The organism is Shewanella insulae, assembly GCF_009831655.1.
GTDB lineage: Bacteria > Pseudomonadota > Gammaproteobacteria > Enterobacterales > Shewanellaceae > Shewanella > Shewanella insulae.
On sequence record NZ_WRPA01000015.1, the window covers coordinates 1 to 111,236 of the forward strand.

Sequence of the window (111,236 nt, forward strand, 5' to 3'; positions counted from 1 at the left end):
AATGGGAAAGGTAATATTCGACATCGAGAACGGTTGGGGTTGGTCATTGTTTTTGTTTGGCGACTAAACAATAACTCTCCAACCGTTTTCATTTCCAGTCCACGCTAATCCGCGATGAACCTTTTTTTATGGCGCTTAACCACGAAAACATATTTATCCCCTAGTTACGGCTATCGCCTCGCGACAAAAAATACTAAGCTGGGCCAACCCGGCCAGTATGTCACTCACCAAGGTGATGCACTATGGCCGATACTTGCCTTAGCATAATGGAACATTACACATGGAGGACAACAAGATGCGAGGAGCCGGCGGCAGTTCCGGAGGAATAGGCCTGTTTCTAATGGGGCTGGTGATGATGTGCGGCGGTTTTTACCTGCTACTGAATGCCATCTCAGTGACCTCAAACTTTAGCCTGGGCTATCGACTGTACAACGTCGGTGGCATGGGGATCACCGGCGGCACCATACTGATCCCGTTGATCTTCGGCATAGGCATCATCTTCTACAATGCCAAAAACCTGCTGGGTTGGCTGCTGACTCTGGGCTCGCTTACGGCGCTGACCTTCGGTGTACTCTCCAGTGTCAGATTCAGCCTCAGAACCATGACCACCTTCGACCTCTTGGTCATTCTGGTCCTTGCCGTGGGTGGCCTAGGCCTGTTTTTGCGTTCGCTCAAAACCATAGACGCCAAGTACAGCTAAGTCCCCTAGCCCATAAAAGGGATAGAGCTAAATGGGGCTGACGAGCTCTTCGTCGGCCTCTTTCTTGGCTATGCCACAGCTAAAACGATCCCGCCCCTGTGACTTACTCTGATAAAGCAGTTGATCTACGCTGGCCAGCAGATCACAGGCATCCAGTCCTGGCTGCCACAGGCAGACACCTTGCGAGACAGTCACATAGTCCCCCAGTGTCGAGTCGGGATGAGAGAGCTCGGCCGCCTTCAGCTCCACCCGAATCTGCTCGGCAATATGGCGCGCCCCGTCGAGACCCGTATCTGGCAATATGATGGCAAACTCCTCTCCGCCATAGCGCGCCGCCAGATCCCGAGGCCTCGAAGCCACCCCATGTAACACCTCTGCGAATCGAACGAGGGCGCGATCACCCTCGCTATGCCCCTGACTGTCGTTGAGGCGCTTGAAGAAATCCACGTCAAGTAAAATAACGCTCAGGGGATCGCCGGTGCGCTCGGCGGCCTTGATCTCAAGCGCCAGCACCTCGTCGAAATGGCGACGGTTACTCAGCTCAGTTAGACCGTCGATCAATGCCATCCGCTTAAATTGCTGCAACAGCTGCTGCTTCTCGGCGTCACGCAAGATAGCCTTGCGAAACCACTGCAGCAGTACCTTCTGCCCGGTAATGATGATCACCAAGAGACAAACAAACTTAGTCAGGGCAAAGATGGGGTTTTCCGGGATCTCGATAAGCCGGGTCACCAGGTTAACCAGCAATAGAGGCACCACACTGATTATGAGCCAGCGGCGCACCGGAAAGAGAGAGATGGCAAAGGTAAACACCAAGACGTCGGTAACAGAGTCGACGGCGGCCAACGCACCATGTGCTCCCATCAGATCATAAGAACTGGTGAGCCAGTAATGGCCCACCACAAAATAGATCCAGGCAACTTCTAACACCAGTAAATACGCCAGCACCAGACCCATGCGATGTTTCTCCGGCTGACGATAGAGGATCCCCGCCAGACCAAAGAAAGCAATACACAGAGTAGGCATCTCCAGCACCAAGAGATCCGGCAGCGTCAGCAGATGATTTTTCTGTAACACAGTGGCGATAAAAATGGCAACCAGCAGGAACACGGAGAGATAGGCGGTCCACTTTACCGAGCGACAGAGATAGATATGGGTCTCTTGGACCAGGAGTTCGTCAAAGCTTTTTGGCTTACTATTCATCGTGTCTGCGCCCGCCCCTCTACCGCTATTATCATCAGCTTAAGTAATTATAAAGACGAAAAAAAAAACAGCCAGCATAAAGCTGACTGTTTATTTTGTGGCGTTTTGTACCTTTAGGCGGCAACGGCATCTGCCGGCTCACCTAGGCGGATCAGGTAGTCGAAGGCCCCCAGTGAGGCCGTCGCGCCGCTGCCCATGGCAATGATGATCTGCTTATAGGCAGAGTTGGTCACATCGCCTGCGGCAAATACACCCGGCAGTGAAGTTTGGCCCTTGGCGTCGACGATGATCTCGCCGCGAGCGGTCAGCTCCACCGTGCCTTTGAGCCACTCGGCATTAGGCACCAGGCCAATCTGCACGAAGATGCCCGCCAGTGCGACATGGTGCTGCTCGCCCGTGGCTCTGTCTGTGTAGTTCAGGCCTTGTACCCGATTGCCGTCGCCCACCACTTCAGTGGTCATCGCCTGGGTGATGATCTCGATGTTGCCCATGGAGGCCGCCTTACGCTGCAACACCTCATCGGCGCGTAGCTTGCTGTCAAATTCCAGCACGGTAACATGCTCGACGATGTTGGCCAGATCTATGGCCGCCTCTATGCCTGAGTTACCGCCACCAATCACGGCCACGCGCTTGCCCTTAAACAGCGGACCATCACAGTGCGGGCAGTAGGCGACGCCTTTACCGCGATACTCTTTCTCACCCGGTACATTCATCTCGCGCCAGCGGGCGCCCGTGGCCAAGAGTACCGTCTTGCTGCGCAGCAGTGCGCCGCTTTCAGTCTGGATCTCAAACAGCTCACCCGACTTAAGGCTCAAGGCGCGTTGGTTGTCCATGATGTCTACATCATAGTCGTGCACATGGGCTTCCAGGTTAGCCACCAGCTTAGGCCCCTCGGTCTCCTTGACCGAGATAAAGTTTTCGATGCCCACAGTCTCGGCTACCTGACCGCCAAACTTATCCGCCAGGATACCGGTTCTCAGTCCCTTACGGGCCGCATAGATGGCCGCCGAGGCGCCAGCCGGGCCGCCGCCGACCACCAGCACATCGAAGGCCTCTTTCTGGCTGAGTTTTTCCGCCTGACGGCTGGCCGCATTGACATCCAACTTATTAAGGATCTCAATCACACTGATGCCACCGACAGAAAACGGCTCGCCGTTAAGGTAGACAGAGGGAACCGCCATGATGTTGCGCTCGTTCACTTCATCCTGGAACAGGGCGCCATCTATCATGGTGTTTTGAATATTGGGGTTGATCGCCGACATCATGTTGAGTGCCTGCACCACCTCGGGACAGGTTTGACAGCTCAGGGACACATAGGTCTCGAAGCGATATTCGCCCGGCAGGTCGCGGATCTGCTCGATCACCTCAGGGGCGAGCTTGATCTGATGCCCGCCTGTGTGCAACAAGGCCAGCACCAGAGAGGTAAACTCGTGGCCCATTGGCAGGCCGGCGAAATGGATCTGGCTGCCGGTGTCAGGGCTGGTCACTGTCATCGACGGGGTACGTTCACCCACGGATTCGGTCAATGACACTAATTGGGATAACGCGGCAATATCGGTTGCCAGCGACAATAGCTCTTTTGCTTTAGGACGCTCATCTGCCGATACGACAAGTTCAACTGGGCGCTTGAGGTTTTGCAGATAGGTAGTCAGCTGATTTTCCACATTCGCATCTAACATGATAACTCCTAGGAAAAAGTGGCTCCCAGAGGGAGCCAAAAACATAGGGAAAAATTGCCGGCACGCATGCAGGGGGAGGTGAACCGGCAATGAAAAAGGATGATGATTAAACTCGTTTGGCTTTCGCCGGGTCGCCCGAGATGATGAGGCCCGGGCGACCTTAGGGAGGAAGATCTTATCTCTTAGATCTTACCGACCAGGTCCAGTGAAGGCGCTAGGGTCTCTTCACCTGGCTGCCATGCTGCAGGGCAAACTTCACCGTCGTGCGTCGCAACATACTGAGCCGCTTGTATCTTACGCACCAGCTCAGAGGCGCTACGGCCGATACCCAGGTCATGCACTTCAGCAACCTTGATCTGACCTTCTGGGTTGATCACGAAGGTACCGCGCAGTGCCAGACCTTCCTCTTCGATCATCACGCCGAAGTTGCGTGAGATAACACCGGTTGGGTCGCCGATCATTGGGTAGTTAATCTTGCCGATAGTGTCTGAGCTATCGTGCCACGCCTTGTGAGTGAAGTGAGTGTCGGTAGACACAGAGTAAACTTCAACCCCCATAGACTGCAGCTTCTCGTAATGGTCAGCCATGTCACCCAGTTCTGTTGGGCAGACGAAAGTGAAGTCGGCTGGGTAGAAGAAAACCACAGACCACTTACCCAGTAGGTCTTGCTCAGTCACAGAGACGAAATCGCCATTGTGGTATGCAGTGGCTGAGAAAGGCTTGATTTCGGTGTTGATGATAGATTGAGTCATTGCTTGCTCCAGTGCTCGTTATTAACAGTAAATTTGTGGGGTGAGGCGTTTGCCTTAACCCCGTGTTCTTTGTCGATGAGGAGATAATAACGAGACTGGATAATTAAATATAACGGATAAAAGCTATCATACTAATCGATTTTTAAGATTATCATTGGCACGACGACAAAAAACCGATTAAGGATAAGCGAGGGAATATCACTCCCAGGTTTCGAAACGGGTCAGACTGCGGCCGAGCGGGAAATCCAACTGCTGCGACAGCTGTTGCGCCTCGGCCTTTAGGCCACTGGCACTTATCTGGCGGGCCTGCTTACCGGCAAACACCACCCAGTTGCCGCCCCCCGTCAGACAGGCTCGCACGTCGCAAAAATGTTTCTGCAGCAGGGCAAGCAAGGCCGAATCACGACTATGCTCCTTCCAGCAGTTGAGCACCAGATACCCTTCGCTTTTGAGCAGGGCGGCGGCATTGGCGATAAAGGCCTCGCTCAGCTGCTGCTCGTCCACCCCATTTCCATGGTAGATGTCGGCGAAGATCACGTCAGCCTTCTTATGATCTGCGTCCGCCAGAAACGCATTGGCATCTTGATGAACCAGGTTAAGCTTCTTGCCGATGGGTAACCAGAAGTAACGCTTGGCCACTTCGATCACCGCCTCTCTCAGTTCTACCGCAGTGATATTGATCCCCCGGTCGAAGTTACGCAGCGCATGTATTAAACCGCCACCTCCCAGACCCAATACGATGACTCTCTTAGGCTTGATAAACAGCAACACTAACAACATGGCCTGCAGGTAGGTATGCATGGGGATATGTTGCGCCGTCTTGAGCAGCTTGCTCTGCTCATCGTTATCGCCAAAGGAGAGCAGGCGAACCTCCTTATCCTCCATGACCAGTAAAGGGCCATGGTCATCTTCGCCTGTATATAGGGTGGTATAGTCTGACATCTGTCTCTCCACTGGAGCGCCTATCTAGCATCAATGTAGGCACAATAAAAGGCGCTAGTATGCCGTAAAAGCGCCAATAACACAGTAGGTAAATCCGCGTTGCGCCGCACAGAAAACAGATACACTAGGCAGCACTCTGCAACATCTGAAGCCCCCCTCTCCTCATTCCGCCCTCAACTCTCACATTGCAATCACACAAAGCTTGTAGTATTTGTTTGAAATCTCTGGCTCATTTGTGATTTACCATGACACAAACCCTGCTCATCAGCTGTCTCTATGTCGGCATCTTCGTCTTCGCCCAGCGTCTACTCACCAACTGGATAGCCAAGCTGGCCGAATCGAAACAGGTCTCCTTTAAACGCACCAAGATGGTGACCCAATATATTACCTACCTGCTATTTATCGTCATCGGTTGCCTCTGGGTGATCTCACTCGGCATAGAGTATCAACAGGTCTCCCTGTTTATCTCTTCGGTATTCGCCGTACTCGGCGTGGCCTTGGTGGCCCAATGGTCAATACTGAGTAACATCACCGCAGGCGTCTTAATCTTCTTCGTCTTCCCCTACCGTATTGGCGATCGCATCAAGATCATCGATAAGGATGAAGATGTCAGCGGCATCATCGCCGAGATAAGCCTGTTTCACGTGCTGATCGAGCGTAGCGACGGCATCACTATCACCTATCCGAATAACCTGATGCTACAGAAAGGGGTATTGAAACTGCCTCAGGCAAAAACTCAGGTGCAGAACAAGCCCTTGAGCGAATCGCCCGAGAAAGACCATACTCAAGTACAAAGCGATTAACCGACAGGGGGCTGAAGTGCTCACGACATTACTCTATGATCCGCAACAAGAGTCGCTCACCCGGGGCGATGGGGCTCAGATAGCCAGCTGGCAGCAGCGTGACGACACCATTCTCTGGCTCAATATCGACGGCGAAATAGACGATGAGTTGTGCGAGTCGCTGCAGCGAGATTTTGGCCTGCACCCGCTGGCGCTGCAGGATGCCTCACGGGATCGTCATCCCCCCAAGATAGAGGACTTCGACGACCATACCTTTATTCTGCTAAGGGGCTTGGCGGCCGATTCTGACTCCATCAACTGCGACAACATAGTACTGGCGCTATTTGTAGGGCCGCGATTCATCGTGACCCGCCACAGCAAGCGCTCCCTCTCCATCGAACGCACCATGACCTCGCTGGAAGCGGGCGAGCTGTCGCTGCAAAACACAGGTGCCGTCGCACTCAAGCTTAGCCGCTATGTGATCAAGCGTTATCATAAGATCCTGTTCGAACTCGAGAGCCGTCTGGAGGAGCTGGAAACCATCATGCTCACCACGGCGGACGATAAGATATTGGCCGAGGTGGTGCTCTACAAGACAGATCTGACCCGTCTAAGGCGCAACTTTCACTACCATGTGGAGCTGTTCGACAGCCTGCGCAGCGAACCCTCAGTCCCCTTCGACGACAGCCTCTACCATGAGATCAACGACGTCTGCGAGCATCAACACAGGGCCGCCAGCCTGGCGGACCTCTTCTATCAGGTTTCCAGCGATCTCATCGATGGTTACATCTCCATCAGCGCCCACAGGCTCAACAACATAATGAAGGTGCTGACCATCATCACCGCCATCTTCGTGCCGCTCACCTTTATCGCCGGAATCTATGGCATGAACTTCGAGTATATTCCCGAGCTGAAACACAAAGATGGCTACTTCATCGTCTGGGGTGTGATGCTCGCCATCACGGCGGTGCTGATCTGGCTGTTCAGGCGTCGAAAATGGCTCTAGCCGATACCTAGGGTAAAATATCTAAAACAAAGTATCTAAGGCAAAGTATCTAAGACAAAGTAAAAAGGCGAACCTAGGTTCGCCTTTTTATTCTATTAACTTTTACGCAAACAGATTAACGCAGCACCCGATGAAAGAAGGCCACCGCCTGCTGATAGATCTGCAGCGCCAGCGCGGGATCGTATCTGTCTCCCTCATCACGCATAAAGGCATGCTGGGCATTAACCTCGAGATAGGTGAACTTGCGCCCCGTCTCCGAGAGTCTATCGTAAATGAGCCTGCGTCCCTCGCTCGGCACATGGGGATCTTGCTTACCAAACACCAGCACCAACTCGGCCTCGATATCGCCGGTGCGGCTCAAAGAGTCGTTACCCGCATTGGCTGGCAGGGTATTGGAATGAATATCCGTGGGATAGAGGCAGAAGGCACCGACCACATCGATATTGAGCGCGGCGCGGTAGGCCAGATGCCCGCCGATACAGACCCCCATGGCCCCCACCTGATTGGTGCAGAAAGGCTGCCTCATGGCAAAATCCACTAGGGCCTGAGTATCGCTGTCGTGATGTTCCAGCGCCTTGGTAAACTTATCCTGATTGCCCTTGTCTTTGCCCTCATCGTCATAGGCCAATACAGTGCCTATGGGGTTGAGTTCATGGAAGACTTCCGGCACTAACACCACGAAGCCATGACCGGCCAACATGGTCGCCGCCCTCGCGATGGGCGCGGTCTGCTGAAAAATCTCCGAGTAGAAGATAATCGTCGAGAACAAGCCCTCGCTATCGGGACGATAGAGATAACAGCGCATACTGCCCGTGGGCGTGTCTATGTCGTGAACTTCCTGTTTTACCATCATAATCTTGCCCTCAGGCCAATAAACTTATCCTTAAGTTATCAGCCAGAGTTCACCTTGTCAGGTGAAACCCGGCCGATGCGATTAAAATAACTGGTTAGGGCACTCTTCGCCGTCGAGCAGCTGACGAACATTCATCAGGCTGGTATGGGCAATGGCACCTAACGCCTCCTCGGTCAGGAAGGCCTGGTGGCCGGTAAAGATCACGTTGTGGCAGGCCGACAGGCGTCTGAACACATCGTCCTGGATGATCTGGTTGGACTTATCCTCGAAGAATAGCTCTTTCTCATTCTCGTACACATCCAGCCCCAGGGAGCCGATCTGCCCCGTCTTGAGCGCTTCCATGGCATCGAAGGCGTTTAGCAGGCCGCCACGACTGGTGTTGATCACCATGACCCCTGGCTTCATCTTGTCGAAGCTCGCCTTGCTGAGCAGGTGGTGATTCTCTTTGGTCAGCGGACAGTGCAGGCTGATGATGTCGCTCACCGCGTAGAGCTCGTCCAGTGACAGATATTCGATTCCCATATCCAGAACAGCCTGATTAGGGTAAGGATCGTAAACCACCACCTTACAGCCGAAGCCCAAGAGGATCTTGATTGTCGCCACCCCAATCTTACCCGTGCCGATCACACCGACTGTTCGGCCATACATGTTGAAGCCCACCAGCCCCTCGAGGGAGAAGTTGGCATCTCGGGTACGTTGATAGGCCTTGTGCACCTTACGGTTAAGGGTTAACATCAGCGCCACCGTATGCTCGGCCACAGACTCGGGCGAATAGGCGGGAACGTTCACCACCCTAATCCCCAGACGCTTGGCCGCCTCCAGGTCGACGTTGTTAAATCCGGCGCAGCGCATCGCAATGATCTTAGTGCCATTTTTAGCTAGCTCGACCAATACCTCTTCACATAACGAATCGTTGACGAAGGCGCAGATCACCTCGAAACCATAGGCCAGCTTGACCGACTGCATACAGAGACGATAATCGAAATACTCAATCTGAGCGCCAAAGGCCTGGTTGGTGCGGTCGAAATGTTCCATGTCATAGTGCTTAGCACTAAAAAAACCTATTCTCATCTTAGCTACCTAAAAGTGGTTCAACATTAGACAGAGGCTTATCACCCTAGTATCACAGAGCCCCTGCGGTCTTGGCTCCATTATAGCCAAGGAAAGATGTGACTTAGCAAAGATAAATTCCGCCTCGATCACGAAATGGTTAACTTTGTGAGCCGTCAATGTGTTTTATGCCGATTTCCTGCTAAGCTGGCGCAAATTTTCTGCCTTCTTTCGCCCCATGAGTCAAAAGCATAAGCCGATTTCCGAAAAAAAGTTTTGGCTACAACGCCTGAGTAAGACCAGCCTGCGCGCCCTGCATATCTTAGGCATTACAGGCGCCGGTGGCGGCATCTTACTCGGGGTGGACAAGACACTATGGTGCAACTACTGGATCCTGGCCATGAGCACAGGCAGTTTGCTGATGCTCTGGGAAGTGGTCAGAGACTGGCGCTGGCTGATCCAGCTAAAGGGCCTGCTGACCCTGGTGAAACTCTGCCTGCTGGCGCTGTTTATTCCCCTCGCCACCTATAAACCCGAGCTGCTGATCGCCATCGTCTTGCTGTCGGTGATCGTTTCTCACGGCCCGGCCGGGCTCAGACATTTCTCGGTAATACATGGACGACGCCTCGATGGACGAAAAGAGATTAAGGGCTGAAGCCGCCCCGCTGCTGACGCAACATAGTGAACTTTTAGGACTCGATAACCAGCTGTTAGGACAAGAGAATAACCCACAGGTGCTCGACCTTGCCTGCGGCTGCGGGCGTAACGGCCTCTGGCTGGCCGCCCATGGCGCACATGTGACCTTTATCGATAGAGACCTTAGCAGGCTAGCGGGTGTTCCTAGGCACTGTCAGGCCCTAGCGATCGACCTGGAAAACGGCCAGCCGCAACTCCCCAAAGCTCAGCCAACACAGGCACAGTACGACATCGTCTTGGTATTCAACTACCTGCATCGCCCGCTATTTGAACTCATAAGAGAGAGCATCAAACCTGGCGGCCTCATCGTCTACGAGACCTTCATAGAAAAGCAGGCCGAGGTGGGCAGACCCAAGAACCCTAACTTCCTGCTGGCCGATGGTGAACTATCACAGCGCTTTTGTGGCTGGGAGGCTTTGCACACATTCGAAGGTAATGTAGGCTGTGAAGACACGCCTTGTTTCAAGGCGCAATATATTGGCCGCAAACCGGCAAAATAGGATCTGACAGCTTTAAGGACGATAGATGTTTCCCTATCCCGAACAGTACCGACTCGCCGCGCCGCCATTGGTCACCGCCCTCATGGTGTTATGGTCAATCCTGTCACGCGCCCTGTTCGGCGACGACAGCGCCATCGCCTTCTACCCGCTATTTATGCTGTTTCCCCTCAATATCTTACTGCACGGCAAGTTGATCTGGCAGGCCAAGGGAATAGAGCGGCTGGATCAGGGCATCTACGCCTTTATCCATCTCAGCCTGGCGTTCGTGGTCTGGACCTTCGCCATCATGCATGTCAACGGCCACGGCTTTTAACTGCAATAGCTATTCGCACGACCGCCCAAACCACACAGGTTTAGCCTGCAATACTTGCACCAATAGCTCCCCAGGGGTATCTTTGCAACCCGATTTAACCCCCAAGGTTTGCTATGACTGATTTTGTGTATGCGCCGCCCACCGAGCCCTGGCTCGAGATCCTCCATGAGGATAAAGATATTCTGGTGGTCAATAAGCCCTCAGGCCTCTTGTCGGTGCCGGGACGCGACCCCGCCTACCATGACAGCGTCTACACCCGCGTCCTACGCGACCATCCCAACGCCCAGATCGTTCACCGCCTGGATATGGCCACCTCAGGCATTATCGTGGTAGCCCTCAGACGCAGCGCCGAGCGGGAACTGAAGCGACAGTTTCGCGATCGGGAGACACATAAGATCTACTACGCTCGAGTCGCCGGCCATGTGAAGGCGAATCAAGGCAGCGTCGATTATCCACTGATCTGCGACTGGCCCAACCGACCGAAACAGAAGGTGGATCATCAAGTTGGTAAGGCCTCTAAGACCCTGTTTGAGGTCATCAGCCGCGCCAAGCGCTCTACCCTGGTCAAGCTCACGCCGATCACCGGCCGCTCTCACCAGCTGCGCGTGCACATGATGGCCATAGGGCATCCCATCTTGGGCGATAACTTCTACGCCGATCCACTGGCCAAACGCCTGGCGCCGCGCCTGTTACTGCACGCCCAGTCGCTGAGTCTGACTCATCCCTACAGCAAGCAGCCGATGACTTTTAGTACGCCAATTCCCTTCATGGATGTCACCGAGCAGCAATAGGCCCGTCATCCACAGAGAAAATCTGCGACAAAATCTACTTAAATCGCTAAAAGGTTAGCAGTTTGCTAACCAATGCCGTAAATTACCTCATAATGTTGACTTATAACGGTATATGGCAATGGATAGTTCATTTCAGCGAGACCAACTCGACAACCAGATCCTCTCGGCGCTCATGGAGGAGGCTCGCACCCCCTTCGCCGAACTGGCCAAACGTTTCGGCGTCAGCGCCGGTACCATACATGTACGAGTAGAGAAGATGAAACAGGCGGGCATCATCACAGGCGCCCAGATCACCGTAAATCCCAAGGCGCTCGGTTATGACGTCTGCTGTTTTATCGGCATCAATCTCAAGAGTGCTGGCGATTACCCCGCCGCCATCGCCAAACTCAACGCCTTAGAAGAGGTCACCGAGGCCTACTACACCACGGGCAACTACAGCATCTTCGTCAAGGTGATGTGCCAGTCGATCGATGGCTTGCAACATGTGCTAATCAACCGCATTCAGTCCATCGATGAGATCCAATCCACCGAAACACTCATAAGTTTACAAAATCCAATCAGCCGCGCCGTGAAGCCTTAACTCAGATCCACTGGGGCTTTCGGCCTTAGTGGATACTACTATTAAAAAACCGCTTACAACTTTTTCTTCTACCTGCTTTAACTTTGGTAATCTTTTGTGTTAAAAAGAACAAGCCGTCAACATAGCGGCAACAAAATAAGAAAAGATTAGTAACCAAAGTTACAGCAATACCAATAGTGTTTTGTGTCTCAAAACACTTCTATTTGACAAGGAAGAAGTTGTGAAAACTAAATTATCTCTAGCCATTTCAGCGGCGCTGATCTCGAGTGCGGCTGTAGCCAGCAACCAGTACACCGCAAATCCCTACGCACCGGAAATATCTTCTGCTGATAGCTATAAGAAGCCTGCAGCTTCTCAGCCTTCACAAGTTGCTCCGCAGCGTTTCATCATCGAACTGAACTCTCCTGCCGTTGCTAAGTACCAAGGCGGCATCGAGTCAATGGCAGCCACTGCCCCGAAGAAAGGCCAAAAAGTTAACGTTCAGTCTGCACCAGCTCAAAGCTACGCCAGCTTCCTCGCCAAAGAACAGTCACAATTTGTGGGTGAACTGGCGAAGAAAGTACCTAACGCCAAAGTTGAGCAAAGCTTCAAGACCCTATTCAACGGTGTGACTGTTGTTGGTCAAGGACTAAGCATCGAGCAGCTGGCAGCCATGCCAAACGTTAAGTCTGTCTACCCAGAGACTATGTACGAAGCGAACATGGACTCATCTCACAATGTCATCAACACTGAGGCGATGTGGGAAGCGGTTTCTGGTATGGAAAATGCCGGTAAAGACATTCGCGTAGCGGTAATTGATACAGGTATCCGTCCAGAAAACCCAATGTTTGCGGGCGAAGGATTCACAAAACCAGCCGAAGGGATGCCAAGCGACGACTACTGTTCGACAGTAGATGCAAGCTTCTGTAACGACAAACTAATCGTTGCCCGCTGGTCACAACCTACTTTTGAAGTGTGTGCCGACGAGCACATGAGTCCACTGGGTTATGGTGGTCACGGCTCTCACGTTGCCGGTACTTCTGTAGGTAACAAGATCACCACCACCTATGAAGGCGTTGAAGTTGAACTGTCTGGTGTTGCACCTGCAGCTTACCTGATGGTTTACAAAGCCCTATTCACTAAGACTGACTGTGCTCGCGGCAGCGGCTCTAACATCATGCTGATGGAAGCGATGGAGCACGCCGTAAACGATGGCGCTGATGTTATCAACAACTCTTGGGGTGGCGGAGCAGGTGGCGATCCAGCTAACAGCCCATACAAGGCTATGTATGAGGCCGCTGAAGCTGCAGGCGTAGTTGTTGTTACCGCTGCGGGTAACGACGGTAACGGCCCACAAACTATCGGTTGTCCAGCGTGTATCGAATCAGGTATTACCGTTGCTAACACCACAACAGGTCGCTTTTTCGCTAACGCCCTAACCGTTGATGGCGAAGAGATTCTTGCACTACAAGGCAACAATGGCCTGCTAGAGACAGATATCACTGCTCCAGTCATCGCTGCTGCAAATATCGATGCAGAAAATAGCATTGGCTGTACACCATTTGCCGCTGATTCGTTCAAAGACGGTATCGCACTGATCTCTCGCGGTTCATGTTCATTCGCGACTAAGGCTGAGAATGCTGAAGCTGCAGGTGCAAAAGCTATGGTCGTTTACAACAGCGTACCAGGCGCACCTATCACTATGTATATGCCAGATTCAACACTGCCTGCAGTGATGGTATCTGACGCAGATGGTGCGGCAATTCTTGAAAGCCTGGGCGATGACACGACAGGTACTATCGCTGCTGAAGTGACTCGTATCGTTAACAGCAAGTTTGCTGATATCCTGAACCAATCTAGCTCTCGTGGTCCTAACGGTAACCAAAACATTCTGAAGCCAGATCTTGCGGCACCAGGTACCTCAATCCTGTCTGCAACCTCTCCAGATGAAGATGGCACTGACTTTACCACTATGTCAGGTACCAGTATGGCGAGCCCACACGTCGCAGGTGCTGCAGCACTGATGAGCCAACTACACCCTGATTGGTCTGCAAACGACATCAAGACAGCTCTCACCTCTACAGCTCACATGGAAGGCGTGTTAGATGATGATGCTGCAACTCCAGCCGATCCATTTGCAATGGGCGCGGGTCGTATGGATCTGGATGCTGCAGCTAAAGCTGTACTGACATTCGACAAGCCTTCAATTGCTTCAGATTCTTGTGTCGGTCCATGTACTTTCACTCGTACCGTTTACAACAAGAGCGACGAGAAGACCTCTTGGGAGCTTTCAGCTTCTTCTGACAGCGCAGGTATCAGTGTATCGCCTTCATCTCTGGAACTGGAAGCTGGCGAATCAGCCACCTTCACTGTGACTGTTGATTCAACCTTCAGCGAGTACGGTGCTTGGATCTTCGGTAACATCATGATCAAGAGTGCATCACATCAAGATGCTCACCTACCTGTTGCTATTTTGGCTAAAGAATCGAGTGATGCTTCACTGATCTCTACCATGGCAACCAAGGCTGATCTGACTGCCGATGAAGACATGCCAATTAAAGCCGTTGTGAACAATACTGTATTTGAAAACACAGTCACTGTTACCGCTATGGCACCAGAAGGTACTAAGCTAACTTCTGCCGACGATGTTGAAGTCACGCTAGACGGCGCAACGCAAAATGGTTTTGAAGTCGATGAAGAACTTGGCCGCATCACTTGGGTGGGTCAACTCGATCTACCAGAGATCCAGTCTGCTAAGGGTACTGGTGCAGCTCCAAGTATATTCGATCTAGACCTGGCTTATGTACCTGCTTGTACAGATGGTTGTGATGAGAAATCATTCACCTTCAACCTACCTGAGTTCAAATATAACGGTGCAACGTACACCCAGCTAACCATCTCTGACAACGGTATCGCAGTCGTTGGTGGCGGTTCAACTTCTGGCACTTGGAACAACAAGGAACTACCAGATAGCGCGAATCCAAACAACATTCTGGCGCCATTCTGGAGTGACTACGATCTGAGTGACGGTACTGAAGGCGACACAGGTGGCGGACAGCTAGGTATCAGCGTTGTTGCTGCTGGCGAGAAACAGTGGATTGTTGTCGAATGGAAAGATGCCCAGCTATATGCTGACGCCTCTGGCAACAAGTACAGCTTCAGCCTATGGATCCAAACTGGTGACGTAGAAGATATTTGGTTCAACTACCTAGATATCCCTAACATGCCAAGCAATGTTACTATCGGTGCTGAAAACATCAGCGGTAGCGTAGGTACAACCTTCCACTACAACGGACAAGGTGGCACTGTTACTACTGATGATTACGTTGCACTTCAGGCGACCTCTTCTGGCAGCGTAGAGATTGACTACCTGGCAACGCCAACTAGCTTCAACCCAGGTCAAACAGACAACTTCTCAGTTGACGAAGAAATGACCTTGGAAGCAAACGTGTTAGAAAACGACACTGTTAGCCAAAAAGTTGCTCGCGTTTCTATTACAGGTGACGGCATGACGGCTAATGCACAACGCATCATCGATGTTGCACCAGCTGGTGCCCTAGGTGAAGCAACACTAGTTGACGAGCCTGAGCACGGTGAAGTGACTTTAGGTAAAGATGGTTCTATTACCTATACTCCAGAAGATGACTTCTTCGGTAAAGACTCATTCACCTACACCTCTGAAGATGCCGAAGGTAACCTTAACGCAGCAACCACTGTTAACGTTATGGTTAACAACATCAACGACGCCCCAACTGTGGCGCCTACAGGCATGACAAGTACTGAAGGCTTCGTGGTTACGGCTAAGGCCAACGGCAAAGATGTTGATGGTGACAACCTGACTTACACTTGGACACAGACTGCAGGTACACCAGTTAGCTTTAGCAATGGTGGTGCGGAGATCAAGTTCACCGCTCCAGCGGGTAACAACACCTTGACCTTCTCTGTTGTCGCCAGCGATGGTGAGCTAGAGAGTGAAGCTGGTACTGCAACTATCACAGTTAACGCTGTGGAAGAGCAATCTTCAAGCGGTGGTTCACTGAGTTGGTTCGCACTGCTCATGCTACCATTTGCTGCGCTGCGTCGTCGCAAGTAAGCAGATAGCTTGAACAGAAAAAGGGAGCCAGTTGGCTCCCTTTTTTATTGATAACGCAACAGGCGACTAAACTGAGCACAGAGCGATGAAGTGCAAATCATCCGAAAGCCAAAATCTAAAGCACAAACACCTTAGTCATCACCTTATAGAGCTCTGTGCCTTGATACACTGAGGCCGAGGCAAAATGCAGCACGGGCACGCAGTCGACCGGCAGACTCAGGGGCACTATCGCGCTCTCCTGCCCATATCTGTCGACGCGCAGGATGTTGGCTAGCGGTCTTCCTGCGGGCAGGGCCTGCCCCACCTTAGCCTTATACTCCACCAAACCGCCCAGCGGCGCATGATACTTCTTATAGTCTTTCAGGTAACAGGCATAACGTGGCATCTTTGCAGGTGCGACGTGCTCACTTATCACGCCGCGTTTGCTGAGATAGGCCAAGATCCCTTCGACATCCACCAAGGCATCATTCAGATCGACATTCTCCTGACTGCCGAGTTCCAGGGTAAAGGCCGACACAGGCCGCTCAATCTCGCGTCCCTGAGTAGCCAGGTATTCGCTCAGCTGCCACCAAGGGCAGAAGATAGACTCATCCATAGCCCCGCCAAACTCGTTAGGGATAAGCAGGGTGTAGGGAATGGAAAAATACTTGGCGGCATCCTTGTCATATTCAGGGCAATACAGATGCTTGCACGACTTAGGGCCGGTATGCAGATCCAGCACGATATCCGCCCCATGGCCCATCTGCTGCAGACTCACCGCCAGACGATGGCCCGTGGTGATCCCCCAGGGCTCATGCAGACGGCTATGGCAACGCTCGACCAGTAAGGCCCTGAAATGGGCGATCAACTCGGTATCGCTCAGATGTCTATGCCCCTGATACCAGCTAGCAACATCCAGCTTATGGTCGAGATACTCACGGTTCCAGTTCACCCCGGTAATGGGATCGAAACGGCCAAGGGTGAACTCGCCACTTTTTTGATTGATCCCCAAAGGATTAGCCAAAGGAACCAGGGTGACCTTACCGCGCAGCTCGCAGCTCTCGAGCGCCTGCATCAGCTGATAGATCACCGCATTGCCCTGCACCTCGGCGCCGTGGACGTTGGCCTGAATATAGACGCTCGGCCCGGTTTGCACCTCTGGAGTAAACTCAAACAGACTCAGCTCGAGATCTTGACCTGTGGCGAGCTCGCCAATCTTAAGCTTGGAACGACTCGGCTTCATCGCTAACCTTCGAATAAGTTCTGATGCAGGGCACTCACCACCTGAGCCGCCTCGGACTCGGCCACCAGGACACACAAATTGTGTGGGCTGGCGCCCTGGCAGATCATGCGCACATTGTGGGGCTCTAATACCTTGAACACGCGGCGACACACACCTGCAGTGGTGGCAATCTTGTTGCCTACGATCGCCACCAGCGCCAGGCCCTCTTCAACCCTTACGCGGCAGTGCTGTGACAGCTCCTGTAGCAAGGCCTCACTCAACAGGCTATTACCGGCCGAGTCTGAGCCCGTCTTGTCTAGCGTCAAGGAGACGTTCACCTCTGAGGTAGTGATCAAATCTACACTGATCTTATGCCTCGCCAGGGTGGCAAAGGTCTCGGCCAGAAAGCCTTGGGCATGCAGCATCTGCAGGCTATGTAGATTCAGTAGTGTCTGGTCACGTCGCACCGCCACGGCGCGATAGATAGGCTCGTCACTCACCTGATGACGGATCCAGGTTCCGCCCAACTCGGGGGCCTTGCTGGAACCGACAAACACCTGAATCTTGTGTCTGACCGCAGGCAAAATAGTTGCCGGGTGCAGCACCTTGGCGCCGAAGGTTGCCATCTCGGCGGCCTCGTTAAAACTGATCTCCTGGATGGGACGCGCATTTGGCGCGAGGCGCGGATCTGTGGTGAAGATCCCCGGCACATCCGTCCAGATCTCTACCGCAGACGCATCAAGCGCCTCGGCAAGCAGGGCCGCAGAATAGTCACTGCCGCCACGGCCTAACGTTGTGGTGGCGCCCTGCTCATCGGCGCCGATAAAGCCTTGAGTCACTATGCACTGCTCACTAAGCAATGGCAGTAGATGCTCTGCGCAGAGCTGCTTTACCGCCTCGATCTGCGGCTCGGCGCGGCCGAAATGACTGTCGGTGCGCATCACCTGACGAACATCGAAGGCGCTCGCCCGCTCGCCCTTCTCCCTCAGCACCGCAGCAAACAAGACAGATGAACACTGCTCACCCTGGGCAAGTAGCTCGTCTATGGTCGCCTTACTACGGTTTTGGGAGAGCGACTCGCTCAGGCAGGCAATCTTACTTAATATGGCATCGAGACGAGCGGCCACATCATGGGGCTGACCCAACTCGTCGAGGATCTTATATTGAATCGAGGCGATTGACTTAAGGAGCTGCTGACGACGATCTTCGTCCACACATTCCTGGGTTAATTCCACCAAGAGGTTAGTGACACCACTCGAGGCGCTTACCACCACCACACGGGTGTCGGCATTGGTCAATACGATATCGGCGCAGCGGTTCATCGCCTCATAATCGGCAACCGAGGTACCGCCAAACTTAGCAACAACAATAGACATTAGCGCACCTCAACCCAAATAGCTGACGATGACACAAAAGAAATAGATAACATTGAATACGCTCCGAACTGACTTCGTTCGAAGAGCCTGGTGCAAAGATGACGCACCCCAAGACGGGAAACAGCGATTGCCACCAGAAGCTCTCCACCAAAAAACAGGTGACAATCGATGGGATTCAGCCCAGTCGACCGGTAAACAGATGAAACCAAACATCTCTTTACCTCGGCGTTAATCTCCCTCATAAGCCGTCAAGGGAGTTTGGACTCCTCGGGCTTACTACCTAGTTAACGCTCCTCTTCTGTATCACTAACCTTAAGGTCAGGATGCAAGAAAACTATCAAACAACAGAATAAAAAGTCAACGATATTTTAGCTGGCCTTGCTGAAAGCCTTTCAACATCGGACTCCGGCCTAACGACTGATGTCGGGTAACTCGTTGACCATACAGACCCTAGCGGAAAACTGACCCAGGGTGAGCTCGTCATACTCCACCAGACAAGGCACCAGTTGCAGCTCATCCTCTTCGACGAAATAGATGGCATTTTGGTTGAACACCTTGCCCAGCTCCACCGCTGTCACCTTATCGATAGAGATGGCCCAACTCTTCTCCATATGCGCCCGGTCGGCAGAGGCACCAATCAGGGCCCGATAGGGATACTGCAGTCGTTGAATGTGACGTTGAAGCTGTTTGTCGAGGAGACGGTTTTGCGAGGGAGAGAGGTGTTGGCCTTTAGGATTGTGAGCGGTAATAATTGCAAATGATAACGAAGGGGAGAAAGGTTGAGTAAGTAAGAACTGCGTTTGCTGATAGCATTGCCAAAAGTGTTCGCTTGCTGTGCTCATCACTAAAATATTCCTAAATTAGATTCAGCCGATTATAGCAAAATTTGCCAGGCTTCCTAGAGGTGTGAGACAGGTCACTTTATTAAAATTTATTAATACCATTAAAATCATAACGTTACAGATTCAAATGTGACTTACATCAAATCTCAAAGGAATTTTGTTAACATTTCATTTGTTAACAAATGACTAAAACGAGTACAATAAGTTCGTTGATTCACTTCCACTCATCTCACGATGAAATACTTTTTGTTACATCTTGTCGGCGATAAGGTCAGCAAAAGTTAGTCAATTTCCTGTATAAAATGTGAGCTTAGGCTGATTTAGCATTTAAACTTGAAAATATTAGATAGTTAACGGAACTATTCCCAACTATTGTTAATCGAAGTGAATAACAGTTCGCGTGTTTTTTGAAAGAGATACGTATACTTTACTAATCATGAAGTGTGTTGCTGTACCGAATGGGGTTTGATAAAAGCACTACGTGAGTTCAGTAATTGTCGCGAAGACAGATAGGGCGCAGCAGCACCAACTAGCGCTCATGGTTAGAACAGTTTTAAACAAATATTAGGTAAATAAAAATGCAAAACCCGCACATTCTGATCGTTGAAGATGAAGCCGTTACCCGGAACACGCTAAGAAGTATTTTCGAGGCTGAAGGATATGTGGTAACTGAAGCCAATGATGGCGCAGAGATGCATAAAGCCATGCAGGAAAACAAGATCAATCTTGTGGTAATGGATATCAACCTACCAGGTAAGAATGGTCTGCTGCTTGCGCGTGAACTTCGTGAAATCAATAACATCGGCCTTATCTTCCTTACCGGCCGTGACAACGAAGTTGACAAGATCTTGGGTCTGGAAATTGGTGCCGATGACTATATCACCAAGCCATTTAACCCGCGCGAACTGACTATCCGTGCACGTAACCTGCTGACTCGCGTCAACAGCACTGGTGGCGAAACCGAAGAGAAGAGTGCCGTAGAATTCTACCGCTTCAACGGTTGGAGCCTAGAGATCAACAGCCGTTCACTGGTGAGCCCACAGGGCGAGTCGTACAAGCTGCCTCGCAGTGAGTTCCGCGCCATGCTGCACTTCGTTGAGAATCCAGGCAAGATCCTGACCCGTGCCGACCTGCTAATGAAGATGACAGGCCGTGAGCTTAAGCCACACGACCGTACCGTGGACGTGACCATTCGTCGCATCCGTAAGCACTTCGAAAGCTTGCCAGATACGCCAGAGATCATCGCTACCATCCACGGCGAAGGCTATCGTTTCTGCGGTAACTTAGAAGAAGCATAAATCACATCCAGCTAGCGCAAATGTGATTCGATTAAAAAGCCAGTCTAACGACTGGCTTTTTTGTACATGGACTGTACTTATCCCCGGTGGCCAGGGCCTGAAATGTTCCAGACATTTCAAGGCATTTCCTCCTTCCATGGAGGTCAGAAGGCCATAGAGGGGATTTGTGTCTGGAACACTTATGCCAAAGCCCAAGGATGGATAGCTTTGGTATTTGTACATGGATTTTCTCTGTTTATGGAGAGTTATCCCCGGTAGCCTGGGCCTGAAATGTTCCAGACATTTCAAGGCATTTCCTCCCTGACCCACAGGGAAGTGGGGAATGTCTAAAATCCTAGGGAAGGATTTAGACCTGGAGGTCAGAAGGCCATAGAGGGGATTTGTACATGGATTTTCTCTGTTTATGGAGAGTTATCCCCGTAGCCCATGGATGATAGACTTGGTATTTGCACCTACAGACTTAATCACACTAACCTAATTAACATCATCACACTGCATTGCTTTGAATCGCCTGCCCGGCGAGGGATGTGCAAACACAATTTTGGCACGCCGTACTTCCATCCTTGGAGGCTCCACGACGACGTCCTGTCGTCAAGGGCCAAAATCGTGTTTACACTGGTATCTTCTATCTCTTCGATTTCGCTTCTTTTGATAGATGCAAAAAGGTTCTAAAACTAGGCTAACTAAGATTAGTTAGGTTTATTCGTACTTTAATAGAATTAATCCAAAACAGAACCATCTAACTTCAACACGCGCCCCCAACAAAAAGCCCTGCTGCTTTCAATAAGCAACAGGGCTTTTTTTACTAAGGCTTAGCGCCGATAGCTTAGTGCTTCAGCTGCTTGTCGAGGAAGTCGGCCAGTGAGCGATAGAGGTGAGTACGCACCTTCTCGCCGCGCATCGAATGCTTAGAACCGGGATAATCTATCATCTGGAACAGCTTGCCCTCGTCCTGCAGCGCCTTATAGACGCGGGTGCTGTTCTCAAACAACACGTTGTCATCGGCCATGCCGTGGTACATGAGCAGGCCAGACTGATAACCCTTCACATACGGCAGTACACTAGAGGCCTCATAGCCTTCCGCATTGGTTGCAGGGTGTGACAGATAACGCTCGGTGTAGTGGGTGTCATACAAAGACCAGTCGGTCACAGGTGCGCCCGAGATAGCCGCCTTGAAGTAATCCGGTGCCTTAAACAGGCTCATCAGCGCCATATAGCCACCATAGCTATGACCATAGATAGCGATATTCTTGCCATCGACATAGCTCAGGCTACGCAGGTAATCGACCCCCGCCTTCTGATCGTTCACCTCGGCCTCACCCAGATGCTTATAGATCACCTGCTCAAACTTGGTGCCACGATGGGCCGAGCCGCGGTTATCCAGCTGGAATACGATAAAGCCCTGTTGCAGCAGATACTGGGTAAAGTAGTCGTGCTCGCTCCAGCTGTTAACCACCAGCTGGGCATGGGGACCGCCGTAGACGCGTACCACCACAGGGTATTGCTTAGTGGCGTCAAACTGCGTCGGCTTAAACAGGCGATATTGCAGCGCCTGACCATCTTCCGCCTTTATCTGTCCGAACTCAGGGAGCTGCCACTGACCGAAATAGGGATAGAGAGGATGCTCCTTATCTACCTTGTTCTGCTCGACCCAGGCCAGGCGTTTGCCCTGCTCGTCATGAAGGCTTATCTGCGGCGGCTGCGCCAGGCTGTTGAAGTAGTCCAGGTAGATCGCCTGATTATCAGCAAATACCGGCTCGTGCATGCCGCTACGCTTGCTCAACTGCTCTATCGTGCCACCCTTAAGTGGTACGCGGAACAGGTGCTGCTCGACCACACTTGCCTTGCGGCCGGTAAAGTAGACCCAGCCCGCCTGCTCATCCACATGCACCAGCTCGTCCACCGCCCAGTCACCTCTGGTCAGCTGCTTGAGCTGTCGTCCTTGCTGGTCAAACAAATAGAGATGATTAAACCCGTCACGCTCCGATGCCCACAACATCTGCGGCGACTTCTTGAGGAAATGCAGATCCTTATTCAGGTTCACCCAGGCATCACTCTCCTCGCGGATCATGGTCATGGGCCCATCTTGACTGCGTAGATCGACAATACGCAGATCTAAGGTTTTCTGATCCCGGCTCTGCCATTGAAACGACAACTGCAGGCTATCGGGCAACCATTTCACCCTAGGCAGATAGATATCCTTCTCTTCCCCCAGGTCGACCCAGCGCACCTGTTTATCGGCCAGGGTCACGACCCCCAGGGCGATGGCTACGTTGTTCTTGCCCGCATAAGGATAGCGCTGCTCGGTCAGCTTGATGCCATCGGCATAGATCTCGTTACGAGTCACCTGCTCGACACCCGACTCGTCGATACTGGTAAAGGCGATGGCCGACTCATCCGGCGCCCACCAATAGCCCGTCATCCTGTCCATCTCCTCCTGGGCGACAAACTCGGCCATGCCGTTCTTAATGGCGCCGCCACCGTCTGTGGTCATGGCAGTCAGCTTCTGGCTGCGCAGATCGAAGACATAGAGGTTCTGATCCCGCACGAAAGAGACATAATGGCCTTTAGGCGACAGCTTGGCGTCTGTGGTAAAGCCCTCCCCCACAGGCAGTGGCGTCACCTTGTTATCGCTCAGTGAGTAGTAATAGAGGGCGCCCGATGCCGGGATCAACAGCGCCTGACTGTCATCCGCCCAAAAATATTCCATGATCCCCTGACCATAGATGCGTTGACGCTCGCGCCGCGCCTTCTCCTCATCGGACAGCTCGCCGCTCTTTAACTTATCGGCGTCCAACAACAGGCTCTGTTTACCGGTCGCCACCTCCATCTGCCAAAGATCGTAGAAGTGTTGATCTTCCGCTCGACCAGCCAGATAGGTCACACGCTTACCGTCGGGCGACAGCTTTAACCCCCTGGGGCTACTCCCCGCTAGTGCGGGAGAGGCATAGAGCCTCTCTATGGTGAGGGGCTCGTTGCCGCCAACTGGCTGTACAAGTTGGGGTTGTGACGCACTTACCGCGTGAGATAGAAACATAGGCACCGCCATCAAGGCTGAACTTATCCATTTTTTAGTCATTATTATGTCCGGATAGAAAACAGTTAGGTCAAATTGCAGGCTAGCATTGTGCCCTAAAGTGACACAAAACGAAAACCGCGATCCCAGCGGGCTAAATTGCCGCTGAAAAAATGATTCATCTGGGGTAGAATCGCCCGCATAACAAGATAAACAAGATCTGACCTCCAGTGCGAGCCTAGCTCCCATTTGTCATAGGAAATAACATGCAAACTCTGGCACAACACCTTAGTTCTCAAGGAATTCAAGCCCCGCTGGCACAGCTGTTAACCACGCTGGCCGATACCTCTAAAGCCATCAGTCACGCTGTGCGTCACGGCGCCCTCGCCGGCGTACTGGGCGCCACCGAACAGGAAAACGTTCAGGGCGAAACCCAGAAGAAGCTCGACGTGATCACCAATGACATGCTTAAAGAGGCGCTCACGGCCGACAGCACGGTACGAGGCCTGGCCTCAGAAGAGGAAGATCATATCGTCGAGGTGGGTCAGAGTGGCGACTTCCTGGTCTGTTTCGACCCACTGGACGGCTCATCAAACATCGACATCAACTCACTGGTCGGCACTATCTTCTCGGTACTGCCGGCCCCTCAGGGTGAACTCAGCGAGCAGAGCTTCCTGCAGCCGGGTCGTCAACAGGTCGCCGCAGGTTACGTGCTATATGGCCCCTCGACCATGCTGGCCCTCACCACTGGCCAAGGGGTACAGCTGTTTACTCTCAATCCAGAGACCAACGAGTACCTGCTGACCAACGAAGCCATGTCCATCAGCAAGGACACAGCCGAATTTGCCATCAATATGTCTAACCAGCGTTTCTGGGAAGCACCGATGCAGACCTATATCGCCGATCTGCTGCTTGGCAAGATAGGACCGCGCGAGAAGTCGTTCAACATGCGCTGGATCGCCGCCATGGTAGGCGACGTGCACCGCGTATTGTCACGCGGCGGCCTGTTCACCTACCCGACCGACAACAAGAACCCTGAGAAGCCATACAAGCTACGCCTGATGTACGAGGCTAACCCTATGTCTTTCCTGGTCGAGCAGGCGGGCGGCAAGGCCTCTACCGGCTATGAAACTATCATGGACATTCAGCCAAGCGAGATCCACCAGCGTGTAGCTGTGATCTTAGGCTCGGCCAACGAAGTCGATGCCTGCCTGGAATACCATGGTCAGGATTACAGCGAAGAGCCAAGCCTGTAAGCTAGTCTGCTTCTTTAAAAAGTAAAAAAGTCGCCAGTTGGCGACTTTTTTATTGCTTCATAGCACGCATGTTAAAAGCCAATTCACGACTTTGACTCCAGCAGTTCCCTAAGTGGCGCCGGCAGTAATGCTCTCGATTTTTCGGTAATGGCTTTTTCATGTTTCTGCCAAAGCACACCGAGATAAACCACCCCGAGACCAATTAACGATAATGTAATCGGGAACAGCCAGTTATCCTTAAAGACGTCGTAAGCCAAGTAACTCAGATAGCCGCAACTGCCAAGGGCACCAAATACCACGAACACTCTTCGAACTAATAGCGCGCCAACCCCAATCATCAACAGGTTAATGCAGAAATAGATGAACTTTGATAGTTCACTGTCAGAGTGCTGGAAAGTTAAGCCACACCAAAAGGCGATAACCCCAAAAATGTAGATCCAAAAGCCATAGTCAGCCTTATGGTGAGACCTAATATCGACCCAAAAGGCGAGCCCTATCATTAACAGGCCTAAATACATTGAGACTAAGGCTCTAAGCTCCCATGTTATATCATCACCCGAGATCACTACCGTCATGTCCATCGTCATATACCAGAGCGTGACCGCAATAGGCATGATTAAAAAGGGATATTTATATCGCCACGCGGTGATGACACCTACGACGAGTGTCCCCAGTTCCATGTATAACCAATGCCATTTTATGACTCTGTGATAATCCCTGTAGGCACTCTCGTCTGGCCATACACCTAACCATTGTTGCAGGCCATAAATCGCTAGCGGGGTGAGACAGACGACAAAGGTGGCACAAATGCCAGCGGGAATGATGAGGCCTCTTGCCGAAAACCTGTTGGTCAGGGTCAAACCGACAGCCGCATAGAGCATCGAGATAAACAAAATGCCTGCACCGCCGAAGGACTCCCACCCTAAGTTCATGAAAAGCGTCATTGCGCCGATGGCGATAAGCCCACCCAAGTAATAGAGCACATGGGTAAAAGTAAATTTGGGGTTAGCACCAGGCTGAGCGGCTAAGAACTGATAGAGGGCTTCTGCTTGCTGAGCTGAAATAATATTTTCCCGCGCCGCAGCATCTAACTGTTTCTTACTGACATCCATGTTTGCTCCCTGTCATTAATTTGTAACTAGCATAGTGACAACAGTGGTATTGCGATAGTCACTTGTTAGCAGCGGCTTTCTCGATTGAGCCTATCCACAATAGCGCGCAATTTTGTCATTTTAAGCTCGGTAAGCAGCACGACGACAAACAGCCACAAGGCTCCGGCAATAAAAACGGCATTAATTAAGCTGCCACTCTGGTGTTGATATCCATAAAGCCCGAGCACCAGAACCAAAAAAGCGGATAACGACATACCCCAATCGTTGCTGCCAAGCTTATACTCGTCCTTCGCAATATCCTTGGTAACCGTGACAGGATTAGCGAGACCATCTAGCTTCACTATGACTTTGCTATCCTTCTGCAGAACGTTAAACCCTTCACTCTCTAGTACTTCAACAACGCTTTGCATAATTTAAGGTCTCCATTCCTTATCGTTTCTCAATACCTAAATAGATACAGTCAATGCATAAAAGCTATCGAAAGACAGCACTCACCTCTTTCGCAGCCTAGACTCTTTATTAGCTGATTTTTCCTAAAGCGCTGCGCCTAAACCAGTAGAAACAATATATCCAGCCAACCGGCGGCATAAAAACATTTAGGATGCACGTATAAAAAACAACCAAAGAAAGATTGTTAGAAATACCTTTTGCATATCTAATTGTCAGATAAATAACGATAAGAGCAAGAACCAAATACACTTGCCCCCAGAGAGTTGCGTTTATGTTCATTGTTTTTAAAACTCCATTTTTAAACGATTAAACAGATTATCACCCATACTAGAAGTCTACTAATCTCGCCACTATTACAGAGTCTATATAGGCTAACGATTCAAATAACGCGTTTAGTCAAAATTACCGACTCATAAAGGTATATACAATTCATAACGTTAGCACCGGGCTAAACTTTATTCAGCAGTAGCAAAAAGTTAACAGTTCTTAATCTCTCAAACAATTTAAAAAGTAATCGTTAGAAAAACACCAAAACTTACCATCCCTGGGTTTTGGCATAAGTGTTCCAGACACAAATCCCCTCTTTGGCCTTCCCTGGCCCCCGGGGATAAGTATATCCCTATACAAAAAAGCCACGGCGGCTGCCGTGGCTTTTTAGCGGTGGCTTCCTAGCCACCTTTGGGATGTTGCTAAACTATGTTAGTAACCTATGAGTTAGGTTAATTAAGAAGATTTAGTTCTTCTTAGAGTATTTCGCTGCTTCTTCACCCGCTAGGCGACCGAAGGTGATGATGTCAGAGATAGCGTTACCACCAAGACGGTTTGCACCGTGAACACCACCTGTCACTTCACCCGCACCATATAGGCCTGGAATAACCTGTTTCTTGGCATTCATTACCTCGGCCTTAGTATCGATCATCACGCCACCCATGGTGTGGTGAACGCCCGGCGTTACTTCGATGGCATAGTAGTTACCTTCGTTTAGTGCACGTGGCAGGTTAGGACGCTCGAAATCAGCATCTTTACCGCTAGTGACGAAGCTGTTGTAGCGAGCTACCGTCTCGGTCAAGGCCTTACCGTCAATACCAACACCTTTCATTTCACCAAGCTTAACTAAGCTATCGGCTGTCGGGGCAACACCCAGACCGATATACTTATCAATCTTCTTCAGTGACTTACGTACTGAATCATCGAAGATAAGGAAGGCTGACTTACCGGTTTGCGCCAAGATGGCCGCCGAGGCTTTATCACGAGTGGTGATCTCGTTGACGAAGCGCTTACCTTCACGGTTAACCAAGATAGCACCGTTACCACGAACCGCTTCAGTAACCATCACACCACCCTTTACAGACAGTGTCGGGTGCGCCTGGATGTATTCAACATCTTTCATCGCCGCGCCAGCATTTGCCGCAACATCTAGACCGTCACCGACGGCACCAGGTTGGTTAGTCGAGATAAAGCCTTTTAGTTTAGGATCTAGCTTAGCTACGCGATCATTGTTCTTAGCGAAACCACCGGTTGCCAGAATTACGGCATCCGTTTTCACCCAGTAGTATCCCTTGTACATACCCTTAACCAGGATACCCTTAACCTTGCCGCTGTCGTCTTTAAGTACTTCGACACCACGAGTATTCATGCGGATATCGATGTTGCGCTTGACCGCGTTATCGTACAGTACCTGTACCACGTGCGCGCCAACACCTGCGCCACCCGTCGGACGGTGTGAACGGTTAACCGATGCTCCACCCATGCGACCCACGTCGTTCAAGTCGGCGCCCATGGCCGTCATCCAGTCGACAGAGCCTTTAGAGTGGGAAGAGAGAATCTCAACCAGCGCTGGATCGTTGATGTTACGACCACCTTTCATGGTGTCTTTGTACATCAGCTCAGGGCTGTCTTTGATGTTCTTCGCTTTTTGCTGATCTGTCCAAGCGGCGTTCATACCACCGGCCGCCAACTTGGCGTTACCACCGATGACCGGCTCTTTCTCGATCAGAATGACTTTAGCGCCATTATCGTGTGCAGAGACTGCGGCAGAGAAACCTGCGCCGCCCGACCCCACAACCACTACGTCAACGGTATCGCGAGGTGCGCTAGCAAGAGCCGCTTGACGTTCTGCCTTGTCTTTCGCCAGTTCGGCGATAGTTGGCTCGTGACGTTCCCACTTCTTCGCATAAGGCATGTTGAAATCGAAGCTATGGCAAGAGTCACAGTAGACCATAGATTTTTCATGGGCGCTGTGGCAAGAGGTACAAGACACATCACCTGGGAAGTGAGAATCGTGGGCGTTGTAGTGCTCATGCTTAGTCTCCTCGGCCACTTCCGCTAAGGTACCGTGACACGAAACACACTGAGCATTTTCATAGGTCAGGCTGTCGTTTGACAGCTCACCATCGGGTTGGTGACAGCTATCACACTCTTGATTTTCGGCGTGGAAGTCAGCCAGGTTGTCGGCTGCCATGGCGTTGCCCATGAATCCGGCTGTGCCCATCAAGGTGGCTAGACATACCGCAAGTTTCATCTTTTTCATCTTTGCTCCCCCTTCTAAACTTGCAGGTAAACCCGCTTAATTTAGAAGCACTTACATTATATTTAGATTAAAGTGGTTCACACTTAACTTTAGAAGAAAGCCTTAACAGGTATTGATGAGTACCTCGGGCCTTCACTATCGCTCAAATAAATGATTAACCAAGGGAGACAAATCAGCAATCTGAGCACCGCATTAGGCATCAGAAATGACACCTCAATCACAGCCCCCAAGATCCTCTATGCAAGTATGCATAATCACAAAGAGGTATATGCAAAAACGCATAACTCCGCGCGATCCCGATCACAAGCCTTTCCCATCTGCAGTGAGTTAGATAAGAAATTGCTAATTCGCGTAATACAGCACAGTTTATTGCCCCTGAAAAATGTAGTATTTCAGCATGAAACGCTTACTTCTCTGTCTATTATTTTTCAGCTTTCCTGCCCTGACTCAGGAGAGCATCGTCTTTGGCGTCCACTCGAAAACCGCGCCGCTGGAGTGGCGCAACAACGGCGTGGATCAAGGCTTCAACATAGAGCTGATGTATCGCATCGGCCAGCTGATCGACAAGCGGATCATCATACGTCGCAAGAGCTTTCAGCAGCTGGTAAAGGATGTGCACAATCCGCGCAGCGACATAGACGTGATCGCTGTGGTCAGCCCGGTGAATCTGGATCGCAAACTCAGCCAGTCCGATCCCATCTATGCCACCCACGCCAAGGCCTACACCCTACAAGGCAAGGCGCTGATCAACAGCTGGACAGATCTGGAGGGCAAGCGAGTCGCCATCAAGAAGGGCGCCTTCGTCGACGTCTATCTATCGGGCTACCCGCAAAAATTTAATCGTGTGGATGTCGATCTATACGAGACAGGCTTTAAACAGCTGATCGCAAACGAGGTAGACGTGGTGATAGCCGAGAGCTTCGTGGCTCGCCGCCTGTTGCCCCTTTACCCTTCGGTGCGTAGCTCCAGTGACGCCCTCATCTATGGTGCCTTCAACTTCGTCTGCAACGGCAAGAAGGCCGCACTGATGCATGAGATCAACGACGCCCTGCGTCAGCTCAAACTGTCGGGCGAGTATGACCGCCTGGTCAACAAGTGGTTTGGTACGGGCCGCGAGAAGGTTGACCTGACCTCCACAGAGAAGCGCATGTTCTCCCTGGCGATTCTGGTGGCCATCGTCTCGGCGAGCGGCATGATCTACACGGGTTTTATCAGCGCCAGCCTACGAAGACGAAAGAAAGCCCTGGACGCCGAGCTTATCCAGCGTCGCCGGGTCGAGGCGGAGATCTCCAACATCTCCAAGCAGTTTCAGTCTGTGCTGGACGGCATCCCCCACGGCGTCACCATAGTCAACCGCGAGCTACAACGCCTGTGGAGTAACGACAACAATGTGCACCTGCTGATCTCTGAGGCATTCCACTACATAGACGATCAAAGCTTCGATCTCAGGCCCGCCGTGCTACAGGTGCTGACCCAACAAAAATCCTTGATCGCCGACATGCTGTATCAGGAACAATATTGGCAGCTGCAGATCCACCCGATCGCCAATGATCAGGTGGTGATCCTTTTGGAAGAGTCTACCGAACAACATAAGCTACGTCAGGCTAACGAAGAGGCCAGCCGACTGGCCTCCTTAGGGGAGTTGTCTGCCGGTATCGCCCACGAGATCAACAACCCGACCGGGCTGATCCTGCATGCCATCTCGCTGTTCTCGGCAGCCATGAAAGACTTAAACCCGGCGGCTAACTATTATCAGCAGCAGAATCCCTTCTGGCAGATCGCCGGACTCCCACCTAGTCAGGCCATGGACGAGATGGAAGTGAGCTGCGACACCATAGAGGAGGCCGCCAAGCGCATCAGTCGCATCGTCAACGATCTCAAGCGCTACGCCCTGCCCAACCTCACTCAAGATCATACCCAGGTCTGCCTCAACGAGGTGGTCGAGGTGGCGCTACGTCTGACCGCCAACCAGACCAAGACCCGTCAGGTAACCAAGCTGCTGCACCTCCCCAGCCCCAGGATTCTGGGTGATGCTCAGCAGTTACATCAGGTGTTGATCAATCTGATCCAAAATGCCTGTCATGCCTGCCGGCCCCATGAAGGCAGCATTCAGATCAGCACAGAGGTAAGTCAGGGACGTGCCCAGATCAATGTCAACGACAACGGCTGCGGCATGGACAGCACAACCCTTAAGCGTATCACTGAGCCCTTCTTCACCACACGACGCACCGAGGGTGGCAGTGGCCTGGGCCTGTCGGTCTGTAGTCGTATCATCAAAGAGCATCAGGGTCAGATGCAGATACACTCGGCGCCCGGTAAGGGCACCCGTATCCAACTTAGTTTTGCCTTGGTTCAGGAGTAGCAACAACAGATGAAACTTGCACGCAATATCCTTTTGGTCGACGACGAAGCCTCCTGGCTACGTACCCTGGCGGTAACACTCAACCGCCTGGTCCCTGAGGCAGAGATAGACACCTGCGTCGATAGCCGCCAGGTACTCAACCGCCTGCAGGTGGGCGACTACGCCCTGGTGCTGCTTGATCTCACCATGCCCTTCCACTCCGGCGAAGAGCTGCTGGGGATGATCCGCGCCGAATACCCCAACACCCGGGTGATCATAGTCACGGGCGTCAACGAAGTCGATACTGCAGTGCGCTGCATCAAGCATGGCGCCTACGACTACTTCATCAAGACGGACAACGTCAGCGATCTGGCCCATACTGTGCGCCGCGCGCTGGAGGTGGTGGGCCTCGAGCGCAACTACCTGCACATCAAGGAGCGCTTTCTCAGCCGCACCTTAGATAACCCCAAGGCCTTTAACAACATACTCACCTGCGAGCCAGCGCTGCTGGATCAGTTTCGCTATCTGGAAGCCGTCGCCTTCAGCCCTGAGCCCTTGTTGATCCACGGCGAGAGCGGTACCGGCAAGAGCGAGTTTGCCCGCTCCTGTCACCAGCTGTTCAGTCCAGAGCAGCCCTTTGTCAGCCTCAACCTGGCGGGCATCAACAGCGACACCTTCGAGCTCAAGCTGTGCGGCCGACTGAGCCATAAGCCAAATGGCGAGGTCGATGCGGTCACCGGCCTGCTGCATCAGGCAGGCAGCGGCATACTCTACCTGAGCGAGATAGGCGCCCTGCCCCTGAGTGCGCAGAGCATCTTGCTGGAACTTATCGAGAGTAAGACCTACTCGCCCCAAGGCAGCGACAGCCGCTTCCCCATCAAGTGTAAGTTTGTGGTCTCGACTCAGGACGATCTGCTCGCCCTCAACAAGGTCGGTGAGTTTCGCAGCGATCTCCTCTACCGCCTGCGCGCCCACAAGATAAGACTACCAAGGCTGGCCGAGCGTCCCCTAGACATCGCCATGCTAATCAATCACTTCATCGCCGAGGCCGCCGAGGAGATGTCCCTGAGCGCGCCGCAGCAACCCAGAGATCTGGCGCCTAAACTGCTGGATTATGACTTCCCCGGCAACCTCAACGAGCTCAAGGGGATGGTGTTCGATGCCGTTAGTCGTAGCGACGGCGTCACCCTCAACATCTCCCCCTTCATGGAGGCGATAAAGGAACATAAGTCACTGGACGCCGCCCCAGGGGATCACATCATCTTCCCCAAGTCGCTGCCCACCCTGGCGGAGATGAATCAGGCATTGATCGACGAGGCCATGAGCCGCACCGCCAACAACCAGACCGCCGCCGCACAGATGCTGGGGATCAGCCAAAGCGCTCTCAGCCGACGCCTGACCAAGGGGCAGTAAAACTCGCTCTCTCGCCAAAAGGTCATAAAAAAGCCTCTCATCATGAGAGGCTTTTTCGTTTAAACGTCTTAGGCGGTCTGCTGCTGACGCGCTTCTTCTAACTCCTCTTCATGGGCATTCTCTGTGGCGTCGACTATGGTGAGCACTGCGGCGTCACCCACGACGTTACAAGAGGTCAGCACCATGTCGATCAGTCTATCCAGCGCCGCGACGATCACGAAGGCCTCGACCGGCAGGCCCATCTGGTGGATCAGCACGCCAATCATCACCATGCCGCCGCCCGGCACGCCGCCGGCGCCGACAGACAGCAGGAAGATGCTAAACAGCAGGGCGGGCAGCTGCTCCATGGCGATAGGAGCGCCGAAGGAGTTAGCCACGAAAAAGATGGCGACGGTGATATAGATAGAGACGCCGCCCATGTTCATGGTCGCCCCCAGAGGCACGCCGAAACCGGCCACGGCGCGCTTCACGCCCAGCTTCTCGGTGAGGGTACGCATGGTAACAGGAATGGTGGCATTCGAGCTGGCGGTCGACAGGGAGAAGAGGATCTGCTCCTGGGTCTTGGCGCGGAAGGTCTTGGCCGATACAGGGGTAAGCAGACTCACCGCCCATGGGTAGACAACAAAGATCCACAACAGTAGCAGGCTGAGGATCACCACCAGGTATTCGACCACACTAAGGAAGAGACTCGCCTCAAGGGTCGCACCCAGCTTAAACATCAGCGCAAACACACCAATGGGCGCCAGCTGCATCACCACGCTGATGAGTTTCATCATCAGCTTGTTGCCTTCGGTGAAGCCCTGTTGCAGTAGCGGCACCGCGCCGTTCATCGACTTGATGACACCACCGACCAGCAGCGCCATGAAGATCACCTGCAGCATGTTACCCGAGGTGAAGGCGGCTACCGGGTTGCTCGGCACTATGTTGACGATAAGCTGCATCAGGTTAGGCAATTCGGTAGCGGTGATCTCGGCGCCTGTACCACCCGTCATATCCACTCCGAGCCCCGGCTTAAGCAGCAGGGCCACAGTCAGCGCGGCGAAGATGGCCACCAGGGTGTTGATGATGTAGAAACCAAAAGTCTTGCCGCCGAGGCGACCGAAGCTCTTGAGATCGTCGAGTTCCAGCACGCCGCAAACGATGCTGACGAAGACCAGGGGCACCACCATCATCATGATCATGTTGACGAACATGGTACCTAAGCCGGAAGCGACCTCGACCAGTGTGCCGGAGAAGAACCCAACATCGGCCAGGAAATATTGAACTATGCTACCTAGAATCAGACCAGAAAAGAGGCCGATAAAGATGCGCGTTGAGAGTGATTTAGTCATATGCTTGCCTTGTTTTGCCGCGCATCTATCGTGCGCTTTTTCTCTTCTCCATCTGACGTGGAGATAGTGATAAGAGCCGTGGCCCTCCCGTTACTGGTCAGTGATAGTGGATCATGCTAGTGATAATTTCAATCACAATCTGGGCAAGTTAACAGACACAAAACGGCAACCGGCAAGCCGCATAAAGAGCAAGGTGATGATTTTTATGGTTAAAAACTTAGATAGGTGAATTTAGGCCGATCGGCAAGTTTTACTTGTTAGCACAAAAATCCAACAACCAGTTCACAAAGACAGCACGCAAGCCAGTGAAACACGCCAACAGCCACACTTTAAGCAAAATATAATCCTGTTGAAAATTATTTTTTTAGTGTCAACCATTACTCACAGGCAGAGGCTAGTGAGATCCACTAGGCACAGGCAAAAACACAGCAGATAGACTAATAGAAAATTTCAGGCAAACTCGCCAACACAATATAACTTTCACCAGCTAAACCATTGATTACTTGTTTCTCAACAAGCCTGTTAGCAGCAAATTTTTCGTTAACATATGCTGCTGTTTAATACTCACCTTAGATAAACACATCCAATTAAACAAAGGTTGCCATTCACCTAGATCTAATCTTTCAAGATGAGATACCTGACGACTCTGTTTGTAATAATCACTGGAATCATTTATCTGCGGAATATTGAGTAATCTATCGGGTTGGCTCACGGCTAGATCTGGTAAAATTAGCTGCTGACAACCGTCCAATAAACAGGCAATCTGTAATCCAGCCGGATCCAGATCGACAAAGGCACTGATGGTAATTTTAGCGGCTAAACCTGCATCGTTCTGAATCTGTTTGAGCAAGGATTTTCTACCCGCCGCCGAATGGGTACCGCCTCCGCGATAGACAAACAACGCATTACCCAGTCGCCGACTCAATTCGACATTAAAGTCCCCTTGGTGTACAGCATCAAAGATATCCAGATTTTCAACGATAACGAGATCTGAAACAGGCTTATTTCGACAAACCTCAATGACACGATCGATATGGAGCCTAAATGCCGTCTGCTCGTCAAACAAACCAAACTCATCGCGGCACACTTCACCAGTGAGCATAAATGGAGCTTTAACCAATACGTAGTTTGCTTCAGGCCGAATGTTGGCATACTTCTCTTTCGAGGTAATGTTAGATATCGCCATCCGGTCAACATTGAAGTCGAGATTGAGTACATCTACGCCAGCATCAATATTGACCATCTCCCTCAGCAAGTCGAAATCTGCCAATGAAAAATGAAGATATTTACCTGCGCCATCGAGCTGGCCGATCTCCAATTGTCGATAGATCTTTTTCCAAGCGGCATTAAACGGCACCCGGGATGATCGTTTGATTACTGCATTGGCGATGACATTCAATTGCGTCTTGCTGAAAGCGGTCATAACCCTCCTTAGACTTGAAACCTATACATACGCAGCCTTGACCTTCCTATGCCAGTCCCAATTCGACATCACGAATGATAAAGTTACCACTATAAACAGGATGGCGCTCGCCTATGGGCTCAAGCTCGAAATAGCGTCTGTGCTCCTCGGGCAAGCCCTCATAGCCGCAAATCACCTGATATAACCAGCTTTCAGGATCCCAATCCATCTCCTTTTGCCTTAGATAATCCAAAGCCGATTGATTTATTCCCGAATCTATAACGGCGCAGAAATACTCATCCACCGCCAGCTTGAGCGGATTATCGGGAATATCGAAGTCTTCCGCCTCCACCAGGGCGAAGGCCACGTCATGGTCGCGCATCACAAGATCGCGACCAGCACGGCTGATACTCTTGATCTGTGACACCATGGCCAGCAGCTCGACCTCCTGAGCCGTATTGCTCACATCCACAGCCGCCGGCGCCAGAATCGCCTCGGCGCGGTTAAACAGGGTCGGCAGCTGCTTGTGACTCACATGATCCGCCACCTCATAATCTGGATGCATATCCGTGTAGAGCAGCCAGCCCTTAAGCAAACGGGTACGCCCCTGGATCTGACGGAAACGTCCCAGCAGCTCCAGCAGACGGCCCTGCACCACGCTAAGCTCCTGGGTACAGTCACTCAGGGTCTCCTGCAAGCGGGTCACCAGTAGCTTGCGCAGCTCGCGGATATCACCCGCTATCTCACCCAGCTCGCTAAACTGGAACATCTCCAGGCCGTTGAGCAGTTCGGACACCTGGCTTTGGGCCAGCTCGTTCTCACGTATCTTGGCGTTGATGGTGCCCACATAACCGAACTCGTTGTTGATGCGACTCCAGAGCACACGAATCGAGTATTTCAGCCCCTCGGTGAAGCTGTAGACCTGCTCGCTGAGATCCGCAAGATAGGCCTCGCTGGCGCTATAGTCGGCGCTATGACGCGCCTCCTTGTAGTGATCCGCTAGGGTCTTGATAGTCGCCAGCGACGAGCCCACATTGGCATCGATCTGACGATTACGCTCATCGCTCAACGCCTCTTCCAGCAGGGCGCGCACCGAACGTTTCAGGCGTAACTCCTGTCCAGGTTCTGGTCGCCAGAGGATGTCGGCCTTGCGCAACTTATCTATAGCGCTGTCATTTTCACCATCTTCCGCTATTGAACCAGATAAATAGACGTCCATGATGAGATCCGCATGGCGTCCCAACTGCTTAAGCAGTTTCACGCCAGCCTGATGTAAGTTGCTACTCATATCAGATCAAGTCCCTCTGGGTTGCGGTTTCCGCCTGGGCCTCCAGGCTGAGTCCTTCGGTTTCATCGATGAAACGGATCACCTCATAGAGATAGTCCAGCTTGCCGGTGGCGATATAGATCTGCTTCTCCTGGTTGGGACGCAGCAGATATCCCAGCTCCACCAGACGCTTAAACACCAGCTTGATCTGTGCATCCACCTGGGTAGAGCTGGAGCCAAATAGGCGATAGTGGCTGATCTTGGCCAACTGCTCGCGAAACGCCGGCGTATCTTCGATACGGGTCTGTAGCTCATTGAGACGTACCGCCGCCCCTTCGGACAGGGGCGCATCCTGGCCGCTGGCCTCTTGCACCAGCACCAGCCACTCCACTAACGGGATCAGCGCATGGCAGATGTCACGAAACTGACTGGAGATAACCTTACGCTCATCATCACCCAGTTGCAGGTAACCGCAGAAGAACACCTCGCCCTCCCCGGCCGAGGCCAGGGTGCGGTTGATCTGATTCAGGTATTGCTCGACGCTGTCACGAGTGGTCTGGGATTTAAGCGCGCGCCAGGCGTCTTCGTTACTGGTACGGCAGATAAACTCGCCACGCAGCAAGGCTTCAATCAGGGCGCCCTGGCCCACGAGTACGGTTTGTGTGCTACTGCTCATTTACACAGCCTCCTTGGCAAAACGCTGGCTCAGCTTATCGGCAATGGGGTTAACTTGTGGCTTGACCACTTGTAATTTCTTGGTTTGCTTGTTGATGATATAGCGGTTGGCAAACAGGTTAAGCACCTCAGACTCAGGGTTCGGGAAGGCCCCCAATACCGAGATGTTATTGTTCTCACAGGCATCGAAGATCTTCTTCACGTTGCCATGGTGCAGGGTGCCCAGCTCGTCGATCGGCCAATGAATGGTGACATCGGCCCGGCCACGCAGCAGACGGGTAAAGGCCAGCAGGAACTTACACAAGATCAGATAGGCCATGCCATGACTCGAGGATTCGTTGAGCTGACGGTCGGTGCGGATCACCAGATCGCTGTTGCCCTCCTTGAGGCGCAGCTCGATCTCCAGCAGCTTGGCGATACCACCGGTCAGGGCGGCGCGGCCGATAATATCCAGCGCGCGGCGCATGCTGCTGGTGTAGTGCTCATCCGGCAAGTCGGCAAAACCCTCGGCCTTCCACTGCTTAAATGCCTTGACGAACACCTCCAGCTCGGGCCAGAACTCCAGCTCGCTGATACGCGAACGGATACGCACCGCCGACTCGCTCACCCCGTCGAGGAACAGCTCTTCACCCACCTCGCGGGTGATACGGGCACTCTGGGAGGCGATGCGGCGGTCGATATCCGCCAGCACGTCGTAGAACGCCGTCAGGTCAATACCGAAGTTACGCCCCTGCTCTCGCAGGCCCATAATAGCCTGAGGTACCATGACGTTGAGCAGCTGCTCGAGTTGCGGCACCAACTTGCGATAATCCAGCAGGCGAATGCCCTTGTCGTTGACGAAGCTCGACTCCTCACGGGCACGCTCCCAGGTCTCCGACAGGCTGGAGCCCGACTTACTGGCGATCACCGAGTCGAAGTGCTCGATATACTGCTTCACAGAGCCCATCAGCTGGTCCCGGCGCAGCAATAATTCTTCGCCCTGACGCAGACGCTCTGTGAGTCCACCTTGCATCTCATCCTGGCTCGATGGCAGCTTAAGCTCCGCCAGTTTGCGCATCACGGCGCGCAGCTTGGTCAGGTTCTCCGAGGCCTCCACCTGGATGGCGTCGGACTGCTTGCGCTCGCTATCATATTGCTGGCGCTGATGCTTAATCTCATTGGCCTTAGTGGTGAGCTGTTGACTCAGCTCGGTCACCGCCATCTTGACCTGGCTCAGCTCGGTCTGCAGCTTGGGCTTGCGCGCGAGCCAGGTGTGTTGATACCAGTCATCGAAGCGCAGTACCTCGCTGCGGCGCTGCTCCGCCTTGCTGATGTTGCTCTCCAGCTCGCGGATCTCCTGCTTGAGCTTGACGATCTTGGCTTCGTCGACGCCGCGGGATTTCAGCTCATCCTTATACCACTGCTCGCAGGCCTTCTGCTCTGCCTTGGCCGCCTGACGGCGATCGTTGATATTCTGCTTCACCTGGGAGAGCTGAGCATCCAAGGCACCGACCACTTCCTGCCAGTAGGCCTTCTTCTCCATGCGCGCCTCGAGCGCCTGCTCGTTTTGCTCATCGATCCACTCTTGGTGCTGAGCCTTGAGCTGTTTCATCTCGCTGTCGAGACGGGCGAGTCGCTTCTGAGACTCGGCCTTACGGGCACTCAGCGCCTGATTGATCTTCTCCTGCTCGGCGCGCTTCTCGTCGAACAGGCGGCGCAGATCGTCACGGCTGTTCTTATAGGCCGTCTTGGCGAAGGTGAGTTCGCGGTTAAGCTTATCCAGCTCGGCATTGATGGCCACCAGGACCTCTTCCGCCTCGGCCTGTAGCTGCTTGGCACTGGCCAGCGCCTCCTCGGCCTCGCTGTAACGCCCCCTGAGCTCCTGCTCCGAGGCGGCATATTCTGGGGTTGCCAGCGCCTTGAGATCCAGATCGACACCGTAGAAGCTGTCGCCGTCGGCCGACTTGGCCGGATGCAGGTCGCTGCGATGTAACAGCTCTGGGTTAATCAGCTTGCCTATGCTCTCCTCCCAGCCATCGATCTCCTTGCGCAGATACTCCAGCAGGGTGTGAGACTGAGGAAAGAGCACCTGATGCAGCTCATCCAGCGCGCCCTGGCGCTCGGTGACTCGCACGCCCGCCTGCCTCAGGCTCTCGTTGGCCTGATCCCGCTTGGCTCTGAGCTTACGCTCCTCCCCGGCGAGGCGATCCACCATGGCGTTGCAGGCCTCCTGCTCCTCGTCGGCGCGGGAGATACGCTCATCAAATACCGCCAGGTTCAGCTTCTCTTCTTCGCTGTAGGTGACGTTGTTGACCTGCATCTGCAGCTCCGCCGCGGTCAGCTTGAGCTGATATTCCTGCTCGTTATGCTTGGCGCGGCCCGCCTCCATCTGCTCGCGCCAGCTCAGCTCGAGAGCGGCCAGCTCTTCGCGGCCCGCCTCCTGCTGCTTGTCTCTGGCGCCCCGATGCTTATCCTGCTCCTTGTCGAGCTGTTCCAGCTCTCGGTTGAGGTTCTCGCCTATCTTGCTGCGACGGGCATTGTAGGCCGCCTCGATATCCTGATGCTTCTCTGTCTGTAGCTTATGACGCTCGGTCAGGTTCTCCAGGCTGGCACGCCAGCTCGGCAGCTGCTCAAGATCCAGCTTGGCCTGCTCTATGTCGGCATCGAGAAAACCGGCATGCTGATCTTCGATGATATCCAGCTCATGCTCTATCTTGGCCACGTCACCCTTGGCGGCGGAGAGGTCCAGGTTAAGCTCGTCACGCAGCTCCTTCCACTCGTCGTCGAGCTGACGCAGCTTGTTACCTAGATCTTTCGAGCGCTGCTGATTAAGCTCCTGACGCTCTATCTCTTGGGCCTCATCCTTGCCATAACCCCGCTTCAGGCCAGCCAGACGCTGCTCCGAGCTAAGCAGCTGGTTAAACTCCTGCTCCAGCTTGTCAAATTCGGGGCGGATCTGCTCGAAGCCTTGAATAAGCTGACTCTCGCGGATCCAAGACTCGACCCGCTGCGGGTTGAGACGAGAACTCGGCGGGTTAACCCCGTCCTCCTCCAAGATGGCGGCGATCATCGACTTGATGGTCTCCATCTTGCCCTCTTTGGAGTGCACCGCCTTGGCCAACTTCTCTATGTGGCGCAGCGTGTGTTCGTGCTGGCACAGGGAGAATTGACGGGCGTAGGCTCTCAGCTCGCTGCGATTGCTACCGGTGCTCAGCAGGGTGCGATCGTTTTGGATGATGGCGCGATATTCGCGGGTGTTCAGCAGGTTGGTCACCGCCACCCCGGCGCGCTTCATCTCACGGCCAAGCTCGGCCATGTTATGGCACAGAATCGATTCTCCCTGCTGGGACTTAACATAGTCTTCCAGCTCGAAGCCCTTGCCGATGAAGCGGTAGTTGACCCCCTTGCCATCTCCGGCCGAAGCCAGCACAGCCTGGGTCAGCAGGCCATCGTCGCGGCGATACTCGTAAATAATGTAGCTGGAATCGTGGGGCAGGTACCAACGCTCGAAGCTGTCACGGGTCGAAGGCACGACGCGGCTGGGGTACTCGCCATAAAACACGGGCACCAGACGCTGCAGTGTGGTCTTGCCCGAGGCGTTGGTACCACAAATGTTGGTGTGTCCATCGAGGGCGAGTTCCACAACGCCGGGGAGGTGCGTATTGATCAGCACGATACGATTTAAGCTTGGCATCTCTTTCCTTATCCAAACGAGCTTGTCGGCCGCCCAGCGGGGCGAGCAGCAAAGGGGAATAGCAAAACAATCCCACTAAAGTAAAACAAAGCTATCGGCTTGGCAATCTGGCCCGAGACTTGGGCGGGATAGTCGTTTAAAAAGCGTGCGTAACGCCCATTTTCAGGCGGTTTTCACGGCAGGAAGAAGGATGACGATAAGCATAAAGGTGGCGAGCGATATTCAAAATGTCACTTGGCCCGCGGCTAATGCTAATAGCTAATGCTAATAGCTAAGAGTTAGGAGCTGAGAGTCAGGGGCTAAGATCAGGGAGCTAAGACTGGAAGTTAGGCGTCGGGAGCAGAAATAGAAAGGGCCGACCAATGTCGACCCCAACTTAGATTTTCAATATCTGCATTTAAACTCTGCATTTAAACTCTGCATTTAAGCAGATTAGTCGGCTTGCTGATAGCCGATGCGGCGCGCCTCGTAGCGGTCCACCATCTCATCCATGCTCTCGGCTACCAGTGGACGCAGGCCGCTAAGGACTAAGGTCTTCTTGCCTGTGCCTACTAGCTTATCGCCGCAGTGCAGCTCAAATTTCAGGGTCACGTCACCGCGCTTGCCGTCGACAACCAGGGTCTGCTCCACCAGGCTGAGGGCGATGCTGTCAAAATCTAAGGTATCGAGATCGAAGGACATACTCTCGTAGATCACCAGGGGACGCGCCGGGTTGATCATCACGCCGTGCTGCTTCATCAGCGGCACCAACACATGGGTGAAGTTAAGCCCAGAGAAGGCCACATAGCTGCGCACGAAAGACTCGGTCTGCACCTCACACAGGGTCGACTCGCCGCTGCGAGTCACACTCAGGTATTGCTTATCCTTGTCATCCAGGATGGCGAAACCGTCATCGACCGCATCGGGAAACACCAGGTTAACACCATCCCCCACCATGCCCTCGAAGCGAAATGTCATCTTCTGGCTCAGTCCATACTGTCCAAGCACCAAGGCGAACAGCAGATCTCCGGGAACGCAGAACTTCTTGGCATCGACATCATGGATGGGATTGAAGTCCTGTGCGACCCCCTTGGCGAACTCACTCGCCTGCTGGGCTGACACAGAGACCAGTTGCTGTGCTTTGTTAAAATAAGGACTTAGAAACATATCGGCTCGTCAATCAAGGTTATGTAAATGGTTAAATAAAACGCTAGCTATAAATTTAAGGAGCCACAGTCTATAGCAAAACCCGCGAAACACTTCTCCGATGACTTGGGTCTGCCAAGAATGATTGCAATCTGAAGTGCTTAACCCCTTCCCCTCCTTACGTTAAAACCTGTGTCGGCTTGCCTATGCCGACCAGCCTGAGTCGAATTGGCAAACTGGCAAGTAAAGCCTAACATTACCTGCCAAACGACGCCTATCTCCTCCAGAAATCCACTAAAGCCGCAAAAAAGATGGATTTTTTAAAATTAACATTGTCAATCAAGGTCAAGAGATAACACCCACCCAAAACAACAACAAGCCATTGTTAATAAATAATTTTATCTCCAACCAACTCAGCAGCATTCTGAGACAGGCCCCTTTACTTTAACTTTACAAATGTTGATCTCAATCAAAAAAGTTAATGATAATAGTTTGCATTACGATACCTAGTTGATAGAATCGCCAGCAACTTAATAACCCTGATACAACAACTGGGAAGAGAAATGATGAAGAAAACGCTAATTGCCGCAGCACTGGTCAGCGCATTCGCTAGCCAAGCCGCTATCGCCTCTGACGAGACTCAAGAACTACGTAAAGTGATCGAACAGCAACAGAAAGTGCTGAAAGATCTAGAGAAGCGTCTTGAGCAAACCGAGCAGCGTGTAGAAAAGACGGCCGATGCCGTTGAAGAAAACAGCTCAACTAAGAGCGCTACCACTATCGGTGGCTATGGTGAACTTCACTACAACAACATCACAGACAACAAGTCAGGCAAAGACAAGAAAGAGTTCGACTTCCACCGTTTCGTACTTTTCTTCGGCCATGAATTCACCGAAAAGACACGTTTCTTCTCTGAGCTGGAAGTTGAGCACTCTATCTCTGGCGACGGCCAAAACGGTGAAGTTGAGCTGGAACAGGCTTACATCGAGCACGATTTCAACGACATGCTAACCGGTAAGGCGGGTCTATTCCTGATGCCAGTCGGTATCATCAACGAGACCCACGAGCCACCAGCCTTCTACGGTGTTGAGCGTAACCCAGTTGAGAAAAACATCCTACCAGCCACTTGGTGGGAAGCGGGTGCAAACCTAAACGTTAAAGCGGCACCAGGCCTGGCCTTCGATGCGGCGGTGACTTCTGGTCTATACGTAGATGAAGATTACAAGATCCGTGGCGGTCGTCAGAAGGTTTCTAAGGCTAAGGCTGAAGATCTGGCATACACTGCACGCGTTAAATACACTGCCGTTCCAGGTCTAGAGCTGGCTGCAACTGTGCAGTACCAATCTGATCTGACACAAGGCCGTGGCGATGTCGATACCGCTTCAGCAACTCTGATGACTGCACACGCTATCTACAGCATCGAAAACTTCACCGTTAAGGCACTGTATGCCCAGTGGGATATCGATGGTAAAGAAGCAGAAGCACTAGGTCGCGATGAGCAAAACGGTTGGTACATCGAGCCTTCATACCGCTTCAACGAAAGCTTTGGTGTCTTCGCTCGCTACAACGAGTATGACAACAATGCAGGTAACAGTGACGACACTAAGATCGAACAAACCAACGTAGGTATTAACTACTGGTTACACGAAAACGTAGTATTCAAGGCTGACTACGAAAAAGTTGGTGGCGCTAAAGATGCCGATGGTTTCAACCTAGGCGTTGGCTACCAGTTCTAATCTAAGCCATTACCAGCATAACAGTGCTCAGGGCTCCCGCTGAGCACTGTCTATGGCTAAGGCACCTTGCGAGGTGTCTTAGCCATAGTGAACGGATTCATTATCACAGGCCTCAATCCTCCTCTTGCTACTGGGTCAATCGATGAAATCACTCTCCATAAAACTTGTGTTAGCCTCTCTCTTCACCGCCTTCTGCGTACAGGCCGCCAGCGTCTACCAAAGCAGCGAAGACTTTATCAGCCAGGCCTTTGCCGGCCCCATGCCCAAGGCCAAGGTCTACTGGTTAGAGGATAGCGATAAGCAGGCGATCGAGGAGATCCTTGCCCACAAATTCAACAAGATGCGCCTGCGCTACTGGCTGCATGAAGGCGAGACAGTTTGGATCCTCGAAGAGATAGGCAAGGAGTCCCCCATCACGGTCGGCATCCATGTGAAAGAGAAGGCGATAGTACAGACCAAGGTGCTGGTCTACCGAGAGAGCCGCGGCGACGAGGTACGCCACGAGTTTTTCACCGATCAGTTTAAGCAGGCCAGGCTTACCGAGGAACATCAGCTGGATCGCAACATAGATGGCATCACAGGGGCCACCCTGTCGGTACGCGCCCTGACCAAGCTATCACGCATCGCCCTCTATCTGGACGACAAGGTCAACAAGCCCTAAGCCTAGGTTGGCGTTATCCTAAAGGCTGTTATATGATGACCAGCGAGCAGGCTAGCCCTGCTCTTTTCGTATCCAACAGGCTGTCAGCGCCGGGCATCCATGAGTCTGCTTTCGGCCGCGCGCCAGATAATAGTCAGAATAAAGAACGCCATAGATGACAAACAAGCCCCGCCACCCCCATCGTAAACCCCTGTGGCAGAAACTCGCCAAGATCTTCCGCCCCTGGCACAGACGCTTAGGGATCGCCAGCGCCCTCTTAGTGGTCATGGTTGCCGTCACTGGCGTCTTAATCAATCACAGCAACGACTTCGCACTAGACAGCGCCCATGTACATCAAGGCTGGCTGCTGGATCACTATGGCATCAAGGCGCCTGGCCGGGTCGCCATCTTCGAAACGCAGCCACTACTCGCCACCAGCGATAACCTACTCTGGCTAAAAGGCAAGCCAGTATTAGAAGCCCAAGGGCCACTGCTTGGTGCCCTCGCCTATGGCGAGCACTATGTGGCCATCGATGCCCAGCACCTCTATCTGCTGGGCCAAGACGGCGCCTTGCTTGAACAGCAGGGCCGGGCAACCGGCCTGCCTCAAGATCTCAAAGCCCTGGGCCTACTGCCCACAGGTGACGGCCAGCAGCTATGGCTCGACACTGATTCCGGCAGTTATCTGAGCGATGCCGATCTCATCGAATGGCAGGCGGCAAAGCCTCTGGTGGTCCTCGACTGGCAAGCGCCGCTGGCCGATGACAAGAGTCACGCGCTCATCCAGGAGTTATCACTCAACGCCCGCGCCATGCACCTCACTTGGGAGCGTGTGCTGCTGGACCTGCACAGCGGCCGCATCGTCGGGCTAGCCGGCTCGCTGATGATGGACTTAGTCGCCCTCAGCCTCATCTTCATGGCGATCTCCGGCCTCTATCTTTGGCAGCAGGCCAAGCCCAAAAAACGTAAAATTAAGTAGCGTAAGCTAAGGTCGACCAAGGCGAAATAGCGCGCCATATTCATTAGATTGTCTAGACCACTTAGACAGAGTAAATAAGACACAGTGATTAAGACACAGTGTTTAAGACACAAAAAAGCTCACCTAAGGTGAGCTTTTTTATTAAATATCTAAGGTGTAGGCGGCTTAACCCCCCACCAGCTTCTGCCACCAGGAGAGAGGCTCGCCACAGTTCTTAGCCGGCTGATAGCTCTCACTCAACGCCGGTAAAGCCACTACGTTGCCGCAATTGGCCTGCTTGGCGACACCAGTCTTGGCATCGAAATAGCCGGGCACCACGCCATTGACCGGTGTGCGTCTCAGGCTGATAGGCGCGCGCTGCTTGAGGAAGGCTTGGTACACGGCCATGGCACCGCTGCTGCCATAGAGACTGGTCTTACCGTTATCGTCCAGTCCCACCCAGACGGCGGCCACGTTGCGCTCATCGAATCCGGCAAACCAGGAGTCTCGAGAGTCGTTACTGGTGCCCGTCTTACCCGCCAGAGTCACGCCAGGGAAGGCCTTACCCAACCTGGCCGCGGTCCCCGACTGCACCACCTGAGTCATGGCGTGTTGCACCAGGAAGTCGCTGGATACTGAGATTGCCTGATCCGCACCACGCTGACTGGCCGACAGCGGCTGATTGTCGGCGTCCAGCACATGGGTCACCGCATTCAGCTGACGGTAACGACCATTGTCGGCCAGGGTCTGATACACCTGAGCCACCATCAGCGGCGAGCCGTTGACGGCCCCCAGCAACATGGAAGGATACTCGGGGATCGTCTCATTCCAGCCAGACTTGGCCAGCGTGGTCGCCACCGCCTCTGTGCCAATCGCCATCCCTAAGTTCACCGTCGGCACGTTCATCGACTTCTTGAAGGCGGTTATCAGCGGCACCTCGCCGGAGAACTGCTTGTTGACGTTCTGCGGCGACCAGGTCTTACCATGAGAGTTAGTCAGGGTGATAGGTTCATCCTTCAATGGCGTCGCCAGGGTATACTTGTCCCCTTGGCTCAGGGCCGTGGCATAGACAAACGGCTTGATCAGCGAGCCTATGGGGCGACGGATCTCCACCGCACGGTTAAAGCCTTGATAGCTTGGCACCTTGTCACCCACCATGGCGGCAATACCCGCCGAATACTTGTCGGTCACCACCATGCCCACCTGCAGCGCCTTGTCACGCTGCTCCAGGTTCTTCATGGTCGAGCGCACGGCCTGCTCGGCCGCCTCCTGAGCCAGAGGATCTAAGGTGGTGTAGACCTTGATACCCGACTGTTGCAGCAGGCTGTCGCCGAATCGACGCGACAGCTCGCCGCGCACTACGGCAAAGAAGGCCGGTAGCTTCTGATGTACAGGCTTACTCGCCTTACGTACCCCAAGGGGAGACTCCACCGCCGCCTTGTATTGCGCCACCGACAACTGACCCGACTCCATCAGGAGGCGCAGCACCAGATCCCGTCGTTCCTGAGCCCGCTCGGGATAACGCCAGGGGTTATAGTAGGAAGGCCCCTTGATTGCCGCCACCAGGAAGGCCTGTTGGGGTAGAGTCAACTCGGCGATGGGCCGGCCGAAGTAGAACTGGGAGGCCAACCCCATGCCGTGCACGGCGCGGGACTTGTCCTGGCCCATATACACCTCGTTGAGATAGGCCTCTAAGATCTCATCCTTCTCGTAGCGAAAATCTATGATGATCGCCATCAGGGCTTCCCTAAGCTTACGTATGATGGAGCGCTCGCTGGAGAGGAAGAAGTTTTTCGCCAGCTGCTGGGTCAGGGTCGAGCCGCCTTGCACCGTGCGCCCGGCGCTGATGTTGACCATGGCCGCGCGTATGATGGCAAACGGATTGACGCCGTGATGTTCAAAGAAGCTCCTGTCTTCCACCAGGATCAGCGCGTCGACAATCGCCTCGGGCATCTTGTCGGTGGCCACAAACAACCTGTCTTCGCCATCGCCGGTGATCATGCGATCCAGCAACACGGGCTCCAGATGGAACACCGCCAGCTCACGACGATCGCTATTGCGCGCCACCGAGGCGACCCCTTGGCTGTCGAAGGTGATCATCACCCGCTGGGCTTCCTGGGAGCCCTGAGGATGCAGGAAGGGGCGACGCCAGAGATCCACCTTGGTCTTGGAAGCAGAAAATTCTCCCACCTGGCGTGGGTTGGCCACCTTACGATAACCCAGCAGCTTAAGCTCGGCGATCAACTGAGCATGGCTCACGGCGGCGCCGGGATAGAGTGCCATGGAGCGGCTGAATACCTGGGCCGGCAGATGCCACTTCTGCCCCTCAAACTTGCGGGCAATGATCTGATCCAGATAGATGCTGTAGATGGTCATGGCGGCAAACAGGACAAGGGCGAGCTTCCAGCTCAAAGACCAGATCCTACGGCCCCAGCCCGGCCTAGCGGTCACGGCACGCTTGCTCTTGGTCGACTTGCGCTTTCGCGATTGACTATTAGCCGCCTTGCCATTAGCTGACTTGCGCGGTTTAGATTGTTTTGGCGTCTCTTTCTTCGTCATCGTATTTCCAGTAAAACAGCGAAAGGGCTAGAGGCCTTTCGCCGACATCTTTTTCTTGGTCAATTTGGTCGGCAGGGTGTTGGCTGGATCGTCCGGCCACAGATGTTTGGGATAGCGTCCCTTCATCTCTTTCTTCACCTCGACATAGGGGCCGGCCCAGAAGTTGGCCAGATCGGCGGTCAGTGCCAGCGGCCGCATGGCCGGTGACAAGAGTTCCATGGTCACCACCAGCTGCCCCTGAGCCAATCTGGGGCTCTCGGCCATGCCCAGCGCCTCCTGCAGGCGCACGCTCAGCAACGCACGTCCGCAGCCTTCATAACGTATCGCCGCCCGAGTGCCCGTCTTCATGGGCCAATGGCTCGGCAGTGCCTCATTTAAAAATTGCTGCAACCCCCACTCCATCCGGTTGAGGAGCAAGGTATAAAAATCCAGTCCCTTGAGCTGGCTCAGACGGCGCACCCCGTCTAGATAGGGGCCGAGCCAGACTGGCAGCGTCGCGAGCAAGGCCTGGTCACTCAGATCCGGCCAATCTCCCGCGAGAGCGAGTTTGCTCGCCAGGGCGACGCGCAGGCGAAGCTGTTCCACCTTATCATCAAATCCCAGTAGGGAGAGCCCCTTGTTACGGATCAGCCGATAGATGGCCTGCCTGATCGTTTCTTCATCCAGGGTATCTAGGGGCCGCTCATTCAATATGATAGCGCCGATGCGCTGCTGAGTTAACCCGTAAAAACGTGCCTTCTCCTCATCCCAGCCGGTCTCAACCCTCGACTTAACTAGGCTCGTCAGGGGACCCTCGAACAGCGCCGCGTCCAGCTTGGTCGCCAGTCGAATACGACCGCTGCTCTGGCCTGCACTCTCCTGAAAGTCGGCGACCACCAACCAGGGTTCACCCTGCAAGGCATCGTCATCGTTGAGTGCGACGCCTGCGCCGCAGGCCAGCTGATATCCCTTGGCGCCACGGGCCTTGGCGATGCGATCGGGAAAGGCCAGCGCCAGCAAAGTCGCGATATCCTGGTCACGACTCTCGCTGATGGCCTTGGCTATCAAATTACCGCGACCAGCGTCCATCCTGGTTAGATATTGCAGCGCCAGCTTGGCGACTTCGCCGCTCCTGGCATCATTCAAATAACGGCTGATATCGGCGCCGCGTCTTGCCAGGGCGCGTGATTCCAGTAGCGCCGCCAAAACGGCAGCAAGGGGCAGGTAATAGGCCTCACCGAGGCTGTCCATCTCCTTGGCCGCCAGCAGCATGTGAGCCAAACGCGGATGACAACCAAGCCCGTAGGCGGCTCGGCCATGGGCCGTGATGCGCCTGCCACCATCCACCAGCGCCAAGGCTTGCAGCAGCTCCCAGGCTACTGTCTCATTGGCCTCGGAGGGAGGCGAGATCAGCGGCAGTGCATCGAGGGCATTTACGCCCCAAAAGGCGGCATCCAACACCGCATTGGTCAGATCCCCATGGAGGATCTCCGGCTCATCGGCCTTCAGCAGTCGCTCATGCTCCTGTTGCGGCCAGAGACGAATACAGTGGCCCTCGCTCAGACGACCGGCGCGGCCGCTACGCTGGGCCGCCGACGACTGGCTGATCCGTTTGAGCGACAAGCGGCTCACCGACGTCCTGGGGTTGAAGCTGGCCTGACGCTTATAGCCGGCATCCACCACCAGGCGGATATCTTGGATGGTCAGGCTCGACTCGGCCACGTTGGTGGAAAGCACCAGCTTACGCATCCCAGGCGGTGGTGGCGCAATGGCGCTGTCTTGCTGTGCTGGCGGCAGGGCGCCATACAGGGGCGTGATTAAAAACTGCTTGGGGTCGAGGCGCTCGGTCAACAGCGTCTGCAACCTTGTTATCTCTCGCTGGCCGGGCAGGAAGGCCAGCAAAGAGCCCTCTCTATGCTCGGCCACCGCCTCGACGATCACCCTGGCCATATGCTGCAGCCAGTCCTGATGGGCGGTGCTGGGGCGATAACTCAGGCTGACGGGAAAACTGCGCCCCTCACTCACTAGGCTGCCCGCCTCTGGCATCAGCGCTGTTAACGGCAGACCATCCAGGGTCGCCGACATGGCCAGAATCTTAAGATCTTCGCGAAACGAGGCCTGAACCTCCAGCGCCAGTGCCAGGCCTAGATCTGTTGTGAGATGACGCTCATGGATCTCATCGAAGATGATCAAGCCGTAGCCAGATAGTTCAGGGTCTTGCTGGATCATCCGAGTTAATACGCCTTCGGTCACCACCTCGAGACGCGTCTTGTCACTGACACGGGACTCGCCGCGCACCCGAAAGCCCACCGACTGCCCCACGCCCTCGCCGCGCCTGGCGGCAATAAAGTGTGCCACGCTGCGCGCCGCGATGCGTCTGGGCTCGAGCATCAAGATCTTACCCTGAATCTCAGGCCAGTCGAGCATGGCTAAGGGCAGCGCGGTCGACTTACCCGCGCCGGTTGGCGCCTGCAAGATCAGTTGGGCGTTATCCGCCAGCGTCTGCTTGATCTCGGGGAGTAGTGTCTGGATCGGGACTTGGTTAAATTCTTGAGTAGCTACTTGGTTCAAAGGCGGCGTTCAATCGGCAAAAACTGGCGACAGTTTACTAGAGATGGCGGCAAAGCTAAACAGAGGAGTCCCTGTCTGGGACTCCTCTTAGGTTAACATCTCTTAACCTTGCAGCACCCGATACCAGTGCAGGCCCTCGCCCGAGGTCAGGTCGCTGAGCGGCTCGGGGCGTGCTATACCGTAGCCCTGACCGTACTCTACCCCCAACTTCAGTAGGTGTCTTGCCACCTCGACCGACTCGACAAACTCGGCGACTATCTCAAACTCCATGTCGCGACCCAGCTGACAGATGGCGGAGACAATCGCCTGATCGGCGCGATCGCCGCACAGGTGCTGAATAAACTGGCCATCGATCTTCACATAATCCACGTCTAACAGCTTAAGGTAGGCGAAGCTTGAGAAGCCTGAACCGAAGTCATCCAGCGCCAGCTTACAGCCCAGGGGCTTGACCGTGTTGATAAGCCCTGTGGCATGGTCCAGCTGGCTCACCGCGGCCGTCTCGGTGATCTCGAAGCAGAGCTTACCCACCAACTCCGGCTCGCCCAGAAGACGCATCTCCAGCCAGTTGATAAACTCGCTATCCGAGATCGAAAGGGCCGACAGGTTCACCGACACCATAGAGAGCGACTGCCAGAGTTCCAGGTGATCGCTACCCCAGCGCAATAGCCTGTCGATCACCCAACGATCCAGCTTAGACGCCAGATTGAAACGCTCGGCGGCGGGCAGGAAGATCCCCGGTGGGATCAATGCCCCCTCGGGAGATCGCATGCGCAATAGGATCTCGAGATGCAAGCCATCATCGTTGACGCTCAAGGGTTCTATGGGTTGATAGAAGAGTTCAAATCTGTCATTGGCCAGGGCGCCGACGATATCTACCGAAGCGCTCATCTCGGTATTGAGCTTCTCCACCACTGGGTCCTGAGCACTGTAGAAATACCAGGCGTTGCCCCCTTTCTCCTTAGCCAGGCAGCAGGCGGCGCTGGCGCGGCGCAAGAGATCTGAGACAGAGTCTGCCTCGTTGTCGCAGCGAGCCAGCCCCATGCTGACACTCACGCTGTGGCTGCGCCCCTCCCAGCTAAACTCATGACTAGCCATGGCCTGACAGATACGCTCGGCAACCTGCTCTGCTATCTGCACATCGATATTGGGCATCAGGATGCCAAACTCGTCACCGCTGAGGCGAGCGACCACATCCTCCTTGCGCACCAGTTGGCTCAGACGAGCGGCAAGCTGACACAAGAGCTGATCGCCGGCTCTGTGACCGCTGACGTTATTAACCACCTGGAACCTGTCCAGATTGATAAAGCCGACGAAGGTAGAGCGTTCACACTCACAGGGATTGGTCAGATCATACAGGGCCTCGAAGTAGGTTCGATTGGGCAACCCTGTCAAGGCGTCGAAATTGAGCGAGACGCTACGCTCTTCGTTCTCCACTGCTGGCTCGCCCACAGGCTCCACCAGCATGAGAATGGGGCCATCCTCACCGGACAGACAGAGGAAGGTCACCCGAGCCTGCGCATCATCTGGGGCGTATTTCAGCACCACCTCACAGCTGGACTGCTCTAGCACCTGGTCTCTCACCAACGCCATGGTATCTAGCAGGCATTTCTGCTCCCGTTTAGGTACCAGGTTCTCTACCTTTTGCAATGTCTGCACATGCAGCTGCTCTGCGGCGGTCTGGTTGTAGCGGATCACCCTGTCATCTATGCCAATATGCACGCAGGGGATCGGCAGACGATAGAGATGCTCGATACAGACCAGCTCATTACTCTTGGCGTTTAATCGCTGACGCGCCGCCTCCTGTGCCAGCCCCAGCAGGCTACCGGCAAGCAGCAGGTTCTGACGGATCACCTCGGGCCATATGCCGTCGCTGTCATAACGGTAGGCACCGAAGATATAGTGTTTATCTCCGCCTACCGGCAACAGCAAGACGCTACGGATCTTGGCCTGATTGAGGCGCAGACGGCTGTCTTCATCGTCGATGACGGCGGTCACATCTTCTACAATGGCAGGCTCGCGCAGGGAGGTATAGGACTGCATATGACGGTTGTTGGCAACGCGACTCAGCAGCATCTCGGCGTCGCGCTTGCTGAAGATAGCGGCATCGGACTGGTACATGGCTTCGATCTGCACAGGTAGGCGTCCCTTGCCGACACGTAACAGAAACAGGCCATCACACTGATTACTGGCGGCAAGTTGCTGCAAGACCAGCTGCAACTCCTCTTCCAGATCGTGTTCGCACAGATAGGCAAGCGTCTGCTCGAGCGATGGGGATCCCTGTTGTGTATCGGATGACATATACTATCTAGTCCTTAGATTGGCTAACCTGATACAAACACTGATTATAGTCAGAAATCATAGGATTATCCTATGAAGTAAGTTGTATAAGCTAGCTATGAGTGACTATAGGTTATATTTCACTTTTACAACGGCATTAGCGAAATAAGTCGCTTTAAATCAAGCCAGTAGAGCGATCAACTCGTTACGTTTTTGTAACATACTTTAACCTTTATCGGCAACCGGGGATAATAATGAAACGACTCTTTCTCGCCATCGCGCCCGATGAGGCTCAGCTGAAACAGCTGACCCAGTTACAGGCGAGTCTAAATGGCGAAGGACGCCTGGTACCCAGAGGCAACCTGCACATGACCCTGGCCTTTCTCGGCCAATGCAGCGATACCCAGCAAGAGGCACTGAGTAATGCTCTCGCCAGACTCGCCCATCAGGGTCGACTGCCGGCATTTGAGGTAACGCTCGACACCTTAGTCCACTGGAGCAGGCCTAAGATCCTCTGTCTCAAGGGCGTGGCACGGGATCCGCAGCTGCTCAGCCTGTTCGACCTATGCCAGCAGCTGGCGCAACAACAGGGACTCCACACCAGTGAGCACAACTTCACGCCTCACATCACCCTGATGCGTAAGGCCAAAACCTTACCCGAACTCAAGGCGCCCTCCCTCACCCTCAGCGGCCATGCCCTGCATCTGTATCATTCCCAGAGTAGCGAGCAGGGCGTGCAATATAAGGTATTGTCCTCCTGGCCGCTTTGCGAAACCAAATAAGGCAAAGCTCATCTGGCCATAACCGACATAGCCATAATCGACATAGTCGTTACCCACATAGCCATAAAAAAACGCGCCAAATGGCGCGTTTTTAGTGACGACTCTATTTCTGTAACAGCTTAGTCCTGCAGCAACTCGGCGATGGTCAGTACGCCATGGGTGGTTGCACCCGCAGCCCACAGGCCATTAGCCGTGTCGGCGAATGCCGAGGCCAGATCCATATGCAACCACTGAGTGTCATCGGACACGAAGCGCCACAGGAAGCCGGCGGCATTTGAGGCGCCACCCGCACCGCCGCCCTTCACCGGACGACTATTGGCGGTATCGGCATAGGCCGATGGGCACATCTCCTTATGCCAAGGCTCTAGTGGCAGCGGCCACACCTGCTCGGCGACGGCAGATGCCTTCTCCTGGGTGCGGTTAATCAGCTCGCGGCTCGGCGAGAAGATGGCGTTGTAAGAGGTGCCCACCGCCATCACGGCGGCGCCGGTAAGAGTCGCGGCATCGATCACCAGCGGCGCACCGGTTTCACAGGCGGCCTGCAGGCCGTCGGCCAGCACCAAACGTCCCTCGGCATCAGTGTTAACCACCTCGACCGAGACGCCGTTCTTATAGGTGAGGATATCCCCCAGCTTATAGGCGCGGCCGCTGATCAGGTTCTCGGCGCAGCAGAGGAATAGCTTGATGCGCTTGTTCAGGCCAGACTTGATCGCCAGCCCCAGCGCCGCGGTCACGGTCGCCGCACCGCCCATGTCGCACTTCATGCCCAACATGCCTTCCGAGCCCTTGATGCTGTAACCACCCGAATCGAAAGTGATCCCCTTACCCACCAGAGCCGCCGACACTGGCGCATCTTCGCCTAGCGGATTGTAGTCAAGCTCCAGCAGTGCAGGCGGACGCTCGCTGCCGCGGCCGACAGAATGAATGCCGATCCACTTCTCCTCCAGCAGGGCCTCTCCTTCTATGATGCGGTAGCTCACCTTGTCGCCGCCCACCTTAGTCAACCACTGTGCCGCCTGGTTGGCCAGAGTCACAGGCGCCAGATTTTCTGGGGTCTCGTTGATCAACTGCCTGGCGAATGCGGCGCTGTCGCGTCTGTCGTCCAGCACCTTCTTGACGGCGTCGTCGCCGGTCCAGGCGATCTTGCCGATCTGCTTGGCGGTGGCGAAGCCTTGGGCGAAGGCCCACTGAGTGTGAAGATCCCAGAGTGCGCCCTCGAGCGCCACCTCGTTGATCCCCTGACCACGCAGCTTACGCGCCGCCTGCTGAACCTGGCGCAGCTGATCGCCGCCCTGCAGGTGGATGTTAGCCTGCCCCGCCGTAAAGGTCACATCTGCGCTGCCCCAATGGGCCGCTGGGGCGTCCTCGGTCAGATAAATCTTCATCACGTCGCTCATAATTGTTCCTTGTTAGTACAGAGGTTCGCGAAGTCATTGTCGGCTCCGCCTAATAATGGAGCCAAGTATAACGCCAATCGCCCTCCATTATCTAACCCCCAAGCTTATCCACCTCTGGCACAGGTGACAGCCCGTCGCGACAGCGCCGCGTTAAATAAGGTAGAATCCCAGCCCTCAGCCAGGGAGATTGCCCAGGGCGAAGACTCAGATACATTTGCCTCAAGCATCAGTAGAACAACAAGGTCGATAAGATGATTTTTACCCCAGCATTCGAACAAGGAAAGTTACTCAGACGCTACAAGCGCTTCCTCGCCGACGTGCAACTGGACGACGGCACGGAGATCACCATTCACTGCCCCAACACGGGCTCCATGCGCAACTGCCTGTTTCCCGGCGAGCGGGTTTGGTTCTCCACCTCAGATAACCCCAAGCGCAAGTATGCCCATACCTGGGAGCAGGCGGCCTCCGATGAGGGCCACATCATAGGGATCAACACGGGCAGGGCCAACGCCCTGGCGGCCGAGGCGATAGAGGCGGGGGTTATCGCTGAACTGACCGGCTACGACCGCCTGCGCCGCGAGGTCAAATATGGCAGCGAAAATAGCCGCATCGATCTCTTGCTGGAGGCAGACGATAAACCCGCCTGCTATATAGAAGTCAAAAGTTGTACTTTATTAGAACAAGGCCAGGGATACTTTCCCGATGCGGTGACCACACGCGGGCAGAAGCACCTGCGTGAGCTGATGGAGATGGTCAAACAGGGCCACAGGGCCGTGCTTTTATTTGTGGTACAACACACGGGCATCACCTCGGTGGCCGCTGCCCGCCACATAGATCCGCAATACGCCGATCTACTTGCCCAGGCGCACCAGCAAGGGGTAGAAATTCTCGCCTACAGCAGCGAACTCTCGCCTAGCGCCGCCCGGCTGATTAAATCCTGCCCTGTCAAGTTGTAAATAGACGGTAAAAGTTGAATTAATACGTAATAGAGGACATAGTCAAAAGATAAACTCATGGCAGCTTAAAAAATTTGCGTGGTATATCAGATTCTGATATAGATATCGGCCTTTAATAAAAGACGCCCTACAACGCAAATGATTAACAGGAGATGCGTTATGCCTGAAGGCACTAAAAAACTTGGCGTGCTCGCTATCGCAGGTGTAGATCCTTACCAGGAAAAACCGGGTGAGGAATATATGAATACCGCTCAACTGGGTCACTTCAGAAAGATTCTCGATGCTTGGCGTAGTCAGCTCCGTGAAGAAGTGGATCGCACCCTGAATCATATGCAAGATGAAGCGGCTAACTTCCCAGACCCTGTCGACCGTGCGGCTCAGGAAGAGGAGTTCAGTCTTGAACTACGCGCCCGTGACAGAGAGCGTAAGCTAATCAAGAAGATTGAAAAGACATTGCAGAAGATCGAAGACGACGATTTCGGTTTCTGTGATTCATGCGGTATCGAAATCGGTATCCGCCGTCTCGAAGCCCGTCCAACGGCCGACCTGTGTATCGACTGCAAGACGCTCGCCGAGATCAAAGAGAAACAGATGGCCGGTTAAGCTGGCGAGAAGCGGGGCTTAGCCCCGCTTTTTTGTATCCAGTCGCCCCAATGAGCGATATAGATAGTGTTAACAAAGGTTTTGCCGTGATCCCCCAAGCAGACCCCTCCCTCTCCCCAAATAACTCAATATCAATCGACAAGCCCTATGTCGGCCGTTTCGCGCCCTCGCCCTCCGGCCCCCTACACTTTGGCTCCCTCATCGCCGCGCTGGGCAGCTATCTGCGTGCCCGCGCCGAGCAGGGACAGTGGTTGGTACGCATCGAAGATATTGATCCCCCCAGAGAGGTAAAAGGTGCCAGCACACTCATCCTCAAGACCCTGGAGGCCTACGGCCTGCATTGGGATGGGGCTGTGCTCTACCAGAGTACTCGCCTAGAGGCCTATCAGGCACGCCTAAACAGCCTTCTGGCACAGGACAAGGCCTATTATTGCCAATGCACCCGCAAGCAGATCCAGGCGATGGGCGGAACCTATGATGGCCGCTGCGCCGTGCGCACGCCGAAACACGACTCGGGCGCCATCCGCATCCACAACACACAGGCCATCGCCCGCTTTCACGATGAGTTACAGGGCGATATCGAGGTGGAGCCTGAATTTGCCGCAGAGGACTTTATCATCAAGCGCCGCGATGGCCTCTACGCCTATCAACTGGCGGTGGTGATGGACGATGCCCTGCAAGGGATAACAGAGGTGGTACGCGGCGCCGACCTGCTCACCTCCAGCGCACGCCAGGCAACACTGTTTAGCCTCTTTGGTGAAAGCAAGCCTAAGTGGCTGCACCTACCCCTGGCCTGTGCCCAGCCAGGGATGAAACTCTCCAAGCAGAATCACGCCCCGGCCATAGATCTTAAATCGCCCCAGGCCAGCATCAACGCCGCGCTCGCCTTCCTGGGTCAGGTCCCCTGCACGCCTGACAGGGTGGAGACAATGCTCGCCCAAGCAGTGAGTCAGTTCGATCTCTGCCGGATCCCCCGCCAGCAGGAGATCATACTCCCCCCGGGCACCTAAGCTCCCTTAGGCCATAAACCTTACCGCCGTCACGAAACCCGGCCTGACAGGCAAAGTCCGGGTATACTCTTTGACCCATAATTGAGTTATGATAGCGGCCTAATTTTAACCCTGACTCAAGATCCAAGTTCGAGGTGTCCTATTTTTCGCCGTATTAGTCAATTCTGTAAGCAGCTTTTTGAAGACAATCAAAACACCACAGAAACCACACCAGAGGGACTAAGCCTAGAGATAGTTGCACGTAAACATCACGCAATCTCTCGCAAGCACATTAGCGAAAACGCTATTAAGGTACTCTATCGTCTACACAAATCTGGCTTTAAGGCCTATTTGGTGGGCGGCGGCGTGCGCGACATCCTCCTAGGTCTCGAGCCCAAGGATTTCGACGTGGTCACCAACGCTACGCCGGAAGAGATCAAGAAGCTATTTCGTAACTGCCGCCTGGTGGGCCGCAGATTCCGCCTGGCTCATATCGTCTTCGGCCGCGACGTGATCGAAGTAGCGACCCTGAGGGGCCATCACGTGGACAGCGGCGAGAAGATCTCTAAGGTCAACGCCGAGGGTCGCCTGCTGCGCGACAACGTCTACGGCACCATAGATGAAGATGCCGAACGCCGTGACTTTACGGTCAATGCCCTCTATTACGATATCAGCGACTTCTCCATCCACAGCTATGGCGGTGGCCTACAAGATCTCGAGTCGCGCACCCTGCGCCTGATTGGCGACCCACAGAAACGCTACCGCGAAGATCCCGTGCGCATGCTGCGCGCCGTGCGCTTCGCCACTAAGCTGGGGATGAGCATAGACAAGGCCGCGGCCGAGCCGATCCACGAGCTGGCGCCTCTGCTGAAAGATATTCCCGCCGCCCGTATGTATGAGGAGGTGCTCAAGCTCTTCTTCAACGGTCAGGCACAAAACAACTTCGCCATGATGCGCGACTTTGGCCTGTTTGCTCCCCTCTTTCCCCTGGTGGATAACCTACTGGAGGAAGATCCCAAGGGACCGAGCCACAAGATGGCCAAGGCGATCATGCGCAACACAGACCAGCGGGTCGAGCAAGATAAGTCGGTCACACCGGCCTTCTTCTACGCCGCCATGCTCTGGTACCCACTCAGTCAGCGCGCCGATGATATCGCCCTGGAGAGCGGCCTGAGCCAATATGACGCCTTCTACGCCGCCATGGGCGATGTGATGGAGCAGCAGTGCCGCACCATCAGCATTCCCCGTCGCTTCAGTACCCCGGCCAAAGATATCTGGCAGCTGCAACTGAGATTCGAGCGCAACCAAGGCACACGAGCCTTCAAGTTTATCGAACATCCTAAGTTCCGCGCCGCCTATGATCTGCTATTGCTGAGGGCCGAAGCCGAGGGTGGCAACCTGGCCAAGACTGCCGCCTGGTGGAAGAGCTTCGTCGAGGGTAGCGAGGAGCAGCGCAGCGTCATCGCCCGCAGCACCAACAAGGGTAGCCGCAACCGCAACAACCGCAGACGTCGCAGCCCTAAGAAGACACCGAAAGCCGAATAATGATTACCGTCTATGTCGCACTGGGGGCCAATCTCGCGTCCCCTAAAGCCCAACTGGATCAGGCCTGTGAGGCACTGAAGTCCCTGGCAAGCGACGGACAATTAAGCGTCTCCCCCTATTACCAGAGCGCCCCCATGGGTGATGTGCCCCAGCCCGACTATCTCAATGCCGTGGCCCGCTTTACCACCAAGCTCGCCCCGTTGGCACTACTCGACGCGCTGCAAGGGATCGAAAATGAACAGGGCCGGGTGCGCGAGGTACGCTGGGGTGCCAGAACCTTAGATCTGGACCTGCTCCTCTATGGCGACTGGCAGCTGGACATCCCACGTCTCAAGGTGCCGCACTACGGCATGAAGACCCGTAGTTTCGTCTTGATTCCCCTAATGGATCTGGCCCCTGATCTCATTCTCCCCTGCGGAACCGGGCTCACCTCACTGATCACCGAGGAACTTAAGTGCCAAGTTCAACAACTCGGCCCGGATCATTGAACTTAGGCCCCAGTTAGCTTATAAAGCACACTACTGCTAAGGCACACTACAGCCCAGGCGAAACTCTTTTTTAAATCAAAGTTAAGACCAGCATTATGTCTAAGATAACCAGCTCTACCCTGCTGAAGTTTAAGCAGGAAGGTAAGAAGTTCACTGCACTCACCGCCTATGATGCCAGCTTTGCGGGCGCCTTCGACAGCGAAGGGATCGATGTCCTCCTGGTGGGCGACTCGTTAGGCATGGTATTGCAAGGACACGACGACACCCTGCCGGTCACAGTCGAAGATATCGCCTACCATACTCGCTGCGTACGCCGTGGCATCAAGCGTTCCCTGCTGATCGCCGACATGCCTTTCATGAGCTACGCCACCCCAGAGCAGGCGATGACCAATGCCACCGCCCTGATGCAGGCCGGCGCCAACATGGTGAAACTCGAAGGCGGCCACTGGCTGCTAGAAACCGTCACTAAGCTGACCGAGCGCGGCATTCCCGTGTGTGCCCACCTGGGGCTCACCCCGCAATCGGTTCATGTCTTCGGTGGCTTCAAGGTACAGGGCCGTGACGCCGACAACGCCCAGCGCATCATAGATGAAGCCAAGGCGATCGAGGCGGCCGGCGCACAGCTTTTGGTGCTCGAATGCATCCCGGCGGCGCTGGCTAAGAGCATCACAGAGGCCTTAACCATACCTGTCATCGGCATTGGTGCAGGCGCAGACACCGACGGTCAGATCCTGGTGATGCACGACGTGCTGGGGATCTCGAGCGGCTATATTCCTCGCTTCTCGAAGAACTATCTGGCCCAGACCGGCGAGATACGCAGCGCCATCCGCGCCTATATCGAAGAAGTCGACACCGGCGTCTTTCCCGCCGCCGAGCACACATTTAGCTAAACTAAGGTTGCCGTAACATGTACACCACCCAAGATATCGCCGCCATCCGCACCCAGGTGCGTCAGTGGAGACTGGCCGGCAAGACAGTGGCATTCGTGCCCACCATGGGCAATCTGCACCAGGGCCATATCACCCTGGTCACCGAGGCATTGAAACGTGCCGATCACGTGGTCGTCTCCATCTTCGTCAACCCGATGCAATTTGGACAGAACGAAGATCTGGACGCCTATCCACGTACCCTGGCCGCCGATCAAGCCGCCCTCGAGGCCGCCGGCGCCGAGCTCTTGTTCACCCCGACACCTGCCATCATCTACCCTAAGGGGATGGATAAGCAGACCTTTGTCGAGGTGCCAGGTCTGTCGGAAGAACTGTGCGGCGCCAGCCGTCCCGGACACTTTCGCGGCGTCGCCACCATAGTCTGCAAGCTGTTCAATATCGTACAGCCGGACCTGGCCCTGTTCGGCAAGAAGGATTTCCAACAGTTGATGGTGATCAAGGCCATGGTGGAAGACCTGTCTCTGCCAATCGAGATCGTCGGCGTCGACACCATACGTGAAAGCTCTGGCCTGGCCATGAGTTCACGCAATGGCTACCTGAGCGAAGCGCAGAAGCAGCAAGCGGCTCAGCTCAAGCGTACCCTGGATGAGATGGCCGAGGCGATCGCCCAGGGTCAAGCGATCCCTAATGTAGTGCAGCACGCCCAGGAGCAGTTGCACCACGCTGGATTTAAGCCAGATTATCTGTCGGTGCGTAATGCCGCCGATCTGAGTGAAGTCCAGGCGGACGACAAGCAGCTGGTGATCCTGGCCGCCGCCTTTATGGGCAGCACCCGCCTGATCGATAACCTGAGCTTCGAACGCGCTTAAGCCCTGCACGTCCGAATTTAGGGCGCCCTTAAGCCTAGAAAGCTCTTAAACTTAGCGCGTCCTTAGCCTCTAATTCCGCTTCTCTGGCCCAATGCCAGGGAAGCGATTTTTTATTTTACGCTCACTTTTTCAGCCGTTCTTTCTCCCAAAACAGACCCAAGACTACCCCAAAACACCTCAACATGAGGCCGCCTTCATCATCTAAGTCCTTGGTCATGCACCAAATCTGTGCGCGCCGGTCGGCCATTTTGCCCTCAGTTTCAGAAATAAAATTACTTATCTGAGCGAAAGCCAATAAAGTGACCTGGATCCAGATCACCCGCATTTCATTTACATGCATTTCTACCGAATGGTCATTCATATTGGCTAACTTACTGAAATTAATTGGTAATACCTATTTACCAAGAAATCTTGAACTCTACAGACACTCAACAAGGTGATCTGGATCACAAGGGGTAAATTTCCATCGCTAATTGATTAGATTCTAAACTGAAATTATCCGATCAGATATTTCCACTTTTGAGACCAAATTAGAGCAATTACTCTTAGTAAAATCTCATTTCTAGCTAAAAATCGTCATATTTCTTTCAAATAGTTATAACGGCCCACCCCGACCAGTGATGGAGATCACACTTTAGGTTTAAGTGGTCAGACAAAGTTCACAGCCATCTAACCCCATCTCACATAATCGGCACATAATGATCTAGATCATATTTGCATTTGGTGAATTAGCGTTTATTACGCATCAAGGATGAACCGATTCCATTTGGGAATAGTTTCCGACAACACAGGATGCTGCATCGGACGAGTCAGCATCGACAACAACTAAAATAACCAAGTAACGACAGTAAGAGGCAATCATGACCCTACTTCAACTACTCGCCAGTTTGACGCCTGTAATCAGCGTTATGCTATTTTTGGTGCTACTCAAGATGCCAGCATCTCGCGCCATGCCCATCTCCATGGTAATGACAGGCCTTGCCGCCGTCTTTGTCTGGCAGATGGACACCACCATACTCGGTGCCTCAGTGGTTGAAGGGCTACTCTCGGCCCTCACCCCACTCAGCATCATCTTCGGGGCCGTGTTCCTGCTCAACACCCTGAAATACTCAGGGGCCATGGACACCATCCGCGCGGGATTCACCAACATCAGTGGTGATGCCCGCGTACAGGTGATCATCATCTGTTGGTTATTTGGTTCCTTCATCGAAGGCTCAGCCGGTTTCGGTACCCCAGCCGCCATCGGCGCGCCGCTGCTGGTACTGCTTGGTGTGCCGCCTGTTGCCGCCGCCGTGGTCGCCCTGATCGCCGACTCTACCAGCGTCTCCTTCGGCGCCATCGGTCTGCCCGTCCTATTCGGTATGGAGCAGGGTCTGATGCAGGGCGGTGTCAGCATGGCCGCCGACCAGATCGCCCAACACGGCGCCAGCTTCGCCGACTATGCGCAGTTTATTGCCCTGCACATGATCACTATCGATTTGCTGACAGGTACCCTGATCCCGCTGGTTCTGGTCTCTGTACTCACCGGCTTCTTCGGCCGTAACAAGTCATTCAAAGAGGGGCTGGCGATCTGGAAGTTTGCCCTGTTCGCCGGTCTCGCCTTTACCGTACCGGCTTGGCTTATCAACTTCTTCGCCGGTCCTGAGTTCCCATCTGTGATCGGTGCTCTTGTCGGTATGGCCATTGTGATCCCAGTGGCGCGCAAGGGTCTGCTACTGCCTGAGACACCTTGGAACGATTTCGCTGAAAATGATAACCAAGAAGGCAAGACCAAGATCGAGACTAAGGCGCAATTCTCTCAGGTTGCCGCCTGGACGCCTTATATCATCATGGCTGGCCTGCTGGTGCTGTCTCGCACAGTTGCACCGCTCAAGTCATGGTTAACCAGCTTTAACATCAGCTGGACTAATCTGCTGGGCACAGAGCTTAAAGCCGGCTTCGCGACCCTTTATGCTCCTGGCGCCTTCTTCGTGCTGGTGTGTATCCTGGGCTTCGTGCTCTTTAAGATGAAGTCGCCAGCCATCAAGGAGTCGATCACCGTCTCTTGCAAGTCTATGCTGCCGACCATCATCTCTCTGGGCGCCTCTGTGCCTATGGTGAAGATCTTCCTTAACTCAGGCACCAACGAGGCGGGCCTACAGTCTATGCCGGTTGCCTTGGCCGACATGCTGGCCGGCTCTATGGGCGCCATCTGGGCCTGGATGTCACCCATAGTGGGTATCTTCGGTGCCTTCCTGTCGGGTTCGGCCACCTTCTCTAACATGATGTTCTCTGGCCTACAGTACAGCGTGGCAGACAACATCGGCATGAACCACGCGTTAGTCCTGGCCCTACAAGGCATAGGTGCCAACGCCGGTAACATGATGTGTGTCATGAACGTAGTTGCTGCCGCTACCGTAGTGGGTATGGCAGGCCGTGAATCAGAAATTATCCGTAAAACAATGCCAGTCGCTCTGGGTTATGCCTTGATTGCAGGTACTATCGCCAGCCTATGGGGCGGTCTATAACAGATAACTCAAGAAAGGCGGAAGTGATGACCCCGCCTTTCTGTGGGTCAACTAAAAGAGTAATGTTATGTCGATTAATTATTCAGCAGTAGTCGCAGATTTACGTGCAAAACTCGGTGATGAGGCGGTGTCAGACGATGCGGTGCGTCGTTTCGCCTGGTCTACCGACGCCAGTTACTTCCGTATCGTGCCAGAGGTGGTCGTACACGCGGAGACCCTGGAAGACGCCCGTGAAACACTCGAAGTGGCGCGTAAGCATAATGCCCCTGTGACCTTTCGCGCCGCCGGCACCAGCCTCTCAGGCCAGGCCATCGGCGAAGGCATCTTGTTGATCTTAGGTCACGATGGCTTTAGAAAGATCGCCGTCAGCGACGATCACAACCAGATCTCACTCGGCGCGGCCGTTATCGGCGGCGACGCCAACCTGGCGCTTAAGCCATTCAACAAAAAGATTGGTCCCGACCCGGCCACCCTGTCCTCGGCCATGGTAGGCGGCATCGTGTCTAACAACGCCTCGGGCATGTGCTGTGGCACGGCCCAAAACAGCTACCAGACCATAGCCTCGGCCAAGCTACTCTTCGCCGACGGTACCCGTCTGGACACAGGCTGTGAGCGCTCAAAGGAAGCGTTTCGCGAGTCTCACCAGCAGCTGCTTGGGGAACTGACCGATCTCGCCAAGCTCACCGCCAGCAACCCGGTACTGGCCGATCGCATTCGCAAGAAATACTCCATCAAGAACACCACGGGCTACAGCATTAACGCCCTGGTGGACTTCGACGATCCTTTCGAGCTGATCAACCATCTGATCGTCGGCGCCGAGGGTACCCTAGCCTTCGTCGAAGAGGTCACCTACCACACGGTCGATGAGGCCAGGTTCAAGGCCTCGGCCATGGCGGTATTCTTCAACATGGAAGATGCGGCCCGTGCCATCCCACCGATCAAATGCGACAGCGTCGCGGCCGCCGAGCTGCTGGACTGGGCGTCGATCAAGGCGGTCACCGGCAAGAAAGGGATGCCAGATTGGCTGAGCGAGCTGCCAGAAGGCGCCGCCATCCTGCTGATCGAGTCCCGCGCCAACGACGAGGCGACCCTGGATGCCTACACCCAGGATGTGATCGCCAAGCTGGCCCATATCGAAACCGAGCGCCCCATAAGCTTCAGCCGTGACCCTGAGGTCTACAGCAAGTACTGGGCGATGCGCTCTGGCCTCTTCCCTATCATTGGCGGCGAACGTCCAAAGGGCACTTCGGTGATCATCGAAGACGTGGCCTTCGAGCTGGAACACCTGGCCAATGCGGCAACCGATCTGACTGCGCTGTTCCACAAGCACGGCTACCCTGAAGGGGTGATCTACGGCCACGCGCTGGCGGGTAACTTCCACTTCATCATCACGCCGACCTTCGCCTCGCAGGAAGATATCGACCGCTTCCACGGCTTTATGCAAGACGTGGCCGAGATGGTGATCGACAAATACGACGGCTCCATGAAGGCCGAGCACGGCACAGGCCGCGCTGTGGCGCCTTTCGTCGAGATGGAATGGGGCGCCGATGCCTACACCCTGATGAAGCGCATCAAGCAGATCTTCGATCCTCAAGGCCTGCTTAACCCAGGGGTGATCCTCAACGACGATGCCAACGTGCACGTTAAGAACATCAAGCCTTGCCCTGTGGTCGATGACTATGTGGACAGATGTATCGAGTGTGGCTTCTGTGAGAAGACCTGCCCGACCTCGGCGCTTAACTTTACCCCGCGTCAGCGTATCGCCACCCTGCGCGAAATAGCACGCCTGGAGGCCTCTGGCGACAAGCAGGCCGCCGAAGAGATGCGCGCCGCCGCCAAGTATGACGTGGTCGACACCTGCGCCGCCTGTCAGCTCTGTACCATCGCCTGTCCGGTGGACAACAGCATGGGTCAGCTGGTACGTAAGCTGAGAACCCCATACATCACCACGACCGAGCAGAAGGTACTGGACTTCCAGGCCAAACACTTCGGCGCCGTCAACCAGGTGATCAGCACAGGCTTCGACGTGCTCAACATCATCCACAAGGTCACAGGCGACAGCGTCACCGACGGCCTGATGAAGGTGGGCCGCATGGTGTCTAAAGAGGTGCCTTACTGGAACCCGGACTTCGCCAAGGGCGGCAAGCTGCCTAAGCCTAGCCCAGCATCGCCAGACAAGGAGACAATAGTCTACTTCCCGGCCTGTGGCGGTCGCACCTTCGGCCCGACGCCGAAAGATCCCGACAACCGCACCCTGCCTGAAGTCGTGGTCACCCTGCTGGAGCGCGCCGGTTACAACGTAGTGACTCCTGACAATACCCGTCACCTGTGCTGCGGCCAGATGTGGGAATCTAAGGGTGACTTCAAGAACGCCGATGCCAAGCGCGACGAGCTCATCGATGCCCTGAGCGCCCTGAGCGACAACGGCAAGGTGCCTGTGGTGGTGGATGCACTCTCCTGTACCTACCGCACGCTAACGGGCAACCCTAAGGTGGAAATTACCGATCTGGTCGAGTTCATGCACGACAAGATCTTGCCTAAGCTGACCTTTACCAAGAAGGTCAACGTGGCACTGCACCTTGGCTGTAGCGCCCGCAAGATGAAGCTTGAGCCTAAGATGCAGGCGCTGGCCGATGCCTGTAGTAACGGTGTCAAGCTGCCAGAAGGGATCGAGTGTTGTGGTTACGCCGGCGAGAAGGGCTTATACAAGCCTGAGATCAACGCCAGCGCCCTGCGCAACATCAAGAAGCTGATCCCGGTCGATATCAAGGAGGGCTACTACGCCAACCGCATGTGTGAAGTAGGTCTGACCCAGCACAGCGGCATCTCCTATCGCCACCTGGCCTACCTCTTAGAAGAGTGCAGCCGCTAGGTAACGCATAACCGATTTAAGGTTTAGATAACCCCACCCAAGCAAACTCCGCGGTGTGACACTCGCTCACATCGCGGTTTTTTATCTCTGCCCTTCCGCACTCGAGTGCAAATCGCCTAAGTCATGCAAGCGTAAGTAATGCAACCTAAGTCATGCAAAATACTGGTGTTATTCTAAGAGTTGCGCCATAGTAATAGCTGACCATACTGAGCTTAACATCCCAATAGGTTAGCGACCTAAGCTTGCCGGTATGGGCGCCAAGCAAAATGAAGATTCGTTAGACAAGAGAAAGGAACATGAGTCGTCGCGGCGACCCTCAGCTAATTAATGCCGCCCCCTAGACTCGACGCAGATAGAGGACTTATCGCTCCATGGGAAAACTGCTCTTAGCCATCGCACTCCTGCTGCTTCCCGCCCTGAGCCAGGCCAGCAATATCTACAAGTGCATCAAGGACGATAAGGTGGTGTTCAGCCAGACCTCCTGCCCGAAAGAGTTTAAGCAGCATCATATCCAGTACCAACTCGGCATCGCCACGGAAACCGACAGCGATAAACCCAAGGAGGAGGTCGACCCCCTGCAGGCACTGCTTAACAAACGCACCCTCTCCCAGGAGAAGCTGTTACAGCTGATCGACGCCGAGATCTACCGCCTCAAGCAGGAAAACAGCTATTATGAGATCTTAAGGGCCAGCGAGAAGCAGAAGCTGGATCGTAAGCGCTACTGGCAGGAGCAGGCCAAGGATGACCCTGAGTTTCTCGCCAAACTCGACGAGATGAACCGCTACTTCGACGGCCTGATCAAGCTCAACGACGACGTCGTATTCATGCTGAAACGACATAAGCTGCGCATCACGCAAACGCCCGAGCAGGAAGAGCTAAGAGAGCAGAAGGAGCAGCCCGACAGAGGAGCCCCCCAGGTAGTGCAGCACTAGCAGTGAAGCATTAGCGGTACAAGATTCGCCGTGAAGCACTAACCTTAAAACCTAACACATTCTTAATTTGCGTAAGTCGCGAGGTCGCCATGAACAAGACCCAGTTGAGCCTGCTCGTTATCGGCCAGCTTCTGTTGGGCCTGCTTATGTTGGGATTGTTCCTGCGCCACAGCCTCTTCACGCCCGCCAATGAGCCCCGCGACCTCAACATCGACAGCTTTGTCGACCATGCCCAATACCTGACGACCCAGAGCGAGGTGATCGCCCCGCTGCTATGCGCCAAGCTCGCCACCGATATGGGCTTTACCATAGACCAAAACCGGGTCAACAGTGAGCTGCGACAGACCCTCAAGGCCTACGACGATGACAAAGACGCGGCCCTGTATCTGTTTATCTATGTCAAAGGCTACGCCTTCGGCCTGGCCCATGGCATAGAAGACAAGCCCGGCGCCTACTTCCACCTGGGCTGCGATAGCGACCATCCCGAGGTCCAGCTCTCCCCCGAGCAGAGCCAGATATGACAATCCACTGGCCCCTACTGCTCAAGGCCGCAAACGACAAGCAGCTGATGCTGTTAGATAGCCAGGAAGACTGGCTAGCTGAGCGCGATCACCTAAAGGCCGAGGCCCTGACCCTTATCGACAGCCAAGGCATCAGTTATCACTGCCAAGGTGGCGTTATACTGGCCTCGGGCAAACAGATACCGCTTTCAGAGGTGGTGCTATGGGTGAGCGACTATGCCTGTCAAAATGGTCACTTCTGCAGCGCCAAGATAGGCGCAGACAGTCTGGCGCAGCTGTTTGAGATGGTGCGCTATCTCGAAGCGCAGTAGCGCCGCGCGGGCATAAAAAAGCCCCACTGATGTGGGGCCTTTCTGTTGGCTTTGCCAGTCGCTAGCCTGTTAGGTTCTCATACCTGTTAGGTTCCTAGGCGATTAGGTTCTAAGTCCTATGCCACGGCTGATCAGGTAGTAGGCCAGCAGCCAGAGGCCGGCGCAGAAGCCCAGCATGATCACCACCGACAGGCCTATGCTGATATCGGCATAACCCAGGAAACCATAGCGGAACACGTTGATCATATAGACCACAGGGTTCAGCTGCGACACCCCCTGCCAGAAGCTCGGCAGCAGGGTGAGCGAGTAGAAGACGCCGCCCAGATAGGTCAGCGGCGTCAACACGAAGGTGGGGACTATGCTGATGTCATCATAGCTCTTGGCAAACACGGCGTTGATCAGCCCGCCCAGGGCGAACAGGATAGAGGTCAGCAGCACTGTCAGGGCCACCAGCCCGGCGTGATGCAGGCTGATATCCACGAAGAACATGGCCACCAGAGTCACTATGGTGCCGACACACAGGCCACGGGCGACGCCACCGCCCACGTAACCGGCGATCATCACATAGTGAGGCACGGGCGCGACGATCAGCTCCTCTAGGTTACGCTGGAACTTGGCGCTGAAGAAGGATGATGCCACGTTGGAGTAAGAGGCGGTGATCACCGACATCATGATGAGGCCGGGGGCGATAAATTCCATATAGCTCACGCCGCCCATCTCGCCGATGCGCTTACCCACCAGATTACCGAAGATCAGAAAATAGAGGGTCATGGAGATCGCCGGCGGCACCAGGGTCTGCACCCAGATACGGGTGAAGCGGGTCACCTCCTTGATCAATATGCTCTTAAAGGCGGTAAAATAGACGTGCTTCATGTTCATACTCATGCCTTTTTACCTCCCTTGCCTTGTTCCACCAGCTCCACAAACAGCTCCTCCAATCGGTTAGCCTTGTTACGCATAGACAACACCTCTATCCCCTGCTCGGTGAGCTGGGCGAACACGCTGTTGATGCTATGGGCCTTCTCCACATCCACCTCTAATGTGTGCGGGTCGGTCAGGCGGCAGCTTATCCCCTCGAGGGTCGGCGCCTCATTGATGTCGGCCTTAAGGTCGAACACGAAGGTCTCCATGTTGAGACGGCTGAGCAAGGATTTCATGCTGGTGCACTCCACCAGCTCGCCCTTGTCGATGATGCCAATGTTGCGACACAGCATCTCGGCCTCTTCCAGGTAGTGGGTGGTCAGTATGATGGTCACCCCCTGGCGGTTGAGATCCGTCAAAAAAGTCCACATGGAGCGTCTAAGCTCGATATCCACCCCGGCGGTGGGCTCATCCAGAATCAGCAGCTTGGGCTCGTGCATCAGGGCGCGGGCGATCATCAGGCGGCGCTTCATGCCGCCCGAGAGTGCGCGAGACGGGCTGTTGCGCTTGTCCCACAGGTCCAGCTGACTCAGGTATTTCTTAGCGCGCTCGAAGGCCACCTCGCGGGAGACGCCGAAATAGCCGGCCTGGTTGACCACTATCTGCTGCACCGTCTCAAACTGGTTGAAGTTGAACTCCTGGGGCACCAGGCCGATGGACATCTTGGCCAGCTCCAGCTGAGTGTCGATATCGTGTTCGAACACCTTCACCTTGCCGGAACTCTTCTGCACCAGGGAGCAGATCACCCCGATCGTGGTGGACTTGCCGGCGCCGTTGGGGCCCAGCAGGGCAAAGAAATCCCCCGCCTCGACCTTAAGGCTGATCCCTTTTACCGCTTCGACGCCGCCCTTGTAGGTTTTTCTGAGCGAGTCGATAACTAAAGCATATGGCTCTTTGGTCATTAGTGACTTCCGTTATCCTGATCTTGAAATTGGTATTGCTATTGATATGAAAAAACAAAAACTCCCGCACAAAGCAGGAGTTTAAAATCTTAACGACGGCGCGATTAATCTAGGGGTACGACTTTAGCTATGTAAGGCAGGTTGCGATACTGCTCGGCATAGTCGATACCATAGCCGACGATAAACTCATCGGGGATGGTGAAGCCGATAAAGTCTACCGGTACATCAACCTCGCGACGCTCTGGCTTGTCCAGCAAGGTACAGAGGGCCAGACTCTTAGGTTCGCGCAGCAGTAGCATCTCGCGCACCTTGTTCAGGGTGTTACCCGAATCGATCAGGTCTTCGACGATCAACACGTCACGGCCTTCGATATCCGACTGTACATCCTTTAGGATCTTCACGTCGCGCGAGCTGGTCATGGCGTTGCCGTAGCTGGATACCGACATGAAATCGATCTCAACATGGCCCTTGATGCGGCGGCAAAGGTCGGCCATAAAGACCACAGACCCTTTTAGCAGACCAACCATCAGCAGGCGTTCGCTGTTGGCGTAGTGGGCATTGATCTGCGCTGCCAGGATATCTAGTTGTTGCTCAATCTCATCTGCCGAGATCATCACTTCGGTAGTGTGTTTCATACTCTTCTCAAAATTGTCTTAATTGTCGCGGTTGTCGGCACTGTGCTTATCATAGCCCCAACGCTTGGTTAACCCGTGGTCGACACCCAGATGGTCTAAGATCCGAGCGACCATGAAGTCTACCAGATCTTCAACCGATTTGGGATCATGATAAAAGCCGGGAGCCGCGGGCATTATGGTGGCGCCCAGGCGCGACAGGGACAGCATATGCTCTAAGTGTATGCTGCTAAAGGGGGTTTCTCTGGGCACCAGGATAAGCTGACCACGCTCTTTTATCACCACATCGGCGGCCCGCTCCAGCAGACTATTGCTCATGCCTGTTGCCACCGCCGCCAGGGTGCCTGTACTGCAGGGGCAGATCACCATCTGCTTGGGCGCCGCCGAGCCAGAGGCCGGTGGCGAAAACCACTCCTCCTTGCCCAGCACATGCAGCTCGCCGGCCAGCTCATTGCCGCGCTCGGCAAACAGCGCCAGCAGCTGGGCCTTGGCCTTGTCGCCGTTGGCGCTGAGTTGCAGACCATGTTCCGTGGCCAGCACCACACGCGCCGCGCTGGAGATCATCAAAAACACCTGATAATCCGCCATCAGGAGCCGCTCTAGCAGCTTGAGTCCGTATGGCGCCCCGCTGGCGCCTGTCCAGGCCAGGCTGATCGCCTTGGCCCGCTTGGGATAATTCATATCACTCTCTTCAATTAATGCTAGCTTCCTGCCCGATAAGTAGCTGGTAACGCTAGCCTTCTAGCTTAGCCAGCAGCTTGCCGTGCAGACCGCCGAAGCCGCCGTTGCTCATCACGATTATGGTGTCGCCCGGCTGCGCCGCCGCAGCCACTGTCTCGACCAGCTCATCTATCTGGTATAGCACAGTCACAGGTAACTCGGCCTTGGCCATCGCCGCCTCCACGTCCCAGTCGATGTTGTCCGCCTGATACAGATAGGCAGCATCGGCCAGCGCCATGGAGCCCGCCAGGGTATCCTTGTGCACGCCGCGCTTCATGGTGTTAGAGCGCGGCTCCAGCACCACAATGATGCGACCTTCTCCCACCTTGGCGCGGCAGCCCTGCAGCGTGGTGGCAATGGCAGTCGGATGATGGGCAAAGTCGTCATACACGGCGATATCATTGACAGTGCCGATCAGCTCCATGCGGCGCTTAGGCGGCGCGAAGCGGGTCAGCGCCTCGATAGCCGCCGCAGGCTTGACGCCCACATGACGGGCCGCGGCGATCGCCATGGTAGCGTTCTCCACGTTGTGCTGACCTATGAGCGACCAATCGAGCACGCCCTGAGATTCGCCGTCGAAGAATACCTCGAAGCTGTGGCCATCCTCACTCAAAAGCTCGCTGTACCAGCCCGGGCTACCCGCCATCAGGTTATAGGTCTCCTGCTCGCTCCAGCAGCCCATGTCGATCACCTCACGCACCGCGTCGCTGGCTGATGGCCAGATGATCTTACCCTGGCCCGGTACCGTGCGTATTACGTGATTAAACTGACGCTGGATCGCCTTTAAATCATCGAAGATATCGGCATGATCGAACTCCAGGTTGTTAATCACCAGGGTGCGCGGCTGATAGTGGACAAACTTGGAGCGCTTGTCGAAGAAGGCGCTGTCATACTCGTCGGCCTCCACCACGAAGAAGGGGGAATCCCCCAATCGCGCCGACACGCCGAAGTTTTGCGGCACACCGCCGATCAGGAACCCCGGCCCATAGCCGCAGTCTTCTAAGATCCACGCCAGCATGCTGGAGGTCGATGTCTTGCCATGAGTGCCCGACACCGCCAGCACCCAGCGATTAGTCAGAATATGTTCGGCCAGAAACTGAGGCCCAGAGGTGTATATCAGGCCGCGATTGAGCACCGCCTCGACACAGGGATTGCCGCGACTCATGGCATTACCTATCACCACCAGATCCGGCGCATCGTCCTCACTTTGCCCCAGCTGGCTAGGATCGAAGCCCTGGATCAGCTCGATCCCCTGCTCCTCGAGCTGAGTGCTCATAGGCGGATAGACGTTGGCATCGCTGCCCGTGACCTTGTGACCGTTAGCGCGAGCGAGGAGTGCGAGACCACCCATAAAGGTGCCGCAGATCCCTAAGATATGTACATGCATGGGGTTGGCTCTGGATAGGAATAATCTGGGGGTTATTCTAACGATTCGTGTCACCATTGTCAGTTAACAATGGTTTAAGATGCGGTCTGACGACCGGGAGGGGGGGCAAACTGCGTTTGAAGGGCTGATGCCAAGAGTGCGGCCTTACGGCCGAGGTAGGTCGTGGAACTCCGTTCCACACTAGGGTATATGTAGCCTTTCGGCCTGAATTGGGTTTTCCAAACTTCGTTTGGAGATGAAAGTCGTGGGTCTTCAACCCACACCCGACCAAAAGGGGAAAATCGCTTGTTCCCCTTTTGGAAATCCCCCAGCGCCCCAGACGAAGTTGTTGCTCCTCGTGCTTATGGACAAATCGCTACCGCTTCCGAAGGACGCGTCCATGCACCTGCGGAAGCTAGTCGGGCATCCATGCCCGTCTCACGCAATTTATTCCAACGCCCTTCGGCAACTTCGATGGGGACTAGTTGTAGCTTCCGCCCCCGTAGCTCATGCAAAAAATAACTAGCCCTCAACCATTTCAAAAGCCATCTGAAAAAATTAGATAAGTACAAGAACTTCATCAGTTTTCTGAACTAAATCTTTAAAAAATCTAATACACTTATCTAACTCTTTTCTAGTGATAATTTGAGGCTGACTTAAATCGATTTGTGCCCTATGAACAGCATCACCACGTTTAGCTATCCATATATTTAATTGTTCACGAGCCAATTTGGGAATGTAATTTGTGAAAGTCCAGCTTTCAGTAACATCGACATCGAAGAACTCTTCAAAAATTTGTTTGGTCTTTTGCGAATCCGGGTTATGAAACATTTTTAAACGCTTCTCAAACTGCTTATCCATAAATTGACCAATAGCACATCCTTTCAACATGTTAAATTTCTTATCAAATATCTCTGCTGCTATATCTTCTACGTAGGTTTCCCAAGCAGTAAGAATCATAATTAACGCAGCTCGTTTTAATACTTCTGGCGCAACAGATTCTGGTGATTGATTCAATTTATCATAGCAATCTACCAGCTCATGAGCATCACTGATTGCTTTCTTAAATGTTTGATATGATTCAGACATTCCAATTTCCTTTTGTAGTCTTTAATAATAAAGGCAGACGTTAATTTTACGTAAAACATACTATCCGAAGTGTCGACGTTCCCTTCAATGCAAACGAATGATTTTGAAACAGCTAAGGACATCTTTGCAGTACATATTTAGTTCTATTAAAAATACAGGCGTATCAGGCTACAGTCTAGTATTAATCACATACACCTTAGTCGTATAAATCCAAATTAAACAGTTACTTAATAAAACCAAGCACAAGGTTCACTTTAACGAAATGCCGGTTGTGGCTACAACAAATCCCCATCAAAGTTGCCGGAGTGGATAGCAGAAAATGACGTGAGACTCACATGGATGTGAGGCTAGCTTCCGGGGGGCTTGGACGCCCCATCGGAAGCGTTAGTCATTTTCAAATAGCCACGCAGGAATCACAACTTCGTCTGGGGCGGCACGGGGAGATGCAAGAGGGGGATTGCTGGAGATCCCCCTCTTGCCCTGGTGTGGAACGGAGTTCCACGACTCACCTCGACCGTCAGGTCGGACATACCTGGGTGTGGGATGGAATCCCACGACTTTCATCCAAACTCCGTTTGGAAAACTCAATTCAGGCCGAAAGGCTACACTAACCTTGGTGTGGAACTGAGTTCAACGACTTAACTCGGCCGTCAGGCCACCCCGGCCCGTTATAATTTCCGCTCTAGCTTCCTCAGGGTATCTAAGGTGATCTGCAGCGCCTCGGCATCGATCCCTTGGGCACAGGCTTCCGCCCAGGGAAGCTGTTTCTGCTCTAGCTGCTGGAGCACATCGACCCCCTTGTCGGTGAGTAGCAGTAGTTTGGCCTTCTTGTGTTGCGGATTATCGGCAAGGGCGATGAAGCCTAACTCGACCATCTCATTGGCCAGGCGCTGCACGCCCTGACGACTCTGCCCCATGGAATGAGCCACATCGGATACCGTCATGGGATTACCGGCGCGGCCGAGTGCCCCCAGCACCTTCCAGCGGGCACTGCTCATCTGCACATCCTGAGTGAGCTTGTCGCCTTCGGCCGTTAACTGGCCGCTAAGCTTGAACACCTCTAAGACAATTTCGGTAAATAATCGGCCTGCTGGCGACGCTTTCATAAAAAATCTCTCCAGATTAATTTGACAGCATGATGTCAACCATGACAATATGCTGTCAAATATTGACAACTTGTTGTCATACTCTACCCCAAAAGACGACAAATAGCAGTCGAAAAAATTCGCCCGGAGGCATTATGAAAAAAACACTACACCTGTTTGGCGCCATCACGGCAACGACCTGCATAGCAACCTTCTTCCTTGCCACGATTTTGGTTGAACTCTTCGGCAGCGTTGAGCAGATAATCACGGTCAAGCAGCTGATCCTCATGCCCGGCCTCTTCATCTTGATCCCCGCCATGATGGTTACAGGCGTGACAGGCAATATGCTAGGCAATAAGGGAAGAGTCTTAGGGGCTAAACAGCGTAGGATGAAACTGGCGGCAGCCAACGGCCTACTGATGTTGTTGCCCCTGGCGATTGTGCTCGCCCGCATGGCCAGTGCCCAGGAGTTCGACAGCCTCTTCTTCAGCCTGCAACTGCTAGAGCTGTGCTGCGGCGCCGCCAACCTCTATCTGCTGGGACTCAACGCCAGAGACGGCATGAAGCTCAGTGGCCGCATTAAACAGAAAAAACTCACCAGTAACGCACTTTAATGGAGGATCACACCATGTCTGCACCCGTCACACTCATCAACCCCTTCAAGGTTCCCGCCGACAAGCTGGAGGCCGCCATCGAATATTGGGAAGCCCACCGCGACTTCATGGCCCAGCAACCCGGCTACCTCTCGACGCAGCTGCACCAGTCCCTAGACGAGGGTGCTACCTACCAGCTAATCAACGTCGCCATCTGGCAGAGCGAGGCCGACTTCTACCAAGCCGCCCAGAAAATGCGTCAGGCACTCGGCCACATCCAGGTAGAGGGGCTCAGCGGCAACCCGGCCCTCTACCGCGTAATCAGAACCTAAAAGGAGTAGGCCGAATCCAAGCCACAATCCCCCAATACAGGTTGCGGCTACAACAAATCCATCAAAGTCACCGACGACTAAATGGGATTCTGAGGGGAAAACAAAGCATAAGCCCCCAAAATTAAATGCGGGTTGTGGCTACAACAGATCCCCATCGAAGTTGCCAACTAAATGGATACAGCAGGCAAAACAATCCGCAGCCTGAACCCAAATGCCGGTTGTGGCTACAAGAAATCCCCATCGAAGTTGCCGAAATGCGTAGATGAAAATGCCGTATAGCCATCATGGACGATGGCTAAGGCTCGGAGGGACAGGAGTCCCATCCGAGTCGTTAGGCGATTTTCATTGAAGCATGAGGAGCAACAACTTCGTCGGGGCGGCACGGGGAGATGCAAGAGGGGGATTGCTGGAGATCCCCCTCTTGCCCTGGTGTGGAACGGAGTTCCACGACTTACCTCGACCGTCAGGTCGCACATCCCACTCCGCTAATCCAAAGAGCGTTTGGAAAACGAATGAACGTCCGCATTCACTCAAAATTCAACCGCTTCCCTAAGTGCCTATACTACAAGTACAATGATAACTCTTAGGACAAGTTGGCAAGACCAAAGGAAAGGCGATGACACTAAAGGAAGATGTCAACAAGCTCACTCAGGCCCTGGAGGCGATGCAGTCACAACAGGCATCGGACCGCGCGGCGCTCACGAGTCAGTTAGCGGAGTTTAGCCAGCAACTGGCCGAGCTCAACGCGCGGGTAAATGCCCTGGAGGGCTATGACCAGGCCGAGGCTTCGGATCTGGCGCTGTCGCAACAAGCACTTTCAACCCAAGAGAAGGCTACGCAAGATGACTCACAGCAGCCTCATTTAACTTCGGCGTCAAGCCACTCAAACCAATACCTGCCATGGCAGACCCCGCCAGAGCCTTCACAAGCAGCGCAGTCAGAGCAGACTCATTCATCCCAGCAAGGCGAACTCAGCCAGCAGGCCGATACCAGCTATCGCCATGACGCCTGGCAGCGCCAGACGCCTCAAGCAGAGGAACAAGTTAAGGCTCAAGCTCCAACTCGCTCAAACAGAACCACAAAACAGAAGGCCAGCACTCCCGGCATTGGCCAACAGCTGGCCAACTCGGTGGGGCAGCTACAGGGCTCGCTGGGGCAGCTAGTCAACCTGCTGCTCGGCCCCTTCGGCGGGCTCGGCGAGCAGGCCAAGGCCTTCTATCAACACTATCAGGCCAAGGGACAGGGCGCGGTATTTCTGATGACACTGGCGGGCATTGTCACCCTGACCTTGGGCTTCGGCTACCTGCTGCAATACTCCATTAACCACTGGTTCTCCGAGCTTGGCAAGGCCATGCTAGGGCTTATCACGGCCAATGGCGTGATCGCCGGCGGCCTGTTTATCCGGCGAGCGCGGCCCGGCATGGAGGACTATGCCTCAGGCATAGTGGGCCTTGGCATCATCTTGAATTACCTCTCCATCTATTTCCTCGGCCCCTACTTTGAGCTGATACCAGAGAGCGCCGCCCTATTGCTGATGCTGATGAACACCCTGCTGGGTTACGGTCTGGCGATGAAACTGGAGACCAAGGTGGTGGCCATCATCGCCCTGTGCGGCGGCTCGCTGGCGCCGCTTATGCTGCTCGATGCCAGCCAGGCACCACTGCTCTACCTGCCCTACCTGCTGATCATCGGCGCCTGCTCCCTGGTGCAGAGTCACAGGCTGAACTGGCCCGTACTGCTGGAGATAACCGCGCTGCTGCATATCGCCTGCGTGCAGCTGCTGAGCTTCTTCCTGTTTCTGCCGCTGGCGCCAATCGACACCATGGCGATGCTGGCGCTGGGGTGCATTAACGCCCTCTTCTATCTCTATGGCCTGGGTAGCCTGTGGTTACAGGCCAAGCGTGAGCCAAGTGCGCGCCTGCTCATGGTGCCTGTGGCCATGCTCTGTTTTACCCTCTATACACTGGGGGAATTTACCCCTTACGCCGGCGAGCTGTTCGCGATCAACGCTGCCATCTGCGCCCTGCTCTATTGGAAGATACGACGCGATAACCTGATAGCGCCGCTGATGCTGGCTGCAGCCGGGGTGTTCGCCGGGGTGGCCGCGCTCTACCTCATCAGCGCCGATCTCCTTGGTTTGGTGCTGTTGATCGAGGCCCTATTGCTACTCTGGCTCGGCGCTAAGCATGACTTTATCGCCATTCGCACCGAGGCCTATATCCTGCTGGCCTTGGGCCTTGGCAGTAACCTGCTGACCCTGTTCGACAGCCTGGCGGTGAGTCACCGCGAGCTGGGGGGCGCTGCGGGAATGACCGATAACCTTATCCTCATTCTCACCCTGGCGCTGAGCTGCGCCGCCGGTTATCAGGCGATACGCCTGATTGACGCCCTGGGGGATAAGCTTGCTGAGGGCGAGCAACTCCTGCGCCGCGCCCTGCAGGGAGCTTTTGGTCAGCTGCTGGCGATCACAGCACTGTTTATCGGCTATTGCTTAAGCCCAGATTATTACCTCAATGGCCTGCCACTCATCGCCCTGATGCTGCTCTACCTCGGCAGACGAGACGAGCTGCGCTTTACCGAGATCATGGCCTGGTTCTGGCTACTGCCACTGGGCGGCCTTATCATGCTGGGCATGCTCGAGGCGGGCAGCGTTAACTTTGCCCAGCAGCCCCTCAACGCCAAACTGGCGCGTATCGAACTGTTCAGCTGCCTGCTGCTGGCCTACTACTGGTATAAGCGATACACACCTCAGTCGCCTCTGGTGAGCCTGGCCTACTATGTACAGCTCATCTGTTACCTGGCCCTGCCGCTCCTGCTGCTGCCTAAGGTGCTGCGCAGCTATCTAGCGCTGCTGCCCATCTACCTCTGGCTGGCAAGCGCCATGGCCCTCGGCCTTGCAAGGTTTGTGCGCCACAGGAGCCTAGTGATCGAAACGCAAGTGCTGTGTGCAACAGCCATGTTGTTTACCGCCATCAGCTGCCTGGACAACCAATGGCAGGGATTAGTCGCCCTCGCCATAGGCGCACTGGCACTGGGCACAGTGCACGGCCGTTATGGGCAGCTGGACAGGCGCTGGCGCATATTATTGCGCTTCCCCTGGCAGTTGAGTCCCTTCTATTTTGCCTTGGTAGTGGCCGTTGCCGTGCAGACCCTGTCCGGGCTTATCGCCCCAGGATGGTCCCTAGTATTCCTGGGACTGACCGGTTACTTTGCCCTGCTGCTCGAGCGCGACAATGCCCTGGGCAGACGTTTCGCCAAGGCGCTGAAACCAGGTTACGATCTCGCCTATGGCCAGCTTCTCCTGCTGCCGCTGGCGCCCATCATATTGCATGGCGATCGCCCCCTGGGGCTGAATATGAGCAGCCTGCTGTTTAGCCTCAGCGAGCTGGGCATACTCGTGGTGCTCGCCTGGTATCTAAAGGGCAAGCGACTCGGCATAGAGTCTCACAAGAAGCTGCTGCCAAAACCCGCCCTGGCCTGGGGCTGGCACAGCCTGCTGGCGGTGAGCTATTTTCTCTGGAGCTACCAGCTGGGCACTCAGATCGCCGCGCCGGTTAGCAGCATCTTGCTGGTGAGCCATGGCAGCGCGCTCATGTTCCTCAGCCTGCGGCCACAACAGGCCAGTCTGATACGCATGGCGGGGATCCTCTTCGGCCTCGCCTGCCTCAAGATCTTGGTTATCGACATGGCCTCCTTCGTGCTGGTGCAGAAGGTGGTGGCCTTCATCATAATTGGCATCATATTGCTGACGGTGGCCTACTTCTATCAGAAGCAGAAGAACCGTTTGTTGGCTCAAGGCTAGTTTTCTTTCCCCCACCTAGTGGCAATCACAGCTGCCACTAGGTGTATCGCTTTGTTGGCTATGCTAGCCATTCCCACTCTTCCTCCCAGTAGGCAGGCTTTGGAGCCAATCATATTGAAGCTTTCCACGAGTTAACTGTGACGTGAGCCGCAGAAATTTTGACCAATTCGTGCTACAAGGATCTTTCGGCAAATGATTAATTTTTAGACATAAGATCTATAAAATGTGCCTGTTAAAGCCATGGAAACCTGCCGAGAGAGGATATTGTCATGCTAAAGAAGGTGAGCCGACTCGATTACTATACTCTGCAGGTATTTATCGGGCTGGTTGAACTTAAGAGTGGCAGCGCGGTGGCTGAGCGGCTGCGCACCACCCAGTCTAAGGTGAGTCGTAGCCTCACCTGTTTGCGTGAGGTACTGGAAGATGAGCTCTTTATCCGCCAGCAGTATGGCTTCGAGCCCAACCAGGTCGCCTTAACCATCTACCCTATGGTACAGACCATAGTTGAGCAGTACGACAAGATAGTTGCGGCCACCATAGACAGGGGCGCCGAGCCCTATCAGCTCAGCGTGGCAACCTACGAGCAGTGGTCACTGATGGTGATGAATAGTGTGCACAACACCTGCAATTGTATCGAGGGGGGTGTCAGCATCAATATTCAGCCTTGGAGCGACAAGGTCAATCAACGTCTGTGTCAGGGCAAGGTGGATTGCAGCATCTCCACCGAGCCTATCGACCATCCCATGGTTAACAACTATAAGCTGGGAGATATCAATCATTTCTTTATCGTGACGAGACGCGGGCACCCGCTGCTATACAGCACAGCCCCTATGACAGAGCTGTTCGACTATCACATGGCTCTGGTCAATACCCACCTTCATGAACAGGAGCCCCACCCCATAGAGCTATACGCCAGATCCCAAAAGATCGACATTCATGTGGCACTCAAGAGCCCTAGCCTACGAATGTTGGTGGATCATGTCAGTCACAGCGAAGATGTCGCCCTGCTCTCCTCGGCCATGTCTATGGCCTATTTCGAGAATCGCGACGATGTAGACTATCTGGATGTGTCCAAGATCTGGCTACAAACCAGTGGCCTGACGGGAGAAAGTTATTATCTTCACTGCCATAAGAGCATTAAGCCGCAGCTGGCAAATTGCCTGCGCTACCTCCTCACTGAGAAGCTCAATGAGATGCAAACCCACTGCGACGAGGCCGTTCAGGAACGAATCGCTAACCCAGCCTAAGAATACAACGGCTAGTGCACGCTCTGACTGATCAGTAACCTGATCTCCTGCCTCAACCAGTCTAGGTGGGTACAGCTATGCTGCCTGGCGCTCAGCAGATACAGCCTGGGATAGGCTTGATCCCGATACAAACGCTCCGTGTCATTGGCCGACAGACAACAGACATGCAGGCCAGGTAACAGCTCGCTCTGCTCATACACCTTGTTATAGGGCAGCAGACTCACGGTTTTGTCGTCGGAGAGGTAGCGAAATAGCTGATGAAACCCCAGCCCCTCCAGCCCCAGATCTGTGGGCGCCAGATGACAGGCCAGCTTTTGCTGCCGACAGTAGCGCAAGAAAGGATCCGGCGACTGTTTGTCTATCTGACTGAAGGCACTCAGGTAGGGATAGGCGGCTATATTGGCCAGGCTGATCTCCTGGTGCAAGATAGGATGATTGAGGGAGCAGAGCAGGTACAGATGGGTTAGCTGCTTAAGGGGCTCGACCTCAAGGCGCGAGTCTTGCAGCCCTTCCGCCGAGGACTCGCTGAGAATCGCCAAGTCCACCAGCCCCTGAGCCAGATCTTCAATGATATCGGCCGAGCCGGAACGCAACTCATAGCTAATAGGCAGCTGCGCCTCGCTGATAGCGCCACTCAAACGTTGGGGCAGATGGGCGATCAGCAGATCACTCACATAGATCACCATATTGTGGCTAGCAGCCATGCCATGACACAGCTCCAACTGATGCAGCTGCTCGCCGCACTGCACCAGGGCTTTCACCAAGGGATAGAGCTGGCGGGTAAACTCATTGGGTTCCAGGCCATGCTTCTTTCGAATGAAGAGGGGATCGTTAAAGATCATCCTGGCTTGTTGTAGACAGCGGCTCACCTTAGGCGCCGGTATATTCATCTCTATGGCAACAGAAGAGGCAGAATGTTTTTCATACAAATTAACTAATATATTGGCGCTAAGCATATCTAAACTATCTAGAGTCATATTTTTCATTTAAAAATACCTCTCCCGACAATTAATATACCCATCCAGAGTATAGTAAATATAATAAACCTGACAATAGGCTCATTACTTTTAAATAAAATAAATAAAGTAGAACCCGATCACACCTTTAAATTTCAACTATTTACAAGGCACACCCAAGACACTATTTTTCAAGAAGTTTAAATCTAACCCCTCGTAAAAACACAGATATCCAAGAAATAAAACACAGATATCCAAGGATTGATTATCTGCAAAATGAAATAGCTAAAAATAAGTATCTGACCCAGACCTAAATTTTAATAATCCGATTTTAATAGTTATTGTAAATATTCCGCGCAACGTAATAATTAAGTGGAGAGTTAAAAATGAAAATAACCATGGAGGTTTATCATGAACACCACCGCTACCGTTATTTTAAGTTACGCGTTTATGTACTTTGTTTTGTTCGTCATTTGTCCTCTCGTCATCGTGACCTTTGTCATGACGTGCATTAAGTTCTTTAGCTCAAGCGAGGCGCAGCTGGTCGATGCCGCTGTGAGCATCAAGCCACATTTACTCGATAAAGAATCTATGCATTTTCTCAAAGGCCTGAAGGCCATCGCCGCCAATCGCTACGATATCCTTTATGGCGCATCACTGGTGAATGTAGTCGACATAGATGATTCAATCAAAAACCATGACGAAGTGCAGGACTTCATGGAGCACTGCCACCTTGATTACGTGGTCGTCGACAACGAATCTTCTGCGGTCAAACTCGTAGTGAGCAACCCTGCGGCGAGCTCTCCCGAGCAGATGAAATTTGTCGAAAAATGTTTGGACTACATTGGGGTTCAATTCATTAAGCTGGACAAAGACAAGCATTGTGACGAGGCGCTGCTGCGTACAGCACTCGCCGCCTGATGTGTCTCTATCACAGCGATTCCCGATGAGCGTCAAACCTACCGCTTGACGCTCCTGTTCCCCCGAACTCATGCTCACTGAGGTGTAAGGATGCATTATGTATCGAATTACCCCTTGCACTGCCTTGCTGCTGGTCAGCGCCTTGGCCCTTGGGCTTACCGGCCTCATGTCGGCCTCCACCTTCGCCGCCGACGAGCAAGCCAGCCGCAGCTGCATCAAATGTCATAAACGTAACGGTAAACTCGAGGGCGTACATGCCAGCCCCGGCCTGGCCATTCTCTGCCAGGACTGTCACGGCCCTAAGGGCACGCACCCGAAGAAGGGTTCCACGCTCAACACATTTGGCCCAGATAGCCCACTTACCGCTGAGCAACGCACAGAGATCTGCCTGACCTGTCACGACCATCAGGCCCTGGGTGAGGTTGAATGGACCCACAATGTGCATGCCAACCGCCTTGGCTGCGATCAGTGCCATAAGCTCCATCCCGAGACGGACCCCATGTTGTCCCTCAATACGCAGCAACATAGCCAGCTGTGTGTGGGCTGCCATAAGGTCAAACAATAGGAGGCCTGTGATGCAAGTATCTAAACGTCAATTTCTCAAGGGTGTTGGCGCCTTGCTGGCTGGAGCCTCTTTTTATGGCGTAACCCGCTCGCCCCAGGCCGACTCGACTCAGGCGGCTGAGGCGACTCCCGAAATCAAATATGCCATGGTACATGACGAAAACGCCTGCATCGGCTGCAACGCCTGCATTGATGCCTGTCGCGAGGTCAATCATGTTCCCGACGGCGTGAGTCGGGTGAAAATAGAGCGCAGCGGCCCCTTTGGCGAATATCCAGAGCAAAGCTATCGCTTCAGCCGTGTCTCTTGTCAGCACTGCGAAGCCGCGCCCTGTGTCAGGGTATGCCCAACCGGCGCCGCCTATATAGATAAAGCGACCGGCATAGTCGCGGTCAATAGCGACCGCTGCGTGGGCTGCCAGTACTGCATCGCCGCCTGCCCCTATCAGGTCAGGTATATCCACCCCGAGACCCGCACCGCCGACAAGTGCGACTTCTGTCAGAAGAGTCGCCTGGCCAAGGGACTAGAACCCGCCTGCGTCGAGGCCTGTCCCACCAAGGCACTGACCTTCGGCAACCTCAAAGATCCCGAGTCGGATCTGGTGAAACTGCTGAAAGCCAAACCCAGCTACCGCGCCAAGGTGGATCTGGGCACCCGGCCTAAGCTGTTCCATATTCAAACCATAGATGGGGAGATAATGCTATGAGTGCTTTTCATTTCGAAGGCCTGGTATGGCATTGGCCTATCGCCATATACCTCTTCCTCGCCGGCCTCTCTGCCGGGGCGGTATTTTTCGCCATCATGCTGAAACACTTTAAGCTGGCCCATGAGGCCTGGCATTCGCCCTTCGTACAGGCGGCGGCCATCATAGCGCCGGTCGCCGTATTTGGTGGCCTGGGGATCCTGGTGTTCGACCTCACTCGGCCACTGGATTTCTGGAAGATCTTGGTGTTCTACAACACCACTTCTGTGATGTCCATGGGGGTACTGGTGCTGATGGCCTACCAGCTGGTGCTGTTTGCCTGGATCGCCTGCGTCTTCCAACGTCGCATCACTCAGCTGCTAGGCAAACGCCTGCCTATCGTACAGCGGCTGCTTAACTGGCTGGTGAAACAGGAAGCGGCGATCACAGGCATCTTGGTGATCCTCGCCATCTCGCTGGGGGCCTATACCGGCTTCCTGCTGTCGGCACTGATTGGCTTCCCACTGCTGAATAACCCGGTATTGCCGCTGCTGTTCTTGATCTCCGGTCTCTCCTCCGGCGCCGCCGCAACCCTGCTGGGAGGCGTGCTGCTCAGGGGAAATCCCAATGGGGTCGAGGTGCGTTTCATTCACGGCATAGAGATCCCGCTGATCTTAGTGGAGATAGGACTGCTGTTTACCTTCTTTGCAGGCTTGATTCTCTCGGGCGGTCAGAGCCAGGTGGCGGCGCTTAACGCCTTGGGCTTCGGCTTCTGGGGTTGGATCTTCTGGGCTGGAGTAATAGGCATAGGCCTCACCCTGCCATTGGCTTTCAATCTGTGGATGAAGGTATCGGCGGATCGTAAGTTCGCCTATGTGGCGGTCACCGCCAGCTTCAGCCTGATAGGGGTGTTCTTACTGCGCAACTTTATCCTCTATACAGGTCAGATGACGGGGACCTAAGCCCCATTGGCACCTACTCGCGGGCCTCTTCGCCGCTAATTAGATGCAGCGGCGCCCGGTCGCTCAGGTAGGCTTCATCCACCTGCTCTAAGCGGTTATAGCGGATCATCTCTCGAATGCCGTCGATATAGGCCTGACCTCGTTCCGAATATTTGTCCAGCGTACCCGCCAGCACTAGGCCAGTAATAGGCTTGTTGGCGGCCCGCAGCTGCGCCCTCAAGCCTCTCAACGACTGATAAGCAGCATTGGTGTTTAGGTTAAACAGATAGCCCTGCACCGAGGCCAGCGGCGTATCGAAACGTGCCAGGCCATAGTTGCCCAGCTCTTTGCGCTGGGCCTTAGGAGTCATCCCCTTGCCGCTAAAATCCCACTGACCGAAGAAGGCATTGCCCTCCACGGTAAAGCGCGACGTCGCCCAGCCACTCTCCTCCGCCGCCTGGGCCAGCACCAGAGAGGGCGGCATGATATCGACCCGCGCTAAAAGCTGCTGGCGCTGCTCCTCGGTCAGGCTACCACTGTCATCCGTTAGCAGACGATACTTGCGCGCCAGGGCCAGCAGCTCGGGGGCATCTAACTCCGCCTGGGCGATAGCTTGCCGCTCCAGCAATATCTGCTCATTGGCCACCAGGATAAGCGGCGCCATCAGGCGAAAGAATACCATCTTCTTAAGCTGCACCGGGATCTGCGATGAGGTCTGCTGCCAGCGCTCACTCACGGCCTCGAAGGTGAGCCTGGGCACCTCACGATTGCCCGCCTGCCAACCGGCTTGGTTATATCCCAGACTATCGAACAGGGCGATCAGCTCATCGAGGGAGTTAAGCACCACATCCTTAGGCGCCTGGGTGGGACGGTCCTTGGAGACAGTCTTGAAGCTGGTCTGAGTCTGCTGACTATCAGACGGAGTCGCCAGCTCGCCGGCGTTTGCCACCGGCGGCTCCATGCCCGCCGCGGCCAGCGCGGCCGACAGTTGGCCATCGTCGCTCGGGCGATACCAGAGCGCCCACAGCATCAGCAGCGAGGCGATCACCAATAGCAGAGGCAGTGCAATCTTTATACGGCTAACGGCAGGCATAGAGGCTCCTTTGGATAAGTTAGGATAGGTGTGGGCACGGCAACACCATGCCCAATCGACCGCACAGGTCAATCTATCACTTAACGCTAATCTTTCCCTTACTCTAATCTATCTGTCGGCGGGAGTCTCTAGATGAGCCCTTGAATGAGAGATTGGGACCCCAGCCCAGCTCAGGCTCATCGACGCATGCCTCATCTTTGAACATTAAGGCATGGCTAGCCACTCGCAGCGTCGAAGAATAATCCACACCAGACTAAAGGCTTTAATAAAATAATGCCTAAATCCTCTTCCCCTTAATTAAATAAATCTATTATTAATTTAACCAATATTTTTAATTCCTCTTATAGAATCAACAGCACAAATTTATTCTAATTTAGAAACAACCATAATCCAGGGCAACTCGGTAAACAGCAAGATAACAAAAGGTTAATAACTTTTAAATTAAAACACCAAATAATCAGATGTATGTGACACAAGCCGCAATATTAAGCTTAATGTTATTTTCATATTGAATAAAGTTTATCTGTTTCATACATTGAAAATTCGCCTTAAATTTAAATGTATCTTTTTGTATCACTCGGACGATATAAAATTTCATTCTTAGCTGGTTATATGTTGAAACAAGGAACTGTCACACTATCGAGCTTAACCCTCTTGTTTGGGCTACTGTTACTCACTCATCTGAGTAACGGCCTGATGACGCAGCAAGCCGCCATCAGCACCAGTCAAACCCTGCGCTGCGGTGTGATAAATGGGGAAAGTCTCGCCACCAAAGAGGTCGCGCCAGCTAGACTAAATTCAACATTATCATCGCATTGGCGCTGTGTTTATCAGCATCCAATGCAAACTCTCCCACAACTGAGCGGTGAGACCCACGAGAGTCAGGGTAATAGCATCAACCTGACGGCGGTGATCTTCTGTCTGCTATTCCTCTCTGCCGGTCTGCCTAGATACCGACTGAGAAAATATCGTACGCCCAAGAGTATTATCGAATGCAGCTCACTATTGATGAGCTGGATCAAACCTATTAAGGGCACACCTTCATAGTCCCTATGGCCGTGAGTAAACAATATTTACGACCATAAAAACATTCACAAATAACGACAGCCAAAATAACACCTGGCCGTTATATCTATTTCAATTTATTTAAATGAGGTTTATTTCATGCCTTATGCACACTCACGCCTGTCGAGTGCGAATCTTTACGCAACATTAAATGGATGGCAGCTAAATTTATCCCAGGTATTAATATTGGGTCTGCTATTTTCGACAATGGCTTGGGCAGATAATGAAAATGTCGCCGCCGCCATAGACACCAAGAGCTCCCACTGGTCCGGTTATATCAGTGCCAGCGCCGCCAGCAACACCTTCGAGCAATCGGCCCCCAGCTCCTACCAGGCCCTCAGTGCCAGCGGCAGGATAGCCTATCGCGACACCTGGGGCAGCATACGCCTCTCCAGCGGCGGCGAGGTAGAAACCCACCACAATCAGTCCTATTTCTACGACACCTTCTTAGAGTATCGCACCCCTTCCAAGGGCCTGGGGGATAATTGGAGCTATGTGGGCAGCGCGGGGGTCTATCTCCCCACGGGCCACACCAGCCAGGAGAACAAGTTGAGGGTCGCCCCCAGACTGGCTGGCTACCTCTTCTACCGCCCGAACCAAGACTGGAACTTCTATCTCTCACCCCGGCTGAAATATAACGCCTATGAACATGAGATAGGCCGCCACGGCGAACACTTCATCGAGCACAGCATCAGCCTGCTAGCCGACGCCACCTGGCAGTTCATCGACAACTGGTACCTGGATGTCAACGCCTCCTACACCATGAACAAGCCCTTCAACACCAGTCGTTACGACAACCGTTTCACCATCAGCGAAGAGATTGGCTGGTCGTTTGCCCCCACTTGGGTAGCGGCCATAGGCCACAACAACAGCGGCTATTTCTTCGATCCGGATCGCGGCCCGTCCCACAGCTTTACGCTCTACGACGAACGCAGTTCCGTGTTTTATCTATCAATTACCAAATATTTATAAAAAGTACTTATAAATTATATAACTAGGAGAGGTTTCAATGTACAAGAGCACTGTCGCCATCGCCATATTGAGCGCGATAGGATTGAGCGCCTGCGGCACAGACGAGCCGTACCAGGAGGTCAAGAAAGATGAGCGGATGATCGCCGTCAAAGACTTCAAAGATGCCACCACCACTGGCGAGGCGGGGGATCAACTCACCTCCTCGACCACCACGGGCGAGCTGGCAAGCAAGCAACCCGAGCGGCTCTTTCTCTACACCCGCAGCCTGGGCGAGGCGCCGCGCTACTCTGCGCCTATCCACGGCTTCTCCCAGGGAGAAGCCAAGCTGGTGACCCTGCGGATGACGGAAAACGGCATTCAGCTGCGTCAGATCGACAGAGACAACATAGGTCTGGACCACGACTCGCGTTTCGACAACGAGTACAACAAGGCCCCAGTGCTGACCATTCCCGGCGACTACATCGACTTCCAATGCCAGGAGGACAACTGGGGCGACTGCACCAACCGCGAGGAAGAGGTGACGGATCGCAACATCACCTGGGATCAGAAGAAGTTCTTCATACCTAAGTTCGAAGGGGCGCAGATCGCCGAGGAGAACTACACGGATCTGGTCACCTTCAAGCAGTGCACCACAGAGACAGAGTCGGCCCACCTGGTAAAGGACGGCAACTGGGAAGGCTATGAGATGAACTTGGCCAAGGGCGTGATCAACTTCGAGATCGAGCACACCTACCAGGCCAATCCCGCCTGTTTCGGCAAATTCTTCAAGGGCAGCTTCGACAACCTCTCCTTCACCACCACTGAATATATCTCGGTCGTGGCCCTGGATCAGCTGGCCAGTGAAGACTTTGTCACCATCCCTTATAGCGAGGATGAAAACGGCACCTTCGGCTTCTTCCGCACCCAGCATGAATACCGCGACGGCAACAACGCCGATGGTAAGGATGGCTATGTACGCCAATACCTCAATCATTTTAATCCCAAGAAAGAGGCGCTCACCTACTTCTTGAGCAACAACTTCTTCGAGCCGAAGAACCAGCCCTTCCTGGACGCGGCAAAGCAGAGCATTGCCGCCATCAACATTCAGAACAAGCTGTTCGAAACCGGCCTGCCGGAGCTCAAGCTGGCCCAGGCCAACGAACGCAGACACGGAGACTTGCGCTACAGCAACATCACACTGTTCGACGAGCCACTAGACAACGGCTTGGCCGGCTATGGCCCCTCCGCCGCCAACCCGCTCACCGGCGAGATCGTCAGCGGCCGGGTAGACCAATACAGCGCCAACCTGCAGCAGGGCTCGACCCGCTACTACCGCAGGGTGCAGCTGGACTACAACCGCGGCATGCTAGACCCTAACTCGGTCAAAGCTCTCACCGGGGTCGATTACACCCCGTCACAGGAGGCGGTAGATCGCGCCAATCAGGTGGCTGCCAATAAGCTGGTTGCCGAGCAGAACAGTCAGAGCCAAGATCCTATGGTGCAGCAACCGCGCACCGAGGCCCAGCCGCAGACCATCATCCCGGATCTCTCCACAGATGATGCCAACAATGCCCCCTTCGAGGAGCTAGTCAACCAACAAAACAAGACCGAAACCTTCTGGGCCGAGCATAATCTGATGAGCGTGGATCAGGCCTTCGGTCTCACAGGCGGCGCACTGCGCGAACTACCTCGGGGCATTCAGGGCTATGAGATCGACTGGAAAGACACTCAATTCTGGGTCGATGGCATCATAGGCGGCAAGCTGAAGGATATCGAGAAGATGCCCACCAGCTTCCAGGCAGATCTAGTAACTAAGCTGGCGGCTCAGGCCTTTGCCGGTACCCTCACCCACGAGCTGGGCCACACCCTTGGCCTGAGGCACAACTTCGCCGGTAGCCGGGACCAGGCCAACTTCTTCAACGAAGAGGAGATCGCCAAGTTCAGCCAGGCCTTCAGCGAGGCGGGTTATCCTCATCTGACGGTCAAGGCAGACTTCTCCAGCCAGATGGATTATAACGCCGACCGTTTCGCCACCACCTTCCAGAAGTACGATCTGGCGGCGCTGCGCTTTGGCTACGGTCGTCAGGTAGAGACTCAGGATGGCAGCCTGGTTTCGCTGGAGGCGGCCGATGCCAAGCGCCGCGAGGAGCTACGCCAAGGCAATATCACGGGCGATATCCAATATGGTGCCCTGCATCAGATAGGAAAAGAGCACGACCTGCGCTACTTCGCCTTCTGTACCGACGGCCATGTGACCCTCAACTCCAACTGTAACCGTTTCGATGCCGGCACCAACAACGACGACATAGTGCAATACTATATCGACAGCTACCACGACAGCTATGACACAATGAACGTGCGTCATAACCGTCAAACCCTGTTCGAAGATCATATCCTGCCTTACACCATCAACCGCCTGAGGGGCTTTAACAACATACGCCAATTTGTCGAAGACACCGCCACGGTTGAGGAGCTGTTTGCCTTCGATCAGAACGAGCTGGCCGAGTTCTGCACAGGCCATGAGAACTACTGGTTCTGCGCCTCACAGCGGGCAGTCGAAAAGGCGGCCGACACCTTCCTCACCGCGGCCGGTCTGAGCGACATCTACCTGCATGTCACTTATCGTATGAATAGCGACGACAGCCGCGCCCTGACCAAGGTGCACTCGCTGGAAGATATCCTGACTCGTCTCTACCGTCTCAATGCCAGCAAACTGGATGAAGGTTTCGATCTGGGTCAGATCATCACCGCCTATGAGCAAGCCCCTGAAAAACTAAAAGAGCTGTTGCTCAAGGCCGATATCGTCGAGGCCTATCAGGACCTGCTCTACGCCGATGTCAGCGCCAACAAGGGACGCCTGCTCAACGGCATCAAGGCCCCGGCGTCGAGCCCGAATCACCCTTATGTCAACGAGCGTGACGTGCTGGGCATGTGGCCCGATAAGCTACTGGCGATGCGTCAGCTGCTGACCCGCAAGTCACCTCGCAGCACCACGGGCCGCACCTACTACGCCCTGGCGGATTATCCTAAGGTGAAGGATCAGCTCGAAGGTATGCTGTGTCAAATGACGCAGGGCAATACGGTTCAGGATATCAACCAGTACCTAACCAAGCCTGTGCTGAGCGATAGCTGTAAGGCGGTGGATGCCAAGTACTATGTCAACGACGTTGACTATGCCGACCAGCATATCGAGGCGCTTCCTAGCTACGCTACCTCTCTTGGACGCTACTTCGGCTTCCCCCAGAGCAGCTATGAGATGAAGGGTAAGAGCAACCTGCTGCAGATGATGCTTAAGCAGGTGGTGTTGGCATCGCGCGACAGCGACTATCGCGGCGAAGAAAAGGCCAGAGTATGGCGCGAGTATGTGGGCATTCATCTTGCCAGCGACGCCGTTGCCGCCAGCAAGCAGATCAGCCTACAGGGCAAAAACTATGTGGCGACCGAGGAGAACCAGCTGGCCCTCATGCTGATTGAGCAGATAGCTACGCTCAAGGCGCTCATCGCCAGCTCGCCGGAGCTGATGAGGCATCAGATGAACAGCAAGGGCGAGACCTTCCAGCAACTGGTGGTCGACCCCATCATCGCCCGCGATGAGCGAGTGATCACTTACCTGCCGGTGCTCTAAGCCAGCGGGTCACACCAAGCCAAATAAGAAAGAAGCCGCCTGTCGGCTTCTTTTTTTCTTAAGTGCTAGTGACTTAGCAATAAGCCACGACAATAATTCCCGTCTCGTCCCAGTAATCTCACCCACCGAGGGGCCCTATCCGGCAACAGAGCTGGGATGCAACATGTGTAGCAAAATGTATCATCTTATTTAGATGGTTGTTTCACTACCCAATAATGGTTAACTTATGACTGACCGACACATAGGAGAGTCCCCTCGATGGAGCCGGATGAGCAGCCATCCAATCAGTTAGCCAATGCCGAGTCATCGGCGGAAAACAGTTCCGAGCCAAAGGCCGACCTCATTGCCGAGCTAAAAGCCGAAAATGCAGTGCTTAAACGCGAAAACGCCAAGTTAAAGCTGCTCAACGATCGCGCCGAAGAGAAGCTTTTTGCCGCGCTGGATGGCAACCGTCTCTGCCTGTGGGAGCAACATCTTCCCAGCGGTAACCTGACCATCTTCAACATGCGCTGGGGCGAGCTGCTGGGCTTTAGCCGCGAAGAGCTGGCGGCCCATGTGGACAGCTGGAAACAAAACCTGCATCCGGAGGATAAGGAGTGGGTGATCAAGGCCTTCGAAGATCATGTAGAGGGCAAGTCTGACTACTATCAGGCGGTACACCGCATGATCCACAAGAATGGCTCGGTCACCTGGGTATCGGACCGTGGCCGTATCGTCGAGCGTAAGCCAGATGGCACCCCACTACGCATGATGGGCACTCACATGGATATCACCCAGGAGAAACGCTACGAGCAGGAGCTGTCTGAACTGGCCCACTGCGACCCCCTTACCAACCTGAGCAATCGTCAGGCGATCACCCAGGCCTTCGAGCAGGAATACCAGCACTCGACGGGCAGCATCTTCTTCATCGATCTCGATGGCTTTAAGGAGCTCAACGACAAGCTGGGCCACAAGTTTGGCGATCATCTGCTGATCCACGTGGCCGACACCCTCAGGGGTGTGATCGGCACTCAGGCCCATATCGCCCGTCTCGGCGGCGATGAGTTTCTGATTTTGCACCCCAGCCAGGACCAGACCCTGCTGAGCGAGCGGGCCCAGTCGCTGTTGGATGTCTACCGTCAGGCGATCATCTTAGAGGGCACAGAGGTCAAACTCGGCCTGAGTATCGGCATCTATAGCTTCGCCCCGAGCGATGACTTTGTCACCGCCTGCGAATTTGCCGACGCCGCCATGTATAGGGTCAAGGCTCAGGGCAAACACGACTACCAGTTCTGGCAGGCCGAGCAAGCTGCCGGGCAGTAATTCCCCGGCTTATCTAACACTTAACCACCAACCTGTGCACTTGGCCTACCTGAGCACCTTGCTCAAGAACGCCTGAGTGCGCGGCTCCTGGGGCTGACCAAACAACAGTGCGGGCACATTACTCTCCACCACATAGCCCCCATCCATAAAGATCACCCGATCTGAGACATCCTTGGCAAAGCCCATCTCGTGGGTGACTATCACCATGGTCATCCCCGCCTGTGCCAGCTGTTTCATGACATCCAGCACATCGCCCACCATCTCAGGATCCAGCGCCGAGGTGGGCTCGTCGAACAGCATCAGCTCGGGCTTCATCGCCAGGGCTCGGGCGATGGCCACCCTTTGCTTCTGACCGCCCGATAGGCTGGCGGGATAGGCACTCGCCTTATCACTCAGTCCCACCTGCTCCAGCAGGCGCTTCGCCTCAGTGTCGGCCTCCGCCTGGGTCATCAAGCCCAGCTTCACCGGCGCCAGGGTGATGTTTTGCTGCACCGTCTTGTGGGGGAAGAGGTTAAAGTTTTGGAACACCATACCCACCTTCTGCCGCAGCTTGTCGATGCAGGCATCGGGCGCGGTGATCGACTGACCGTCGATCACTATCTCCCCCTGGGTAGGCTGTTCCAGCAGGTTGATGCAGCGCAGGAAGGTGCTCTTGCCGCTGCCACTGGGACCGATGACGCTGACCACCTCGCCTCTTGCGATCGACTCGTCGATCCCCTTGAGCACCTGGTTGTCGCCGAAATATTTATGCAGATTGCTAATCTTAATCACTTTGCTTAAGCCTCTTCTCAAACTTCGACAACATAAAGGTGAAGCTATAGGTCAACGCCAGGTAGATGAGTGCACAGGTAAACAGGGGCACGCTGTCTTCGAAGGTGCGGCTACGGATGATCTCGCCCGAGCGCATCAGATCTACGCCGCCGATGAAGCCTATCACCGCCGTCTCCTTCAGCAGCACGATAAACTCGTTACCCAGGGCGGGGAGAATGTTCTTGATCGCCTGGGGCAGGATCACCTCCTTCATGGTGACCGCCTGCGACAGGCCCAGGGAGCGCGCCGCCTCAGTCTGCCCCTTGTCCACCGCCTGTATGCCGGCGCGGATGATCTCGGAGATATAGGCGCCGCTGTTGAGGCCGAAGGCGATGATGGCGGCGCTCACCTTGTCCACGTCCCAGGTGGCCAGCACGATAAAGTAGAGGATCACTAGCTGCACCACTACTGGGGTGCCGCGTATCACCCCCACATAGAGGTTGGCGGGCCAGCGCAGATACCAACGACTGGACATCTTCATCAATGTGGTGGCTACCCCCAGCATGGCACCCAAGATCATGGCGAACAGGGTTACGATAAGCGTCACCTTTAAGCCATTGAGGATCAGGTAGATACCTATGAGCCCATCTTCACCTATGGGCGTAAACAGCGAGGAATTAATTGCATCTAACATGGCGGCCTACTTCATATGTTTGGCGAGCAGGGCGTCGTATTCACCGTTTTGCTTTATGGTTGCCAACGTCTTGTTGATGCTGGCCAGCAGCTCGGGCTGGCTCTTGGCCACGGCGAAACCATAAAACTCTGGCGGGAAATCCAGGCTGATAAGCTTGAGCTGTGGGTTCTTGGCCAGGTAGTTGGCGGCCGGCTCGCTGTCGAACAGCACGAGATCCACCTTGCCGTTCTTCAGCTCCATGATCGCCTCGAAGCCGGTATTGAAGGCGGTCACCGACTGGGTGTACTTCTTCGCCATAATGTCGGCGGTTGAGCCCAGCTGCACCGCGAAGTGTTTACCGGCGAGATCCGCCAGGCTGTGGATGCTGTCATCCTGCTTGTTGACCAAAACAACCTGGGTCGCCTCGTAGTAGGGCTCGGAGAAGTCGACGCTGGCCTGACGCTCGGGGGTGATGGTCATGCCCGAGGCGATCATATCTATCTTGCCGGCATTGAGAGCCACGATAAGCGAGTCGAACTTCATGTTCTCAACCTTTAGGGTCTTGCCCGCATCCTCGGCAATCTTGCGGGCCAAGTCGATATCGAATCCCATCACCTGATCGCCGCTGACACCGCCTACATATTCGAAGGGAGGAAAGGCCGCATTGGTGCCCACCACCAGATAATCTTTCTCTTTACCACAGCCACTCAGCAGCAATAGGGCCGTAAAACCGGCTAACAGGATAGATTTGTTCATTATTTACTCTCTTACCAGGAATATACGCTCAATTGGCCACGACTATAGGCAGCCCGACTCACACAGTCAATACTTATGCGATAAAAATGACTATTTAGTCATTTTGTTTGCTTTTTATTAACATAACCCCACCTATCCGTCAGTGTAGCTCGGCCAGCCCAAAGCGGCGCCTATCCAAACTTGCACACTTGCAGACTTGCACCATTGCAAACCATGACGGCACCAAGTTGGTGAGCACTGTGCGCGACGTCACACTCATCAACTCCGATTAAAAATCAACAAAATTAATACAAATCAATAAATTAAGAAGATTGGAAAAAGTTGGTACAGAACTTACATAATACTTTATAGGTAGTCGTTAGGGCGGGCGCATTTGCCAGAGATAAATGAAGCACCACCCTATAAGGAGTTGTAAATGAAACCTTGGTTAATGGCGGTCAGCCGCCTCGAAAATTGGCAGTTTATCTTTCATCTCGGCATCAGCCAGTGGGACGTCGAGTAGGCAAGCACGACGAGTCATCCATAAGGAGTCACAGATGAGTACATTATCTAAGAGTATCACGCCTAAGATGGCAGAGCGGATCGTCGCCGAGGTCAAGAGTAACAACTGCCTACTATCGGATGTTGCCAAACAGTTTGGCGTCTCAACCAAGACAGTCTACCAGCTGGTTCGCCAGAGTGAGCAGCAAGGTGGACGCGTGGGTGTGCTAAGGGCGGAAATAGACCGCCTCACCCTACAACTCAATCAGCTCATGCGTGAGCTCAAGCTTATCCAAGGATAAGTCGATTCACCAAGGGCTAATTTAGTTCGCTAAGGGCTTAATCGAATCGCCAAGGGCTAGAGAAGGCAAGAAAACAAGATGGAAACAAAATAAGTGGTCTGCAGGAAGCATGGGATCTCAGGTTAGAGGGCAGCAAACATAATAGCCTAAGTCGGGGACCAGAGACCTACGACGGGCCTGAATCGCAAAGCCATTTAAAAGAGGTGTTTTACAGGTGGCACCTCTAGGGAAGATGCAAACGAGTCCCACAAGGACTTATTCGCAGCTTCCCCAGCGCTCCCCCAAAGGCGCTTTCGCCTGGTGATAGGCAGGATGCTCTATCACCAGGTTTTTTCTTTTAGGTGAAGCCTCCCCAACAGCCCAGAGAAAAATTTTCATTTTATTTAACCCCTTCTCAGAAATCCTGCGTCTATATGCTCAAACAACTTATTCTTATCTACTGATTTGTCACTATTAAGTGCGTTTGGAGTATTCGATGAAAAAGACCCTGATTGCTAGCCTATTTGGCTCATTGGTTTTCACCGGCAGCCTGTTTGCCCTCCCCAGCGCGGCCGCCGCAGAGCTAGACTTCCCCCATATCGAAACAGTCGGCACCAGCGAGCTGGTCGTCAAGGCCGACATGGCCGAACTCAGCGTAGAGGTAGTCACTAAGGCCGACAATCCGGCCAAGGCCAAGGCGGGTTCGGATAAGGCGGTCAGCGACTTCCTGGCCAGGTTAGCCAAGGCGGGGATCGCACGCGAAGATGTTCAGAGCGCCAACCTGAATCTGCGTCCCGACTATCTGTACGACCCGGAGACACGCACCAACAAGGAGATTGGCTACCTCGCCAGCCGCCAGGTGGTGGTCACACTAAGGGCACTGGACAAGCTCAACGACCTGCTCGACAGCGCGTTGCAGCAAGGGATCAACCGCATCCATCAGATCAACTTTAAATCCAGCAAGGAGGCGGAGATGATAGAGCAGGCCAGGCTGATGGCAATCAAGGATGCCAAGCAGAAGGCCGCCGCTCTGGCCGAAGGTTTCGGCGAGCGCATAGATGGCGTATGGGAGATCCGCTATCAGGCACAGGGCCCGGTGCGCCCCATGATGTATAAGATGAGCGCCGCAGCCCCTGGAGATATCGCCGAGAGTTATCAGGAGGCGCAGACCAGCATCAGGGATCGCGTCGAGGTGATCTACCGCCTCAAGTAATAGCAATTAACGCTTTCAAGCCCGCCGACTGACGTCGGTGGGCTTTTGCATGTGTTATGCTCAGATAACCCACAACAACAGAGCCTTAGCCGCTATCGTCATGCCCTCACTCAAGCGCCTGTGCCACCTCTTATGTCTAGCCCTGTTACTCGTCGCCGTCACCGGCTGCTCAGATAAGCAGACAAGCCAGCCGCCCCTGAGCCTTAAGCGTCTGGTGGCAGATAACCTGGTAGCCGGGCTGCTTGCAGAGGATGCCAGCCTGGCTGTCACTTTGAGTCGCAGTCGTGATCTCAGCGTCTGGAGCCTTCCCGAGGGCAAGCAGCGTCTCCACTGGCCGGCAACCGCCTTCGAGCATCCGGGTTATAAACTCGCCCTGTCGGGCAACAAGCGCTATCTGGCCTATGGTGGCAAGCGTCAGATAAGCCTCATCGATCTCGAGCAGGGCAATATCCAGCTGACCTGGCAGGTCAACGGCTTTGACGACTACGCCAGCATCTCGACCCTGGCGCTCAATCAGACGGGTAGCCGCATCGCCATCGGCATGAACGAAGGCAGCGTGATCTTGGTGGATCTCAACGCACAGCAATTTTCCCTGTTTAAGCAACACGACGCTGAGGTGGCCTTCCTAACCTTTGGTGTCACGGACGATCGCCTGTTATCGGCGGGTCATGATGGCAGGGTGTTCTGGTGGGTCAGCGGCAGTGGCGAGATCATCAAGCAGTTCTCTCTGCCCCAGCGCATCACCAGCCTGGCGTTTGATGAGGCCGATAGGCGTCTCTTCTTCGCCGATAATCTGGACAACCATCAGCTGCTGGCATTCGACACAGGCGAGCCGCAGAGTCAACTGAGCTACTTCGAGCGCTACCGCTATTTTCGCCGCGCTCTCTTCATTCACAGGGGCGATGAGTTGATCACAGCTACCTCGAAACAGACTATCTTTCGCTGGCGGGTCGCCACGGGGGAAGAGCTAGAACGCTGGCAGCTCACCCCCTTCTCCATGGGCACCACAGTGCTGGATATGGTGAGTGACGGTGGGCAGCTCATCACCCTCAGCTCAGACGGCGCCCTAGAGCACTGGGGACTAAGCAACTAGCTGTCGCGGTTAAGCCTAAGCCGCTTGGCCAGCGGCTCTATGGCCGCCCCCTGCAACAGGATGGAGAAGAGCACGATGAAGAACACCAGATGCACCATCTCCACCGCCCCCTCAACACCGGCCGCCGCCGGGATCAGCGAGAAGACGATTGGGGTCGCCCCCTTGAGACCTATGGAGGAGATAAACAGCCGCTTCTTCCAGCTCGCCTGACGAAACGGCAGATAGCAGATCTGCACCGCCAAGGGCCTGGCTACCAGCATCAGCAGCGCCGCCGGAATAAGCGACAGGAAGAACACGGAAAACAGCGTCTGGGGGAAGATCTGTAATCCCAAGATGATAAACATCAGCGACTGCGCCAGCCAGGAGAGGCTGTTAAAGAAATGCCGCGTCACCTCCACGCCCCGGCGTATACCGTTGCCCATCACCACCCCGCTCACATAGGAGGCGATCAGAATGTTGCCACCGGCCAGCTCACTGCCATAGGCCGCCAACACGAAACTGGCGAGCACAAACACGGGGATAAGACCATATTCCTCCAGATATATGCTGTTAAGTGCCCACACCGCCAACTTGGCCACCACGAAGGCGACGCCTATCCCTAAGGCGATCTGCAAGCCTAACATCTGGCCTATCGCCCAGGGCGATACCGGCGCATCCGGCTTCAGGGCGATACTTGTGAGTATCATCACCATCACCAAGGCGACCGGGTCGTTGGTGGCCGACTCGAACTCCAGTACCGTATCCGTGCGCTCCTTGAGCTTGAGCTTCTTCGACTCCAGAATCGAGAACACGGCCGCCGCATCGGTCGAGGAGACCACGGCAGCAAACAGCAGGCAGATCACCAAACTCCAGTCGGTCAGCGGATAGAGGAGCGCCCCCAGAATAAGTGTGGTCAACAACACCCCTAAGGTTGCCAACATCCCGCCTTCCCTGTAGGCCAGCTTGATGCTCTCCGTCTTGGTATTGATGCCACCGACGAAGACGATCATATTGAGGGCGACCGCCCCGACCGTGGAGGTCAGGGTGAGGTTATCGTAGACAAAATTAAACTCGCCATTCCCCAGGCTAAGGCCCACCCCCATGAAGATCAACAGGCTGGGTAGCCCCAGGGTCTTTGAGGGGTGATGCAACAGGATGCCCACGGCAATCAGCGCGGCGATCCCTAACAAGATAACCTGGTAGGACATAGCTCTCCTTCTGGCAGATAAATAGGCTGGCTCAATGAAATTTTCCTGCTTATTTTAGCAGAGGAACCATTAATTGGAGATGAGTTAAATGTTTGATTAACGGTTTTTAATTGAAAAAAAAGCCCGGCCTAAGCCGGGCTTTTAAACAGGCTATTTCGTCTTGGAGACCAGATAGGGCTTCACCAGCAGGAAGGCGCCCACCAGCAGGAAGGGAATACTCAGCATCTGACCGGCGCTCATGGTCCAGTCTTGGGCATAGGCCGCCTGCTTCACCTTGACGAACTCGATGAGAAAACGGGCACTGAACACCCACACCAGGAAGAGACCGAACAGGGCGCCCTGCTTCTGCTTCATCTCAGTGGTCTTGTAGATTATCCAGAGGGCGATGAAGATGGCTAGGTAGGCCAATGCCTCATACAGCTGGGCCGGATGGCGCGGCAACATGTCTACCCGCTCGAACACTATGGCCCAGGGCTTGTCGCTGGGCACCCCGAGGATCTCAGAGTTAACGAAGTTGGCCATACGCACGAAGAAGCCGAAGATCGCCGTGGCGATCGCCAGTCGATCCAATAGAAACAGGAAAGGCAGCTTCATCTTGCGGTGATAATAGTAGAGCGCCAGTATCGCCCCCAGGCCGCCGCCGTGGCTAGCCAGACCGCCTTCCCATATCGCCAGAATCTTGGCCGGATGCGCGAAGTAGTAGCTGGGATCGTAAAACAACACATGGGCCAGACGCGCCCCCACCACTATGCCGATAACACAATAGATCAAGAGATTATCCAGTGATTCCACATCCAGGCCTTCACGCACATAGATGCTTTTCATCACCTGAAAGCCCGCGAAGATCGCGCTAGCAAACAGGACGCCATACCAATGTATCGTCAGCCCCATAAATGAAACCAACACAGGGTCCATATTCCAAATAAAGTGATCCAAAAACCTAAACTCCCTCGCATTAGGCCGACCGGCCCGGTGAATAACGCTGCTGACAGGCAGTTTTACGCGCTTCGACTTGCTTATTCAAGGTCTTGTGGCGATTTTCAACATACAGATACAAAAAAGCCCGGGAGAAATCTCCCAGGCTTTTGGTGATGGCTCGCAAACAAGGGAAGGTGCGAATAAGTCCCGTGCTTGCTCTGCGTGTGCTTAAAGTGGATAGATGCAAGGCACAGTTTGCAGCGAATGGCCCTAGTCCTTCGCAAGAACTGTAACGCAGCAAATACCACTGTAAGCCTCGCCCTGCGGGGCTTGGATAGCAACACCATTTCGGCGTTATTCAGCTTCAGCAGGCCTCGGCATGCCCTCAGTTGAATGCCTTGAACTGTCGCTGCTATCAAAGCCAGAGCTGTGCGACGACTTGTTCGCACCTTCCCAACGCGATTTAGCCCACCAGGCTCTCAAACAGCGTCTTAAACTTGGCCAGCCCCTCGGCCATGATCTCATCGCCTATGGTCAGCGCCGGCAGGAAGCGGATCACGTTGCCATAGAAGCCACAGGCCAGCAGCACCAGACCATGTTCGGCGGCGTTGGCGATAATCGCCTGGGTCAATGCAGTATTTGGCTGCTCGCTATCGCCGTCGATCACCAACTCCATGGCGATCATGGCGCCTTGATTGCGCACCTCGCCAATCAGCTGAGGATATTGCTCCTTGAGCGCCGAGAGCGCCTGATTGAAGGTGTCGCCTATCTTAACGGCGCGCTCCACCAGCTGCTCCTCTTGCATCACCTCGAGCACAGACAGCGCCGCCACGCAGCCCACGGGGGAGCCACCATAGGTGCCGCCCAGACCACCCGGCAGCGGCGCGTCCATGATCTCGCTCTTACCCACCACGGCAGCGAGTGGGAAGCCACCGGCGATCCCCTTGGCCATGGTCATCAGATCCGGCTCGACGCCCGCGTGTTCACAGCTAAACATCTTGCCGGTACGGCCAAAGCCTGTCTGGATCTCGTCCATCACCAGCACGATATCATGCTGGTCGCACAGGGCCCTGAGTGCCTGTAAGAACTCTGGCGGCGCGGCGTAGAATCCGCCTTCGCCCTGCACCGGCTCGACCACGATCGCCGCCACATCACAGGGGGCGATATCCACCTTAAACAGATGCTCGATCGCCTTGAGGGAGTCTTTCACGCTCACGCCATGAAAGGCCACCGGATAGGGCGCGTGAAAGATATCTCCGGCGAAGGGGCCAAACTGATGCTTGTAGGGGGTTATCTTGCCCGTCAGCGCCATGGTCAGGTTGGTACGGCCATGGAAGCCGCCGTTGAAGGCGATGACGCCGCGACGCCCGTTGTGGGCCCTGGCGATCTTGACGCAGTTCTCCACCGCCTCGGCCCCCGTGGTCACGAAGATCGTCTTCTTGTCGCTGTCGCCGGGGGCGATGCGATTCAGCTTTTCGGCCAGGGCCACCGCCGACTCGTAGGGATTGACCATGACACAGGTATGGCTGAAGTTATCCAGCTGCGCCTTGACCGCCGCCACCACCTTGGGATGGCTATGGCCCGTATTACACACGGCGATGCCTGTGCCGAAGTCGATGTAGCGCTTGCCCTCGACATCCCATAGCTCGGCGTTTAACGCCCGCTCCACATAGACGGGATAGGCGTTGCCCTGTCCCCTGGCGATCGCCTGTACCTTACGCGACTGTAATTCTGCGTTGCTCATCGTCTCTGTCCTTACGTCTACTTATCCAAGCCACTATTTATCTGAGTCACTATTTATCTGAGCCACTATTTATCTAAGCCACCGAGGCACAGGTATTTAATTTCCAGGTAATCGTCCAGGCCATACTTGGAGCCTTCACGGCCGTTGCCCGACTGCTTCACCCCGCCAAAAGGCGCGGCGGCGTTGGAGATGATCCCCTCGTTGACGCCCACCATGCCGTACTCCAGCCCCTCGGCGACGCGGAAGATGCGGCCGATATCCCGGGCGTAGAAATAGGCAGCCAGGCCATATTCGGTATCGTTGGCCATGGCCAGCGCCTCATCCTCGCTATCGAAGCTGATGATAGGGGTCACGGGGCCAAAGATCTCGTTGCGAGCCAGCGGCATCTCGTTGGTCACATCGGTGACGATCACGGGTGCCAGGAAGCTCTCCCCCAGCTTGCTCGGCTGGCCACCGGTCACTAGCTTGGCGCCGCTTGCCACAGTGTCACCCACCAGCTTGAGCACGTTTTTTACCGCGTCTTTTGAGATCATGGGGCCGACGGTCACACCATCACCCAGGCCATCGCCCAGCTTGAGATTGGCCACGGCAGCGGTAAATTTCTCGGTAAAGGCCTGCTCGACCCCCTTCTGCACGAAGATACGGTTGGTGCAGACACAGGTCTGCCCGGCGTTACGATACTTGGAGATCAGGGCGCCCTGCACCGCGGCGTCGATATCGGCATCGTCGAACACGATGAAGGGCGCGTTGCCCCCCAGCTCCATCGAGACCTTCTTCACGCTAGTGGCGCACTGGGCCAGCAAGATCTTGCCCACGGCGGTAGAACCGGTGAAGGTAAACTTGGCCACATCCGGATGCTGGGTCAGCACCTTGCCCATGCCCACGGCATCTTCGCCCACCACTATGTTGAACACCCCGGCAGGGATACCGGCGCGCTCGGCCAGCTCGGCCATCGCCAGGGCCGACAGCGGCGTCAGCGGTGAGGGACGTGCCACGAAGGTACAACCGGCCGCCAACGCAGCCGCCGCCTTACGGGCGATCATGGCGTTGGGGAAGTTCCATGGAGTGATAGAGGCCACCACGCCCACAGGCTGCTTGAGCACCAGAATACGCTTATCGTTGGCGGGCGCCGGAATGGTATCGCCGTAGACACGCTTGCCCTCCTCGGCGAACCAGTCGATGAAGGCGGCACCGTAGGCGATCTCCCCCTTGGCCTCGGCCAGCGGCTTGCCCTGCTCCAGGGTCAGCAAGCGGCCCAGATCTTCCTGGTGCTCCATCATGAGATTGAACCACTTACGCATCAGGGCGGCGCGCTCGTTAGCCGAACGCTTAGACCACTCAGGCAGTGCCCGCTTGGCAGCAAGTATGGCCTCCTGGGTATCGTCGAGACTGGCGTCAACCACCTGGGCAATCACCTCCTGACTAGCCGGGTTCACCACATCGAAGCGCTGGTCGCCCGCCGTCCATCTGCCGTCGATATAGGAGGAAAGTTTGATTAACTGAGTGTCTTTAATTCCCTGCATAACAGTTCCCTGCATAAATAGTTCGAATCTAAAGGGCTGCGCCATAGTGTGAATCGAGCAGGCGCGCTAATTTCTCTATTGAATAGCAAAACTAACTCGGGTTAAATACCAAATATTCAACATAAAGTTTGAACCTTATAAAACTAATGAGCAAACAGTCCATCATCCCCAAGGCGATCACCGAATACGATCTGCGTCTACTGCGTATCTTTCGCACCGTGGTGGAGAACGGGGGCTTCGCCGCCGCCGAGAATGAACTAGGGGTTACACGCTCTACCATCAGCGTACATATGTCGAACCTAGAGAGTCGCATGAAGCTCAAGCTCTGCAGCCGGGGACGAGGTGGATTTGCCCTCACAGAAGCGGGCCAGGCCGTGTATCACGCCTGTATCGAACTCTTCGATTCCCTCAACGATTTCTCGATGTTTGTTAACAACTTGGGCGAAGAGTTGATCGGCGAACTGGTGATCCTCTGCGCCGATCAGCTGGACCATGGCATGCAGCAGAAGCTGGCCCAGGTGATCGCCTACATACACCAACGCCAGCCCCAGCTGCACCTGATTCTTGATGGAGAGGCGCTGCACCAGATTGAGAAGTCGCTGCTACAGGACAAAGCCCACGTCGGCCTGCTGCCCAGCTATCAACAAATCCAGGGCCTCAACTATCAAACCATCTTCAGCGAGCCCATCTACCTGTGTTGCAGCGCCAAGCACCCCTACTTCCATCTGAGCGATGAGGAGATCAGCGCAGAGATGCTGGCCAAGACCCCTTCGGCCCATCCCGGCGTCGATATCGATCCCGAGGGTAGAGAGCAGCTAAAGCGCCTCAACCTGTCGGCCAAGGCGTATCAGTTTGATACACGTAAAACCTTAATTCTATCGGGTTGCTACATAGGCTATCTGCCCCTGAGCTACATACAGGAGGAGTTGAAACAGCAGGAGATCAAGATCATTCATGGAGATGAGGCCAGCTATCAGTTCAACCTCTCCATGGTGGTCAAGCAGTCGGCGCGAGAGAGCGCCAAGGTAGAGCTGCTCACCCAGGCCTTCAACGAAGTGTTTGGCCTGGATAAGCCGCGTGTCGAGCAGAGATAAAGGAGCTAAAACTTCTCCAGCAGCGACTCGTCGAAATCCTCTGGGCCGATATTAAGCCCAAGCGAGGCGATACGCGCCTTAACTGCCTCTAATTCCTTATCGACCTGGCTCAGGGTCAAGGTGTTATCGTCCAGCAGATAAACCAGTTTCTGGCTGCTGAAATAGAACACCTGTATGATGAGGGCGTCGATGTCATTGCGCTCGCCCGCCTGCTTAATCTGCTTGAACTTGCGGTAGATGCGGTTCTGCAGCGCCTTAAGTCTCGACACATAATAGATCTCGCGAAAGTACGCTTTGTGGCGCTGTTGGTAGAGCGCCAAGGCGCAGACTGCAAAGCCCATCAACACGCCGAAGAAATTCAGGTGCAGGTTGCCGGTCGACTCGCCGCTGACCACCTCCTGATTGCCAAACAGGGCGATCAACAGCTGCCCTGATACCAGAGACAGCAGGGCTAAACTGGCGATAAATACCGCAATCACCCGATTTAAATGCTGGCGATAACGCGCCTTATCCACCTCGACTAACATCATTTTTTCGATTTCCAATCCGTTTTAGCCTAAGCAAGCCTAGCATGAGTAATAAGTTAAGTAACAGTTTTAAAACGATAAAAAATTTGATCTCTCGGCTTAAGCTAGGCAAGTTAATAACTTGTTACCGCAAGATGTTAACAGGCTTGCCAGAGAATTTAACAGCAACCAAACATTTAGCAGTAAAAACATCTAGACGTCTAAATTGACAGACGTCTTTCGATCTCATATCCTCTCACCTATTGAGATGTCCCATTTCGCCCAGGCGAGATGTTCCAGCTAGGAGGGCAAGGGAACGAACATCCAGTTTTAATGACACGTCTCCATGGAGACGTTTAGCGAGAAGAGAGAGCGTTTTGACAACACCAACACAAACCACGGCCCCCAAGGCATCATTTATCGCCCTACTGCCGTTATTCCTGTTTCTGGCCCTGTTTATCGGTGCCGGCGTCTATTTCCAAAGCCAGGGCGTCGACTTTGCCTTCTATCAGCTGCCCAGCGTAGTCGCCATCTTACCCGCCATCATACTGGCGATAGTGATCTCCAAGGAGAAGCTGAATCAGAGCATAGAGACCTTCATCGGTGGCATAGGTCATTCCAACATCATCGCCATGTGTCTCATCTACCTATTAGCCGGTGCCTTCGCCTCGGTTGCCAAGGCGACGGGCGGCGTGGATGCTACCGTGGCACTGGGCCTGTCGTTAGTCCCCTCTAACCTGCTGCTGCCGGGTTTCTTCGTGATCGCCGCCTTTATCGCCACCGCCATGGGCACCTCTATGGGCACCATAGCCGCGGTCGCCCCTATCGCGCTAGGCGTGGCCGAAGAGGCACATATCGACCTGGCGCTGATGGCCGGGGCGGTGATCTCAGGCGCCCTGTTTGGTGACAACCTGTCGATCATCTCAGACACCACCATTGCCGCGACCCGCACCCAGGGCTGCGAGATGAAGGACAAGTTTAGAGAGAACCTGATCTTTGCCATTCCCGCCTCGCTGATCACCCTGGTGGTCTTCACCCTAGTCGGACAGGGGCAGGCCGATGTGGCGCCACAAGAGATAGATTTTCTCAAGGTGGTTCCCTACCTCACCATTCTCGTGCTGGCGGTGGCCGGACTGAACGTGTTCGTGGTGCTGACAGTTGGGATCTTGCTGGCCGGCATTACCGGGTTTGCCACCCTGGAGTATGGCCTGATCCAGTTTGGTAAGGATATCTATACCGGCTTTAGCAACATGCAGGAGATCTTCATCCTCTCTATGCTCGTGGGTGGCCTGGCGGCCCTGATGCAACAACAGGGCGGACTGGCATTTGTGAGCAAGCAGATAGAGAAACTTATCGTCCGCTTCTCCAGCGCCAAGGGCGAGGCCTCGACCCGCGCCTCTGAGCTGGGCATGGCAGGTATCGTCGCCCTGACCAATACCTGTGTGGCCAACAATACTGTGTCTATCGTGGTAAGCGGCGACATCGCCAAAGACTTGGCCGAGAAACATGAAGTTACCCCGAAGCGCGCCGCCAGTATCTTGGATATCTTCTCCTGTATCATTCAGGGACTCATCCCCTATGGTGCCCAGGCGCTGCTTATCGCCTCCACCTTCGGTATCAGCCCGCTACAGGCGGTAACCCACGCCTGGTACTGCATGATACTCGCCGTAGTCGCCATCGCCATAGTGGTGCTGCGCAAGCGTCACTAATTCCAAGCATCACAGCTCCTAGATTGTGCGCCCCGTCTGCTGGCGTACAATCTAAATTGTGACATTCCTCACCTTAGCGGTTCCACTCTTTGGGGGTTTTCAATTAAACTATGCTCATAGGGATATAATTGTCGACGCAGGCCGCCAGATTAAGCATTTACTAAAATAAGCCAGGCGTCAGAATCAAAGGAGTACCACAAGATGTGCTCCTTTTTTATATTCAAAAAACAACAATAAATGGCATCGCTATGGCCCTACACCAACCGATTAACTACGACCTGCAACGCATGGTGGTATTTACCATACTCGCGGGTGCGTTCATCTCAGCCCTCGGCATCTCTATCTCCTTGTTCGCCAAGTTTCAGGCGATGGGACCGGAAGCCTTTAATCACAGGCCCGATCTGCTGGGCAACTATGTCGACTCTCCCTTGGCCTACATCTTCAACATGGGGCTGATCCTGGCGGGCTCTTGCATACTGCTGGCCATGTACGGCCTGCTACAACTCAGGCTGGGCCACTTTGGCAACTACATCGCCCTGGCAGGCTTCGTGGTGGGGATCACCATCATCCTCATCGGCATCTACCCCATCAACTACCTCAAGGAACACAGGCTGTTTTCCACCATCTTCCTGATCGCCACCATAGTCCTCTATTTCCTGACCCTCTCGGCCAGGGTCAACCATAAGGCACTCTGCTCGACACCACTGTTTGTCGTCTCCGGCCTCGGGCTCATCGCCGCTAGCAGCCTGGCCCTCATGGTCGATTGGGCGATCCTCGACTTCGCGCCCTGCAATCACCAAGACGGTTCGATATGCGGCGTCGCCCTTGCCATGTGGGTTCAGACCAATCTGGTGATGATCTGGTGTGTCACCCTGGCGCTCACCATCAAGAAGCTTGCCAGGCACAGCTATCAGGATAACCTGACTAGCCGGATCTCGGCAGGCGGCTAAGCAAGCCTGATGCGCCTCGCCCAGTACCTCGCCTTAACCGGACTCTGCTCTCGCCGCGCCGCATCACGGCTGATCCGCGATGGGCGGGTCAGCATAGGTGATCAGTTGGCCAACCACGTCAGTCGTGTCGAGCTAATCCAGACCTCCTCTGGCCAGCAGGCATCCCTCACCGTCTGTGTCGATGGCCAGCCTCAGCCCCCCATCGCCGATAAGGCCTACTGGATGCTCTACAAGGCGGTGGGCACCGACTGTCGCCTGCAGCCGCAAGATCCGGCCAGCCTGCTGCACCTCTTACCAGGGCAGCCACGTCTCTACCCCGTGGGGCGGCTGGATAAGGATTCGAGAGGATTACTGCTTCTCACCAACGACGGCGAGCTGACCCAGCGCCTGATGCACCCAAGCTATGCCCACCACAAGCGCTACCATGTCAGGCTGGACAGGCCCTTCGACGACGCCTTTATTCGCCAGATGGCAGCAGGCGTCAGCTATAAGGATGTCACCACCCTCCCCTGCCAGATGACACGCCTTAGCCCAGACAGCTTCGAGATAGTCCTCACCCAGGGGCTCAACCGCCAGATCCGCCGCATGAGTCAGGCTCTGGGCTATAAGGTAGTCGACCTTAAGCGCGTCGCCATTGAGTCCTTGACCCTGGGCGATCTGCCCGAGGGGGAGATGCGGGAGTTAACCGAGCAGGAGATTGCTATGCTTAGGGCCAGCATAGAATAAGACCTAGGTATCGTTGCTCTAGTCAACTGAGATTACGAGTGTATCTACACAGGTTTACAACGTATCTTCAATTGAGATTTACTGATCTTGATTAGCGCTTTATTTCGTGACTAAGCTTGTGGTTCGGTTCATAGATTATGGTGTGAATTCCAGCTAGGCTATTTTACGTTTAATGGATTAATCTTATGAGGCTCAGCAATGATAAAGGCAGTGACACTTCTCACCTTCGCATTACTACTCGCAGGTTGCAGCTCGACCTATCAACATTCGGCACTACAGACCCCTACAGCTAAATTAGATCCCACCAAGAGCGTGCTGGTTGCCGTGCCCGAAAATGGCTGGTATGGCGACAAGGTTTATCGCAATTCAGGCCGTATGACAGCCAATGCTGTCCGAAGCGCCTTCTCCAAATACACCAGTAGGGTAAGTATCGCGGCCGATTGCGTGGGTGACGACTGCCTAAAACAGCTTGATGCCAATCAGTTTGGCTACTTTGTAAAACCTATCATTCTCCACTGGGAAGACAGGGCAACCGAATGGTCAGGGATCTCTGACACCATAGAGATTCAGCTTATCGTCATAGATGCTCGAACCAAGCAAGAAATTGCAAATGCTTCCTACACGGGAAAGAGTAAGTGGGCCAGCTTCGGCGGCGATCACCCTCAGGATCTCCTACCTGAGCCCACCAATGCATTTGTGAGTCGCCTATACAAATAGGCTGTGGGCTTATGCTCGAGTATCAGGCTGAATGATTATTTAGTAGGTATTTGAAGGGCTAATCTTCATTGTTATCTAACGCCTGCCCGGCGGGTGCAGTACATGGAAGTACCAATGTCGTGATTACATGGATGTGAAAGAACGACGTATGTGCAGATACGCCTGTGAGACGCCGTGAATAAGTCCCTTTAGGCTCTGCCGAAACATCCCTGTTTCGGAAGCTCACCGGCGTATCTACACTAGGTATCTAACGTCTCTTCGATTTGGCGGTATTGGTGTATTTAAGGCGTGAAAGCTAACTGATTTTTGCCCCAAAGTGTGCTGCCCTTAGAATGAAGGTTTGGCATTTCTATAGTTTGATTGGTTGGCATTTGGCGACATGCTCATTTATTAAGTGAGTTGAAGGTCGTACCTTCATCGCTACCTAACGCCTGCCCGGCGGGGGATGTGCAGATACGCCTGTGAGACGCCGTGAATAAGTCCCTTTAGGCTCTGCCGAAACATCCCTGTTTCGGAAGCTCACCGGCGTATCTACACTCGGTATCTAACATCTCTTCGATTTGGCTTCGTTTGATGTGAGTAGGAGGGCTAGATGAGTGTTCGGCAGGTTGCCAAACTCTACTCGCTAGACTGCGCATCTATACAGGTATAATGGGATTTTGCAAAAAAGCGCCCCTTTCGCTTCCTACTATGTAATCTTGCGGTTCTCGCTTTGTTTTTTGAAAATTCGTAACCAATTGATTAAATTCAGTAAAAAACTGAGCGTCAGCCATTTAATAGGGAGTGGTGGAGGTCTCGTTAAATGAAGTCTCGCTTTGTTTTCGGGCTGCTTATTTTGTCCTTGTTATGTAATGCTGTTATTGATATAAATTTCAAATATTTAAAAAAATTTGCCGCGATGTACATTAGTAGAGAGTGATTTACATAGGCGGCATTCTTGCTAATAAGCGTTAGGTAACTATGAACTCGTCAACTCTTCGTATACTTTCTTATTTAGCGCTGTTGGTTTTCTTTGTAACCATCACGATTAATCTATGTAGCCACTTCGGTATAGAGCTTTCAGATTCAGCTATATTCTTACCTCAAATTATTGTAATTGGATTGGCTTTCCCACTTGTTAAAATGTGCAATGAAACTATGCCTGATACTAATAATGGGAATTTGGCACATATTTTTTCAGCGACTAACGGTAAGTATTTTCTACTACTGGCTTTAATTGGTTTGTACGGGATCATAAACTTTTTTTACTTTATACATCAAACTAAACCATTCCCAAGAGGTGAAGCTCCTTTATATCTTGAGAGCGGTATTTTCTCTTCTGGGCAAATGATATTCGCATTTTTAGAGTTCATTATTACTAATGCGTTAATTAAAATTACCGGTGAAAAAAAGTTACCTAACAAGTGACTGTGGTGTTTAGTCAATATATTTATCCGTTTTTTGCGCACCACAGCTCCTCGCTTTTAAGCATGGTATTCAAGATCACGATGAGCTTTCGCATGCAGGCGATCAGTGCTACTTTT

91 protein-coding genes and 1 riboswitch are annotated in these 111,236 nt (G+C 54.1%); of the genes, 50 read left to right on the plus strand and 41 right to left on the minus strand.

From position 1 onward, the window contains the following. The first annotated feature begins 295 nt into the window (after nucleotides 1-295). Entirely contained in the window at nucleotides 296-700 is a 405-nt protein-coding gene (locus GNT65_RS15355; RefSeq protein ID WP_160797766.1) for a hypothetical protein, read from the plus strand. A gap of 27 nt (nucleotides 701-727) precedes the next feature. Here the strand turns inward: GNT65_RS15355 and GNT65_RS15360 are convergent, their stop codons facing one another. From GNT65_RS15360 to GNT65_RS15375, 4 genes are all read right to left on the minus strand, one after another. Further along, nucleotides 728-1,903 carry a GGDEF domain-containing protein gene (locus tag GNT65_RS15360; protein ID WP_160797776.1) on the minus strand — a complete coding sequence of 392 codons (1,176 nt, stop codon included), beginning with the start codon at nucleotides 1,901-1,903 and terminating at the stop codon, nucleotides 728-730. 113 nt (nucleotides 1,904-2,016) lie between these two features. Next, nucleotides 2,017-3,582, minus strand: a complete 1,566-nt coding sequence (ahpF, locus tag GNT65_RS15365; RefSeq protein WP_160797778.1) for an alkyl hydroperoxide reductase subunit F — start codon at nucleotides 3,580-3,582, stop codon at nucleotides 2,017-2,019. A gap of 182 nt (nucleotides 3,583-3,764) precedes the next feature. After that, complete coding sequence (gene ahpC / locus GNT65_RS15370; RefSeq protein WP_041510132.1) at nucleotides 3,765-4,334, minus strand: alkyl hydroperoxide reductase subunit C; 570 nt, start codon at nucleotides 4,332-4,334, stop codon at nucleotides 3,765-3,767. Between the two features lie 198 nt (nucleotides 4,335-4,532). Continuing rightward, nucleotides 4,533-5,276, minus strand: coding sequence for a spermidine synthase (locus tag GNT65_RS15375; protein WP_160797780.1), 744 nt, complete (start codon nucleotides 5,274-5,276; stop codon nucleotides 4,533-4,535). 245 nt (nucleotides 5,277-5,521) lie between these two features. Here GNT65_RS15375 and GNT65_RS15380 point away from each other — a divergent pair, with 245 nt between their 5' ends. Both GNT65_RS15380 and GNT65_RS15385 read left to right on the plus strand, forming a co-directional pair. Further along, complete coding sequence (locus tag GNT65_RS15380) at nucleotides 5,522-6,079, plus strand: mechanosensitive ion channel domain-containing protein (protein WP_160797782.1); 558 nt, start codon at nucleotides 5,522-5,524, stop codon at nucleotides 6,077-6,079. Between the two features lie 16 nt (nucleotides 6,080-6,095). Further along, the gene (locus GNT65_RS15385; RefSeq protein WP_160797784.1) at nucleotides 6,096-7,064 is read left to right on the plus strand and encodes a CorA family divalent cation transporter; all 969 of its coding nucleotides are present in this window, start codon (nucleotides 6,096-6,098) and stop codon (nucleotides 7,062-7,064) included. Nucleotides 7,065-7,179: 115 nt separating this feature from the next. On the opposite strand, the gene GNT65_RS15390 is transcribed toward GNT65_RS15385, so the two are convergent. Both GNT65_RS15390 and GNT65_RS15395 read right to left on the minus strand, forming a co-directional pair. Then, nucleotides 7,180-7,917: a dienelactone hydrolase family protein gene (locus tag GNT65_RS15390; RefSeq protein WP_160797786.1), complete on the minus strand. Its 738-nt coding sequence runs from the start codon at nucleotides 7,915-7,917 to the stop codon at nucleotides 7,180-7,182. Between the two features lie 81 nt (nucleotides 7,918-7,998). Continuing rightward, on the minus strand, nucleotides 7,999-8,988 hold the full coding sequence (locus GNT65_RS15395) for a 2-hydroxyacid dehydrogenase (RefSeq protein ID WP_160797788.1): 990 nt from the start codon (nucleotides 8,986-8,988) through the stop codon (nucleotides 7,999-8,001). 217 nt (nucleotides 8,989-9,205) lie between these two features. On the opposite strand from GNT65_RS15395, the gene GNT65_RS15400 reads away from it, so the two are divergent. The 6 genes from GNT65_RS15400 (at nucleotide 9,206) to GNT65_RS15425 (ending at nucleotide 15,919) form a co-directional block, all read left to right on the plus strand. Then, nucleotides 9,206-9,622: a hypothetical protein gene (locus GNT65_RS15400; protein ID WP_160797944.1), complete on the plus strand. Its 417-nt coding sequence runs from the start codon at nucleotides 9,206-9,208 to the stop codon at nucleotides 9,620-9,622. Then, on the plus strand, nucleotides 9,597-10,163 hold the full coding sequence (locus GNT65_RS15405) for a class I SAM-dependent methyltransferase (protein ID WP_160797790.1): 567 nt from the start codon (nucleotides 9,597-9,599) through the stop codon (nucleotides 10,161-10,163). Before GNT65_RS15400 ends, GNT65_RS15405 begins: the two co-directional genes overlap by 26 nt. A 25-nt stretch (nucleotides 10,164-10,188) precedes the next feature. Next, complete coding sequence (locus GNT65_RS15410) at nucleotides 10,189-10,476, plus strand: hypothetical protein (protein WP_160797792.1); 288 nt, start codon at nucleotides 10,189-10,191, stop codon at nucleotides 10,474-10,476. A 113-nt stretch (nucleotides 10,477-10,589) separates the two neighbouring features. Further along, a complete protein-coding gene (gene rluA, locus GNT65_RS15415; protein WP_160797794.1) occupies nucleotides 10,590-11,267 on the plus strand; it encodes a bifunctional tRNA pseudouridine(32) synthase/23S rRNA pseudouridine(746) synthase RluA in 678 nt (225 codons plus the stop codon). Between the two features lie 118 nt (nucleotides 11,268-11,385). Then, entirely contained in the window at nucleotides 11,386-11,847 is a 462-nt protein-coding gene (asnC, locus tag GNT65_RS15420) for a transcriptional regulator AsnC (RefSeq protein ID WP_011864588.1), read from the plus strand. Between the two features lie 220 nt (nucleotides 11,848-12,067). Then, complete coding sequence (locus tag GNT65_RS15425; RefSeq protein WP_160797796.1) at nucleotides 12,068-15,919, plus strand: S8 family serine peptidase; 3,852 nt, start codon at nucleotides 12,068-12,070, stop codon at nucleotides 15,917-15,919. A 115-nt stretch (nucleotides 15,920-16,034) separates the two neighbouring features. Here GNT65_RS15425 and GNT65_RS15430 read toward each other — a convergent pair whose 3' ends face one another. The 3 genes from GNT65_RS15430 to GNT65_RS15440 all read right to left on the minus strand — a co-directional run bounded on the left by GNT65_RS15430 (nucleotide 16,035) and on the right by GNT65_RS15440 (nucleotide 19,338). After that, nucleotides 16,035-17,141 (minus strand): succinylglutamate desuccinylase/aspartoacylase family protein, encoded by a 1,107-nt coding sequence (locus GNT65_RS15430; protein ID WP_160797797.1) that lies wholly within the window; start codon nucleotides 17,139-17,141, stop codon nucleotides 16,035-16,037. 2 nt (nucleotides 17,142-17,143) lie between these two features. Then, entirely contained in the window at nucleotides 17,144-18,496 is a 1,353-nt protein-coding gene (gene lysC / locus GNT65_RS15435) for a lysine-sensitive aspartokinase 3 (protein ID WP_160797799.1), read from the minus strand. A gap of 129 nt (nucleotides 18,497-18,625) precedes the next feature. After that, a riboswitch (Lysine riboswitch) is annotated at nucleotides 18,626-18,802 on the minus strand. A gap of 104 nt (nucleotides 18,803-18,906) precedes the next feature. Beyond that, nucleotides 18,907-19,338, minus strand: a complete 432-nt coding sequence (locus GNT65_RS15440; RefSeq protein WP_160797801.1) for a DUF3293 domain-containing protein — start codon at nucleotides 19,336-19,338, stop codon at nucleotides 18,907-18,909. A gap of 578 nt (nucleotides 19,339-19,916) precedes the next feature. On the opposite strand from GNT65_RS15440, the gene arcA reads away from it, so the two are divergent. Then, complete coding sequence (arcA, locus tag GNT65_RS15445; RefSeq protein WP_011864583.1) at nucleotides 19,917-20,636, plus strand: two-component system response regulator ArcA; 720 nt, start codon at nucleotides 19,917-19,919, stop codon at nucleotides 20,634-20,636. Between the two features lie 826 nt (nucleotides 20,637-21,462). On the opposite strand, the gene GNT65_RS15450 is transcribed toward arcA, so the two are convergent. Then, nucleotides 21,463-23,715: a S9 family peptidase gene (locus GNT65_RS15450; RefSeq protein ID WP_160797803.1), complete on the minus strand. Its 2,253-nt coding sequence runs from the start codon at nucleotides 23,713-23,715 to the stop codon at nucleotides 21,463-21,465. Between the two features lie 203 nt (nucleotides 23,716-23,918). Here GNT65_RS15450 and GNT65_RS15455 point away from each other — a divergent pair, with 203 nt between their 5' ends. Further along, entirely contained in the window at nucleotides 23,919-24,908 is a 990-nt protein-coding gene (locus tag GNT65_RS15455; protein WP_160797805.1) for a class 1 fructose-bisphosphatase, read from the plus strand. An 83-nt stretch (nucleotides 24,909-24,991) separates the two neighbouring features. Here the strand turns inward: GNT65_RS15455 and GNT65_RS15460 are convergent, their stop codons facing one another. The 3 genes from GNT65_RS15460 to GNT65_RS15470 all read right to left on the minus strand — a co-directional run bounded on the left by GNT65_RS15460 (nucleotide 24,992) and on the right by GNT65_RS15470 (nucleotide 29,000). Then, the gene (locus GNT65_RS15460) at nucleotides 24,992-26,020 is read right to left on the minus strand and encodes a DUF2157 domain-containing protein (protein WP_160797807.1); all 1,029 of its coding nucleotides are present in this window, start codon (nucleotides 26,018-26,020) and stop codon (nucleotides 24,992-24,994) included. A gap of 65 nt (nucleotides 26,021-26,085) precedes the next feature. After that, a complete protein-coding gene (locus GNT65_RS15465) occupies nucleotides 26,086-26,430 on the minus strand; it encodes a hypothetical protein (protein ID WP_160797808.1) in 345 nt (114 codons plus the stop codon). 773 nt (nucleotides 26,431-27,203) lie between these two features. Further along, nucleotides 27,204-29,000, minus strand: a complete 1,797-nt coding sequence (locus GNT65_RS15470; protein ID WP_160797810.1) for a flavocytochrome c — start codon at nucleotides 28,998-29,000, stop codon at nucleotides 27,204-27,206. 397 nt (nucleotides 29,001-29,397) lie between these two features. Between GNT65_RS15470 and GNT65_RS15475 the strand changes: the two genes are divergently transcribed. Both GNT65_RS15475 and GNT65_RS15480 read left to right on the plus strand, forming a co-directional pair. Continuing rightward, nucleotides 29,398-31,362, plus strand: coding sequence for an ATP-binding protein (locus GNT65_RS15475; RefSeq protein WP_160797812.1), 1,965 nt, complete (start codon nucleotides 29,398-29,400; stop codon nucleotides 31,360-31,362). A 9-nt stretch (nucleotides 31,363-31,371) separates the two neighbouring features. After that, a complete protein-coding gene (locus tag GNT65_RS15480) occupies nucleotides 31,372-32,754 on the plus strand; it encodes a sigma-54-dependent transcriptional regulator (RefSeq protein ID WP_160797814.1) in 1,383 nt (460 codons plus the stop codon). A gap of 68 nt (nucleotides 32,755-32,822) precedes the next feature. Here the strand turns inward: GNT65_RS15480 and GNT65_RS15485 are convergent, their stop codons facing one another. The 6 genes from GNT65_RS15485 to GNT65_RS15510 all read right to left on the minus strand — a co-directional run bounded on the left by GNT65_RS15485 (nucleotide 32,823) and on the right by GNT65_RS15510 (nucleotide 42,248). Beyond that, a complete protein-coding gene (locus GNT65_RS15485) occupies nucleotides 32,823-34,085 on the minus strand; it encodes a dicarboxylate/amino acid:cation symporter (RefSeq protein ID WP_160797816.1) in 1,263 nt (420 codons plus the stop codon). 499 nt (nucleotides 34,086-34,584) lie between these two features. Further along, a complete protein-coding gene (locus tag GNT65_RS15490) occupies nucleotides 34,585-35,508 on the minus strand; it encodes a DUF7281 domain-containing protein (RefSeq protein ID WP_160797818.1) in 924 nt (307 codons plus the stop codon). Nucleotides 35,509-35,554: 46 nt separating this feature from the next. Then, nucleotides 35,555-36,775: a phosphoenolpyruvate carboxylase gene (locus tag GNT65_RS15495; RefSeq protein WP_160797820.1), complete on the minus strand. Its 1,221-nt coding sequence runs from the start codon at nucleotides 36,773-36,775 to the stop codon at nucleotides 35,555-35,557. A 1-nt stretch (nucleotide 36,776) separates the two neighbouring features. Further along, nucleotides 36,777-37,430: a condensin complex protein MksE gene (locus GNT65_RS15500; RefSeq protein ID WP_160797822.1), complete on the minus strand. Its 654-nt coding sequence runs from the start codon at nucleotides 37,428-37,430 to the stop codon at nucleotides 36,777-36,779. Beyond that, nucleotides 37,431-41,102, minus strand: a complete 3,672-nt coding sequence (locus GNT65_RS15505; RefSeq protein WP_160797823.1) for an ATP-binding protein — start codon at nucleotides 41,100-41,102, stop codon at nucleotides 37,431-37,433. A gap of 432 nt (nucleotides 41,103-41,534) precedes the next feature. Then, entirely contained in the window at nucleotides 41,535-42,248 is a 714-nt protein-coding gene (locus tag GNT65_RS15510) for a DUF3581 domain-containing protein (RefSeq protein WP_160797825.1), read from the minus strand. 545 nt (nucleotides 42,249-42,793) lie between these two features. Here GNT65_RS15510 and GNT65_RS15515 point away from each other — a divergent pair. The 3 genes from GNT65_RS15515 (at nucleotide 42,794) to GNT65_RS15525 (ending at nucleotide 45,582) form a co-directional block, all read left to right on the plus strand. After that, nucleotides 42,794-43,963: a porin gene (locus tag GNT65_RS15515; protein ID WP_181006326.1), complete on the plus strand. Its 1,170-nt coding sequence runs from the start codon at nucleotides 42,794-42,796 to the stop codon at nucleotides 43,961-43,963. Nucleotides 43,964-44,105: 142 nt separating this feature from the next. Further along, nucleotides 44,106-44,624, plus strand: coding sequence for an FMN-binding protein (locus GNT65_RS15520; protein WP_160797829.1), 519 nt, complete (start codon nucleotides 44,106-44,108; stop codon nucleotides 44,622-44,624). A 154-nt stretch (nucleotides 44,625-44,778) separates the two neighbouring features. Then, a complete protein-coding gene (locus tag GNT65_RS15525; protein WP_160797831.1) occupies nucleotides 44,779-45,582 on the plus strand; it encodes a PepSY-associated TM helix domain-containing protein in 804 nt (267 codons plus the stop codon). Nucleotides 45,583-45,747: 165 nt separating this feature from the next. On the opposite strand, the gene mrcB is transcribed toward GNT65_RS15525, so the two are convergent. The 3 genes from mrcB to GNT65_RS15540 all read right to left on the minus strand — a co-directional run bounded on the left by mrcB (nucleotide 45,748) and on the right by GNT65_RS15540 (nucleotide 52,968). After that, complete coding sequence (gene mrcB, locus GNT65_RS15530) at nucleotides 45,748-48,120, minus strand: penicillin-binding protein 1B (RefSeq protein WP_181006322.1); 2,373 nt, start codon at nucleotides 48,118-48,120, stop codon at nucleotides 45,748-45,750. 27 nt (nucleotides 48,121-48,147) lie between these two features. Further along, nucleotides 48,148-50,670 (minus strand): ATP-dependent helicase HrpB, encoded by a 2,523-nt coding sequence (gene hrpB / locus GNT65_RS15535; RefSeq protein ID WP_160797833.1) that lies wholly within the window; start codon nucleotides 50,668-50,670, stop codon nucleotides 48,148-48,150. Between the two features lie 102 nt (nucleotides 50,671-50,772). After that, nucleotides 50,773-52,968, minus strand: a complete 2,196-nt coding sequence (locus GNT65_RS15540) for a putative bifunctional diguanylate cyclase/phosphodiesterase (protein WP_160797835.1) — start codon at nucleotides 52,966-52,968, stop codon at nucleotides 50,773-50,775. Nucleotides 52,969-53,201: 233 nt separating this feature from the next. Here GNT65_RS15540 and thpR point away from each other — a divergent pair, with 233 nt between their 5' ends. Further along, a complete protein-coding gene (gene thpR, locus GNT65_RS15545; protein ID WP_181006323.1) occupies nucleotides 53,202-53,729 on the plus strand; it encodes an RNA 2',3'-cyclic phosphodiesterase in 528 nt (175 codons plus the stop codon). A 119-nt stretch (nucleotides 53,730-53,848) separates the two neighbouring features. On the opposite strand, the gene pepB is transcribed toward thpR, so the two are convergent. Continuing rightward, entirely contained in the window at nucleotides 53,849-55,126 is a 1,278-nt protein-coding gene (pepB, locus tag GNT65_RS15550) for an aminopeptidase PepB (protein WP_160797837.1), read from the minus strand. A gap of 251 nt (nucleotides 55,127-55,377) precedes the next feature. Between pepB and sfsA the strand changes: the two genes are divergently transcribed. From sfsA to panC, 7 genes are all read left to right on the plus strand, one after another. Beyond that, nucleotides 55,378-56,082, plus strand: coding sequence for a DNA/RNA nuclease SfsA (gene sfsA / locus GNT65_RS15555; protein WP_160797839.1), 705 nt, complete (start codon nucleotides 55,378-55,380; stop codon nucleotides 56,080-56,082). 159 nt (nucleotides 56,083-56,241) lie between these two features. After that, complete coding sequence (gene dksA / locus GNT65_RS15560) at nucleotides 56,242-56,685, plus strand: RNA polymerase-binding protein DksA (protein ID WP_160797841.1); 444 nt, start codon at nucleotides 56,242-56,244, stop codon at nucleotides 56,683-56,685. 50 nt (nucleotides 56,686-56,735) lie between these two features. Then, on the plus strand, nucleotides 56,736-57,695 hold the full coding sequence (gene gluQRS, locus GNT65_RS15565; RefSeq protein WP_160797843.1) for a tRNA glutamyl-Q(34) synthetase GluQRS: 960 nt from the start codon (nucleotides 56,736-56,738) through the stop codon (nucleotides 57,693-57,695). A gap of 81 nt (nucleotides 57,696-57,776) precedes the next feature. Then, nucleotides 57,777-59,219: a polynucleotide adenylyltransferase PcnB gene (gene pcnB, locus GNT65_RS15570; protein WP_160797845.1), complete on the plus strand. Its 1,443-nt coding sequence runs from the start codon at nucleotides 57,777-57,779 to the stop codon at nucleotides 59,217-59,219. Then, complete coding sequence (folK, locus tag GNT65_RS15575) at nucleotides 59,219-59,707, plus strand: 2-amino-4-hydroxy-6-hydroxymethyldihydropteridine diphosphokinase (protein ID WP_160797847.1); 489 nt, start codon at nucleotides 59,219-59,221, stop codon at nucleotides 59,705-59,707. Before pcnB ends, folK begins: the two co-directional genes overlap by 1 nt. Nucleotides 59,708-59,802: 95 nt before the next feature. Continuing rightward, nucleotides 59,803-60,597, plus strand: coding sequence for a 3-methyl-2-oxobutanoate hydroxymethyltransferase (gene panB, locus GNT65_RS15580; protein ID WP_160797849.1), 795 nt, complete (start codon nucleotides 59,803-59,805; stop codon nucleotides 60,595-60,597). Between the two features lie 17 nt (nucleotides 60,598-60,614). Beyond that, entirely contained in the window at nucleotides 60,615-61,463 is an 849-nt protein-coding gene (gene panC, locus GNT65_RS15585) for a pantoate--beta-alanine ligase (RefSeq protein ID WP_160797851.1), read from the plus strand. 121 nt (nucleotides 61,464-61,584) lie between these two features. Here the strand turns inward: panC and GNT65_RS15590 are convergent, their stop codons facing one another. Continuing rightward, the gene (locus GNT65_RS15590; RefSeq protein WP_160797853.1) at nucleotides 61,585-61,824 is read right to left on the minus strand and encodes a hypothetical protein; all 240 of its coding nucleotides are present in this window, start codon (nucleotides 61,822-61,824) and stop codon (nucleotides 61,585-61,587) included. Nucleotides 61,825-62,323: 499 nt separating this feature from the next. On the opposite strand from GNT65_RS15590, the gene GNT65_RS15595 reads away from it, so the two are divergent. The 5 genes from GNT65_RS15595 (at nucleotide 62,324) to GNT65_RS15615 (ending at nucleotide 68,606) form a co-directional block, all read left to right on the plus strand. Next, nucleotides 62,324-63,970 (plus strand): L-lactate permease, encoded by a 1,647-nt coding sequence (locus GNT65_RS15595; RefSeq protein ID WP_160797855.1) that lies wholly within the window; start codon nucleotides 62,324-62,326, stop codon nucleotides 63,968-63,970. 67 nt (nucleotides 63,971-64,037) lie between these two features. Then, entirely contained in the window at nucleotides 64,038-66,842 is a 2,805-nt protein-coding gene (locus tag GNT65_RS15600) for an FAD-binding and (Fe-S)-binding domain-containing protein (protein WP_160797857.1), read from the plus strand. Between the two features lie 371 nt (nucleotides 66,843-67,213). Further along, nucleotides 67,214-67,774, plus strand: a complete 561-nt coding sequence (locus tag GNT65_RS15605; RefSeq protein WP_160797859.1) for a DUF4124 domain-containing protein — start codon at nucleotides 67,214-67,216, stop codon at nucleotides 67,772-67,774. Between the two features lie 89 nt (nucleotides 67,775-67,863). After that, nucleotides 67,864-68,295: a hypothetical protein gene (locus GNT65_RS15610; protein ID WP_160797861.1), complete on the plus strand. Its 432-nt coding sequence runs from the start codon at nucleotides 67,864-67,866 to the stop codon at nucleotides 68,293-68,295. Continuing rightward, complete coding sequence (locus GNT65_RS15615) at nucleotides 68,292-68,606, plus strand: DUF4144 family protein (RefSeq protein WP_160797863.1); 315 nt, start codon at nucleotides 68,292-68,294, stop codon at nucleotides 68,604-68,606. Before GNT65_RS15610 ends, GNT65_RS15615 begins: the two co-directional genes overlap by 4 nt. A 102-nt stretch (nucleotides 68,607-68,708) precedes the next feature. Here the strand turns inward: GNT65_RS15615 and GNT65_RS15620 are convergent, their stop codons facing one another. The 7 genes from GNT65_RS15620 to GNT65_RS15650 all read right to left on the minus strand — a co-directional run bounded on the left by GNT65_RS15620 (nucleotide 68,709) and on the right by GNT65_RS15650 (nucleotide 75,342). Further along, on the minus strand, nucleotides 68,709-69,479 hold the full coding sequence (locus GNT65_RS15620) for an ABC transporter permease (RefSeq protein ID WP_181006327.1): 771 nt from the start codon (nucleotides 69,477-69,479) through the stop codon (nucleotides 68,709-68,711). A gap of 8 nt (nucleotides 69,480-69,487) precedes the next feature. Beyond that, nucleotides 69,488-70,429: an ABC transporter ATP-binding protein gene (locus tag GNT65_RS15625; protein WP_160797867.1), complete on the minus strand. Its 942-nt coding sequence runs from the start codon at nucleotides 70,427-70,429 to the stop codon at nucleotides 69,488-69,490. A gap of 104 nt (nucleotides 70,430-70,533) precedes the next feature. After that, entirely contained in the window at nucleotides 70,534-71,064 is a 531-nt protein-coding gene (hpt, locus tag GNT65_RS15630; RefSeq protein ID WP_011866938.1) for a hypoxanthine phosphoribosyltransferase, read from the minus strand. Between the two features lie 18 nt (nucleotides 71,065-71,082). Next, complete coding sequence (locus GNT65_RS15635; RefSeq protein ID WP_160797869.1) at nucleotides 71,083-71,742, minus strand: flavin prenyltransferase UbiX; 660 nt, start codon at nucleotides 71,740-71,742, stop codon at nucleotides 71,083-71,085. Between the two features lie 52 nt (nucleotides 71,743-71,794). Continuing rightward, nucleotides 71,795-73,168: a UDP-N-acetylmuramate:L-alanyl-gamma-D-glutamyl-meso-diaminopimelate ligase gene (gene mpl, locus GNT65_RS15640; RefSeq protein ID WP_160797871.1), complete on the minus strand. Its 1,374-nt coding sequence runs from the start codon at nucleotides 73,166-73,168 to the stop codon at nucleotides 71,795-71,797. Nucleotides 73,169-73,705: 537 nt separating this feature from the next. Then, nucleotides 73,706-74,236 carry a HEPN domain-containing protein gene (locus tag GNT65_RS15645; protein WP_160797873.1) on the minus strand — a complete coding sequence of 177 codons (531 nt, stop codon included), beginning with the start codon at nucleotides 74,234-74,236 and terminating at the stop codon, nucleotides 73,706-73,708. A gap of 668 nt (nucleotides 74,237-74,904) precedes the next feature. Then, entirely contained in the window at nucleotides 74,905-75,342 is a 438-nt protein-coding gene (locus tag GNT65_RS15650) for a MarR family winged helix-turn-helix transcriptional regulator (protein WP_160797875.1), read from the minus strand. A 134-nt stretch (nucleotides 75,343-75,476) separates the two neighbouring features. Here GNT65_RS15650 and GNT65_RS15655 point away from each other — a divergent pair, with 134 nt between their 5' ends. The 4 genes from GNT65_RS15655 to GNT65_RS15670 all read left to right on the plus strand — a co-directional run bounded on the left by GNT65_RS15655 (nucleotide 75,477) and on the right by GNT65_RS15670 (nucleotide 81,295). After that, nucleotides 75,477-75,935, plus strand: a complete 459-nt coding sequence (locus GNT65_RS15655) for a hypothetical protein (RefSeq protein WP_160797877.1) — start codon at nucleotides 75,477-75,479, stop codon at nucleotides 75,933-75,935. A 14-nt stretch (nucleotides 75,936-75,949) separates the two neighbouring features. Beyond that, on the plus strand, nucleotides 75,950-76,246 hold the full coding sequence (locus GNT65_RS15660) for an antibiotic biosynthesis monooxygenase family protein (protein ID WP_160797879.1): 297 nt from the start codon (nucleotides 75,950-75,952) through the stop codon (nucleotides 76,244-76,246). Between the two features lie 616 nt (nucleotides 76,247-76,862). Beyond that, on the plus strand, nucleotides 76,863-80,048 hold the full coding sequence (locus tag GNT65_RS15665) for a DUF2339 domain-containing protein (protein ID WP_160797881.1): 3,186 nt from the start codon (nucleotides 76,863-76,865) through the stop codon (nucleotides 80,046-80,048). Nucleotides 80,049-80,317: 269 nt separating this feature from the next. Next, nucleotides 80,318-81,295: a LysR family transcriptional regulator gene (locus GNT65_RS15670; protein WP_160797883.1), complete on the plus strand. Its 978-nt coding sequence runs from the start codon at nucleotides 80,318-80,320 to the stop codon at nucleotides 81,293-81,295. 11 nt (nucleotides 81,296-81,306) lie between these two features. Here GNT65_RS15670 and GNT65_RS15675 read toward each other — a convergent pair whose 3' ends face one another. Beyond that, nucleotides 81,307-82,281: a LysR family transcriptional regulator gene (locus tag GNT65_RS15675; protein WP_160797885.1), complete on the minus strand. Its 975-nt coding sequence runs from the start codon at nucleotides 82,279-82,281 to the stop codon at nucleotides 81,307-81,309. Between the two features lie 381 nt (nucleotides 82,282-82,662). Between GNT65_RS15675 and GNT65_RS15680 the strand changes: the two genes are divergently transcribed. The 4 genes from GNT65_RS15680 to nrfD all read left to right on the plus strand — a co-directional run bounded on the left by GNT65_RS15680 (nucleotide 82,663) and on the right by nrfD (nucleotide 85,378). Next, complete coding sequence (locus tag GNT65_RS15680) at nucleotides 82,663-83,172, plus strand: PDDEXK family nuclease (RefSeq protein ID WP_160797887.1); 510 nt, start codon at nucleotides 82,663-82,665, stop codon at nucleotides 83,170-83,172. Between the two features lie 97 nt (nucleotides 83,173-83,269). Then, nucleotides 83,270-83,737, plus strand: a complete 468-nt coding sequence (locus GNT65_RS15685) for a nitrite reductase (protein WP_160797889.1) — start codon at nucleotides 83,270-83,272, stop codon at nucleotides 83,735-83,737. A 10-nt stretch (nucleotides 83,738-83,747) separates the two neighbouring features. Continuing rightward, nucleotides 83,748-84,440 carry a 4Fe-4S dicluster domain-containing protein gene (locus GNT65_RS15690; protein WP_160797891.1) on the plus strand — a complete coding sequence of 231 codons (693 nt, stop codon included), beginning with the start codon at nucleotides 83,748-83,750 and terminating at the stop codon, nucleotides 84,438-84,440. Beyond that, entirely contained in the window at nucleotides 84,437-85,378 is a 942-nt protein-coding gene (nrfD, locus tag GNT65_RS15695) for a cytochrome c nitrite reductase subunit NrfD (protein WP_160797893.1), read from the plus strand. Before GNT65_RS15690 ends, nrfD begins: the two co-directional genes overlap by 4 nt. Nucleotides 85,379-85,391: 13 nt before the next feature. Here nrfD and GNT65_RS15700 read toward each other — a convergent pair whose 3' ends face one another. Then, on the minus strand, nucleotides 85,392-86,450 hold the full coding sequence (locus GNT65_RS15700) for a glucosaminidase domain-containing protein (protein ID WP_160797895.1): 1,059 nt from the start codon (nucleotides 86,448-86,450) through the stop codon (nucleotides 85,392-85,394). 612 nt (nucleotides 86,451-87,062) lie between these two features. Here GNT65_RS15700 and GNT65_RS15705 point away from each other — a divergent pair. The 4 genes from GNT65_RS15705 (at nucleotide 87,063) to GNT65_RS15720 (ending at nucleotide 93,393) form a co-directional block, all read left to right on the plus strand. Beyond that, nucleotides 87,063-87,497: a hypothetical protein gene (locus tag GNT65_RS15705; RefSeq protein WP_160797897.1), complete on the plus strand. Its 435-nt coding sequence runs from the start codon at nucleotides 87,063-87,065 to the stop codon at nucleotides 87,495-87,497. Nucleotides 87,498-87,722: 225 nt separating this feature from the next. Beyond that, nucleotides 87,723-88,487, plus strand: a complete 765-nt coding sequence (locus tag GNT65_RS15710; protein WP_160797899.1) for a hypothetical protein — start codon at nucleotides 87,723-87,725, stop codon at nucleotides 88,485-88,487. 37 nt (nucleotides 88,488-88,524) lie between these two features. After that, nucleotides 88,525-92,091, plus strand: a complete 3,567-nt coding sequence (locus GNT65_RS15715; protein ID WP_160797901.1) for a zinc-dependent metalloprotease — start codon at nucleotides 88,525-88,527, stop codon at nucleotides 92,089-92,091. Between the two features lie 258 nt (nucleotides 92,092-92,349). After that, entirely contained in the window at nucleotides 92,350-93,393 is a 1,044-nt protein-coding gene (locus tag GNT65_RS15720; protein ID WP_160797912.1) for a diguanylate cyclase domain-containing protein, read from the plus strand. A 45-nt stretch (nucleotides 93,394-93,438) separates the two neighbouring features. Here GNT65_RS15720 and GNT65_RS15725 read toward each other — a convergent pair whose 3' ends face one another. From GNT65_RS15725 to GNT65_RS15735, 3 genes are read right to left on the minus strand one after another with little or no spacing between them, the layout of a single operon-like run. Further along, complete coding sequence (locus GNT65_RS15725) at nucleotides 93,439-94,164, minus strand: ATP-binding cassette domain-containing protein (protein WP_160797914.1); 726 nt, start codon at nucleotides 94,162-94,164, stop codon at nucleotides 93,439-93,441. After that, on the minus strand, nucleotides 94,157-94,837 hold the full coding sequence (locus GNT65_RS15730) for an amino acid ABC transporter permease (RefSeq protein ID WP_160797916.1): 681 nt from the start codon (nucleotides 94,835-94,837) through the stop codon (nucleotides 94,157-94,159). The genes GNT65_RS15725 and GNT65_RS15730 overlap by 8 nt, the downstream gene beginning before the upstream one ends. A gap of 6 nt (nucleotides 94,838-94,843) precedes the next feature. Next, nucleotides 94,844-95,572, minus strand: coding sequence for a basic amino acid ABC transporter substrate-binding protein (locus GNT65_RS15735; RefSeq protein WP_160797918.1), 729 nt, complete (start codon nucleotides 95,570-95,572; stop codon nucleotides 94,844-94,846). 536 nt (nucleotides 95,573-96,108) lie between these two features. Between GNT65_RS15735 and GNT65_RS15740 the strand changes: the two genes are divergently transcribed. From GNT65_RS15740 to GNT65_RS15750, 3 genes are all read left to right on the plus strand, one after another. Then, nucleotides 96,109-96,354 carry a transposase gene (locus GNT65_RS15740; protein WP_160797920.1) on the plus strand — a complete coding sequence of 82 codons (246 nt, stop codon included), beginning with the start codon at nucleotides 96,109-96,111 and terminating at the stop codon, nucleotides 96,352-96,354. Between the two features lie 475 nt (nucleotides 96,355-96,829). After that, nucleotides 96,830-97,546 (plus strand): oxidative stress defense protein, encoded by a 717-nt coding sequence (locus GNT65_RS15745; protein ID WP_160797922.1) that lies wholly within the window; start codon nucleotides 96,830-96,832, stop codon nucleotides 97,544-97,546. Between the two features lie 49 nt (nucleotides 97,547-97,595). Beyond that, nucleotides 97,596-98,639 (plus strand): WD40 repeat domain-containing protein, encoded by a 1,044-nt coding sequence (locus GNT65_RS15750; protein ID WP_244952203.1) that lies wholly within the window; start codon nucleotides 97,596-97,598, stop codon nucleotides 98,637-98,639. Here GNT65_RS15750 and GNT65_RS15755 read toward each other — a convergent pair. The 4 genes from GNT65_RS15755 to GNT65_RS15770 all read right to left on the minus strand — a co-directional run bounded on the left by GNT65_RS15755 (nucleotide 98,636) and on the right by GNT65_RS15770 (nucleotide 104,011). After that, nucleotides 98,636-99,826: a potassium/proton antiporter gene (locus GNT65_RS15755; RefSeq protein ID WP_160797924.1), complete on the minus strand. Its 1,191-nt coding sequence runs from the start codon at nucleotides 99,824-99,826 to the stop codon at nucleotides 98,636-98,638. The two genes, GNT65_RS15750 and GNT65_RS15755, sit on opposite strands and share 4 nt — an antisense overlap. A 150-nt stretch (nucleotides 99,827-99,976) precedes the next feature. Beyond that, nucleotides 99,977-100,741 carry a prolipoprotein diacylglyceryl transferase gene (gene lgt / locus GNT65_RS15760; RefSeq protein ID WP_420853531.1) on the minus strand — a complete coding sequence of 255 codons (765 nt, stop codon included), beginning with the start codon at nucleotides 100,739-100,741 and terminating at the stop codon, nucleotides 99,977-99,979. Nucleotides 100,742-101,207: 466 nt separating this feature from the next. Beyond that, nucleotides 101,208-102,488 carry a 4-aminobutyrate--2-oxoglutarate transaminase gene (gene gabT / locus GNT65_RS15765; RefSeq protein ID WP_160797928.1) on the minus strand — a complete coding sequence of 427 codons (1,281 nt, stop codon included), beginning with the start codon at nucleotides 102,486-102,488 and terminating at the stop codon, nucleotides 101,208-101,210. 65 nt (nucleotides 102,489-102,553) lie between these two features. Next, complete coding sequence (locus GNT65_RS15770) at nucleotides 102,554-104,011, minus strand: NAD-dependent succinate-semialdehyde dehydrogenase (protein WP_160797930.1); 1,458 nt, start codon at nucleotides 104,009-104,011, stop codon at nucleotides 102,554-102,556. Between the two features lie 146 nt (nucleotides 104,012-104,157). Here GNT65_RS15770 and GNT65_RS15775 point away from each other — a divergent pair, with 146 nt between their 5' ends. Further along, nucleotides 104,158-105,105: a LysR family transcriptional regulator gene (locus tag GNT65_RS15775; RefSeq protein WP_160797932.1), complete on the plus strand. Its 948-nt coding sequence runs from the start codon at nucleotides 104,158-104,160 to the stop codon at nucleotides 105,103-105,105. 5 nt (nucleotides 105,106-105,110) lie between these two features. Here the strand turns inward: GNT65_RS15775 and GNT65_RS15780 are convergent, their stop codons facing one another. Then, nucleotides 105,111-105,650: a DUF3087 family protein gene (locus GNT65_RS15780; RefSeq protein ID WP_244952204.1), complete on the minus strand. Its 540-nt coding sequence runs from the start codon at nucleotides 105,648-105,650 to the stop codon at nucleotides 105,111-105,113. Nucleotides 105,651-105,988: 338 nt separating this feature from the next. Here GNT65_RS15780 and GNT65_RS15785 point away from each other — a divergent pair, with 338 nt between their 5' ends. From GNT65_RS15785 to GNT65_RS15805, 5 genes are all read left to right on the plus strand, one after another. After that, a complete protein-coding gene (locus tag GNT65_RS15785) occupies nucleotides 105,989-107,320 on the plus strand; it encodes a Na+/H+ antiporter NhaC family protein (RefSeq protein ID WP_160797934.1) in 1,332 nt (443 codons plus the stop codon). A gap of 248 nt (nucleotides 107,321-107,568) precedes the next feature. After that, nucleotides 107,569-108,270, plus strand: coding sequence for a DUF998 domain-containing protein (locus GNT65_RS15790; RefSeq protein ID WP_160797936.1), 702 nt, complete (start codon nucleotides 107,569-107,571; stop codon nucleotides 108,268-108,270). A 9-nt stretch (nucleotides 108,271-108,279) separates the two neighbouring features. After that, nucleotides 108,280-108,996, plus strand: coding sequence for a 23S rRNA pseudouridine(2604) synthase RluF (locus tag GNT65_RS15795; RefSeq protein WP_160797938.1), 717 nt, complete (start codon nucleotides 108,280-108,282; stop codon nucleotides 108,994-108,996). A 198-nt stretch (nucleotides 108,997-109,194) separates the two neighbouring features. Beyond that, complete coding sequence (locus GNT65_RS15800) at nucleotides 109,195-109,713, plus strand: DUF4823 domain-containing protein (protein ID WP_160797940.1); 519 nt, start codon at nucleotides 109,195-109,197, stop codon at nucleotides 109,711-109,713. Between the two features lie 960 nt (nucleotides 109,714-110,673). After that, nucleotides 110,674-111,120, plus strand: coding sequence for a hypothetical protein (locus GNT65_RS15805; RefSeq protein ID WP_160797942.1), 447 nt, complete (start codon nucleotides 110,674-110,676; stop codon nucleotides 111,118-111,120). The last annotated feature ends 116 nt before the right edge of the window (nucleotides 111,121-111,236 follow it).

Excerpts from the sequence above, each read along its gene's own strand:
- nrfD (WP_160797893.1), top strand. The coding sequence starts at position 84,437 with ATGAGTGCTTTTCATTTCGAAGGCCTGGTATGGCATTGGCCTATCGCC.
- GNT65_RS15485 (WP_160797816.1), bottom strand. The coding sequence starts at position 34,085 with ATGACTAAATCACTCTCAACGCGCATCTTTATCGGCCTCTTTTCTGGT.
- folK (WP_160797847.1), top strand. The coding sequence starts at position 59,219 with ATGATTACCGTCTATGTCGCACTGGGGGCCAATCTCGCGTCCCCTAAA.
- GNT65_RS15690 (WP_160797891.1), top strand. The coding sequence starts at position 83,748 with ATGCAAGTATCTAAACGTCAATTTCTCAAGGGTGTTGGCGCCTTGCTG.
- GNT65_RS15685 (WP_160797889.1), top strand. The coding sequence starts at position 83,270 with ATGTATCGAATTACCCCTTGCACTGCCTTGCTGCTGGTCAGCGCCTTG.
- arcA (WP_011864583.1), top strand. The coding sequence starts at position 19,917 with ATGCAAAACCCGCACATTCTGATCGTTGAAGATGAAGCCGTTACCCGG.
- GNT65_RS15500 (WP_160797822.1), bottom strand. The coding sequence starts at position 37,430 with ATGAGCAGTAGCACACAAACCGTACTCGTGGGCCAGGGCGCCCTGATT.
- GNT65_RS15390 (WP_160797786.1), bottom strand. The coding sequence starts at position 7,917 with ATGATGGTAAAACAGGAAGTTCACGACATAGACACGCCCACGGGCAGT.
- GNT65_RS15490 (WP_160797818.1), bottom strand. The coding sequence starts at position 35,508 with ATGACCGCTTTCAGCAAGACGCAATTGAATGTCATCGCCAATGCAGTA.
- panB (WP_160797849.1), top strand. The coding sequence starts at position 59,803 with ATGTCTAAGATAACCAGCTCTACCCTGCTGAAGTTTAAGCAGGAAGGT.
- GNT65_RS15505 (WP_160797823.1), bottom strand. The coding sequence starts at position 41,102 with ATGCCAAGCTTAAATCGTATCGTGCTGATCAATACGCACCTCCCCGGC.
- GNT65_RS15675 (WP_160797885.1), bottom strand. The coding sequence starts at position 82,281 with ATGAAAAATATGACTCTAGATAGTTTAGATATGCTTAGCGCCAATATA.
- lgt (WP_420853531.1), bottom strand. The coding sequence starts at position 100,741 with ATGGACCCTGTGTTGGTTTCATTTATGGGGCTGACGATACATTGGTAT.
- dksA (WP_160797841.1), top strand. The coding sequence starts at position 56,242 with ATGCCTGAAGGCACTAAAAAACTTGGCGTGCTCGCTATCGCAGGTGTA.
- GNT65_RS15745 (WP_160797922.1), top strand. The coding sequence starts at position 96,830 with ATGAAAAAGACCCTGATTGCTAGCCTATTTGGCTCATTGGTTTTCACC.
- GNT65_RS15380 (WP_160797782.1), top strand. The coding sequence starts at position 5,522 with ATGACACAAACCCTGCTCATCAGCTGTCTCTATGTCGGCATCTTCGTC.
- GNT65_RS15355 (WP_160797766.1), top strand. The coding sequence starts at position 296 with ATGCGAGGAGCCGGCGGCAGTTCCGGAGGAATAGGCCTGTTTCTAATG.
- GNT65_RS15480 (WP_160797814.1), top strand. The coding sequence starts at position 31,372 with ATGAAACTTGCACGCAATATCCTTTTGGTCGACGACGAAGCCTCCTGG.
- GNT65_RS15750 (WP_244952203.1), top strand. The coding sequence starts at position 97,596 with ATGTGTTATGCTCAGATAACCCACAACAACAGAGCCTTAGCCGCTATC.
- GNT65_RS15465 (WP_160797808.1), bottom strand. The coding sequence starts at position 26,430 with ATGCAAAGCGTTGTTGAAGTACTAGAGAGTGAAGGGTTTAACGTTCTG.
- GNT65_RS15770 (WP_160797930.1), bottom strand. The coding sequence starts at position 104,011 with ATGCAGGGAATTAAAGACACTCAGTTAATCAAACTTTCCTCCTATATC.
- rluA (WP_160797794.1), top strand. The coding sequence starts at position 10,590 with ATGACTGATTTTGTGTATGCGCCGCCCACCGAGCCCTGGCTCGAGATC.
- mrcB (WP_181006322.1), bottom strand. The coding sequence starts at position 48,120 with ATGACGAAGAAAGAGACGCCAAAACAATCTAAACCGCGCAAGTCAGCT.
- GNT65_RS15475 (WP_160797812.1), top strand. The coding sequence starts at position 29,398 with ATGAAACGCTTACTTCTCTGTCTATTATTTTTCAGCTTTCCTGCCCTG.
- GNT65_RS15430 (WP_160797797.1), bottom strand. The coding sequence starts at position 17,141 with ATGAAGCCGAGTCGTTCCAAGCTTAAGATTGGCGAGCTCGCCACAGGT.
- GNT65_RS15625 (WP_160797867.1), bottom strand. The coding sequence starts at position 70,429 with ATGACCAAAGAGCCATATGCTTTAGTTATCGACTCGCTCAGAAAAACC.
- GNT65_RS15665 (WP_160797881.1), top strand. The coding sequence starts at position 76,863 with ATGACACTAAAGGAAGATGTCAACAAGCTCACTCAGGCCCTGGAGGCG.
- GNT65_RS15495 (WP_160797820.1), bottom strand. The coding sequence starts at position 36,775 with ATGAGTAGCAACTTACATCAGGCTGGCGTGAAACTGCTTAAGCAGTTG.
- GNT65_RS15735 (WP_160797918.1), bottom strand. The coding sequence starts at position 95,572 with ATGAACAAATCTATCCTGTTAGCCGGTTTTACGGCCCTATTGCTGCTG.
- GNT65_RS15375 (WP_160797780.1), bottom strand. The coding sequence starts at position 5,276 with ATGTCAGACTATACCACCCTATATACAGGCGAAGATGACCATGGCCCT.
- gabT (WP_160797928.1), bottom strand. The coding sequence starts at position 102,488 with ATGAGCAACGCAGAATTACAGTCGCGTAAGGTACAGGCGATCGCCAGG.
- GNT65_RS15520 (WP_160797829.1), top strand. The coding sequence starts at position 44,106 with ATGAAATCACTCTCCATAAAACTTGTGTTAGCCTCTCTCTTCACCGCC.
- GNT65_RS15670 (WP_160797883.1), top strand. The coding sequence starts at position 80,318 with ATGCTAAAGAAGGTGAGCCGACTCGATTACTATACTCTGCAGGTATTT.
- GNT65_RS15615 (WP_160797863.1), top strand. The coding sequence starts at position 68,292 with ATGACAATCCACTGGCCCCTACTGCTCAAGGCCGCAAACGACAAGCAG.
- GNT65_RS15635 (WP_160797869.1), bottom strand. The coding sequence starts at position 71,742 with ATGAATTATCCCAAGCGGGCCAAGGCGATCAGCCTGGCCTGGACAGGC.
- gluQRS (WP_160797843.1), top strand. The coding sequence starts at position 56,736 with ATGAGCGATATAGATAGTGTTAACAAAGGTTTTGCCGTGATCCCCCAA.
- GNT65_RS15795 (WP_160797938.1), top strand. The coding sequence starts at position 108,280 with ATGCGCCTCGCCCAGTACCTCGCCTTAACCGGACTCTGCTCTCGCCGC.
- GNT65_RS15650 (WP_160797875.1), bottom strand. The coding sequence starts at position 75,342 with ATGAAAGCGTCGCCAGCAGGCCGATTATTTACCGAAATTGTCTTAGAG.
- ahpF (WP_160797778.1), bottom strand. The coding sequence starts at position 3,582 with ATGTTAGATGCGAATGTGGAAAATCAGCTGACTACCTATCTGCAAAAC.
- GNT65_RS15440 (WP_160797801.1), bottom strand. The coding sequence starts at position 19,338 with ATGAGCACAGCAAGCGAACACTTTTGGCAATGCTATCAGCAAACGCAG.
- GNT65_RS15360 (WP_160797776.1), bottom strand. The coding sequence starts at position 1,903 with ATGAATAGTAAGCCAAAAAGCTTTGACGAACTCCTGGTCCAAGAGACC.
- GNT65_RS15460 (WP_160797807.1), bottom strand. The coding sequence starts at position 26,020 with ATGGATGTCAGTAAGAAACAGTTAGATGCTGCGGCGCGGGAAAATATT.
- GNT65_RS15515 (WP_181006326.1), top strand. The coding sequence starts at position 42,794 with ATGAAGAAAACGCTAATTGCCGCAGCACTGGTCAGCGCATTCGCTAGC.
- GNT65_RS15590 (WP_160797853.1), bottom strand. The coding sequence starts at position 61,824 with ATGAATGACCATTCGGTAGAAATGCATGTAAATGAAATGCGGGTGATC.
- GNT65_RS15775 (WP_160797932.1), top strand. The coding sequence starts at position 104,158 with ATGAGCAAACAGTCCATCATCCCCAAGGCGATCACCGAATACGATCTG.
- GNT65_RS15720 (WP_160797912.1), top strand. The coding sequence starts at position 92,350 with ATGGAGCCGGATGAGCAGCCATCCAATCAGTTAGCCAATGCCGAGTCA.
- GNT65_RS15805 (WP_160797942.1), top strand. The coding sequence starts at position 110,674 with ATGAACTCGTCAACTCTTCGTATACTTTCTTATTTAGCGCTGTTGGTT.
- GNT65_RS15510 (WP_160797825.1), bottom strand. The coding sequence starts at position 42,248 with ATGTTTCTAAGTCCTTATTTTAACAAAGCACAGCAACTGGTCTCTGTG.
- GNT65_RS15715 (WP_160797901.1), top strand. The coding sequence starts at position 88,525 with ATGTACAAGAGCACTGTCGCCATCGCCATATTGAGCGCGATAGGATTG.
- GNT65_RS15620 (WP_181006327.1), bottom strand. The coding sequence starts at position 69,479 with ATGAAGCACGTCTATTTTACCGCCTTTAAGAGCATATTGATCAAGGAG.
- GNT65_RS15455 (WP_160797805.1), top strand. The coding sequence starts at position 23,919 with ATGCAAACTCTGGCACAACACCTTAGTTCTCAAGGAATTCAAGCCCCG.
- panC (WP_160797851.1), top strand. The coding sequence starts at position 60,615 with ATGTACACCACCCAAGATATCGCCGCCATCCGCACCCAGGTGCGTCAG.
- GNT65_RS15645 (WP_160797873.1), bottom strand. The coding sequence starts at position 74,236 with ATGTCTGAATCATATCAAACATTTAAGAAAGCAATCAGTGATGCTCAT.
- GNT65_RS15470 (WP_160797810.1), bottom strand. The coding sequence starts at position 29,000 with ATGAAAAAGATGAAACTTGCGGTATGTCTAGCCACCTTGATGGGCACA.
- GNT65_RS15410 (WP_160797792.1), top strand. The coding sequence starts at position 10,189 with ATGTTTCCCTATCCCGAACAGTACCGACTCGCCGCGCCGCCATTGGTC.
- sfsA (WP_160797839.1), top strand. The coding sequence starts at position 55,378 with ATGATTTTTACCCCAGCATTCGAACAAGGAAAGTTACTCAGACGCTAC.
- GNT65_RS15755 (WP_160797924.1), bottom strand. The coding sequence starts at position 99,826 with ATGTCCTACCAGGTTATCTTGTTAGGGATCGCCGCGCTGATTGCCGTG.
- GNT65_RS15405 (WP_160797790.1), top strand. The coding sequence starts at position 9,597 with ATGGACGAAAAGAGATTAAGGGCTGAAGCCGCCCCGCTGCTGACGCAA.
- GNT65_RS15395 (WP_160797788.1), bottom strand. The coding sequence starts at position 8,988 with ATGAGAATAGGTTTTTTTAGTGCTAAGCACTATGACATGGAACATTTC.
- thpR (WP_181006323.1), top strand. The coding sequence starts at position 53,202 with ATGAAACGACTCTTTCTCGCCATCGCGCCCGATGAGGCTCAGCTGAAA.
- asnC (WP_011864588.1), top strand. The coding sequence starts at position 11,386 with ATGGATAGTTCATTTCAGCGAGACCAACTCGACAACCAGATCCTCTCG.
- mpl (WP_160797871.1), bottom strand. The coding sequence starts at position 73,168 with ATGCATGTACATATCTTAGGGATCTGCGGCACCTTTATGGGTGGTCTC.
- GNT65_RS15705 (WP_160797897.1), top strand. The coding sequence starts at position 87,063 with ATGTTGAAACAAGGAACTGTCACACTATCGAGCTTAACCCTCTTGTTT.
- GNT65_RS15525 (WP_160797831.1), top strand. The coding sequence starts at position 44,779 with ATGACAAACAAGCCCCGCCACCCCCATCGTAAACCCCTGTGGCAGAAA.
- hpt (WP_011866938.1), bottom strand. The coding sequence starts at position 71,064 with ATGAAACACACTACCGAAGTGATGATCTCGGCAGATGAGATTGAGCAA.
- GNT65_RS15710 (WP_160797899.1), top strand. The coding sequence starts at position 87,723 with ATGGCTTGGGCAGATAATGAAAATGTCGCCGCCGCCATAGACACCAAG.
- GNT65_RS15740 (WP_160797920.1), top strand. The coding sequence starts at position 96,109 with ATGAGTACATTATCTAAGAGTATCACGCCTAAGATGGCAGAGCGGATC.
- GNT65_RS15790 (WP_160797936.1), top strand. The coding sequence starts at position 107,569 with ATGGCCCTACACCAACCGATTAACTACGACCTGCAACGCATGGTGGTA.
- GNT65_RS15700 (WP_160797895.1), bottom strand. The coding sequence starts at position 86,450 with ATGCCTGCCGTTAGCCGTATAAAGATTGCACTGCCTCTGCTATTGGTG.
- GNT65_RS15655 (WP_160797877.1), top strand. The coding sequence starts at position 75,477 with ATGAAAAAAACACTACACCTGTTTGGCGCCATCACGGCAACGACCTGC.
- GNT65_RS15660 (WP_160797879.1), top strand. The coding sequence starts at position 75,950 with ATGTCTGCACCCGTCACACTCATCAACCCCTTCAAGGTTCCCGCCGAC.
- lysC (WP_160797799.1), bottom strand. The coding sequence starts at position 18,496 with ATGTCTATTGTTGTTGCTAAGTTTGGCGGTACCTCGGTTGCCGATTAT.
- GNT65_RS15540 (WP_160797835.1), bottom strand. The coding sequence starts at position 52,968 with ATGTCATCCGATACACAACAGGGATCCCCATCGCTCGAGCAGACGCTT.
- GNT65_RS15680 (WP_160797887.1), top strand. The coding sequence starts at position 82,663 with ATGAACACCACCGCTACCGTTATTTTAAGTTACGCGTTTATGTACTTT.
- GNT65_RS15400 (WP_160797944.1), top strand. The coding sequence starts at position 9,206 with ATGAGTCAAAAGCATAAGCCGATTTCCGAAAAAAAGTTTTGGCTACAA.
- GNT65_RS15800 (WP_160797940.1), top strand. The coding sequence starts at position 109,195 with ATGATAAAGGCAGTGACACTTCTCACCTTCGCATTACTACTCGCAGGT.
- GNT65_RS15610 (WP_160797861.1), top strand. The coding sequence starts at position 67,864 with ATGAACAAGACCCAGTTGAGCCTGCTCGTTATCGGCCAGCTTCTGTTG.
- pepB (WP_160797837.1), bottom strand. The coding sequence starts at position 55,126 with ATGAGCGACGTGATGAAGATTTATCTGACCGAGGACGCCCCAGCGGCC.
- GNT65_RS15600 (WP_160797857.1), top strand. The coding sequence starts at position 64,038 with ATGTCGATTAATTATTCAGCAGTAGTCGCAGATTTACGTGCAAAACTC.
- GNT65_RS15595 (WP_160797855.1), top strand. The coding sequence starts at position 62,324 with ATGACCCTACTTCAACTACTCGCCAGTTTGACGCCTGTAATCAGCGTT.
- GNT65_RS15605 (WP_160797859.1), top strand. The coding sequence starts at position 67,214 with ATGGGAAAACTGCTCTTAGCCATCGCACTCCTGCTGCTTCCCGCCCTG.
- GNT65_RS15730 (WP_160797916.1), bottom strand. The coding sequence starts at position 94,837 with ATGTTAGATGCAATTAATTCCTCGCTGTTTACGCCCATAGGTGAAGAT.
- GNT65_RS15450 (WP_160797803.1), bottom strand. The coding sequence starts at position 23,715 with ATGACTAAAAAATGGATAAGTTCAGCCTTGATGGCGGTGCCTATGTTT.
- ahpC (WP_041510132.1), bottom strand. The coding sequence starts at position 4,334 with ATGACTCAATCTATCATCAACACCGAAATCAAGCCTTTCTCAGCCACT.